This window comes from Pelomonas lactea, from assembly GCF_043555885.1.
Classification (GTDB): domain Bacteria; phylum Pseudomonadota; class Gammaproteobacteria; order Burkholderiales; family Burkholderiaceae_C; genus Pelomonas; species Pelomonas lactea.
In genome coordinates this window covers 54832-166689 of the sequence record NZ_JBIGHX010000011.1, presented here as the reverse complement: position 1 = coordinate 166689, position 111858 = coordinate 54832, and the positions used below count along the sequence as shown (strand labels likewise).

Sequence of the window (111858 nt, the reverse complement as noted above, 5' to 3'; positions counted from 1 at the left end):
AAGACATAGACGTTGTCCACCGGCACGCCGTTGGCGTGAGCCATCTGCAGCACGGCCGCCTTGACGGGGCCGTCCTCCACCGGCTTGTAGGTATTGAACAGCGGCTGGATCAGCACCGGCGAAATGGCGATGACGACGATGAGGGCGACGATGCCGCCGCCCGTGCCCCAGATCCACCAGCGCGCGCCGGCGCGGCGGATGACGATGTAGAGCCCGGCGACGACGATGCCCATCATCACCATGTCGATGAGCTGCGACAGCGCTGTCTCGCCCAGCCAGGCGACGAAGGTCTGCGTCGACATGTCATAGGCCTGCTCGCGCCACCAGCCGCTGTAAATGGCCAGTGGCAGGGTCAGCAGGGCCGAGGCCAGCACATAGGCGGCGCCGAACAGCGCGTCGCGCCTGACCGGGCCGCGGCCGACGCGCTGGCAGGCGTCGCGCAGGCGGGCCGCGCGTCGGCCCGTCATCAGCACCACGGCGACGAAGACGCTCGCCAGCAGCTCCCACAGGATGAGCCAGTAGCCGCCGGTGTAGTAGGCGTCGGACTTGGCGACCACGTCGGCCGGCAGCCGGTCCAGATAGGCTTGCGTCGCGGCCTCGGCATTGCGGGGCAGGGCGGCGCGCCAGGCGTCGTCGACGGGGCGGATCTTGAAGCCCGAGGCCTGGGCGGTGGCGTCGGCCTTCTGGGCCTGTTCGGCCGCCTTCGCGGCATCGTCCGCGGCGTGGGCCAGCGTGAGGCTGAGCGCCAGGGTGGCTGCGGTCAACCAGCTCTTCATCGTCTTCTCCTGGTATTGAAGCGGCGCGATTGTGGTGAGGCGCGCCCTACCGGGAGTGGCCTTGCGACAGGCTGCGTGCAGGCTGGGATGGACGGTCCTGCCGTCCGATGGCCGGCCTCAGCCGTGGATGGCCGCGGCGACGATGTTGCCGATGGAGATGCACATCGCGCCGACGACGATGGCCAGGGCCAGGTTCTTGTGCTCCACCAGTTCCTCCCACAGCTTGTAGGGGGTGATCTTGTCCACGACGATGAAGGAGATCCAGAAGATGACGACGCCGATGACGGCGTACATCGTCGTGCCGAGGATGACTTCCGGCTTGAGCCAGTCGAGGGTCATGTTGTTCTCCTGAGTTGTCGCGTCACTTGTGGCCACCGCCACCGCTGCTGTAGCCGCCGTAGCTGCCGCCGCTGTTGCCGATGTAGCTGCCGCCGCCGCTGCGCGCGGTGGCGCGGCATTGTCGGTATTCGTTGCTGAATTCGCCGAAGCTGTCCTTGTAGCGCTGGCAGTCGTCGCTGCTGCAGGCCCGCAGCAGCGCGAACAGCAGCACCAGCAGGAACAGCCCGATGACGATGTTGCGCAGCAGCGTGCCGCCGCTGTTCTTGAACGCCGACGCATCGCGCGTGAACTGCGCTGCCGGCGCGCTCAGGCCGAAGGCCTTCTGCACCGTCGCGGCGTCCAGCGTCTGCCCGGCGCTCCAGGTGACCTCGCGGCCCTGCTGCTCGCGGCTCAGCAGGTACTGGCCGTCCTTGCTGGCGTAGTCGGTCACGCGGACGCGGTCGTCCAGCTTCACGGGCCAGTAGAACTCACCCAGCACATGCGTGGTCTTGGCCTGGTAGGTCCAGCGCTCGTCGTAGGCGCGGCTCTGCCAGCTGGCGCCGCCGCGAGAGAGCGCCGGCGCACCGGTCAGCGTGCGCACCAGGCTCCAGCCCTCGCGCGTGTCCACGAGGAAGGCGAAGCCGGCCAGGCGGTTGTAGAGCAGGTACTCGCGCCAGAAGCTCTGTTCGTCGTCTCCGTCCTCGGGCAGGTCGCAGCGCTCCTGGTAGCCGACGACGGTCCAGCCCTGCGGCTTCTCGCCGGCCAGCGCCAGCGTGCCGGTGCGGCCCAGCGGGATCAGCGGCGGCGCGCCGGTGGGCTGGCGCGTGAAGCCCAGCGCCTTGGCGTCGCCCTCCGGCAGCTCGACGACCGCCTGGCACTGCGCGCAGGCCATGCTCCGGCTCTCGGTGAGCTTGGGTTCCAGCGGCGCACCGCAGCTGGGGCAGGCGATGGACCGGCCCTTGAACTTGGCTTCGGCGACGGACTCGCCCTCGGCCGTCGTGCGCAGCCCCTGCAGCGCCAGGTCGGCCAGCTGCACTCGGCGGCCCACGGACCAGACGGCGCTCTGGTCCTGCCGGTACTCCAGCGAGCCGACCTCGTCGCGTTCGTTGCGCAACTCGACGACGCGGCCGTCCTGCGGTGCGCGCGGCAGCTCGCCCTCGGCGGCGCGCACGGCCGCCTCGACGACGGCGGCTACCTGCCAGCGCTGGCCCGCCAGCGTCAACGGCAGGCCGACCTGGGGCTCGGGCGGCGGCAGTTCCGCCAGCGGTGCTTCCAGGCTGAGGACGAACTGGCCGTTGTCCTCGCTGAGCCAGCCCACGCGCTGCTGCTCGCCGGCCTCGAACAGCAGATGCCATTCGTTCCAGTTGCCCAGCTCCGAGCCGCGCTGCACGCGCCCCACGACGGCGAAGCCGGCGCCCGCCCAGCGCCCGGTGGCGCCCAGCTGCAGCGGCGAGTAGTCGTCAAAGATCTCGGCGCTCTGGCCGATGCGCGAGAGCGTCTCGCCGTCGCGCAGCAGTGTGCTGCGGCAGAAGCTGCAGACGGCGCTGGCCGACGCCGCGCTGGCGAATTCGACCGGTGCGCCGCAGTTGGGGCAGGCCGCCCGCCAGCGGCGCTGTGACTCAGCCAAGTTTCTTCAGGAGATCCGCCTTCTTCGCGGCGAATTCCTCGTCGGTCAGGATGCCCTTGGCCTTGAGGTCGCCGAGCTTCTCCAGCAGCGCGACGATGTCGTCGGGCTTGCTGGCAGCCGGGGCGGGTGCGGCGGCGCCGACACCGGCCAGGCCCTGGCCCAGCGTCTGCGCCAGCGTCTGGCCCAGCGCCACGCCGGCGCCCAGGCCCACGGCCTCGCCGGCAATGCCGCTGCCGCCACCGGCGCCGCTGGCCAGCGCCGGAATGGCCTGCGCTGTCTGGTACTGCATGAACTGGCCCATGTTCTGGCCGATGATGCCCATGCCGATGCGCTGGTCGAGGATCTTCTGCAGCTCTTCGGGCAGCGACACGTTCTGCATCGTCACCGACAGCAGCTCCAGCCCCAGCGCCGCGAAGGCGGTGGACGTGGCGTTCTTCAGCGCGTTGGCGAACTCGATCTGGTTGGCCGCCAGGTCCAGGAACGGCGTGCCGCTGCCGGCGACGGCGTCGCTGATGTGCTGCAGCATCAGGCCGCGCAACTGGCCCTCCAGCTCCTGCACCGTGTAGCGCTCGCGCGTGCCGGAGATCTGGCTGTGGAAGGTCTTGGGGTCCTGGATGCGGTAGGCGTAATTGCCGAACGCGCGCAGCCGCACGGCCCCGAAGTCCTTGTCGCGGATCGTGATGGGCTGGCTGGTGCCCCAGCGCTGGTCGATCTGCTGGCGGGTGCTGAAGAAGTAGACGTCGCTCTTGAAGGGCGACTCGAACAGCTTGTCCCAGTTCTTCAAATAGGTCAGCACCGGCAGCGTCTGCGTCGTGAGCTTGTGGGTGCCGGGGCCGAAGACGTCGGCCACCTGGCCTTCGTTGACGAACACAGCCACCTGCGACTCACGCACGACGAGCTGGCCGCCGTTCTGGATTTCCATGCCCGCCATCGGGAAGCGGTACGACAGCGTGCCATCGCCGTCCTCCGTCCACTGGATGACGTCTATGAACTGTTTCTTGATGAAATCCATCAGGGCCATGTCGTTACCCGCGAGCGGTCAATTGAGAGAGTTGGGCGCGAGTATCGGGCGGCGGCCGGGATCGGCCAGCCCCAAACAGGTGAATCTCACCGACGGGGAGGTGAGAATCTGTGCCATGCCCAGAGTTTGCATCCAGAGCGAGGACTTCGACCTCGGCGCCGAGACGGCCGCGCTGCGCCGCGAGGACGGCGGTGTCGGTGCCGTCGTCGCCTTTGTCGGCACCGTGCGCGAGCACAGCGGCGGCCAGGCCGTCAGCCGCATGGAACTCGAGCACTACCCCGGCATGACCGAGGCGGCCATCGAGGCGATGGTGGACGAGGCGCAGGCGCGGTTCGACATCCGGGCCGCGCGCGTCATCCACCGGATTGGCGTGCTGGAGGCGCGCGAGCAGATCGTGCTGGTGCTCGTCACCAGCGCCCACCGCGGCCAGGCCTTCCAGGCCTGCGAATTCCTGATGGACTACCTGAAGACGCAGGCGCCGTTCTGGAAAAAGGAGCACACACCCGACGGCGCGCACTGGGTGGACGCCCGTGTTGCCGACGACGAGGCGCTGGCGCGCTGGGGCATCGCGGCGGGGAATGCCGCGTGAACGCGCTGGCCGTTGCGCTGGGCGCCGCGCTGGGCGCTTTGGCCCGCTGGCAGGCGGGGCTGGCCTTCAATCTGCGCTGGGCTGGCTTTCCGCTGGGCACGTTGCTGGTGAATGTGGCGGGCGGCCTGCTGATCGGCATGGCGCTGGAATGGTTTGGCCGGCAGCCCAACGACGTGCTGAAGCTGTTGCTGGTGACCGGCTTTCTGGGCGGGCTGACAACGTTCTCGGCCTTCTCGGGCGAGTCGCTGGCGCTGCTGCGGCATGGCGAGTTCGGCATGGCGCTGACCCACACCGCCAGCCATGTGCTGGGTTCGCTGCTGGCGGCCTGGGCAGGCATGAAGCTCGTCCAGGGCTTGATCTGAGTCAACTTGAAAAGCGCTGATAGGCGCCCACTTGGCTTGGCAACAGGAGGTCCCATCCCATGCGAGCCGACAAGTTCACCACCCGTTTCCAGGAAGCGCTGGGCGAGGCGCAGAGCCTGGCCATTGCGCGTGACAACCCCTACATCGAGCCTGTCCATGTGCTGGCTGCCATGCTGGCCCAGGACGACGGGCCGCGCGCGCTGCTGGAGCGTGCGGGCGTCAAGTCGCCTGCGCTGAAGACGGCGCTCGACGGCCTGATGGCCGGGCTGCCGCAGGTCAGCGGCTCGGGCCAGACCGTGCAGGCGGGCCGCGACCTCGTCGCGCTGCTGCAGGCGGCCGAGAAGGAGGCCGGCAAGCGCGGCGACCAGTTCATCGCCAGCGAGATGTTCCTGCTGGCGCTGGCCGACGCCAAGACCGACCTGGCCGGCGTTGTGCGCGGCCACGGGCTGACGCGCAAGGCGCTCGAAGCCGCCATCGAAGCGGTACGTGGCGGCCAGAAGGTCGACTCGGCCGAGGCCGAGGGCCAGCGCGAGGCGCTGAAGAAATACACGCTGGACCTGACCGAGCGCGCCCGCCTGGGCAAGCTGGACCCGGTCATCGGCCGCGACGAGGAGATCCGCCGCGCCATCCAGGTGCTGCAGCGCCGCAGCAAGAACAATCCCGTCTTGATCGGCGAGCCGGGCGTGGGCAAGACGGCCATCGTCGAAGGCCTGGCGCAGCGCATCATCAACGGCGAGGTGCCGGACAGCCTGAAGAACAAGCGCGTGCTGGTGCTGGACATGGCGCTGCTGCTGGCCGGGGCCAAGTACCGCGGCGACTTCGAGGAACGCCTGAAGGGCGTGCTCAAGGAAGTGGCGCAGGACGAGGGCCAGACCATCCTTTTCATCGACGAGATCCACACCATGGTGGGTGCCGGCAAGGCCGAGGGCGCCATCGACGCCGGCAACATGCTCAAGCCGGCCCTGGCGCGCGGCGAACTGCACTGCATCGGCGCCACCACCTTGGACGAATACCGCAAGTACGTCGAGAAGGACGCCGCGCTGGAACGACGCTTCCAGAAGGTGCTGGTGGACGAGCCCAGCGTGGAGGCCACCATCGCCATCCTGCGCGGGCTGCAGGAGAAGTACGAGGTGCACCACGGCGTGGAGATCACCGACCCGGCCATCGTCGCCGCGGCCGAGTTGAGCCACCGCTACATCACCGACCGCTTCTTGCCCGACAAGGCCATCGACCTGATCGACGAGGCCGCGGCCAAGATCAAGATCGAGATCGACTCCAAGCCCGAGGCGATGGACCGGCTCGACCGCCGCATGATCCAGCTGAAGATCGAGCGCGAGGCCGTGCGCAAGGAGAAGGACGAGGGCTCGCAGAAGCGCTTTGCCCTCATCGAAGAGGAGTTGCTGAAGCTGCAGCGCGAGTACGACGATCTGGAAGAAATCTGGACCGCCGAGAAGGCGCAGGCCCAGGGCTCGGCGCACGTGAAGGAAGAGATCGACCGCATCAAGCAGCAGATCGAGGAACTCAAGCGCAAGGGCGACTTCAACAAGGTCGCCGAGCTGCAGTACGGCAAGCTGCCGGGGCTGGAGAAGCAGCTCAAGGAAGCGCAGGACAAGGAAGCCAGCAAGGTGGGCGGCGACAAGCCGCAGCTGCTGCGTACGCTGGTGGGTGCTGAAGAAATCGCCGAAGTCGTGGCCCGTGCCACGGGCATTCCCGTCTCCAAGCTGATGCAGGGCGAGCGCGAGAAGCTGCTGCAGATGGAAGGCAAGCTGCACGAGCGCGTGGTGGGGCAGAACGAGGCCATCCAGGCCGTGTCCGACGCGATCCGCCGTTCACGCGCCGGGCTGAGCGACCCGAACCGACCGCTGGGCTCCTTCCTGTTCCTGGGCCCCACCGGCGTGGGCAAGACCGAGCTGTGCAAGGCGCTCGCCGGCTTCCTGTTCGACAGCGAAGACCACATGGTGCGCATCGACATGAGCGAGTTCATGGAGAAGCACTCGGTCAGCCGCCTGATCGGCGCGCCTCCGGGCTATGTGGGCTACGAGGAGGGCGGCACGCTGACCGAAGCCGTGCGGCGCAAGCCCTACTCGGTGCTGCTGCTGGACGAGGTCGAGAAGGCCCACCCTGACGTGTTCAACGTGCTGCTGCAGGTGCTGGACGATGGCCGCCTGACCGACGGCCAGGGCCGCACCGTGGACTTCAAGAACACCGTCATCGTGATGACGTCCAACCTCGGCAGCCAGCACATCATGGCGCTGGCGGGGCAGGGCGAGGACGTCATCCGTGACGCGGTGTGGGGCGAGGTCAAGAGCCACTTCCGGCCGGAGTTCCTGAACCGCATCGACGAAACCGTCATCTTCCATGCGCTGGGGGCGGAGCACATCAAATCCATCGCGCGCATCCAGCTGCGCCAGCTCGAGGCGCGCCTGGAGAAGATGGAGATGAAGCTCTACGTCAGCGAGGAGGCCCTGGACGAACTCGCCAAGGTTGGCTTCGACCCGGTCTTCGGTGCCCGGCCGCTCAAGCGGGCCATCCAGCAGCGCGTGGAGAACCCGCTCTCCAAGCTGATCCTGGAAGGCAAGTTCGGGCCCAAGGACATCATCCCGGTGCAGATGGCTGACGGGGAGTTCTCCTTCGGTCGCGTCGTCCACTGACGTCGCCGGCCCGCGTAGCGCGCTGGCCGCCAGAACCGCCCTGACCGCGAGGCAGGGCGGTTTTTCTTCGTCTTGTGATTAGAATGCGAATCGTTCTCAGTTGTATTTGATGACATGACGACGTTGCCCAAGGGGCCCGGCCAGGCCCGGCGCCTGTCCATGACGCCGGCCCGCCACACCGCCTGGCGGCTGTGGGGCTGGCCCGTGTCCCTCGGCCTGCTGAGCGCCAGCGGGCTGGCCTCGGCGCTGGTGTCCGACAGCTGGGGCGATGCCTGGTCCTGGCTCGCCTTAGGCCTGCCGGTGCTCGTCATCGTGCGCTGCCCGATGCGCCGCTGACCGTCATTCCGCCTCTTCCATCCCCCAATTCCGCCTGCTCGATGACCCGTCCCGCATTCCTGTTGACCGCCTGCGCCCTGGCCGCCGCCAGCCTCGTCGCCGAGGCCCAGACCGTTTCCACTGCCGCTGATGCGCCCCAGGCTGCGAACCTGGAGACCGTCGTGGTCACCGGCAAGCGTGCCAACCGCGTGTCCAAGGGCGCCACGGGCCTGCCCATGGATGTCAAGGAAACGCCGCAGACCATCAGCAGCATCGACCGCGAGGACATGGCCAACTTCGGCCTGACCGGCAGCAACGAGGCCCTGGGCCTGGCCACCGGCATCAATGTCGAGCAGTACGAGACCAATCGCGCGACCTTCAACGCCCGCGGCTTCGAGATCCAGCTGACCCAGATCGACGGCCTGGGCATGACCAACTCCTGGGGCACCGTCGTTGGCCGGGAAGACACCTTCCTGTTCGACCGCATCGAACTGATCCGCGGTGCCAACGGCCTGCTGACCGGCGTGGGCAATGCGTCGGGCACCATCAACTACATCCGCAAGCGCCCGCTGAACCAGGACAGCGGCGAGTTCAACGTCACCCTGGGTCAATGGGGCAAGAAGCGCGCGGCGCTGGACGTCAACAAGGTGCTCACCCAGGACGGCGCCTGGGCCGGCCGCCTGGTGGTGGCGCATGAGGACAAGGACTCTTACCTGCGCGACCTGCATGACAAGCGCAGCTCGGTCTACGGCGTGGTGGACGGCCAGATCGGCAGCCACGGCGTGCTGACCGTGGGCATCACGGCCGTGGACGCCCGGCAGTACTCGCCGATGTGGGGCTCGCTCACGCTGCTGCGCGCCGACGGCACGCAGGCCGACTTCCCCGTGGGCGCCTCCACCTCGCAGCGCTGGACCTACTGGAACACCCGTTCCTACAACGCCTTCATCGAGTACGCCCACCAGCTCGGCGACGGCTGGGAGGCCAAGCTGACCTACAACACGCGCCACGGCGACGAGTCGACCCGGCTGCTCTACGCCTACTCGCCCACCGGTGTGCTCAAGGCCGACAACACCGGCCTCGTCGGCTGGCCCTACCGCAGTGAGGGCGACACCGACCACCGCGTGCTGGACGCCAACCTGAGCGGCGACTTCCAGGCCTTCGGTCGTCAGCACTGGCTGCTGGTCGGCGTGAGCCAGTCGCGGGAGAAGACGTCTGTCGACATCTTCCCCGTGCAGAACCACATGGGCGATGCGCTGCCGGCCTTCCCCTATGGCGGCGACGTCTACACCGAGCCCACCTGGGGCGCGCGCCAGCCCAGCACCCGTGGCGAGCAGCAACTGACCCGCTTCTATGCCGCGTCGCAGATCGGGCTGACCGAGCAGCTCAAGGGCATCCTCGGCGTCAATGCCGTGCGCCTGGCGCGCAGCGGTGCCTCCATCTACGGCAACGCGGCCACCAACACCGTCTACCCCGACACCCGGGAGGTCAGCCCGTATGTCGGCCTGACCTACGCCTTCTCGCCGGCGGTCACGGGCTATGTGTCCTACTCGGACATCTTCCAGAACCAGGACCAGACCGACCGGAAGGGCGAGTACCTCGCGCCGATGAAGGGCGTGAACGCCGAGGCGGGCGTGAAGGCCGAATGGCTGGACCGTGCGCTGCTGACCACCTTTGCCGTGTTCTCGGCTCGCCAGCAGGGTCTGGCCACCTATGGCGGCGTGATCGGTGGCACCGGCACCTCGCTCGATGGACAGTCCTGGTACGAGGGCAAGGACGTGAAGTCGCGCGGCTTCGAAGCCGAGGCCACGGGGCGGCTGGGCAGGGACGCCAAGCTCACGCTCGGCTACACCCATCTGAAGCTCACCGGCCCCGACGGCCAGGACATCTACGAGTGGGTGCCCCGCAACACCGTCAACTTCCGCGTCGACAGCCGTGTGCCGGTGCTGCCGGCCCTGCGCCTGGGTCTCGGTGGCCGCTGGCAGTCCGACGTCAGCAAGGTCGGCAGCGCGAGGCAGGACGCCTACCTGGTGGCCAATGCCTTTGCCGCCTACGAACTGTCGCCGGCCGCCACGCTGCGCCTGAACGTGAACAACCTCTTCGACAAGAAGTACATCGGCGGCCTGGCCTACGGCGCCATCTACGGTGAGCCGCGCAATGTGTCGGTGACTCTGGACTACAAGCTCTGACGCCGCCATGACGCTGACGCCGCGCGCCATCCGACTGTGGGCCTGGTTGCACAAGTGGAGCAGCCTGGTCTGCACCCTGTTCATGCTGCTGCTGTGCCTGACCGGCCTGCCGCTGATCTTCCATCACGAGATCGGTCACCTGACCGGCACCGAGATCGAAGCCCCGACCCTGCCGGCCGACATGGCGCAGCGGCGCGCGAGCGCCGACGAGGTGATGGCCGCCGCGCGGGCCCGCTACCCGGACCGCATCGTGCAGTTCATGGGCAAGTCCGATGACGACGATCGACTCTGGTGGGCGACGTTGACACCGACCCCTGAGCCGACCGATGACTACAAGTCGGTGATGGTCGATGCCCGTACCGCGCAGGTGGTGGGCGAGTACCGCGTCGGCGAGGGCTTCATGGACCTGATGTTCCGGCTGCACGTGGACCTCTTCGCCGGCTTGCCCGGCAAGCTCTTCCTCGGCTTCATGGGGCTGCTGCTGCTGGTGGCGCTGGTGTCCGGCGTGGTGCTCTATGCGCCCTTCATGCGCAAGCTGGACTTCGGCACGGTGCGCCACGATCGTTCGGCGCGCACCCGCTGGCTGGACCTGCACAACCTCATCGGCATCGTCACCCTGGTGTGGTGCTTCGTCGTCGGCGCCACCGGCGTCATCAACACGGGCGCCGACCTGCTGGTCAAGTACTGGCAGGTCGAGCACGTCGGCGAGCTGGTGCGCCCCTACCAGGGCCAGCCCCTGGTGCCGGCCTCGGACCGCGCTCCCCTGCAGCAAGCCTTGCAGGCCGCGCAAGCCGCCGCACCCGGCAAGCACCTGTACTTCATCGCCTTCCCGGGCACCACCTTCTCGAGCCCTCACCACACCACGTTCTTCATGCGGGGCGATACGCCGCTCACGGCCAAGTTGATGGTGCCGGTGCTCGTGGACGCCCGCACGGCCCGCGTGACCGCCGCGCCCGAGATGCCCTGGTACCTGGATGCGCTGCTGCTGTCGCAGCCGCTGCACTTCGGCGACTACGGCGGGCTGCCGATGAAGATCCTGTGGGCGCTGCTGGACATCGCCACCATCGTCGTGCTGGGCAGTGGCCTGTACCTGTGGCTGAAGAAGCGCAGCCCCGCCCCTTCGGCAGCGCGAGAGGTGGTCCACGGTCACGCCGCCGGGCAGGCCGTCGACACGATGCGTTAGCCCACCGTCGTGGGCGAATCGCTCTGTAGCGAAGTGTCCATCTCGACCCGGTTGCGGCCGGCGTCCTTGGCGGCGTAAAGCGCTGCATCGGCGCGCTTGAGTGCGTCGGCAGTCGAGCCGCCCGGTGGCGCCAGCGCGACGCCGAAGCTGGCGGTCAGCTCGATGCGGCCAACGGGCCCGGTGATCTCGCTGCGTTCGATGCGTTCGCGCAGCTTTTCGGCCAGGCGGGCCGCGTCCCGGATGCGCGTGCCGCGGCAGGCGATCAGGAACTCCTCGCCGCCCCACCGACCGAAGATGTCGCTTGCCCGCAGGTTGCCGGCCACGACGGCCGCGACCCGGCGCAGCACCTCGTCGCCACGGTCGTGGCCGAAACGGTCGTTGATGCGCTTGAAGTGGTCGATGTCCACCAGCACCAGCGTCATGCCGTGGGCCTGTTCCTCCAGATCGTCCAGCGCCTGCTCCAGGCCGCGGCGGTTCAGAACGCCCGTCAGCTCGTCGATCGTCGCCAGCCGGCGCAACTGCTCCTGCTCGATGCGAAGCTGGCGGGTGCGCAGTGTCAGCGCGTCGATCTCACGCTGCTGGCGCCGGTGGCTGACCCGCAGTTGGCCCCAGCCGCGCAGCACGACGAGGCTGGCGCCCAGCAGCCAGCTGCACAGGATGCCCAGGTAGACGCGGTCGTGGCTGATCCACTGCCCTTCGAGCGTCAGGCGGCGCACCTCCAGCTCATGTGTCTGGCCGGCCTCGAGGTAGGGGATGTCGATCGATACAGCGCTTGCGTTTTCCAGGCTTGGGCGGTTATAGGCCCGGTCCAGGTTGTACTGATGGATCCACCACTCCGGCACCGTCAGTTCACTCAGTTCCAGTGCCACGGGCTTGGTGATGTCCCGGGGGCGCAGATTGACCGAGTGAAAACGGGCGCTGTTGGCGTCCTCGACCTTGGCGAAGCGGGGGTCGAAATTGCGGGCCGCCAGGCGCACCGAGGGCGCATTGCCTTTGTAGACGAGCTCCAGGTTGAGCTTGTCGTAGCGGCTGAGGTCCATGCCCCGCGTCGGGTCTTGGTGGGTCAGCACGAAGGTCAGGCCGCAGCCCATGAAGGGCTTGGCTTCGGGGTAGTGGCAGCGCAGATGCAGCCGCTTTTCGTCCAGCCACCGGACGTTGTGACCGTCCTGCTTGCCATCGGCGGTGACCAGGTAAGGGCCGTTGGCGACACCCGGCGCCTTGAGGTCCAGGGTCCTGGCCGGCAACAGTTCGAGGCCCGCGAGTGTCGCCAGCGTCAACGCGATGCCCGCAGTGAGAAGGCTGGGATAGCTCAGATTGGGTTTCACGGGCTTGAAGGAGCGAGCGTTGCCCACTCTATGGCACAAGCTTCGGCGACGTCACCACAGTGAACGATGGTCTTCCGTCACGCCCAACAGATCCTTCACGTTTCGGGGCGCGGCATGCGCGTTGGCACGCACGGTCCCCGCGAACGTGCCGACGGGCTGCACATAGCGGCTGACCGCGAAACCGAAGTTCTTGTCCGCGGCCCGCACACCCTCGGGGGTGAATGAAAGATCCAGTCGGCCGCACTCGGTGCGAACTCGCCAGGGTTCCAGCGGTCGTCCAGCGTCGAAACCGAAGTGGGCGGCGCCCAGTTCGATGGGCTGGCCGTCCAGCCACAGCACGTTCTCGTGCTCGCCGAAGTAGCCCTGCTGCAGGTTGAAGCCCCACTCGGGCCCGTGCGCGCTGGCCCAGCGCCAGGCGGTGTCGCGCGCCAGCAAGCCGCTGGACGCGTCGACGGCGGCCCAGGCGCCATCCAGCGCGAAGCGTTGCCCACTCGCCTCGGCGCGGCCGCGCACGGGCAGGGCGCTGGTCTTCTGTGTCGCATGTGCCAGGCCGCCGGCAATGGGGCCGACGGCCAGCAGCGGCGGCGCCATGGCGGCGAGGTCCAGCTCGGCATCCACGCGCAGCGCACGCGTGGCGACCTGCAGCTGCAGCCGGCCGCCCGCCTCGCGCAGCGACAGCCGCGCGCCGGGGCCGCGGAACCACGCGTCGGCGCCGGCCAGCGGCGCGTCGCCGTTGCTGGCCTGCAGGCCGGGCAGGCCGTCCTGGCTCCAGTTGGCCCGCAGCGTGCGGGTCTGGCGGTCGAACAGGTAGGCGAACGCGCTGGCCGCCCAGCCGACGTCGACGATGGCCACGCCGATGAACACGGCCTCGTTGCCCAAGCCCACGTAGTGCCAGCGCTTGTGATGCAGCCGGCGCCACAACCAGCCGGGGCGCGGGCGCAGCGGCGCCCAGTCGATGCGGGCGATGCGGCCGGCGTAGCGGCCGTGGGCGGGGGTGCCGTCGATGACGACGTGGTCGGGGGCGGGGGTCATCGGGTGTGCAGCCTTCGCCATTGCAGCGGCGCCTGACCGGTCCACTGACGGAAGGCGCGCGTGAATGCGCTCTGTTCGGAATAGCCCAGCAGCAGCGCCACCTCGGCGAGCTCCACGCTGGCGTCGCGCAGATAGGCCTCGGCCAGCTGCTGGCGCGTCTGGCCCAGCAGCGCCTGGAACCTGACGCCCTGTTCGGCCAGCCGCCGCTGCAGGCTGCGCGGGCTCATCTGCAGGCTGTCGGCCAGGTCGGGCAGCTGCGTGCGGCCGCTGCGGATCAGCCCCACCAGCGCCTGGCGCCACACGGCCAGCGGCCCGGTCACGGCGGCCATCTCCTGCAGCAGTCGCTCGGCCTGCGCGTCCAGCAGCGCCAGCAGTGCGGCATCGGCACCGCGCAGCGGCAGCGCGAGGTCGCGCGCCGCCAGCACGACGCGCGTGCTGGGCTGGCCGAAGCGCACCGGGCCGCCGAAGAAGTCTTCATACGGCCGCACGTCGGCCGGCCGCGGGTTGACGAAGTCCACCGCCAGCGCGCGCACCGGCCGGCCGGTGAACTCGCGCGTCAGCTGCATCAGCGCGGCGATGGCGGTCTCGTCCACCAGCGCGCCGGGCCGGCCGCGCTCCACGCCCCATTCGATGCACAGGCCCTCGGCGCAGGGGCGCACCTGGGCCAGGTTGACGTCGTAGATGGCGCGGTGGTGGCGCTCCAGCCGCAGCAGCGCTTCTGCCAGCGTGTTGCAGGCCAGCGCCGCGAAGCCGACGATGCCGAAGTGCCGCGGCGCGATGCCGCGCGCCAGCCGCAGCGTGAACGTCGCCTTGGGACCGGGGTCCAGCTCGCGCGCCCGCTGCAACAGCGCCTGCCAGCGGCGCAGGGCGACGAAGGGCTCGGTGGGGGCGGGCGGATCGCCCAGGTCGCCGGCGCGGCCCAGCGCCGCCATGTGCTCGAAGAGCAGGCGAACATAGCTGGCGGCAACGCGGGTGTCATCCATGGGGTGGAAATCATCCCGCGCGGCTCCCTCGCTGCCGGTCCGGGATCACCCGAGAAGTGGCGCGATCTGTCAAAAACTCGGGGTTTGCCGTCAAGAAGCCGCGGCGGTTTGGCGCCAACATCGCGGCATGGACTGGCTGCTCGACCTCTACCAACGCCACTTCGACTGGCGCGACCTGACGCTGGTCATCCTGTCGCCGATCTTCATGATCGCCATCGCCAGCGAGGCCTGGCGCTTCCGCAAGACCGGCGTGTTCGACCTGTGGGACAGCTTCGACAGCCTGAACAGCGGCGGCAGCTATCTCGTCACCGACCTGGTGCTGCTGACCGTGCTGGTGCTGCCGGCTATGGGCTGGGTGTACGACCACCGGCTGTTCACCGTGGACGTGACGCCGCTGCGCTTTCTCGGCCTGTTCCTGTTCGTCGAGTTTCTCTATTACTGGTTCCACCGCGGCAGCCACCGCATCCGCTGGTTCTGGTGCGCGCATGTCGTGCACCACGGCTCGGAGAAGATGAACTTCGGCACCGCGCTGCGGCAGAGCTGGTTCTATCCCATCGCCGGCAACTGGCTGTTCTACCTGCCGGCCGTGTTCCTCGGCTTCGAGCCACGCTGGGTGCTGTTCGCGCTGTCGCTGAACCTGGGCTACCAGTTCTTCGTGCACACGAGCTGGGTGGGGAAGATGCCGGCGTGGTTCGAGTTCATCTTCAACACGCCGTCGCACCACCGGGCGCACCACGGTCGCAACCCGCAGTACATCGACAAGAACTTCGGCGGCATGCTGATCGTGTTCGACCGCCTGTTCGGCACCTTCGAGCCCGAGGACGCGCCGGTGGACTACGGGCTGGAGCACCCGTTCTACACGCACAACCTGTTCTGGCTGAACGCACACGAGTGGCGGTCCATGTTCCGCGACATGGCGCACGAGAAGACCTGGGGCCTGCGGCTGGCCCACCTGTGGAAGCCGCCGGAATGGCGGCGCCATTCCAACGGCTTCAGGGAGTGATCAGGGCTTCAGGTGGCGTGCCAGGAAGGCGGCCATGCGTTCGGCGAAGTCCACGCGGTTCTTCACGACACTGAAGCCGTGGCCCTCGCCGGGGTAGGTTACCCACTCGGGCTCGTTGCCGGCGGCGCGCAGCGCGTCGCGCATGCGCTTGCCGTGGGCCAGCGGCACGCGCAGGTCGTCCTCGCCGAAGGCCAGCAGCACCGGTGCCTTGAGCCGCGCCGCCTGCTTCACCGGTGAGTTGGCGACGATCATGTCGGCATCCTTCACCGCGTCGCCCACCATGTCGGGCAGCTGGTACTGGCGGCCGGCCTCGGGGATGTCGTCGCGCACCCACCATGAGCCGCTGACGTAGAGGTCCAGGTCGGTCACCGCCACCCAGGCAACGCCGCACTGGTAGAGGTCGGGGTCCTTGATGAGCCCCATCAGCGTGCTGTAGCCGCCGTAGCTGGCGCCGGCGATGCAGGCCTTGCCGCCGGCGATGCCCTGCTGCTGCGCCCACTTCAGCGCGTCGGCCACATCGTCCTGCATGGCCTTGCCCCATTGCTTGAAGCCGGCCTTGTAGTGCGCATGGCCGTAGCCGGTGCTGCCGCGGAACTCGGGCTCGATGACGACATAGCCGCGCGACGCCAGGAACTGGCCCCAGGCGTGCCAGCCCCATACGTTGCCGCGCACCCAGGGGCCGCCATGCACCAGCACGACGGCCGGCAGCGGCCCCGTGGCCCCAGGGCTGCGCGTGACCCACACCGGCAGCTCACGGCCGTCGCGGGCCTGGATGCGTTGGAAGTCCATCGTCGCCATGTCGGCGGGCTTCACGTCGTTGCGCGCGCGGCCTACGGCGCGCCAGGGCTTCTCGCCCTCGGGCGGCCGGGTCTGGTAGACCCACCACTGGCCCGGGTCGCGGTCGCTGAAGCTGCGCACCAGCGCGGTCATGTCGGCCTTCCCGCAGCGGCGGCAGTCGATGCGGTTGATGCGCCCGGGCAGGCGCCCGTCGGCCTCGGCCTGCAGCGCCTTGAGCGCCGGGTGGAACCACACGGTGGTCTCGCCGTCGGTCGTGAGGCGCACGCCCAGCGCCGCGCCGCCGCCCTCATTGAGCAGCTTGCCCCAGAAGTCGAAGCCCGGCGCCGTCACGACGGGTTGGGGCTCCGGCGCGCCGCGCTCGAAGTCGTAGCGGGCCAGCACCACCTGCTGGTCGCGCCCCGGTGTGCGCATCACGTAGAGCTGGCCGGCGTCGTCGACGGAATGCGGGCCGAACGGCGTCTTGAACAGCGGCGTGTCATAGAGCTGGCGCCACGCGGCGTCGCCCGGCCCGCGCCAGTGCGCGCCCCGGCGGCCCTCGTACTGCGTGATGGCCACGCGCAGCTCGCCGCGGCTGTCGGTGAGCCAGTCGACGGTGTGGGGCGGTGCCTGCGTCTCGACGCTGCGCGTGCGGCCCGTGCGGGTGTTCAGCCACAGTGGTGTCGCGACGCGGCTGTCGTCCATGCTGATGTGGGCGACCAGCACTTCGTCGCCGGCCTCGGCGCCGGGCTGTGGCGCCGGCACGCGCAGCAGGCGGTGGTTCCAGTCCAGCAGGCGCTCGTTGCGGTTGCTGCCGTCGCTGACGACGGGCTTGCCCATGCGGCGCACCAGCTGGCGCATCTCGCGGCCGTCGGGGTTCACGGCGAACAGGCCTGGCAGGCCGTTGGGGCGCCCGCTGCCGTCGGACAGGTCCTCGACGCCGAACACCAGCCGGTTGTCGTTGACCCACTGCACCTGCGTGATGTCGCCGTCCGAGAACTGCGCCGTGCGCATCACCTGGCCGCTGCCCAGGTCGAACACCGCCAGCCCCACGCGCTTGAGCCCCTTGGCCGACGTCAGGGCCAGCAGTCGGCCCGACGGTGACAGCTGCACGTCGACGACGTCGGGGTCCTTGAAGAACACCTCGGCGGGCGGCGGGGCGGCTTGTACGCAGGCGGCGGACAGCAGAAGGCCGGCAACGATGCCGGCCAGGCGATGCAATGGGTTCACGGTCTCCTCCACGGCTGTTCTCTGACAGCGTTGACAGTGGCGCCAGCATAGGGCCGGCGCGCCGTGGCACCGCGCGACGACGTGCTTATTTCCCGTCGCCGGATTGCAGGTGCCGGGCCAGGAAGGCGGCCATGCGTTCGGCGAAGTCGATGCGGTTCTTCACGACGCTGAAGCCGTGGCCCTCGCCCGGGTAGGTCACCCACTCGGGCGGATTGCCCGCTTCGGCCAGCGCTTCGCGCATGCGCTTGCCGTGGGCCAGGGGCACGCGCAGGTCGTCCTCGCCGAAGGCCAGCAGCACTGGTGCCTTGATGCGTGCCGCCTGCTTGACCGGCGAGTGGGTGGCGATCATGTCGGCGTCCTTCACAGGGTCGCCCACCAGGTCAGGCAGGCGGTACTGGCGGCCCGTGTCCGAGATGTCGTCGCGCACCCAGAAGGAGCCGCTGACGTACAGGTCCAGGTCGGTCACGGCCACCCAGGCCACGCCGCAGCGGTAGAGGTCGGGGTCCTTGATGAGCCCCATCAGTGTGCTGTAGCCGCCGTAGCTGGCGCCGGCGATGCAGGCCTTGCTGCTGGCGATGCCCTGCTGCTGGGCCCACTTCAGCGCGTCGGCGACATCGTCCTGCATGGCCTGGCCCCATTGCTTGAAACCGGCGCGGTAGTGCGCATGGCCGTAGCCGGTGCTGCCGCGGACTCGGGCTCGATGACGACGTAGCCGCGCGACGCCAGGAACTGGCCCCAGGGCCGCCAGCCCCACACATTGCCGCGCACCCAGGGGCCGCCATGCACCAGCACGACGGCCGGCAGCGGCCCCGTGGCGGCCGGGCTGCGCGTGACCCACACCGGCAGGTCGCGGCCGTCGCGTGCCTGAATCCGGTGGAAGTCCATCGTCGACATGTCGGCGGGCTTCACGTCGTTGCGCGCGCGGCCCACGGCCCGCCAGCGTTCCTCGCCCTGGGGCGGTTGTGCCTGGTAGACCCACAGCTGGCCGGGGTCAAGGTCGCTGAAGCTGCGCACCAGCGCCGTCATGTCCGGCTAGCCGCAACGCCGGCAGTCGATGCGGTTGATGTGGTCCGGCATGCGCGCGTCGACCAGCTGCTGGAAGGCCTTCAGCGCGGGGTGGAACCAAACCGTCGTCTCGGCATCCGTGACCAGGCGCACACCCAGCGCGGGGCCCCCGGCCTCGTCGAGCAGCTGCCCTGTGAAGCTGAAGCCGGGCGACTCGATGAGGGCCTGTGGGTCGGGCGCGCCGTGTTCGAAGTCGAAGCGCGTCAGCACGCCGCGCTGATCCTGCCCCAGCGTCCGCGTCACGTAGAGGCGGCCGGCGGTGTCCACCGAGTGCAGGCCGAAGGGCGGGTTGAGCAGGTCGCTCTCGTACAGCGGTCGCCAGTCCTGCTGGCCCGGGCCACGCCAGTGCGCAGCGCGGCGGCCGGTGTGTTCCGTGATGGCCACGCGCAGCTCGCCGTGGCTGTCGGTCAGCCAGCCAGTGGTGTGCGCCGGCGCGTTGGCGTGGGCTTTGCGCGTGATGCCGGTGCGGGTGTTGATCCACAGCGGCGTCGCGATGCGGTCGGCGTCGTTGCTGATCTGCACGATCAACACCTCGTCGACGGCTACATCGGCGCGTGGTGCGGGCACGCGCAGCAGCCGGTGGTTCCAGTCCAGCACCCGATCGAGCTTGCCAAAGCGGTCCTTGGCCGATGTCAGGCCGGTGCGGCGGATGAGCTGCCGCATGTCGCTCCCGTCGGGGTTGACGGCGAACAGGCCGGGTTGCCCGTTGGGTCGCCCGCTGCCGTCGGAGAAATCCTCGATGCTGAACAGCAGGCGGCCATCATGGACCCAGCGGACGTTCGTGACGTCGGCGTCGGCGAAATGCGCGGCGCGCGACAGCTTGCCGCTGCCGAGATCGAACACCACCAACCCCACGCGCTGGTGGCCGCGCGCCGTCGTGATGGCCAGTTGCCGGCCCGATGGCGACAGCTGCACATCGGTGACGTCGGCGTCCTTGAAGAACGTCGCAGCCGGCGGCGGCGTGGCCTGGGCGCCGGTGATGGACAACAGCAGGGCGGCGATGACGCCGGCGCAGCGAAGGCGGATCTTCAGCACGACTTTCCTTCAGGCGCCCTGGCCGGGTGCGTGTTGTGGCGATGGGCGTGAGCGATGAGTCTCAGCGTGCCGACGGGGCTTGCGCGCCGCCCAGGTGCCGGGCCAGGAAGGCCGCCATGCGTTCGGCGAAGTCGATGCGGTTCTTCACGTCGAGCAAGCCATGTCCTTCATCCGGGTAGGCCACCCACACCGGCGGGTTGCCTGCCTCGCGCAGCGCGTCGCGCAGCCGTTCGCCGTGGGCCAGCGGCACGCGGCGGTCTTTTTCGCCGACGGCCAGCAGCAGCGGCGCCTTGATGCGGGCCGCCTGCCGCACCGGCGAGTTCGCGGCGATCAGCGCCGCATCCTTCACCGGGTCGCCCACCATCTCGGGCAGCGTGTGTCGGCGCGCCATGCTGGAGGTGTCGTCGTCCACTCGCCACGACCCGGCAACGAGCAGATCGAGGTCGGTCACTGCCACGGAGGCCACGCCGCAGCGGTACAGCTCGGGGTGCTTGATGAGCCCCATCAGCGTGCTGTAGCCACCGTAGCTGGCGCCGGCGATGCAGGCCTTGTCGCTGGCGATGCCTTGCTGCTGTGCCCAGCGCAGCGCGTCGGCCACGTCGTCCTGCATGGCCAGCCCCCACTGCTTGAAGCCGGCGCGGAAGTGGTCGTCGCCATAGCCCTCGCTGCCGCGGAACTCGGGCTCGATGACAACGTAGCCGCGCGACGCCAGGAACTGCGCCTCGCCGTTCCAGCGCCAGTCATTGCCGCGAACCCACGGGCCACCGTGCACCAGCACGACGGCCGGCAGCGGCCCCTTGGCCTGCGGGCTGCGCGTGATCCACACCGGCAGGTCGCGCCCGTCGCGTGCCTTGATGCGCTGGAAATCCAGGCTGGCCATCTCGGCGGCCTTGACGTCCTCGCGCACGCGCCCCACGGCGCGCCAGGGTTTCTCGCCCGCGGGCGGCCGGGCCTGGTAGACCCACAGTTGGCCGGGCTCGCGGTCGCTGAAGCTGGTCACCAGCGCCACCATGTCCGGCTGGCCGCAGCGGCGGCATTGCAGGCGGTTGATGCGCCCGGGAAAGCGTGCGTCGGCCTCGGCCTGCAGAGCCTTCAGCGCCGGATGGAACCAGACGGTGCCTTCGCCATCCGTCGTCACGTGCACGCCCAGCGCGGCGCCCTCGCCGTCGGTGACGATGTGGCCGACGAAGTCGAAACCCGGCGCCGACACCAGCGGCTCCTTCTCCGGCGCGCGCTTCGCGAAGTCGTAGCGCTTGAGCACGCTCTCGCCGCCGCGGCCGGCGGACTGCGTGACGAACAGCTGGCCGGCGTCGTCCACGGCCTCGATCTGGAACGGCAGCGCCATCACGCTGCTTTCGTACAGCGGCTGCCAGTCGTCGCTGCCGGGCGCGCGCCAGAAGGCGCCGGTACGGCCGGCGTTGAGCGTGTGGGCCACGCGCAGCTCGCCGCGGCTGTCGGTCTCCCAGGCGACGGTGTGCGGCGGCGCGATCACGTCGACCGCCCGCGTGCGGCCCGTGCGGGTGTTCACCCACAGCGGCTTCTGCGCCCGGCGTTCGTCGAGTGCAAACCAGGTCAGCAGCACCTCCTCGTTGGTGTCACCGGCGCGCGGCGTGGGCACGCGCAGCAGGCGGTGGTTCCAGTCCAGCAGCCGCTCGTTGCGGCCGGTGCCGTCGGTGATGCCCGGCGCCCATTCGCGCCTCACCAGCTGGCGCAGCTGGCTGCCGTCGGGGTTGACGGCGAACAGACCCGGCGCGCCGGTGTTCATCGCGCTGCCGTCGGACGGGTCCAGCACACTGAACACCAGCCGGTTCTCGTTGACCCACTGCACGCGCCACACGTTGCCGTCGTAGAACTGCGCGGCGCGCACGGACTTGCCCGTGGCGAGGTCCACGACGGCCAGGCCGGCGTGCTTGGCGCCGCGCGACGTGGTGACGGCCAGTTGCCGCCCCGACGGCGAGAGCTGGGCCTCGCCGATGTCGGGGTCACGGTAGAACAGTTCGGCCGGCGGCGGCGCGGCCTGCGCGAGGGTGGCGGTCAACGAAAGGCCGGCGGCGAGGCCGGCCCAGAGGATGAACTGCTTCAAGAATCTCTCCCTGAATGCTGCATGCGTCTGCGCAGCGGCGGGAGGATAACGGCCTAGTTGCCGGCCGCCGGCGCCAGGTGCCGGGCCAGGAAAGCCTCCATGCGGCGCGCGAAGTCCAGCCGGTGCTCGGGCTTGCTGAAGCCGTGGCCTTCGCCCGGGTAGCTGACCCACTCGGGCGGCCGCCCCACGGCGGCGAGCGCGTCGCGCATGCGCTTGCCGTGCGCCAGTGGCACGCGCAGGTCTTCCTCGCCGTAGGCCAGCAGCAGCGGCGCCTTCATGTGGGCGGCCAGCTTGACGGGCGAGTTGGCGGCCAGCATGGCGGCGTCCCTGGCCGGGTCGCCCACCATGTCGGGCAGCGTCAGGCGGCGCGCCAGGCCGGTGTCGTCGGGCACCCACCACGAGCCCTGCACCAGCAGCTCCAGGTCGGCCACGGCCACCGAGGCGATGCCGCAGCGGTACAGGTCGGGGTCCTTGGCCAGGCCCATCAGCGCGCTGTAGCCGCCGTAGCTGGCGCCGGCGATGCAGGCGCGGTCGCTGGCCAGGCCCTGCTTCTGCGCCCACTTCAGCGCATCGGTCACGTCGTCCTGCATGGCCTGGCCCCACTGCTTGAAGCCGGCGCGGAAATGGTCGTCGCCGTAGCCCAGGCTGCCGCGGAACTCAGGCTCGATGACGACGTAGCCGCGCGACGCGATGAACTGCGCCCAGTTGTTCCAGCGCCAGGCCGTGCCGCGCATCCACGGCCCGCCATGCACCAGCACGACGGCCGGCAGCGGGCCCTGGGCGCCGTCGGGCCGCGTGACCCACACGGGCAGCTCGCGGCCGTCGCGGGCGGTGATGGTCTGCAGGTCCAGCCCGGCCATCTGCTTCGGGTCCACCGCCTCGCGCACGCGGCCGATGGCGCGCCACTTGGGCTCGCCGGCGGCGGGGTGGCCCTGGTAGACCCACAGCTTGCCGGGGTCGTGGTCGTTGTAGGAGTGCACCAGCGCCACCATGTCGGGCTGGCTGCAGCGGCGGCAGTCGATGCGGTTCAGGCGGCCGGGCATCAGCCGGTCGACCTGGGCCTGGAACTTCTTCATGCCCTCGTCCAGCCAGACGCTGACGTCGCTGTCGGCGCGCGCGTTCACGCCCAGCAGCCGCGGGCCGTCCTTGACGAACTGGCCGACGAAGTCAAAGCCCGGCGTGCGTACCAGCGGCGGGTCGGCGGGCGCCTTGGCCGCGGCGTCGTAGCGGGCCAGCACGCTGTGGCGTTCGCCCTTGGGCACGTGGCTCACGTACAGCGTGCCGTCGGTGTCCACGCTTTCCAGCTTGAACGGCTGCTGCAGCACCGGCGCGTCGAACAGCGGCTGCCATTGCGACTGGCCGGGCGGCAGCCAGTGCGCCTGCACGCGGTCGCCGTTCAGCGTCAGCACGGCCCGGGCCTCGCCGCGGCTGTTCAGCACCCACTGCACCACGCCGGCGGGTGCGCCGGCGGCGGAGAAGCGGCGCGTCATGCCGGTGCGCGTGTTGACCCACACCGGCGTCTGCGTGCCGCGGCCGTCCAGGCTGAACTCGGCCAGCAGCGCCTCATCGCCGGGTTCGCCGGCGCGGGCCTCGGGCACGGCCAGCAGCTGGTGGTTCCATTCCAGCACGCGGTCGTCGCCGTCGCCGGTGTTGATGAAGGCCCGGCCCGTGCGCTTGACCAGCATGCGCAGGCGGGTGCCGTCGGCGTTCACCGAAAACAGGCCCGGCGCGCGCGTGGGCATGCTCATCTCGGTCAGGTCCACGAGGCTGAACAGCAGCCGGTCCTCGTTGACCCAGCTGACGCGCGCGACGTCGGCCGTGGCCGACTGCGTGGCGCGCGTGAGCTGGCCGCCCGGCGCCAGGTCCAGCACCACCAGGCCCACGCGGCCGGCGCCCTTGGCGGTGGTCAGCGCCAGCCGCTTGCCCGACGGCGACAGCTGCGCCTCGCCGATGTCGTCGTCACTGAAGAACACCTCGGCCGGCGGCGGCGCGGCGCGGGCGGCGCCCAGCGCGAGGGCCAGCATGGCGAGAGCGCCGGCGTGGCGCAACGAGGTTGTCTGCACGTTGTCTCCTGCGTCTGATAACGCTGTCATTTTTCGCGCAGCATAGGGTCGCAACCGGCGCAGCCTGGGTGCTTGATCCGGCAATCCTCACGTCGCCGCAGCCGATGCAACGCTGCGGGACAATGCCCGGCCATGAGCGGCGCATGGCCGCCCGGAGCCGCTCGCCTCGGAGTGCGAAGCACGGAGATCCCTGAGTTGACTGCTGCTACCCTGGACGACGCCCCCGTCGTCATCATCGGCGCCGGCCTGGCCGGCCTCACCGTGGCCCTGCACCTGGCCGATACCGTGCCCGTCGTCGTGCTGGCCAAACGCGAGCTGACCGAGGCCGCCACGGCCTGGGCCCAGGGCGGCATCGTCGGCGTGCTGGGCAGCGACGACTCCATCGACAGCCATGTGCGCGACACGCAGGACGCCGGCGCCGGGCTGGTGGACGAGGCCACGGCCCGCTTCATCGCCGAGCGCAGCGCCGCGGCGGTGGGCTGGCTGGTGGCGCAGGGCGTGCCCTTCACGCCCGACGACACCGGCCCCATGGGCCTGCACCTGACGCGCGAGGGGGGCCATGCGGTGCGCCGCATCGCCCACGCGGCCGACGCCACCGGCAAGGCCATCCACGACCAGCTGCTGGCCGTGGCCCGCCGCCACCCCAACATCCGGCTGCTGGAACGCTGGATGGCGCTGGACCTCATCACGTCGCGCCACGTGCAGCGCGACGAGCCGCCGCGCGTCTACGGCGTCTACGCGCTGGACATCGACACCCAGCGTGTCGAGACGCTGGCCGCGCGCGCCGTCGTGCTGGCCACCGGCGGCGCCGGCAAGGTCTACCGCTACACGACCAACCCCGACACGTCGACGGGCGACGGCATCGCGATGGCCTGGCGGGCCGGCTGCCGCGTCGCGAACATGGAGTTCATCCAGTTCCACCCGACCTGCCTGTACCACCCGCAGGAGCGCAGCTTCCTCATCACGGAAGCCTTGCGAGGCGAGGGCGGCCACCTGAAGTTGCCCGACGGCACGCGCTTCATGGCCGCTCATGACGAGCGCATGGAGCTGGCGCCGCGCGACATCGTCGCCCGCGCCATCGACTTCGAGATGAAGAAGCACGGCCTGGACCATGTGTGGCTGGACGCCACGCACCTGGGCGAGGCCTTCCTCATCGAGCACTTCCCCACCATCCACGCGCGCTGCCTGAAGCTGGGCATCGACATCGCGAGGCAGCCCATTCCCGTGGTGCCGGCTGTGCACTTCACGTGCGGCGGCGCCGTGACGGACCTGGCTGGCCGCTGCGACCTGCCGGGCCTGTACGCCGTGGGCGAGACCGGCTACACGGGCCTGCACGGCGCCAACCGGCTGGCCAGCAACTCGCTGCTGGAATGCGTGGTGCTGGGGCAGACCTGTGCGGCGGACATCCTGAGCCACGAGCCGCAGCCCGCGGCGCCGCTGCCGGCCTGGGACGAGAGCCAGGTCGAGAACGCCGATGAGCAGGTCGTCATCGCGCACAACTGGGACGAACTGCGCCTGCTGATGTGGAACTACGTCGGCATCGTGCGCACCACCAAGCGGCTGGAGCGCGCGCTGCACCGCATCGAGCTGCTGCGCGGCGAGATCGACGACTACTACGGGTCCTTCCGCGTCACGCGCGACCTGCTGGAGCTGCGCAACCTGGTCGACTGCGCGGAACTCATCGTCCGCTCGGCACTGATGCGCCACGAGAGCCGCGGCCTGCACTACAGCCGCGACTACCCGCAGACACTGCCGGTGAGCTTCCCGACGGTGCTGATCAGCGAGCGACGAAGACGTTGACCCCTCGCCCAGTCGCGCCACGCTGAACGCGGGCGCGACTGGTCGGTCCCCCGCGGGGACGGCGATGCTTGCGGCGTCGAGCCGCAAGCATCGCCAACCGGGCCGGCTTGGGGCGGCTCGGCGCTCGTCCCGAATACGGCGCTACTCACCGTTCTCCGGCGTTTCGGCAGCCGGCCGCCCGCGCTTGGGCGCCGGGCTGGATGCCGGCTTGATGCCGCGCCGGGCCAGCGCGTCGCGCAGCAGGTACTCGATCTGCGCGTTGGCCGAGCGCAGCTCCTGCGCAGCCAGGCGCTCGATCTGCGCCCACAGCGCCGGGTCCAGGCGCAGCGCGAAGCTTTTCTTGTCGGGGCTGGCCATCAGATGGTTACCTGCGTCAGCGGCCCGAGATGCGGGCTTGCAGAGCCCCGATCAGCAGTCGAGGCTCTTGGCAGCCCAGACGCACGTGGCGGCCGTCACGCAGTGTCAGGCGAACTGCCTGCGTGCCACTGGCGTTGTAGAGCATGCCGTCGCTGGTGAAGCGGATGCCCCAGCCTTCGGTCCAGCGAGACTGCGCCGCGTCGACCGCGATGATGTCATCCAGATCTACCCGCCAGCGTGGCCAGGGCAGCCAGCCGAAGCGCCAGCAAAGGCGGTCGCCATGCACCTCGGTCGTCATGCGACCGAACACCAGCGCAAGCAGCATCGGCAGGATCGCCGGCATCCAGGCTTGGCCGGCTGACGCCTGAGCATGGGTGACGGCGAGGGTCAGGCCGACGCTGGCCGGGAGCAGCACCGCGAGCAGCGGCCACATCAGCTGCGTCTCGCGCCAGACGAGGTCGGTGCTGCGGGAGCCTTGCCGCGCGGGCCGTGGCGCGGCGACGACCGGCAGGCGGTTGAAGCGGCGCATCAGCGCCAGCAGCCAGACCGCGAGTCCCAGCCCCTGGAGCACGCTGCCCGCCGTCCAGACGTCTGCCGGCACCTGTGGCCAGTGCGGCTGGGCCCTTTGCAGCGCGTGGTAGTGCAGGCCTGCGAACAGCACCAGCAGGCCGAGGCCCAGCGCCGCCAGTCGCCCGCCCAGGTCCGCCAGCGTCTGCTCGCGGTGCGGAGGAGCGAGCCAGTGGTCGCGATAGGGCAGGTTGATCAGGCGTGGCCAATGCCGCGCTGCCAGCAGCGAGCCGTACGTGGTCAGCCACGGGCCGACGATGGCCAGCGTCAGCATCCAGGCCGTGTAGTGGTCGCGCGGCAGCATGAAGCGCGGCGAGCCGACGACGTCCGGCAGCAGCGGCCACGTGGTCGCCAGAAAGGCCAGCAAGGCCAGCCAGGCGATGTTGAAGACCCAGCGCATGCTTGCCTCAGCTGTACAGCGTGCCGGTGTTGACGATGGGCTGGGTCTCCTTGTCGGAGCACAGCACGACGAGCAGGTTGGACACCATGGCCGCCTTGCGCTCGTCGTCCAGTTCGACGATCTCGCGCTCCGACAGCCCGCGCAGCGCCTCCTCCACCATCGTCACCGCGCCCTGCACGATCTTCTTGCGCGCGCTGATGATGGCCTCGGCCTGCTGGCGGCGCAGCATCACCTGCGCGATCTCGGGCGCGTAGGCGAGGTGGGTGATCTTGGCGTCCAGCACCGTCACGCCGGCCTGCGCGCAGCGCTCCATCAGCTCGGCGATCAGCGCCTTGACGACCTCGTTCTGGCCGGCGCGCAGCGTCGTCTCGTCGGGGGCCAGGTCTTCACCCTCGTCGTAGGCGAACTGCGTGGCCAGGTGGCGGATGGCCGTCTCGGCCTGGATGCCCACGTAGGTCTCGAAGTCGTCCACCTCGAACACCGCCTTGGCCGTGTCCTGCACGCGCCAGACGACGGCCGCGCTGATCTCGATTGGGTTGCCGCGCTTGTCGTTGACCTTGATGGCCGGCGCGTTCAGGTTGCGCGCGCGCAGCGAGATGCGGCGCTTGACCGTCAGCGGGTTCGCCCAGCGCAGGCCCTCGGTGCGGTCGGTGCCGACGTAGCGGCCGAACAGCGTCAGGATGCGCGCCTCGTTGGGCTGCTGCATGTACATGCCGGCCAGCACCAGGATGCCGCCCACCAGCACGGGCACGCCGGCCAGTGCAAACCACGGCTGTCCCTGGATGGCCAGCGCCATGACGGCGAAGCTGCCGGCAATGAGGGCCAGCCCGGCCAGCAGCCCCGCATAGCCGTTGGCCGTGGTGGCGCTGATCTCTTGCCGTTGTCCATCCTTGTGCATGACGAGTCTCCCGTAAAAGTGATATCACTTTAATTGCAGATTTGGGCGCTGCCAAGAGGCGCGGACGTAAAAAAGCCCGCGGGCCGCGGGCTTGTCAGGCAAGGGCGGGGCGCCTACTTGCGCGCCCGCAGCGCGGTGCGCGCCTGCACGAAGTTGAAGGCGTACGACACCGCCTCGCTGATGGCGTTGTCGATCTCCAGCCGCTCGTGCTCGGTCAGGTAGAAGCTGAAGTCCACCTCGTGGCGGATGTAGCGCGGCGGCAGGCGGTTCAGCGCCACGCAGGCCACGTCGCACAGCAGGTCGTTGCTGTCGGCGAGGTCGGGGAAGTCGGCAGCGGCGTCCATCACCGCGGCGAAGACTTCGCGCTCATGATGGTTGTAGAGGGAGCTGAAATCAGCGGGCATGGCGGGCCTCGTGGTGGTGGCGGGCGGTGATGCCCGGATTTATAGCGCGATCAGGCGGCGCCGATGCCGGGGGTCATGCCCGAGGTTTGCGCCTTGCGCGCGGCCGTGAAATCGAGCATGCGGTTGATGCAGTGCTGCGCCTTCACGCGGGTGGCCTCATCCACGTGGATCTCGGGTTGACCGCTTTCCAGGCAATCGACGAGGTTCGCCAGGCCGTTCATCGCCATCCACGGGCAGTGCGCGCAGCTCTTGCATGTGGCGCTGTTGCCGGCCGTGGGCGCCTCGATCAACACCTTGCCCGGCGCCAGCTGGCGCATGCGGTGCAGGATGCCGTTGTCGGTGGCGACGATGTAGGCGGGCGCGTTGCCCTCCACAACGGCCTTGATGAGCGCCGACGTGGAGCCGACGACGTCGGCCTGCTCGACGACGCTCTTGGGCGACTCGGGGTGCACCAGCACCAGCGCGCCGGGGTGCTGTTCGCGCAGGATCTCCAGCTCCAGGCCGCGGAACTCGTCGTGCACGATGCAGGCGCCGTTCCACATCAGCATGTCGGCGCCGGTCTGCTCCTGGATGTAGCGGCCCAGGTGGCGGTCGGGCGCCCACAGGATCTTCTGGCCCTTGGCGTGCAGGTCGGACACGATCTCCAGCGCGCAGGAGCTCGTCACCATCCAGTCGGCGCGGGCCTTCACGGCGGCGCTGGTGTTAGCGTAGACGACGACCTGGCGGTCCGGGTGCGCGTCGCAGAAGCGCGCGAAGTCGTCGGCCGGGCAGCCCAGGTCCAGCGAGCAGGTGGCGTCCAGGTCGGGCATCAGCACGCGCTTCTCGGGGCTGAGGATCTTGGCCGTCTCGCCCATGAAGCGCACGCCGGCGACGACCAGCGTCTGCGCGGCATGGTCGCGGCCGAAGCGGGCCATCTCCAGCGAGTCCGACACGATGCCGCCGGTCGCCAGCGCCAGGTCCTGCAGCGGGCCGTCCACGTAGTAGTGGGCCACCAGCACGGCATTGTGTTTCTTGAGCAGCGCCGCCGCTCGCTCGGCCAGCGCGTGGCGCTCGGAGGTGGTCAACGGCGCGGGCACCTTGGCCCAGGCGTGTGCGGTGGAGCAGGCGCCGGCGGCGTCCTGCTTGGTGTAGTCGAACAGCTGTTGTTCCATACGGGGCTTGACGGGTGAGTGCACGGCGTGGGGCGGTGAGCCCCAGGGCCTGTCGCACCGGGCACATGGCGATGGGCGGATTGTCGATGCCCTGGCCGGCACGCGCGCGCGATCGCCGTGAAACCATGGCCGCGGCGGCGGTTTGCCGTCGCGGCGCTGCCGGGCGGGCCGGCCCTTGGCGGTTCGGCGTTGCGCTGCCGCGTCAGGGCAGGCGGATCCAGTCGCCCTCGTTGACGCGCACGGTGCTGGCGCGGCCGTTGTCCCGCCGGTAGGTCACGGTCAGCGTCTTGCGCGCACCGGGCGCCGGGTCGATGCCCAGCCACTCGTTGCTGACCTCGGCGTCCAGCCGGTCGCCGCGCACCCGTGCGCGCAGCGCCTCGCTGACGTCTGCGCGGCGGTTGCCGCTGCCGTAGCTGGCGTTGTCGATGACGAGGCGTCCGCCGCCCGGGCGCTGCGGGCCCCAGCCGTTGTCGTTGCCGCCCCAGTTGCCGCCCCAATTGCCACCGCCCCAGCCGCTGAACTGGGCGCCGTCGACCACCATGTTCTCGCGGTACTCGAACACGCGCTCCTGGCCGCCGCGCTCGCGCGCGACGATGCGCAGCCGCTTGGTCTGGCCCGGGTCGGGGTCGATGCCGAAGGTGTCGTTGCCCAGGCGGAAGCGCTGGTCGCGCCGGGCCAGCTCGCGCAGCCGGTCGGTCACGTCCACTTCGCGCTGGCGCGTGCCGTAGGTGGCGTAGCGGATCGTGAACTCGCCGCTGTCGTGGCCGCCGTTGCCGTGCCAGCCGTTCGAACCGCCGCCGTCGCCCCAGTTGCCGCCGCCCCAGCCGACGAACTGGTTGCCGTTCACCCAGTCGCGCTCGCGGTATTCAAAGGTGCGCTCGCGGCCGCTGCGGTCGCGGGCGAAGATGCGCAGCGTCTTCGTGCGGCCCGGGTCGGGGTCCATGCCGAAGACATCGTTCTCCAGCCGGAAGCTCTGGTCGCGGCGGGCCAGCTCGCGCAGCCGGCCGGTCACGTCGGCATGGTTGGCCTCGGTGCCGTAGCGGGCGTGCAGGATGACGAACTCCCCGTCGTCGTCGCGGGCGGCGGCCGGCCCGCTCAATCCGGCCAGCAGACCGGTGAGCAGGGTGCTGCCGGCGCCCAGCAGGCAGTGGCGTCTTTTCATGACGGTTCTCCTTGTTGTCGTCGTTGCGAGCGGGATCGTCGCATGCCGGCACAACGCGCGCACCCGTCGTCGCGCAGACGGCGGGGTGGTGGCCCGGGTAAGAGGAGGTAACGCCGGCGCGGGCGTCAGCGTGGCGGCTTGGCGGGCCGGTCACCCAGCAGGTACTCCCGGGCCAGCGCGCGAGCCCGGTGCAGCCGGCTCTTCACGTTGGCACGCGTGAGGCCGGTGCGGGCGGCGATCTCGTCGATCGTCAGTTCCTCCACGTCGCGCAGCAGCATGACCTCGCGGTAGTGCGCCGGCAGCGACTCCAGCGCCGCCACCAGCTCCCGCCGCAGCCCGGGCTCGTCGTGCGACACCAGCCACTGCGCCTGCTGCTCCTCGTCGTAGGGGTCGTAGCGCAGCGCGACGCGGCCCAGCCGCCGGCACTCGCGCTGCACCAGCCGGATGGCCCAGCCCGAGAACGCGGCCAGCACGCGCAGCTGCGGCAGCTTGCGCGACACGATGAGCAGCGCCTCCTGCACCGCGTCGTCCACATCGCTGAGCAGGCAGTGCTGCTGCGCGTAGCGGCGGATGTCGGGGCGGCTGATCTTCAGCAGCTGTTCCAGCGCCTGCGGGTCGCCGCCGTGGGCGGCGGCCAGCAGCGGCTGGTGGTGGGCGGCCAGCGCCATCGCTATTTGAGCCGGCGGCCGACCATCGCGCACGCCGGGCAGTAGCCGAACAGGCCCGACAGCACCAGCCCGGCCGAACTCGCCGCGATCAGCCAGCCGGCCGCGCCGCCCACCATCACGACGCCCGCGCCGGCCACCGCCGCGCCCAGCACCACCCGCAGCACGCGCTCGGCGGGCGGCACGTTCTTCACGTAGACCATTTGCAACTCCTAGTGTTCGAGGACGACCCTCGGGAACTAAGAGGCCGCGGCGGACGCAAAGGATTCGCGGTCGCGCAAATTTTTCAGGCCTCCGCAAAAAAACGGCTCGGCGGCATGCCCACCGTGCGCGTCACCATCGCCGTGAACGCGCTGGCGCTGGCATAGCCCAGCTCGGCGGCGATGTGGCTCATGGGCCGGCCGCGTGCGGCCAGCGTCAGCGCGTGGGCCAGCAGCAGCTGCGAGCGCCACTGCGCGAAGCTGGTGCCCAACTGCTCGCGGAACAGCCGGCTCAGCGTGCGCGGGCTGTAGCCGGCCTCGGCGGCCCAGTCGTCCAGCCCGGCGTGGCGGCCCGGCTCGCGCAACATCGCTTCGCAGAGCTTGCGCAGACGTGCGTCCTGCGGCAGCGCCACGCCCAGCGCCAGCGGGCGGGCACGGCGCAGCTCCATCAGCACCAACTGCTCGATGCCTCGGCGGCGCTGGGCGTCGTCGGGTGCCTCGGGTGGGGGTGGGTCGGGGTCGCCGGGCAGGGCGGCCACCAGCTCGCGCAGCAGCGGCGACACCTCCAGCACCCGGCCCACCGCCCAGGCGTCGCCGGCCAGCAGCTCGGGGCCGAGGTAGAGCGTGCGCAGGTCCGCCTGCTCGATGGCCGTGACGGCGTGCACCAGCCCCGGCGGTATCCACACCGCCCGCGACGGCGGCACGATGTAGGTGGAGGCCTCGGTGTTCACGCGCACCGCGCCGGTCATCGAGAACACCAGCTGCGCCCAGTCGTGCCGGTGCGGCTGGATGTCGGCCAGGTGCTCCAGCAGCCGCGCCTTGGCGCGCAGCGGCCGCTCGGCCGTGGGGGCGAAGCGCTCGGGGGCGAAGGCGGGAAAGCTCTGGCGGCTGGCCATGGCTGGATTTCGATAGAACTTGACGAACCATCGTAACCGGGCCTGCGGCCGCGTCCCCAGAATGGCGCCGATGGACACCGCCCTCCCAGCCCTCGACGCCGGCCGCCAGCGCCGCAGCGACATCACGACGATCTCCACCATTGGTGTTGCGCACGGCACGTCGCACTTCTTCCACATGCTGCTGCCGCCGCTGTTCCCGGCGTTCATCCAGGCTTTCGGGCTGAGCTATTCGGAACTGGGCCTGCTGGTGACGACGTTCTTCGTCATCTCGGGCGCCGGCCAGGCCGCGTCGGGCTTCATCGTCGACCGCATCGGCGCGCGGCCCGTGCTGTTTGCGGCGATGGCCAGCTTCTTCCTGGCCTCCGTGGCCGCGGGTCTGGCGCAGGGCTTCGGCGGGCTGATGCTCGCCGCGGCGCTGGCCGGCGTGGGCAACGCGCCATTCCACCCGGCCGACTTCACCATCCTGAACAAGCGCGTGTCGCAGCCGCGGCTGGGCCATGCGTTCTCGGTGCACGGCATCAGCGGCAACCTGGGCTGGGCGTTCGCGCCGGTGTTCTCCATCGGCATTGCCGAGGCCACCGGCAACTGGCGCTTCGCCTACCTGGGCACGGCGCTGGTCGCGCTGGCCGTCATGGCACTGCTGTTCTGGCAGCGCTCGGCCATCGACGACCGCCAGGGCTCCTGGGGCCACGCCAAGCCGGCGGCAGGCACGAAGGTCGAGCACCCGATGGCCTTCCTGAAGCTGCCGTCCGTGTGGCTGTGCTTCTCGTTCTTCTTCTGGAGCACGGCGGCGCTGTCGGCCATCCAGAGCTTCGCCAGCCCGGCGCTGCGCCAGATGTACGGACTGCCGCTGTCGCTGACGGCCTATGTCGTCACCGGCTACATGCTGGCCGGCGCGGCGGGCATGGTGTGCGGCGGCTTCCTCGTTGCCCGTGCCGAGCGGCTGGAGCGCACGATCGCCATCGCGCTGGCGCTGGCGGCGGCGCTGCTGCTGCTGACGGCCACCGGCTGGCTGCCGGGGCTGCTGGCCGCGGCGGTGGCGGCGCTGGCGGGCTTCGGCACCGGGCTGGCCGGTCCGTCCCGCGACATGCTCATCAAGCGCGCCGCGCCGCCCGGCGCCACGGGCCGGGTCTACGGCACCGTCTATTCGGGGCTGGACATCGGCTTCGCGCTGGCCGCGCCGGTGTTCGGCGTCATCCTGGACCACGGCATGCCGCGCGGCGTGTTCGCCGGCTCGGCGCTGGCACTGCTGCTGGGCGTGGGGTCCGCCGGGCTGGTGGGTCTGGGCCTGGCACGCCGGTCGACCGCGGCAGCCGCAGCCGCCTGAGCGGCCGCCATGCCATCGACCTCGCACTGGCTGCTGTTTGCCGCCGCGGCCTTGCTGATGGCCGTGACGCCGGGGCCCAATATGGTCTACCTGATCTCGCGCGCCATCTGCCAGGGCCGCATGGCGGGCGTCATGTCATGGCTGGGCGTGGTGCTGGGGTTCACCGTGCACATGGTGTGCGCGGCGCTGGGGCTGACGGCGCTGTTCCTGGCCGTGCCGCTGGGCTACGAGCTGCTGAAGCTGGCCGGCGCGCTTTACCTGCTGTGGCTGGCCTGGCAGGCGGTGCGCCCCGGCGCGCGCTCGCCGTTCGAGCCGCGGCCGCTGCCGCCCGAGCAGCCGGCGCGGCTGTTCACGATGGGGTTGCTGACCAGCGTCCTCAATCCCAAGGTGGCCGTGTTCTACCTGTCGGTGCTGCCGCAGTTCGTGTCGCCGGACGGCGGCCCGGTGCTGTTGCAAAGCCTGCTGCTGGGCGCCACGCAGGTGGGCATCGGGGCGTCGGTGAACCTGGGGGTGACGCTGAGCGCCGCCGGCATGGCGCGCTGGTTTGCATGCCACCGCGGCTGGCTGGCCGTGCAGCGCTATGTGATGGGGCTGGTGCTGGGCGCCCTGGCCGTCAGGCTGCTCGGGCAGCAGCGCGGCACGGTCTGACAGCGGCCGGCGCCTGCCGGCCCTACCATGCGCGCCACCGCCCGTTTCGGGCAGACCTGCCGCGCCGCATGAACTTCAAAGACTTCGTCTCCTCGCCGCGACTCGAGAACAACGCCTTCCTGGCGCTGCTCATCGCGGTCAGTCTGGCCTTCGTGTGGATCCTGCTGCCGTTCGGCGGCGCCGTGTTCTGGGGGGCGGTGATCGCCATCGTCTTCATGCCGGTCTACGCCTGGCTGCTGCGCCGGTGGAAGCAGCGCCGCACGCTGGCGGCGCTGGCCACGCTGGCGCTGATCGTGCTCATGGTCGTGCTGCCGCTGTCGCTGCTGGCCACCATGCTGGTGAAGGAGGGCGCGGCGCTGTACCAGCGCGTGCAGTCGGGCGAGACCAACTTCGTGCGCTACTTCGAGCAGGTGGTGGCCGTGCTGCCGGGATGGCTGCATGACCTGCTGGCGCATTTCGGGCTGACGGACTTCAACGAACTGCAGACGCGCATCACCGAGGCCGTCGCGCGCGGCAGCCAGGCGATCGCGACGCAGGTCTACAGCGTCGGCCAGAACGCGCTGGACCTGGTCGTCGGCTTCTTCGTCATGCTGTATCTCGCGTTCTTCCTGCTGCGCGACGGCGCGGCGCTGAGCCGGCGCATCCGTGCCGCCGTGCCGTTGGCACCCGAGCACCGCGGGCAACTGGCGGCGAAGTTCATCACCGTCATCCGCGCCACGGTCAAGGGCAACATCCTCGTGGCCGCCACGCAGGGTGCGCTGGGGGGGCTGGCGTTCTGGTTCTTCGGCATCAAGGGCGCGCTGCTGTGGGCGGTGGTGATGGGCTTCCTGTCGTTGCTGCCGGCCATCGGCGCGGGGTTGATCTGGCTGCCTGTCGCCATCTATTTCCTGGTCACCGGCGCGATCTGGCAGGGCGTGGCGCTGATCGCGTACGGCGTGCTGGTCATCGGGCTCGTGGACAACGTGCTGCGCCCGCTGCTGGTGGGCAAGGATACGCAGATGCCCGACTACCTGGTGCTGGTGTCCACCATCGGCGGCATGGCGGTGTTCGGCATCAACGGCTTTGTCATCGGGCCGGTCATCGCGGCTATGTTCATGGCCGTGTGGGACCTGTTCGCGACGGCCCGCGAAGAAGCCGCCGCGTCGGAGGGCTGAGAGATGTCCACACCGTTTCGTGCAGCCGTGGTGGTGGCGGCCTGCCTCGCCGCAGGTGGGCTGGCCTGGCACAACCGGGCGCTGTTGCAGGCCTGGGCGGGGGCGGCGCAGTCGGCGGCCGAGCCGGCCGCGGGGCCGCTGCGCAAGTGCGTCAACGGCCAGCAGGTGACCTACACGAACGCGGCCTGCCCGGCCGGGCACAAGGAGCAGGCCGTGACGGCCGCCCCCGTCAACGTCGTGCCGGCCACGCCGGTGCCCAAGCCGGCGCAGGCGGCCGGCAGCGGGCCGCTGCTGCATCAGGTGCTGGACGTGAAGCAGGACACCACGCTGAAGGACAAGATGATGGAGCGCGCGATCGACGGCGGGCGCTGACGGCCGTGCCGGCTAAAGTCTCAGCATGACTAGACAAGAGACAACCCCCCGCCTCGCCGGCCACAAGCTGGTGGAGGCGCTGATCGCGCAGGGCGTCGACACCGCATTCGGCGTTCCTGGTGAAAGCTACCTTGCCGTCCTCGACGGCTTCCACGAGTACCGCGACAGGATCCGCTTCGTCGCCTGCCGCCAGGAGGGCGGCGCGGCCTTCATGGCCGAGGCGCAGGGCAAACTGACCGGCAAGCCCGGCATCTGCTTCGTCACCCGCGGCCCCGGCGCGACGAATGCCAGCATCGGTCTGCACACCGCCTTCCAGGACAGCACGCCGATGATCCTGTTCATCGGCCAGGTCGCCAGCGACCAGCGCGACCGCGAGGCCTTCCAGGAGGTGGACTACCGCCAGATGTTCGGCCCCGGCACGCTGGGCATGGCCAAGTGGGTGGGCGAATGCCACGACGCCGAACGCCTGCCCGAGTACGTCGCGCGTGCCTTCCACACCGCGATGCAGGGTCGCCCCGGCCCCGTGGTGCTGGTGCTGCCCGAGGACATGCTGACCCAGCCGATCTCGGCGCCGGTCGTCGCGCCCGCTCGGCCCGCCGAAGCCGCGCCCACGCCCGCCGCGCTGGCCGAGCTGCGCGAGCGCCTGTCGCAAGCGAAGCGGCCGCTGGTCATCGCCGGCGGCGGCGGCTGGACACCTGAGGCGACCACGGCGCTGCAGACGTTCGCCGAAGCCTGGCAACTGCCGGTGGGCTGCGCGTTTCGCTTCCAGGACCTGTTCGACAACGGCCACCCGAACTACGCCGGCGACGTCGGCATCGGCATCAATCCGAAGCTGGCGGCGCGTGTGAAGGACGCCGACCTCATCGTCGCCATCGGCCCGCGCCTGGGCGAGATGACGACCGGCGGCTACACGCTGCTGCAGGCACCGCGGCCCGCGCAGCAGCTCATCCACATCCACGCCGGCGCGGAGGAACTCGGCCGCGTCTACACGGCGGAGCTGCTCATCAACGCGAGCATGAGCCAGGCCGCACCGGCGCTGGCCGCGCTGACACCGCCGGCCGACGTGCCCTGGCGCGACTGGACCGTCGCCGCCAACGCCGACTACCGCGCCAACCTGCAGCCCACGCCGGTGGCGCCGCTGGACATGGCCGAGGTCATCCACCTCATCGACGCGAAGCTGCCCGAGGGCACGATCTTCACGAACGGCGCCGGCAACTACAGCGGCTGGCTGCACCGCTTCCACCGCTACACGGCGCTGCACCGCTTCGGCAAGACGCAGCTGGCGCCGACCTCCGGCGCGATGGGCTACGGCGTGCCGGCTGCCGTCGCGGCAGCGCTTCTGCAGGACCGCTGGGTCGTCAACATCGCCGGCGACGGCGACTTCCTGATGACCGGCCAGGAACTGGCCACGGCCACTGGCTACGGCGCAAGCAAGCTGCTGGTCGTCGTCGTCGACAACGGCACCTACGGCACCATCCGCATGCACCAGGAGCGCGAGTACCCCGGCCGCGTCTCGGGCAGCGACCTGTTCAACCCCGACTTCGCCAAGCTGGCCGAGGCCTTCGGCTTCGTGGCCTTCAAGGCCGACCGCACCGAGCAGGTCGGCCCCGCGCTGGATGCCGCCATCGCCGCCGGCAAACCGGCGCTGCTGCACCTGCGCCTGTCCAGCGACGTCTCCACGTCGCGCTCCACGCTGACCGCCATCCGCGTGGCGGCGCAGGAGCGACAGTCCTGCGCGTGAGCTTCGGCGCGCCGGGCCCCGGCCTCACGCTGACGCTGCCGGACGGCAGCCGCCTGCGCGTGCAGCACGCGCAGGCGCTGGCTGACGCGCTGCGCGGCTGGGGGCGTGAGCCCGGCGGGCTGGTGGCACTGGCCACCGACGACGGCCGTGCGCTTCAGGCCGGTGGCGACATGGCGCGGGGCTTCCAGTTGCGCTGGCTGGACGGCGAGGCCCCGCCGCTGCGCAGCGAGCGGGCCACGCTCAGCCGCGCCGAGGTGCTGCGCCGGCTGCAGGCGCTGTTGGCGGCGCCCGACGACGCCGGCCCGCGCGCCGCCTGGCGCCGCGGCCGTCGCTGGTGCAGCGAGGCGGACCTCGCCGCCCGGCGCTCGCGCTCGCCGTGGGCGTACTGGCGGCGCTGGGCCCTGCTGCTGCTGGCCCTGCAGGTCGTGCCCGCGGTGTTCACCGGCATCGGCCTGTGGGAGCAGGGGCGGACGGATCGCTTCCTGGATGGGGCGGTTCGCCATGAGGCACGCGTGGTCAGCAATCAGCCCGATGCCGCCGGGTCCAGCCGGCGCCGCGTGACGCTGCGCCTGGTGGACGGGCCCGGCACCTACGAGCTGGTCGTGCGCAAGGGCAACGTGGCGCGGGCGCAGCCGGGCGACGCGGACGCCGTCTGGGTGGCCCGCGACGGTCGCTGGAAGGCCGAGTCGCTGCTGTGTTTCTACTGCGGCAATGGCATTGCCGGCGCGGGCCTGCTGTTCCATGGCCTGACGCTGATGGCCCTGGGCTTCACGGCCTGGCAGGACCGCTTCCGCCCGCCCGCGCCGGACCGCTTTGCCGCGCTGCAGAACGGCCCCCAGCCGTCAGAGACAATGCCGGCATGAAAGAGATGGCCCTGGAATTGCGCGGTGACTACATCGAACTGGACAAGCTGCTGAAGGCCACCGGCCTGGCGGACAGCGGCGGCCAGGCACGCGCGCTGATCACCGCCGGCGAGGTGAGCGTGGACGGCCAGGTGGAGCTGCGCAAGACTGCCAAGATGCGCGCGGGCCAGGTGGTGGTGTTCGCCGGCCACACGGTGCGTGTGCTGGCCGCGGCTGGCTGAGTCAGCGGTAGCGGTCCAGGATCTGGTCCAGACGCCCCTCGTTGCGCATGCTCCGCAGCGCCTGGTTGATGGCGTCCAGCGCGCCGGCCTCGCGGGGTGAGACCGCGCAGCCCAGTTCGGTCCGGTCGAATTCCAGCACTTCGCGCAACCCGGTTGGCGGATGGCGCTTGACGAAGTGCTGCAGCGACAGCCGGTCGGTCAACGCATAGCGCACGCGGCCCAGCGCAAGGCGGCGCAGGTTGGTTTCCGCGTCCACGACGTCGCGCCGCACGATGCGCTCGCCCAGCACGCGCTCGGGCGTGGCGTAGCGGTAGCCGAGCACGGTGCCCAGCGGTTCGCCGGCCAGGGCGTCCAGCGACTCGATGGCCGGCGCGCCGTGCGCCGCGGCCACCACCTCGGCCGACGTGATGAAACGCTGCGTCCACAGCAGCTCGCCTTCCAGCCAGCCGGGCTGGACGTAGCAGTGCACGTCGGCCTCGCCGCGTTTCAGGGCCGAGGCTGCCCGCTTGCTGGGCAGCACCACGTACTGCAGCGGTCGCCCCAGCCGCGTCGCCAGCGCTTGCGCGATGTCCTTGAGCAGGCCATCCACCGGCTGCTGGCCCTGCATGGCCAGCAGCGGCATGGCCTGGTTGGTGGGCACCACGTAGCGCAGCGGGCGGTCGCGCTCGTCGGCCGCCCTGGCCGCAGGCGGTGCGGCCAGCGCAAGCGCCAGTGTCAGTGCCAGCAGCCACCGCGCGGGCGGGCGCGGGCGTGGCGTCGCTGGCCGGTCGAAGGTCACGGGCTCAGCAGCGTCAGCAGCCGGTCCAGGCCGCCTTCGTCGATGGCGACGCGGGCGGCTTCGCGCACCTTGGGCTTGGCGTGATAGGCCACCGACAGGCCCGCCGCGCCCATCATCGGCAGGTCGTTGCTGCCGTCGCCGACGGCCATGGCCTGGTCAGGCGTGCAGCCGATGGCCTCGCAGCACTGCAGCAGCATGCGGCGCTTCTCCTCGCCGTCGCAGATGTCGCCCCAGTCCTGCATGACGACGCGGCCGGTGAGGGCGCCGTCGGCGATCTCCAGCTCGTTGCTGCGCACGAAGTCCATGCCCAGCTCGGCCGCGACGAAGCGCGTGAAGAACGTGAAGCCACCGGAGACGAGCACCAGCTTCAGGCCGGCCGCCTTCAGCGCCGCGCAGAGTTCGCGGGCGCCGGGGTTGAAGGTCAGCCGTTCGGCCAGCACGCGGTCCAGCACGCTGGCGGGCACGCCGGCCAGGATGGCGAGGCGGCGGCGCAGGCTGTCGCGAAAGTCGGTGATCTCGCCGCGCATCGCCGCCTCGGTGATGGCGGCGACTTCGTCGCCCTTGCCGGCCAGCGCGGCGATCTCGTCGATGCACTCGATGCTGATCAGCGTCGAGTCCATGTCGAAGGCGGCGAGCTTGAAGTGGGACAGCGGTGGCAGCGCGGGGCCGTCGCGCAGGACGAGGCCGGGGGCGGTGGAGGAGGTCACGGGGCGGGAGCAGGCAGGCAGACGATGCCCGCCATTATCCCGGGGGCGGTCAGCGGCGCCGACGCGCCAGCAACAGCGCCAGCCCACCCAGCAGCAGTGCGGCGCTGCCGGGCTCCGGCACCGGCGCCGTCTGCAGGCTGAGCTGCAGGAAAGCCGAGCTGCCCAGCGTCAGTCCGCCCATGCGCACCGACACGCTGTGCGCCGTGAAGCTGATGCGCGCCGGGTTGAAGCCGGCGAGGCTGGTGTCGGCGACGGTGACACCGGTGATGACGGTGCCGTTGCCGTACAGCCGCTCGAACGTGAAGCCGTTGATGGCCAGGTTGTCGAAGCTGGCGGTGGCGCCACCCGCGCCGCTGTAGGCATAGCGCAGGCCGTGATCGCCGATGTCCACCGTCTGCGTGGCGGCCTGCAGCACGCTGCAGGCCTGGGCGCTGCCGGGGCAGGTGAGCTCCACGCCGGGGCCGACGACGACGCTGTCCAGCGTGTGCCAGGCCTCGTCGCCCTCGTAGTCGTAGCGCACGTCCACCGTGGTGCCCAGCAGGCCGGCGGCCAGCGCCGGCAGTGGCAGCAACGCGAGCGAGGCAAGCAGGGTCTTCATCGGCATCTCCGGTTTGGCGACGAAGTCTAGGCAGCCGATACGGCCGCCGCAGCCCCTAGCTTGCCTTCACCGGCTGGCCCAGCAGCCGCAGCACCTCGCGCACCGCCTGCGCACGGTCCTGCGGGCTGGACAGCTGCTTTTCGATGCGCAGCTTCTCGTTGCCCACCAGCTTGATGTTGCGGTTCTTCTGCACCAGCTCGATGACGCGCATCGGGTCGATGGGCGGATTGGGGCGGAAGTTGAGGTTGATCAGCCCCGGCGCGGCGTCCACCTTGATGACGCCGTAGGGCTTGGCCAGCACGCGCAGGCGGTGCAGGTCGAACAGCGTCTGGCCCTGCGTGGGCAGCTTGCCGAAGCGGTCGGTGATCTCTTCCAGCATCGCGTCGATCTGCTCGGGCTTCTCGGCCGTGGCCAGGCGCTTGTAGAGCGAGAGCCGCACCTGCACGTCGCCGCAGTAGGCGTCGGGCAGCAGCGCCGGCGCGTGCAGGTTGATCTCGGTGTTGGTGGAGAAGGCACCGGTGGGCGAGAGCAGGTCGGGCTCGCGGCCGCTCTTCAGCGCGCGCACGGCCTCGGACAGCATGTCGTTGTAGAGCTGGAAGCCCACTTCCATCATGTTGCCGCTCTGGTTGTCGCCCAGCACCTCGCCGGCGCCGCGAATCTCCAGGTCGTGCATCGCGAGGTAGAAGCCCGAGCCCAGTTCTTCCATCGCCTGGATGGCGTCCAGCCGCTGCGTGGCCTGCTTGGTCAGGCCCTGCAGGTCCGGCACCATCAGGTAGGCATAGGCCTGGTGGTGGCTGCGGCCCACGCGGCCGCGCAGCTGGTGCAGCTGCGCCAGGCCGAACTTGTCGGCGCGGCTGATGACGATGGTGTTGGCGCTCGGCACGTCGATGCCGGTCTCGATGATGGTGGAGCACAGCAGCAGGTTGTGCTTGCCCTGCACGAACTCGCGCATCACCCGCTCCAGCTCGCGCTCGGGCATCTGGCCGTGGGCCACGACGATGCGCGCCTCGGGCAGCAACTCTTCGAGCTTTTGGCGGCGGTTCTCGATGGTCTCGACCTCGTTGTGCAGGAAGTAGACCTGCCCGCCGCGCTTGAGTTCGCGCAGCACGGCCTCGCGGATGGTGCCGCTGCTCTCGGCGCGCACAAAGGTCTTGATGGCCAGGCGCCGCTGCGGCGCGGTGGCGATGACGGACAGGTCGCGCAGGCCTTCCAGCGCCATGCCCAGTGTGCGGGGGATGGGCGTGGCGGTGAGCGTGAGCACGTCCACCTCGGCCCGCATCGCCTTCATCGCCTCCTTGTGGCGCACACCGAAGCGGTGTTCCTCGTCGATGACCAGCAGGCCCAGGCGGTTGAACTTCACCTCGGCGGACAGCAGCTTGTGCGTGCCCACGACGATGTCGATGCTGCCGTCGGCAATGCCTTCCATCGCCGCCTTGATTTCCTTGGCGGAGCGGAAGCGGCTCATCTCGGCCACCTTCACCGGCCAGGCGCCGAAGCGGTCCGCGATGTTCTGGTAATGCTGCTCGGCCAGCAGCGTGGTGGGGGCCAGGATGGCGACCTGCTTGCCGCCCATGACCGCCACAAACGCCGCGCGCAAGGCGACCTCGGTCTTGCCGAAGCCCACGTCGCCGCAGACCAGGCGGTCCATCGGCTTCGGGGAAATCATGTCCTGGATGACCGCGTGGATGGCGGCGCGCTGGTCGGGCGTTTCCTCAAAGCCGAACGAGGCGGCGAAGGCCTCGTAGTCATGCCCCGAGTAGCGGAAGGCGTGGCCTTCGCGGGCGGCGCGGCGGGCGTAGAGGTTCAGCAGCTCGGCGGCGGTGTCGCGCACCTGCTCGGCGGCCTTGCGCTTGGCCTTCTCCCACTGGCCGGAGCCCAGCTTGTGCAGCGGCGCTTCCTCGGGGCTGACGCCGGTGTAGCGGCCGATCAGGTGCAGCTGCGCCACGGGCACGTACAGCGTGGCCTTGTCGGCGTACTCCAGGTGCAGGAATTCGCTCTTCTGCCCGTCGCCCAGGTCGATGTTGACCAGACCCTGGTAACGCCCGATCCCGTGGTTGATGTGCACGACCGGGTCGCCCACCTTCAGCTCGGACAGATCCTTGATCAGCGCGTTGACGTCGCTGACCTGTTCCTGCTTGCGCCGGCGCCGCGTGGTGGGCGTGGTGGCGAACAGCTCGGTCTCGGTGATGAGCTGGACGGGCCGCTCCGCGTCCACCCAGAAGAAGCCGCTCGCCAGCGGGGCCGCGGTGATGGCGTACTTCTCATCACCGGCCCAGAACTCGGCGAGGTCCTTCACCGACGGCGGGTCGATCTTGTGGTCGCGCAGTTGCTCCAGCAGGCTCTCGCGCCGTCCCTCGCTTTCGGCCAGCAGCAGCACGCGGTGCGGCGTGCTCTTGAGGTGTGCCTCCAGGCGCGCGAGCGGCTCCTGCACGCCGCGCTCGACGCTGATGTCGGGCAGCGGCCGGGCGAAGTCGACCGGGTCTGCGCCGCGCACCGACAGCACCGCGTGCGGCCTGGTCAGGCCGAAGAAGTCTTCCGCTGTCAGGAAGATCTCGCCCGGCGCCAGGATGGGCCGCTCGGGGTCGTGCTGCAGGAAGCGGTGGCGCTCCCGGGTGTCCGTCCAGAAGCGCTGGATGGCTTCGTCCACCTCGCCGTGCAGCGCGAGGCCGGCGGTCTCGCCCAGGTAGTCGAAGACGGTGGCCGTCTGCTCGAAGAAGATGGGCAGGTAGTACTCGATGCCGCCGGAGGCCACACCTTCGCCGATGTCGCGGTAGATGCGCGACTTGGTCGGATCGCCCTCCATCTTCTCGCGCCAGCGGTTGCGGAAGGCCTTGCGCGCCGCCTCGTCCATCGGGAACTCGCGGCCGGGCAGCAGCCGCACGCTGGGCACCGGGTAGAGGCTGCGCTGGGTGTCGGGGTCAAAGGTGCGGATGGAGTCCACCTCGTCGCCGAACAGGTCGACGCGGTAGGGCACGTTGGAGCCCATCGGGAACAGGTCGATGAGGCCGCCGCGCACCGCGTACTCGCCGGGCTGCACGACCTGGCTCACGTGGGTGTAGCCGGCCAGCGTCAGCTGCGCGCGCAGCGAGGCCTCGTCGAGGCGCTGCTTCTGCTTGAAGTTGAAGGTTGTCGCCGCGAGGAAGCTGGGCGGTGCCAGCCGCACCAGCGCCGTGGAAGCCGGCATCAGCACCACGTCGATGGACTTCGTCTTCGTCGCCTGCAGCAGCTCCCACAGCGTGGCCAGTCGCTCGGAGATCAGGTCCTGGTGGGGGCTGAAGCTGTCGTAGGGCAGCGTTTCCCAGTCCGGGAACACGGCCACCTTCAGCTCGGGGGCGAAGAACTTCAGCTCGTCCTCCAGCCGCTGCGTGTCGCCCGGTTCCGCCGTGAAGATGGCGGCCAACCGGCCGGCGTCGCGCTGTTGCTGCACGAAGCGGCCGAGCAGCAGCGCGTCGGCCGAGCCCAGCGGTCGGGGGTGGGTGAACTTCTTGCCGGGCTGGATGGCCGGCAGCGAGGGCAGCGTCATGGAAACCTACAACCTACAAACGACAACAGCCCCGAAGCGGGGCTCGGCGGGATTCTAGGGAGGCTGGCTTGCGCCCGCCGGCCCTGTCTTTTGGCCTGATGACAGCGGCATGGCAGCATCGCGGCACTTCCCACCGGAGATGCCATGCGCCGTCGTCACGCTCTGAGCCTCTTGGCCGCCAGCCTTGTCCTCAGCCTTCCCGCCCTCGCCGCCAATCCCAGGCTCAGCGAGAGCCAACGCTTCCACCAATGGCTGGACGCCCAGTGGGAGCAGACGTTGCAGCGCGACCCCATCCTCGCCACATCGCTGGGTGACCCGCGCTACAACGCCCAGTTGCCCGACACGACAACGGCCGCCTACCGTGCCAGGGCCAAGCGCGAACTGCAGCAGCGGCTCAGGGCGCTGGCCGGCTTCGACAAGGCCAAGCTGGACGCCAAGGACCGGGTCTCCTACAGCATGCTGAAGCTGGACCTGGAGCAGGACCTCGCCGGCGAGCGTTTCCCCGAATGGATGCAGCCCATCAGCCAGATCGGCGGCATGCCCAGCTTCCTCGCGCAGATGGGCACGGGCCAGTCCATCCAGCCGTTCAAGACGGTGAAGGACTACGACGACTGGCTGGCTCGCCTGGCCAAGGCGCCGCCGTTGTTCGACGGCCTCATCGCCAACATGCGCGACGGGCTGAAGGCGGGCGTCACGCAGCCCCGGGCCGTCATGGACAAGGTGCTGCCGCAACTGACGGCGCTGGCCGTGACCGACCCCGAGAAGAGCCTGTTCTGGGGCCCGGTCAAGGACTTCCCCGACGCGGTGCCCGCCGCCGACCGAGAGCGCATCACGGCGGCGATGCGCCAGCTGCTCGCCGCGCAGGTGCTGCCCGCCTACGGCCGGCTGCTGGCCTTCGTGCGTGACGAGTACACGCCGAGGGCGCGCGCCAGCACGGCGTGGTCGGCGCTGCCCAACGGACGGGCCTGGTACGCGCACCGGGTGCGCCAGTCCACGACGGTGGCGCTGTCGCCCGACGAGATCCATGCCATCGGCCTGAAGGAAGTGGCGCGCATCCTCGGCGAGATGGAAGGCGTGCGGAGGCGAGTCGGCTTCCAGGGCGACCTGAAGGCCTTCTTCAAGCACCTCAACGACGACCCGAAGTACTACTTCACGAGACCTGAGGACCTGCTGGCCGGCTACCGCGAGCTGCAGAAGAAGATCAACGGCCTGACGCCGAAACTGTTCGACATCGCGCCCAAGGCCGACTACGAGGTGCGCGAGGTGGAGGCCTTCCGCGCCGAGAGCGCGGCCGGAGCGTCCTACCAGGAGCCCGCCGCCGACGGCTCGCGCCCGGGCGTGTTCTACGTGAACACCTTCAATCTGAAGGCCCAGCCCATCTTCGGCATGGAGACGCTGTCGCTGCACGAGGCGTCGCCGGGCCACCATTTCCAGATCGCCATCGCGCAGGAAGACCAGACCCTGCCCGCGTTCCGCCGCTTCGGCAGCCACTACACGGCCTATGTCGAAGGCTGGGCGCTGTACGCCGAGAGCTTGGGGCAGGAGCTGGGCCTGTTCAGCGACCCCTACCAGTGGTACGGCCGCCTGTCGGACGAGCAGCTGCGCGCGATGCGGCTGGTGGTGGACACCGGCCTGCACCACAAGGGCTGGAGCCGCGAGCGGGCCATCCAGTACATGCTGGACAACTCGTCCATGGCCGAGAGCGACGTCGTCTCCGAGGTCGAGCGCTACATCGTCTGGCCCGGCCAGGCGCTGGGCTACAAGATCGGCCAGCTGGAGATCACGAAGCTGCGCGCCGAGGCCGAGAAGGCCCTCGGCGCGAAGTTCGACATCAAGGGCTTCCACCGCGTCGTGCTGACCGCGGGTCAGGTGCCGCTGCCGGTGCTCAGGGAGCTGGTGCAGGACTGGGTGAAGTCTCGCCAGAAGGCCTGAGACCGTCGCGCCGGTGCGCCCAGCGGTACAGCAGCGGCAGCACCAGCAGCGTCAGCACGGTCGACGACAGGATGCCGCCGATGACGACGGTGGCCAGCGGCCGCTGCACCTCGGCGCCGGTGCCGGTGGCCAGCGCCATCGGCACGAAGCCGAGCGACGCGACCAGCGCCGTCATCAGCACCGGCCGCAGCCGGGAGATGGCGCCGTCGCGAACGGCGTCGGCCAGCGGGCGGCCTTCGTCGCGCTGCGCGCGGATGAAGCTCAGCATGACCAGCCCGTTCAGCACCGCCACGCCCGACAGCGCGATGAAGCCCACGCCGGCCGAGATGGACAGCGGGATGCTGCGCAGCCACAGCGCCACGATGCCGCCCGTCAGCGCGAACGGCACGCCGGTGAACACCAGCAGGCCGTCGCGCACGTTGCCGAACATCGCGAACAGCAGCAGGCCCACCAGCGCCAGCGCCAGCGGCACGACCAGCTGCAGCCGCGCCGTGGCCGACTGCAGCTGCTCGAAGCTGCCGCCCCACTGCGTCCAGTAGCCCGTGGGCACCTTCACGCGCTGGGCCAGCAGGGCCTGCGCCTCGGCGACGAAGCTGCCGACGTCGCGGCCGCGCACATTGGCGGTCACGACGACGCGGCGCTTGCCGTTCTCGCGGCTGACCTGGTTGGCGCCGGGCTGCAGGTCGAACGTCGCCACTTCGCCCAGCTGCACGTGGCCTCCGGCCGGTAGCCTGATGGGCAGCCGCTTCAGCGCGTCCAGGTCACTGCGCAGGCTGTCCGGCAGGCGCACCAGCAGGTCAAAGCGCCGGTCGCCCTGGAACACCGCGCCGGCCTCGCGGCCCGCGATGGCCGTGGCCACGGTGTCCTGCACGTCGGCCAGGCTCAGGCCCAGCCGCGCGATGCGGTCCCGCGCGATGTCCACGGTCAGCACCGGCAGGCCGGTGGTCTGCTCCACCTTCACGTCCTGCGCGCCGGTCACGGCCTGCAGTGCCTGCGCGATCTGCGCGGCGGTGGCCTCCATGACGGCCATGTCGTCGCCGAACACCTTGACCGCCACGTCGCTGCGCACGCCCGAGATCAGCTCGTTGAAGCGCATCTGGATGGGCTGCGTGAACTCGTAGTTGTTGCCCGGCAGCTTCGCGGCCAGCGCCTGCAGCCGCTGCACCAGCTCGACCGTGGTCAGCCGCGGCTCGGGCCATACGCTGCGGGGCTTGAGCATCACGTAGGTGTCGGCCACGTTGGGCGGCATCGGGTCGCTGGCGATCTCGGCCGTGCCCAGCTTGGAGAACACGCGCGCCACCTCGGGTGCTTCCAGCAGCGTGCGCTCCAGCTCCTGCTGCATGCCCACGGCCTGTGTCAGCGACGTGCCGGGGATGCGCATCGCGTGCAGCGTGATGTCGCCCTCGTCCAGGCTGGGCACGAACTCGCTGCCCATGCGCGTGGCCATCAGCGCGCTCAGGGCCACGGCGACGCCCGCTGCCGTCAGCACCAGTGCCGGGTGCGCCAGCGTCCAGTCCAGCAGCGGCGTGTAGCCGCGCCGCGCCCAGGCCATCAGCCGGTTGTCCTTCTCCTCGACCCGGCCGGTCACCAGCAGCGCCACCGCCGCCGGCACGAAGGTGACGGACAGCAGCAGCGCACCCAGCAGCGCGATGACCACCGTGTAGGCCATCGGATGGAACATCTTTCCCTCCACGCCGGCGAGCGCAAAGATCGGCAGGTACACCACCATGATGATGAGCTGGCCGTACAGCAGCGGCCGGCGCGCCTCGCGGGCCGCGGCGAACACCTCGGCAAAGCGCTCGTCACGGGTCAGCAGCCGGCCGGCCGTGGCCTGCGCATGCCCCAGCCGGCGCAGGCAGTTCTCGACGATGACGACGGCGCCGTCGACGATGAGGCCGAAGTCCAGCGCGCCCAGGCTCATCAGGTTGGCGCTGACGCGGCCCGCCACCATGCCGCTGAACGTGAACAGCATGGACAGCGGGATGACCGCCGCCGTCAGCACCGCCGCGCGCAGGTTGCCCAGGAACGCGAACAGCACCGCGATGACCAGCAGCGCTCCTTCCAGCAGGTTGGTGCGCACGGTGCGGATGGCCTTGTCGATCAGCGTCGTGCGGTCGTAGACCGTCTGCGCGATGACGCCTGCGGGCAGGCTGCGGTTGATCTCGGCCAGCCGCTGGCCGACCGCCAGCGACACCTCGCGGCTGTTCGCGCCCATCAGCATGAACACGGTGCCCAGCACCACCTCGCGGCCGTTCTCGGTGGCAGCACCGGTGCGGAGCTCCTGGCCGAAGCCCACCTCGGCCACGTCGCGCACGCGCACCGGCACGCCCTGCGCCTTCGTGACGACGATGTCGGCGATGTCGTCCAGCGTCTTCACCTGGCCTGGCGCGCGGATCAGCACCTGCTCGCCGCGCCGCTCGATGTAGCCGGCGCCGACGTTGGCGTTGTTGCGCTCCAGCGCCGCCACGACGTCACCCAGCGTGAGGCCGCGTGCGGCCAGCCGGTCGGGCCAGGGCGCCACCTGGTACTCGCGGGCAAAGCCGCCGATGGTGTTGATCTCCGTCACGCCCGGCACCGTGCGCAGCTGCGGCTTGACGATCCAGTCCTGGATCTCGCGCAGGTCCGTCGGCGTGTAGGGCGTGCCGTCGGGCTTCAGCGCGCCGGGCTTGGCCTCCACGGTCCACATCGTGATCTCGCCCAGGCCCGTGGAGATGGGCCCCAGCGTCGGCGTCAGCCCCGCGGGCAGCGCGGCCCGTGCCTGCTGCACGCGCTCGGCCACCAGCTGGCGGGCGAAGTAGATGTCGGTGCCGTCCCTGAACACGACGGTGACCTGCGACAGCCCGTAGCGCGACAGTGAGCGCGTCTCCTGCAGCCGCGGCAGGCCGGCCATGGCCGTCTCGATGGCGACGGTGACGCGCTGCTCGGCCTCCAGCGGCGAGTAGCCCGGCGCCTCGGTGTTGATCTGGACCTGCACGTTGGTGATGTCGGGCACGGCATCGATGGGCAGGCGCTGGTAGGCGGCCACGCCGGCCAGGGCCATGCCCAGCACGGCCAGCAGCACGCCCCAGCGCTGCGCGATGGCGAAGCGGATGAGTCTTTCGAACATGGTGGGTTTCCTCAGTGGTCGTGCGAGGCCTCGGACTTGCCGAGCTCGGCCTTGACGAGGAAGCTGTTCTTCGCCGCGTAGCGCTCGCCGGCGTTCAGGCCGTGCAGCACCTCCACGCGGCGGCCGTCGCTGCGGCCCAGCTGCACCGGGCGCGCCTCGAACTGCTGGCCGTAGCGGCCGAACACGACGGGCCCGTCGCGCAGCGTCTGCACGGCGTCGGCGCTGACCGTCACGGCCGCCTGGCCGTCGGTGCCGTCGCGGGCCTTCAATGCCACCGTGACCGGCAGCCCCGGCCGCCACAGGCCGCGCGGGTTGGGCAGCACCAGCCGCGCCGTGGCGCTGCGGCTCTGCTCTCCCACGACCGCGCCGATGTAGGTCAGCCGGGCGTCGCCCCGGGCGTCGAAGGCCGTGGCCCTGACCTGCGCGGCCATGCCTTCGGACAGCTGCGGCAGCTGCGGCGTCGGTACCACCAGCTCCACCCAGACGCTGGACAGGTCCGCCACCTGCATGACGGCAGCATCCTCCTTCACGGCCTCGCCGACACTGAGCTTTCTGTCGACGACGACGCCGGCGATGGGCGAGCGGATCTCGTAGCGGGTCAGGCCTTGCGCGTCACCGGCGGTGGCACCCAGCGCGGCCAGCTTCTGGCGGGCGCTGTCGGTGGCGATCTCGGCCTCGTGCATGGCCTGGCGGGCGGCCAGATAGTCCTGCTCGGCGGAGATCTTGTCCTCCCACAGCTTCTTCTCGCGTTCGTACGTCGTGCGTGCCAGTGCCAGGCGGCGCTGTGCAGCCAGCAGTTCGGCGCGCTGGTCGGCCAGTGCCGGGCTGGACAGCACGGCCAGCACCTGGCCGCGCGCCACGCGGTCCCCGGCATTGACGCGCACCGCCTCCACGACCCCGGCCAGCCGCGGCGTCAGCACGACGGCGCGGTCCTGGTTCAGCTTCACCTCGCCCAGCAGCTCCAGCGTGCTGACGATGCGCGCAGGCCCCGCCGTGTCCAGCGTGATGCCGTTGTGGCGCAGCTGCTCGTCGCTCATCGGTGCACGGTCCTCCACCTGCTCGAAGCGGAACTCGTGCCGCTTGCCGGCGACGGTGGCCGTGATGGTGGCGGCAAAGGAGTGCGGCTCTTCCACGGTGGCCGAGCCCTTCAGGTAGTCCTGCTCCGCGTTGAAGCGCAAGAGCTCCGGCTCGCGGCCCAGGCGCTGCAGCGTCACGGCGACCTCGGCCAGCGCGGGCGCCAGCGGCTTGCCGTCGCGCGTCAGGTAGACGCGGAACTCGGGCGCCACGCCGGCCTCGAAGATGGTGAGCTCCAGCCCCAGGCCGTCCTGGCTGAACAGCCGGCCGCCGTGCGGGCCCTTGGTCGGTGTGGCTGGCGCCTCGGCGCGGCTGCCGCCATCGTTGGCCTGCGCGCTGCCGTGGGCATGGCCGTCCTCGGCGTGCGTGCCGTTGCCGCGCAGGATGGCGGCGCCCAGCACCAGGCCCGCAGCCAGCACGGCGGCGATGGCGAGGGTGTTCTTCTTGTTCATGACTCAGTCCTTGCTGTCTTGGGGAGCGCGGCCCAGCAGCCGCGCGAGGTCGGCGGCGGCGCGGTGGGCGTCGGCGGTGTGCTGCAGTTGCTGGCGGCGCAGCTGGACCAGGCTGCGCTGCGCGTCCAGCACGTCCAGGAAGGCGAACTTGCCCAGCTCGTAGCCCTTCAGCGCGGTGTCGTAGGCGGTCTGCGCGACGGGCAGCGCGTCGTCGGCCAGCAGCCGTGCCTGCTCGCGGCTGGCGCGCAGCCGCTCGGCGGCGGCGGCCAGGTCGGCCTGCAGCTTCAGCGAGGTGGCGGTCAGCGCCTCGCGGGCCTGGTCCTCGCGGCGCAGCGCCTCCAGCAGGCCGCCCTGGTTGCGGTCGGCCAGCGGCAGCGGCAGCGACAGGCCGATTACGGCCTGCGTGCGGCCCAGCTCGGCGTCGCGCTTGGCGCCGACGGTGACCGTGACATCGGGCGTGCGCCGGGCGCGCTCGCCGTCGGTCAGCGCCTGGCGGCGCGCGATGTCCAGCCGCGCGATCTGCAGCGCCGGGGCGTCGGCCAGCCAGGCGGCGAGCTGCGCCTCGGACGGCTGGGCGGGCAGGGCGCCCGCATCGCCCTCGGCATGCGTGACGGCCTGCGGGCCCTGGCCCCACAAGGCGGCCAGCCGCGCGCGGGCCTGCTGGCCTTCGCTGAGGGCCTGGGCCAGCTCGGCCCGGGCCTGCGCCTCGGCGACGCGAGCCTTGGCCGCCTCCAGCGGCGGCACCTTGCCGGCCTGCAGGCGCTTGTCGGCGGCGCCGGCGGCGTCCTGCGCGAGCTTGACGCCGGCTTCGGCCAACTGCCGTTGGGCGTCGGCGGCCAGCAGCTCGAAGAAGGCCGCCGCAACGGCGGCGCGCACGTCGGCCTGCCGGGCGGCGAGCGCGACGGCGGCCTGCTCGCGGGCCTGGGCCGCGGCAGCCTGGCGTGCGGCGCGCTTGCCGCCCAGCTCGATGGCCTGGCTCAGCTGCACGGTCGTCGTGCGTGTGGCGGCGCGGGCGTCCTCCAGCAGCACGCCCAGCTCGGGGTTGGGGCGGGCGCCGGCCTGCATCTCGGCGCCTTGCAGCGCCTGCAGCTCCAGGCGCGCCTGGGCCAGGTCGGGGTTGTGGGTCAGGGCCAGGGCTTGCGCCTCGGCCAGCGTGATGGCGTCGCAGACGCCGGGGGCCAGCGCGATCAGCAGCGCTGGAAGAAGGAATCGCATCGAACTCTCCGGTGGTGGAACAACGGCAGGCGGTTCGGCGCGTTAGGCACCCGGCGGGTGCCTCGCTTCAGCAACGGGAAATGAGGAGGGAAGCGGCGCGCCGACTCAGGCGCGCAGCCAGTTGGGGCGTTCCAGCCCCGGCGGGATGTGGGACTTGTGCCGCAGCACCCGTGCCGGCGCGGGCGCGGGCTGTTCGGCGGCTGTCGGGCGGCCCGTCTCGGCCAGCGGCGTGGCGCAGCCGGTGTGGTGGCAGTGGCAATGGCCGGCGGTGTCGCAGACCGGGTGGGCGTCGGTTGATGCCGTCGCGTGCGCCGCCTCGCCGCTCAGCACCGCGGCGTTCTGGCTGGCCAGCTCGTCCACGCAGCACAGCGCCGCACCGGCCCACGACAGCTGGGCTGTCACGAGCAGGGCGAGGAGGGCGAGGAACCAGCGGCGCATGGCGGCGGATTCTAGGAGAGCCGCCGAGCGGCAATCAGCTGGTGGGGGCTTCCAGCAGCGCGTCGCGCAGGTTGGCGTCGGCCGGCGAGCTGCCGAACCAGATGCGCAGCACGAAGCTGAAGAACTCGTCGTCGCCCACCGGCTCGCCCTGGGCCTGGCCCTGGATGTAGAACTGCGTGCCCTTGCCCGGCACGAAGTCCATCGTGAACGTGTCGCCCGGCATCAGCTTGGGCTTGCCGGAGAAGATCTCGATGAGGCGCGTCGTGGCCAGCGTGTGGCGGGTGAGTTGCTGGCTGGGCGTGTTGTCGCTGATGCCGCGCAGGAACAGCCGCCCCAGCTCCGTGCCCGGCAGCTCGCGCAGTGCGGTGAACTGCAGCCGCTTGGGGCCCGCCAGTGCGAACAGCTCGCCCGGCGTGGCCACACGCTTGGTGGTGTACAGGCCCATGTCATAGGCCTTGAACACCAGGCGGATGCGCGTGCCCTTGCCGTTGAGCTGCAGCGTGCTGCCGCCGAGCTGGGCCGTCGCGTCGAACTTGGTGGCGGTGGGCGCGGCGGTCGCCTGCAGGCACAGCACCGTGCCGGCGATCAGGGCGGCCGTGCGGGCGTGGGTGGCCAGGGCCTGAAGCTGGGTCATGTCTCCTCCGATGGATGTCTTGTCGTCGTCGCGCCGAAGCGGCGGGACGGATTCTGCGTGCACGGCCGCGGCCGGGAGTTACCTTTTGTGGTGGCTGTTCCCTGCGTCAGGCGTGAATCCTCACGACGCGCGCGGGTCGGCCCTTGGCCTCGCGGGCGCGCAGCTGGCCGCAACCGCCTTCCACATCCTGGCCGGCGGAGTCGCGCAGCTTGGTCAGCACGCCGCGCGCCGACAGCTCGGCCGCGATGGCACGCGCGCGCTCCCAGCTCGGGCGCTGGAAGGGCAGGCCCTCGTTGCTGTTGAACGGGATCATGTTCAGCAGCCCGTAGCGGCCCTTGAGCAGCCGCACGATGCCGTCCAGTTCTTCCTGCCCGTCGTTGACGCCGTCCAGCAGCGTCCACTGGTACTGGATGGGGTAGCCGCTGGCGCGGGCATAGGCGTCGGCGGCGTCGACGAGTTCTTCGGGCGTGAGGCGCGGCGCGCGCGGCAGCAGCTCGGCGCGCTTGTCGGCATCCGTCGTGTGCAGCGACAGCGCCAGCGCCGGCTTCACGTCGGCCTCGTTCAGCGCGGCGAACGCGCGCTCGTCGCCCACCGTCGAGAACACCAGCTGCTTGTGCCCGAAGCCGCCCTCGCGGCCGAGCAGCGTGATCGCGTCCAGCACGTTGGCGAGGTTGTGCGCGGGCTCGCCCATGCCCATGAAGACGACCTTCTTCAGCCGCGGGTTGCGGCGCCGCGCCAGCACCACCTGCGCGACGATCTCGGCGCTGCCGACCTGTCGGATCAGCCCGTCCACACCGGTCATGCAGAACCGGCAGCCCACCGCGCAGCCCACCTGGCTGGACACGCAGACCCCGTCGCGCGGCAGCAGCACGGTCTCCACCGTCTGGCCGTCATGCAGGCCCAGCAGCAGCCGCGCCGACACGCCGTCGCCGCCGGCATGCCCGCTCCTCACGGCCAGCAGCCCGTCCAGCTCGGCGAACAGGCTTGGCAGCGCGTCCATGACGGCCCTGGGCAGCCAGCCCTGCAGCGGCTGCTTGCCGGCATCAAGCGGCAGGTTCTGCACCCAGTGGCGCAGCACGCGGCTTTCATGGGTGGGGTTGGCGCCCAGCGCACGCAGGCGCTGGCGGAGGTCGGAGATCAGCATGACGGGGCGATTGTCCCGGACCTTGATCCGGCAGTTGACCGCTTGCGATTCATCCGTCGCTGGCTTGCGTCAACACTAGAGGCCGCTCGCCTGCTTAGTCACTTCGGTGAACAGCGCTGCGCCCCCGCTGGTCTGGCGTTTCAAGCCGCTGGCTGCGTTGCTCCTCCTTGTGGGCACGAGCCCACTGCGTCGTCGCGCCTTGCCAGCGACTTGCCTCACCAGCCCCTCGGGAGCGCTCAACTGCCGCATCACGGTCGCCTGAGAATGCACCCATGACCGCTCCCCGTTTCTTCGCCCTCGTTCCCGCCGCCGGCATCGGCGAGCGCTCCGGCGCCGGCATGCCCAAGCAGTACGTCGAGATCGCCGGCCGCCCGATGCTGGCCCACACGCTGGCCGCGCTGGCCGCCGTGCCGCGCATCGCGCAGACGCTGGTGGTGCTGTCGCCGGCCGACGACCGCTTCGAAGGCGCGCTGCCGGGCTGCACGGCCTGGGTGGCGCGAGTCGGCGGTGCCAGCCGCGCCGACAGCGTGTTGGGCGGCCTGGCCGACCTGCGGTCACGCGGCGCGACGGATGGCGACTGGGTGCTGGTGCACGACGCGGCGCGCTGCCTGCTGCGGCCCGAGTGGGTCGACGCGCTCATCGACGCCTGTCAGGACGACGACGTCGGCGGCCTGCTGGCCCAGCCCATTGCCGACACCTTGAAGGCCGGTGGCGCGGATGGTCGCGTGACGGCGACTGTCGACCGCCGCGACAAGTGGGCGGCCCAGACGCCGCAGATGTTCCGCCTGGGTCTGGCCGAGAAAGCCTTGGCCGCGATGGGCGCTGCCGCGACCGACGAGGCCAGCGCCGTCGAGGCGCTGGGTCTGACGCCGCGGCTGGTGCGTGCGTCGATGGCCAACTTCAAGGTGACGTGGCCGGAGGACTTCGAGTTGGCCGAGCGCTGGCTTCACCAGGTGGGCCCCAGCAGCAGATAAGCCGCCGTGTCCCCGCCCCGCGTCGACCCCAGCGCGAGGAAGAATGGCCCGAAGCGCGTGTCCACGCTGAGGAAGCCGCTGGCGGCCTGACGCCAGCCGTCGCGGGGCAGGTTGGACAGTTTCAGCCCCGTGCCGTTGCCCACCGCCCCCGTCTCCAGCGAGAAGCCCACGCGCACGGCGCCGCCCAGCCCTACCGGCATCTGGCCGATGCGCCGCGCCATGACGAGGCGAGCCAGCACCATGTTCTCGCCGACCAGCGAGCCGTCCGGCGTGCCCGACAGCCGCAGATAGCCGCCCAGCGAGCGGGCCTGGCCGCGCTCGGCATGCGCGAACTCGCCGTACAGCTGGCCGGCCCATTCGCCCAGGCGGAACGCCGACAGCCCCAGCAGCGACGCGTTGATGACATGACCCTCGCCGCGCGGCCGCAGCCATTCGATGCGGGCCGTCGTCCACTGGCCGCGGCTGGGGAAGGCCAGCGAGTCCAGCGTGTCGGTGTGCAGCTCCAGGTACTGCTGGCTGTAGCTCTTGGACGCGCGCCCGCCGCTGCTGATCGGCAGCACCACTTCGTCGCTGGCGCGCAGCCGGCCGATGCCGAAACGCACGTCGCCCAGGCCGGCCACGCGGTGGCCCAGTTCCAGCTGGGCGCTGGTCAGGCTGCTGCTCAGCCGCAGCGCGCGCTGGCCCTGGTTGAACACGTCGTTGGCGCCGGCCTCGTAGCCCAGCTTGGCGGCGGCGAACCAGCGCGAGCCCGGGCCCAGCGGCTGGTAGAACTCGGTGTTCAGGCCGCGCGTGGTGCCGATGCGCGCCACGCTGCGCAGCTCGGCGCCCCAGCGGTTCAGCCAGTTGGCCACGTGCATTGCGACCAGCGAGTAGCTGCTGGCATCGGCGAAGTCGCTGTACAGCTCCAGCCCCAGGCGAACGCGGCTGGCGGCCCAGTCGGCCTCGGTGAGCTTGAACTCGATGTTGCGGCGGCCGTCGCGATCGTCGATCTCGGTTTCGATGCGTTCCAGGTCGCCGGTGCCGTCCAGCCGCTCGACGGCTCGTGCGAGTTCCGTGCGGCCCACGGTGTCGCCCGGCTGCAGCGCGAGTTCGGCGCGCAGCGCCTCGGCGTTGGTGCGGCGCGTGCCGGTGATCCTGATGTCGCCCAGCGGCAGCGCCGGCAGCGCCGACTCCGGCACACCCAGACGCCGGGCCTGCAGCGTGGCCTGCGCGGCGGGCGCGGCCAGCGCGGACAGCCGCTCGCCGGCGGCCAGGGCGGCGCGCCGGCCGGTGGCCAGGGCCTCGTCGGCGCGGTAGAAGTCCATGAAGCCCATGCCGCCCAGGTCCGGGTCGATGACGATGTCCTGCGGCCGCAGCTCCTGCAGCGAGCGCTGCACGTTCTGCTCGGTCAGGATCTGCAGCATCTGGTTGGCCACCATGACGGCGCTGGTGATCTCGCGTTCCTCCAGCAGCGGTGTGCCGACGTTGACGGCGATGATGATGTCCGCGCCCAGCTGGCGCGCCAGGTCGATGGGCAGGTTGCGCACCAGGCCGCCGTCCACCAGCGGCCGCCCGTTCACGCGCAGCGGCGAGAACACGCCGGGCACGGCCATGGACGCACGCAACGCCTCGAACAGCGGCGTGTCGGCCTGATCCAGCATGGCGCCCGACAGCAGGTCGGTGGCGACGGCGCGGAACGGGATGGGCAGGCGGCGCAGCGGGTCGTCCATGCGCGTGGCGGGCAGCAGCGACGACAGCGTGGCCTCCAACTGGCCGTTGCCGGCTGCGCCGGCCGGCAGTTGCGCGCCCTTGGCCAGGCTCACGCCGAACTCGATGCGCGACGGCAGGCGCTCATCGTCTTCGCGGCGGCGGATGGCCAGGCGCTCGCGGGCCGGGCGGTCGGCCAGGATGGCGTTCCAGTTGGCGCTCTTCACCAGGGCCTCCAGCTCGTCCACGCTGCGGCCCGACGCGTACGCGCCGCCGACGACGGCGCCCATGCTGGTGCCGACGATGAGGTCCACCGGCACCTGCAGCTCCTCCAGCACGCGCAGCACGCCGATGTGGGCCAGACCGCGGGCACCGCCGCCGGACAGCACCAGGCCGATGCGCGGGCGCGGCGTTGGCGTGGCCTGTGCCTGTGACGAAGGGGTTGCCGGCGCGGCGGGCTGTGCCATCGCGCCGCTGCAGATCAGCAGCAGGGCGGTGGCGAACGTGGTGGCGAGGTGGAATGGATGGGGCGGACGGCGCATGGCGCCGCACCATATCAGGCGCGTCAGGCGTCAGCGCACGCCGAACGGGGTCAGGTCGCCCTGGCGCCGCAGGCGCTGCAGGGCCTGCCGCAGCTTGTCGACGTCGTCCGCGGCGGTCTCCGGATTGCAGGCCAGGTAGCCGTCGATGCGTGACGTGACCAGCAACGGCCTGATCGCGAGCCCGCCGGCGTTGCGGGCGGTCGGCTCGGCCACCAGTTGGTGGGCGTACCAGTAGTCCACGCGGCCGGCCTGCAGCATGCGCAGCGCGATCGCCGCGCTGCTGACCTCCTGCGCGACCACGCCGGCCTCGCGCAGCGCGATGGCGGTGAAGGTCTCCCGCAGCACCACCACCGGCTTGCCGCGCAGCGCGCCCAGGTCCGGCGGCGCGAACAGGGCGTCGGTGCGGCCGTACACGGCGACATCCGCTCGCGAGACGACGCCCACCCACTGGAACCGTTCCTCGCGATCGGGCGAGCGCGTCACGCCCAGCACGCAGGTGTTCGGCTCGGTGAGGACCGTGTTCCATGCGCGGGCCAGCGGCACGCTCGAGGTCTCGATGCTCAACTCGCTGGCCTGGGCGATCTGGCGCAGCAGCAGGCCGCCGGGGCCGGCGATGTGGCCACCTTCCACGATGTCGAACAGCCCCGGCACCGGGAACACCAGCATGCGCAGCGGCGGCCTCGCGGCTGCGGCGGCCGTCGCAAGTGCCGCGAGCAGTCCGGCCAGCAGGCGCAGTCGGGGGGAGGTGCTGGGCATGGTGGGAGGGTAGCGCGCAGGGGCGCCGGTTTGCACGGACAATCCTGTGCATGATTTCTGCGACTGCCCTGCGCATCGGCGAAGGCTGGGACACCCACCAGCTCGTCACCGGCCGCCCGCTGATCCTCGGCGGCATCACGATTGCACACACGCACGGCCTGCTGGGCCACTCCGACGCCGACGCGCTGGCCCATGCCATCACCGACGCGCTGCTGGGCGCCGCCGCCTTGGGCGACATCGGCAAGCTGTTCCCCGACACGGCCGCCGAGTTCAAGGGCGCCGATTCCATGGTGCTGCTGGCCGAGGCCTACCGCCGCGTGCGCGAGGCGGGCTGGCAACTTGTGAACCTGGACACCACCATCGTCGCCCAGGCGCCCAAGATGGCGCCTCACATCCCGGCCATGCGCGCGCGGCTGGCCGAGGTGCTGGGCGTGGACGTTGCCCAGGTCAACGTGAAGGCCAAGACGGCCGAGAAGATGGGCCCGGTGGGCGAGGGCCGCGCCATCGAGGCGCGCGCCGTCTGCCTGCTGGCCGCGGCGCCGCGATAGGCGCGCTTCAGCCGGCCTGCAGCTTGAGCACCGTCAGCAAGCCGCCTTCCGGCGAGTTGCTGATGGACAGCTGGCCACCCAGGCGCTGCACCGATTTCTCGACGATGGCCAACCCCAGGCCCGCGCCGCTGGCGGCCGTGCGCGCCGCGTCACCGCGGTAGAACGGGGTCGTCAGCCGGGCCAGGCGGTCCGGAGGCACGCCGGGCCCATGGTCGCGCACGCGCAGCTCCACCCACGAACCCTGGCGAGTCGCACTGACGTCCACGCGCGCCGGCTCGCCGGGCTCGTGGCCGTAGCGGCGCGCGTTCTCGAACAGGTTCAGCAGCACGCGGCCCAGCTCGGTGTCGTCGACGAAGACCTTCAGCGCCGTGCTGACCTGCACGCGGAAGCGGATCTGGTCGGGGTCGCGGAAGCCCTGCACCTCGCGCTCGACGATGTCGGCCAGCTTGGCCTCGCGCAGTTGCGTCTCGTTGGGGCGCGCATAGTCCATGAACTTGCTGATGATGGCGTCGAGCTGGTCGATGTCCTGCGCCATGAAGTGACGCGCCTGCTCGTCGCTGACGCTCATCTCCGTCTCAAGCCGCAGCCGCGCCAGCGGCGTGCGCAGGTCGTGCGAGATGCCGGCCAGCATGACGGCGCGGTCCTCCTCCAGCTTGGCCAGCTCGCGGGCCATGCGGTTGAAGCCCATGTTGACCTCGCGGATCTCGCTGGTCATCGTCGTCTCGTCCAGCCGCGAGTCGTACTCGCCCTCGCGGATGCGGCCGGCGGCCTCGGCCAGCTCGCGCAGCGGCTGGTTGATGAGCCGCGCGATCAGTGCCGAGCCGACGATGGTGGCCAGCAGCGCAATGAGCACCCACCACCAGTTGCCGGCGAGGTTGACGGACAGCGGCGCTGCGCTGGTCTTGAGCCAGAAGGCGTCCTCGCCGACGACGTAGCGCACCCACAGGCCGGGCACGTCGTTGACGCTGCGGGCGATCAGCGTATCCGGCCCCAGCGTGCCGCGCAGCTCGGCGGCCAGCTTCTTCGCGAACGGGCTGGTGTCGTAGGGCAGCCAGCGGTCCGTTTGCTCGGCGACGCGCACCTGCACCGTGTCGCCGCGCGACATCGACGTGATGACGGCCACGCGGTTGATGGGGTCGGTGTGCTCCAGCGCGATGCGGCTGAGCTTGACGAGGCCGGCCAGCTGTTCGGCCGACTCCAGCGCCCGCGGCTCGGCCTCCAGCAGCTTGAAGGTGTACTGCCAGGCCAGCACCGCGCCGGCCAGCAGCAGCGCCAGCCACGCGAACGTGCGCCAGAAAAGATTCAAGGCGAGGTGGGGGCGGGGCATCAATCAGTTGAGTTGTGTTCGGGCCGAGCGCCGGGCCGCCCCAAGCCGGCCCGTCGGGCGATGTGCTTGCCGGTCGATCCGGCAAGCATCGCCGTCCCCGCGGGGGACCGACCAGACTTGCCCGCGTACAGCGCGGCAAGACTGGGCGAGGGGCTCAAGAATTCTCATCCGGCACGAAGACATAGCCCACGCCCCAGACGGTCTGGATGTAGCGCGGCTGGGCCGGGTCGGCCTCCAGCATCTTGCGCAGGCGCGAGATCTGCACGTCCAGGCTGCGGTCGAACGGCTCGAACTCGCGGCCGCGGGCCAGCTGGGCCAGCTTGTCGCGGGACAGCGGCTGGCGCGGGTGGCGCACCAGCGTCTTCAGCATGGAGAACTCGCCGGTGGTCAGCGGCAGTTGCTCGCCATTCTTCGTGAGACGACGCAGGGCCAGGTCGAACTCAAACGGGCCGAAGGTCACCGTCATCGGTTCCTTGGACGGCGCGCCCGGAGCTTCCGGCGGCGGGCGGCGGCGCAGCACCGCGTTGATGCGGGCCAGCAATTCGCGCGGGTTGAACGGCTTGGCGAGGTAGTCGTCGGCGCCCACCTCCAGGCCGACGATGCGGTCCACGTCCTCGACCTTGGCGGTCAGCATGATGATGGGCGTCTGGTCGTTGGCGGCGCGCAGGCGGCGGCAGATCGTCAGGCCGTCCTCGCCGGGCAGCATCAGGTCCAGCACGATGAGGTCCACCGTCTCACGGGTCAGCTGCTTGTTCAGCGCGCGGCTGTCTTCGGCCAGCAGCACTTCGAAGCCTTCCTGGGTCAGGTAACGGCGCAGCAGGTCACGGATGCGGGCATCGTCGTCGACGACGAGGATGCGGTTCTGGCGGGGATTGGCGGCGTTGTTCATCGCGCTTCCTGAATTTGTAACAGCGGCATTGTGTGCAGGTTTGAAAGCCGGTCGCGTAGGACAGCAGGCATCGGTTACAGCTCGTTGCCATATCGGGGGCATGGTGCGCCGCTAAGCTGGAAGCCCCCTGTTGAAAGGAAGTGCCATGCGTGTGTTTGCCGCCCTGTCTGTTCTGACCCTGGCCGCCGCGGCCCAGGCCGCCGAGGCGCCGCGGGAGCGGCTGAGCCTGTCGGCCAGCGCCACCGCCGAGGTCACGCGCGACGTGCTGGGGGTCAGCTTCTCCACCACGCGTGACGGCAGCGAGCCCACGGCCGTGCAGGCGGCGCTGAAGCAGGCGCTGGATGCCGCGCTGGCCGAGGCGCGCAGGGTGGCCAAGCCGGGCCAGGTGGACGTGCAGACCGGCGGCTTCTCGCTGTACCCGCGCCACGACCCCAAGACGGGCAAGATCAACGGCTGGCAGGGCAGTGCGGAGCTGCAGGTGGAGGGCCGCGACACGGCCGCCATCGCGCAGCTGACCGGCCGCATCAGCACGCTGAGCATCGCCCGCGTGGGCTACAGCCTGTCGCGAGAGGCGCGCGAGAAGGCCGAGGCCGACATCACGACCCAGGCCATCGGCCGCTACCGCGCCAAGGCGGCGGACTACGCGAAGCAGTTCGGCTACGGCGGCTATGTGGTGGGTGAGATCAACATCTCGAGCGACGAGGTGTCGCAGCCGCGGCCCATGATGGCGATGCGCATGGTCAAGGCCGAGGCGGCCGATGCCGGCCTGCCGACCGAGGCCGGCAAGGCCAGCGTGACGGTGAACGTCAGCGGCAGCGTGCAGCTGACGCGCGAGTCGTCCCCGCGCTGAGCGATAGCGAGGGACTGTGGGGCCAGCGCCGGGCCGCTCCCAAGCGGCCCCGCAGCGGACGTCGGCGCGGGGCCACCCCCGCGACGGTCCGCGCCCCCTCGGGGGGGCGGATCGGCGTATCCGCCGGGCCGGGGGGCCACTCAGACCGCCGTCCAGCCCCCGTCCATCGCCCAGGCCTGGCCGCGCACGTTGATGGCGGCGTCCGAGCACAGGAACACGGTGAGCGCACCCAGTTCCTCGGGCGTCGTGAAATGCAGCGACGGCTGCTTCTCGGCCAGCAGGCGGCGCTTGGCCTCGTCGTTGTCGACGCCGTCCTTCGCGGCCAGCGCGTCCACCTGCTTCTGCACCAGCGGCGTCAGCACCCAGCCGGGGCAGATGGCGTTGACGGTGACCGGTGTCGTGGCCGTCTCCAGCGCGACGCTCTTCGTGAAGCCGACCAGGCCGTGCTTGGCGGCCACGTAGGCCGACTTCTGCGCCGACGCCACGAGCCCGTGTGCCGACGCGATGTTGACGATGCGGCCCCAGCCGCGCTGCAGCATGCCCGGCAGCGCCAGCCGCGTCGTGTGGAAGGCCGACGTGAGGTTGATGGCGATGATCGCGTCCCACTTCTCGACGGGGAAGTCCTGCACCGGCGCCACATGCTGGATGCCGGCGTTGTTGACGAGGATGTCGATGCCGCCAAACTCGGCGTCGGCATAGGCCACCAGCGCGGCGATGTCGCTCGGCTTGCTCATGTCGGCACCGTGGTAGCCCACCTTGACACCCAGCGCCGCCACCTCGGCCTTGGGCGCCTCGGCGTCGCCGAAGCCGTTCAGGATCACGTTGGTCCCCTGCCTGGCCAGCGACAGCGCGATACCCAGGCCGATGCCGCTGGTGGAGCCGGTGACGAGGGCGGTCTTGCCTTTCAACATGATGGGAATCCTCTCGGGTTGCTACGATGGTTTCAAAGGATTGAACCATGACCCAGCCCGACCTGCGCTTCGTCAATTGCCTGGACGCCACCGGCCTGCACCGCATGGCGTACTGGGAGTGGGCCGGCCCGAGCGCCGACGCGCCGGTGCTGGTCTGTGTGCACGGACTGTCGCGTCAGGGGCGCGACTTCGACGCGCTGGCCCGTGTCATGAGCAGCCGCTACCGCGTGGTCTGCCCCGACGTGGCCGGCCGCGGCCGCTCCGACTGGCTGCGCCAACCCGGCGGCTACGCGATCCCGGCCTACGTGTCCGACATGATCGCGCTGCTGGCGCGGCTGGACGTGGAGCAGGTGGACTGGGTGGGCACGTCCATGGGCGGGCTCATCGGCCTGGGCGTGGCGTCGCTGCGCGGGGCCGAGGGGCGGCCGGGCTTCATTCGCCGCCTCGTGCTCAACGACGTGGGCCCCGCCATCCGCTTCGAGGCGCTGCAGCGCATCGGCAGCTACCTCGGCAAGGTGCAGCGCTTCACGTCGCTGGCCGAGGGTGCGGCCTATCTGCGCACCATTTCCGACGGCTTTGGGCCGCACACCGAGGCCGAGTGGCTGGCCCTGTCGGAGCCGCTGTTCCAGCAGGACGGCGATGGTTGGCGGCTGCGCTACGACCCCGCCATCGCCGTGCCCTTCGGTGCCGTGACGCCCGAACTCGCCGCAGTGGGCGAGGCCGCGCTTTGGGCCGCCTATGACGCGCTGACCTGCCCGACGCTGCTGATCCGCGGCGCCGACAGCGACCTGCTCAGCGCCGAGACCGCGCGCGCGATGACGCAGCGCGGCCCCGGCGCGCGGCTGGTCGAGCTGCCCGGCGTGGGGCATGCGCCCACCTTGATCCATGACGACCAGATCGCCATCGTCCGAGACTTCCTGAGTTCATGAAGACAGGCTTGATGCACGAGGGCGCGGCCACCGCGCCCATCGTCGCGCTGCTGGATACCAGCACCGATCATTCCCACGCCGAGGTGGCCCGCGCGCGCGCCTTTGCCGAGCCGCTGCTGGCCGCCGAGACGCTGGACACCGGCGAAAACGCGCTGACCCATGCCGACGGCGTGGCTGCCATCCTGCAGGCCGTGGGCGCCGCTCAGGAACTGCAGGCGGCGGCCTACCTCGTCTACGCGGCCGACTTCCTGACCAAACCCGAAGACGTCGTCGCCAAGGCCTTCGGCGACAGCCACGCCAGCCTCGTCACGCACACGCGCAAGCTGGTGCAGATGCAGCGCGCGGCGCGGGCCGCCAAGGTCAGCACCGACCAGAAGGCCCAGCAGACCGAGCGCGTGCGCAAGATGCTGCTGGCGTTCTCGAGGGACCTGCGCGTCGTGCTGCTGCGCCTGGCCTCGCGGCTGCAGACGCTGCGCTGGCATGCCGCCAGCAAGACGCCGTGCCCACCGGAGCTGGCCGCCGAGTCGCAGGCGGTGTTCGCGCCGCTGGCCAACCGGCTGGGCATCTGGCAGATCAAGTGGGAGCTGGAAGACCTCGCGTTCCGCTTCCGCGAGCCCGAGGCCTACAAGGCGCTGGCCAAGGGGCTGCAGGAGAAACGTGTCGAGCGCGAGCAGCGCATCGAGGCCGCGCGCGCGACGCTGCAGGCCGACCTGTACGCGCAGGGCATCGCCGCCGAAGTCCAGGGCCGTCCCAAGCATCTCTACAGCATCCACAAGAAGATGCAGGGCAAGGCGCTGTCGCTGGACCGCGTGTTTGACCTGCGGGCCTTGCGCGTCATCGTCGCCAGCGTGGCCGACTGCTACGCCGTGCTGGCGCGGCTGCACGAGCTCTACACGCCGGTGCCGGGCGAGTTCGACGACTACATCGCCAAGCCCAAGCCCAATGGCTACCAGTCGCTGCACACGGTGGTGCTGGGGCCGGACCAGCGGGTCATGGAAGTGCAGATCCGCACGCGCGAGATGCACGACCACGCCGAGCATGGCGTGGCCGCGCACTGGGCCTACAAGGAGGCCGGCGCGCGCGGCTACGCCGGCGTCAGCGCGGCGGGCGAGTTCGAGGAGCAGGTGGCACGCGCCCGCAAGGCCGTGCTGAACCAGCTGCTGGCCTGGGAGCGCGACACTGTGCAGGGCGAGGGCGGGGCGGTGTTCGATGACCGCATCTACGTCTTCACGCCGCAGGCCACCATCGTCGAGCTGGCGGCTGGCGCGACGCCGGTGGACTTCGCCTACGCGGTGCACACCGACCTGGGCCACCGCTGCCGCGGTGCGCGCATCGACGGCCAGATGCTGCCGCTGAACACGCCGCTGCAAAGCGGGCAGACGGTGGAGATCATCGCGACCAAGGAGGGTGGGCCGTCGCTGGACTGGCTGAATCCCGAGCTGGGCTATCTGCAGAGCCAGCGTTCGCGCGCCAAGGTGCGGGCGTGGTTCAACGCGCTGCAGCAGGCGCAGACCATCGCCAAGGGCCGCGAGCTGGTCGAGAAGCTGCTGCAGCGCGAGGGCAGGACGGCGCTGAAGCTGGACGAGCTGGCCGCGCGGCTGGGCTTCAAGGGCGCGGACGCGCTGTTCGAGGTGGTCGGCAAGGACGAGTACTCGCTGCGCAACATCGAGCTGCTGCTGCGGCCGCCCGAGCCGGCGGCCGACGAGGACGAACTGCTCGCGCAGAAGCACACGCGCAGCGCCAGCAGCCCGGGCGCGGGCGGGCGCGGCGGCGTGCTGGTGGTGGGCATCGACTCGCTGCTGACGACGCTGTCGCGCTGCTGCCGGCCCGCGCCGCCGGACGCCATCGCCGGCTTCGTCACGCGCGGCAAAGGCGTGGCCATCCACCGCAGCGACTGCAGCAATCTCGCCGAGATGAAGCGCCGCTCGCCCGAACGCGTCATCGCCGTCGAGTGGGGCGGCGGTGAGCCGGCTGGCAAGAGCGCGCCGGTCTACCCGGTCGACGTGCTGGTCGAGGCCGGCGACCGGCAGGGCCTGCTGCGCGACGTGCTGGAGATCTTCGCCAAGGAGAAGATGAACGTCGTCGCCGTCAACACGCAGTCGCTGCAGGGCGGTGCCGCTGCCAGGCCGCGCACCGGCGGCGGCGACACGGCGTGGATGAGCTTCACGCTGGAGCTGTCCGACGCCACCAGGTTGGCCAAGGTGCTGCGCGACCTGTGCGCCATCTCGGGCGTCCGTTCAGCGCGCCGGAAGTGATTTGTGGACGAACCCTCAAAAAGCATGCTATAGTGCGAAGCTCTTCAGGCGCGTAGCTCAGTTGGTTAGAGCACCACCTTGACATGGTGGGGGTCGTTGGTTCGAATCCAATCGCGCCTACCAAATACGGTAGGTACCTCGTGTACAGCAAAGCCCGGTAACTCAGTGAGTTGCCGGGCTTTTTGCTTTGCGGCCCGTGGCGGGCGCCTGCGTCAGGCGCCTGGCTTCACGCCGCTCCTGACGATGAGTGCCAGGCCTTGCTGGCCGGGCCGCGCGGGCAGCGCGTCGCTGAACCAGTCGCCCGGCTGGGCCAGCGCCTGGCCCGAGGGGCTGATGCGGACCTGCACCGTGACGGCGCCGAAGCGCGACAGCGGCCGGTCGGGCGACATCGCGTGGCGGTCGTCGATGACGACGTCGGCGGGCAGGTCGCTGGCGCGCAGGCGCACGACGGCGGCCGGCATGCGTTCGCCCGCGGGGCGCACGACGACGAACACCGTGGCCTGCGGCGGGATGCCGTCGGCCAGCGTGGCATCGATGGCGACGCGGGCGCCGAGGGACGCCGCGGCGCCCGGCGCCGACAGCCGCTGCAGGTCGGACTCCACGCGCAGCGCCATGTCCGAGCCCGGCGGCAGCAGGGCCAGCAGGCGCTGCCAGTGCCGGCGCGCGGTGTCGATGTCGCTGCGGCGCATCGCGGCGGCGCCGGCCAGCGCGAGCGCCTTGGGCTGGTTGACATCCAGCGCCAGCGCCGCCGCGATGGCGGCCTGCGCGGGCCCACCGAGGTCGCCGTCGTGCGCCGAGCCCAGCGCGTCGGCGAGGTCGGCCTGCAGCCGCGCGACGATGTCGGCCGGCGCCTGCTGGCGCGTCGCCGCAGCGATGGCCTGACCGTACGACTGGGCGGCATCGCCGAAGCGCTCCATCGTTTCCTGCGATCGGGCCAGCACCAGCCAGCCTTCCAGGTCGTCGGGGTTGGCGCGCAGGCGCTCGGTCAGGCGGGCGACGGCGGTCTCGACCTGGTTGCCGCTGCCTTCGTGCGTGGCCGCGGAGGCTATTGCCAGCTCCGCCACGGCGCGCGGGTCGCCGGCGTGCAGGTAGAGCGCCAGCGCGGCCACGGGCAGCGCCACGCTGAGCAGCGCGGCGGGTAGGCGCGTCTGCCAGGGGCTGTCGCGCAGCGCGGGCGCGGGGCTGGCAGCCTCCAGCTCCTGCAGGAAGCCCAGCTGCAGTTCGTCCAGCGCCTGCTGGTGCTCGGCGGGGCTCAGGGCCTCCTGTGCCAGTTCCTCGCGCTTGCGTCGGTACAGCTCGCGCAGGCGATCCCCGCCGTCGGCCGGGGCGTCGCGCGGCTCGCGCAGCAGCGGCCACAGCAAGCCGCCCAGGGCCAGCAGCAGCAGCGAGATGGCGAGCGCCCACAGCGGCCAGAGGGTGGGCGTCATGGCGTACCTCCGTCGTCCAGCAGTCGGCGTGCGCGCTCGCGTTGCGCGTCGTCGAGGGGCTGGGGCGGGCCGGCTCGCCGGCGGTGCCTCAGCGTGGCGGCCAGTGCGGCCAGGCCGGCGAGGCCCAGCGCGAACGGCGCGCCCCACAGCAGCCACGTCGACGGCCGCAGCGGCGGCGCGTAGCGCACGAAGCTGCCGTAGCGCTGCTCGAAGAAGGCCAGCACCTCGTCGTCGCTGCGGCCGGCCTGCAATTGCGTGCGGATCTCGCGGCGCATGTCGGCGGCCAGCGGCGCGCTGGACTCGGCGATGGTCTGGTTCTGGCAGACGACGCAGCGCAGCTGCGCCGCCAGCGCCGCCTCGCGGGCGTCGACATCGGCCATCGCGCTGCAGGCCAGTGCCAGCAGGCAGGCGGTCAACACGAGGCGTTTCATTTCAGTGACCTCACGATGGGCATCAGCGTGTCGCGCCAGACCTCGGTGGTGACGGGGCCGACATGGCGGAAGCGCACGCGGCCGGCGGCGTCGATGACGAAGGTCTCGGGCACGCCGTGCACGCCGAAGTCCATGCCGACGCGACCGTCGGCGTCGACGGCCGACCCGAGGTAAGGGTCGCCGACCTGCGCCAGCAGCGCGCGCGCCGGGCCCTCGCGGTCCTTGTAGTTGAGGCCGAACAGCGGCACGCCGTCGCGCGTGGACAGCACCTTCAGCGCCGGCATCTCGGTGCGGCAGGGCTCGCACCACGAGGCCCAGACGTTCAGCAGCCAGACCTGGCCGCGCAGCTGGGCGATGTCCAGCCGGCGGGTGGCGTCGTGCAGCAGCGGGCGGTCGATGGCGGGCGCGGGGTGGTCGATCAGCGCCGACGGCAGCGCGCGTGGGTCGCGCCGCAGGCCCAGGCCCAGCGCGACGGCCAGCGCGAGGAAGACCAGCAACGGCAGCAGGTAGCGCATCAGGAGGGCTCCCCGTGGCTCACTGGCAGGGCGGCCGCTTCGCGGCGGCGGGCGGTGCGATAGCGTTTGTCTGCGAGGGCCAGCAGGCCGCCCAGCGCCATCAGCGCGCAGCCGACCCAGATCCACGCCAGGAAGGGCTTGACCTGGATGCGCACGGTCCAGGCGCCGTCGGCCAGCGGTTCGCCCAGGCCCACGAGCAGGTCCTGCTGCAGGCCGGTGGCGATGGCCGACTGGCTCATGGGCATGGCCTGCGTGCGGTAGACGCGCTTCTCGGGGTACAGCGCCGGCAGCGCCTGTCCGTCGCGGCTGACGCCGACGGCCACGCGCTGCGCGTCGTAGTTGGGGCCCTTGACCGTCTCGGTGGCGCCGAGGCGGAACTCGAAGCCGCCGACGTTGACCGGCGTGCCCGGCGCCAGGCTCAGCTCGCGCTTGCTCTCGAAGCCGCCCGACAGCGTGACGCCGAACACGAACACGCCGACGCCGGCGTGCGCCAGCAGCATGCCCCACCAGGCGCGCGGCTGTTTGGCCCAGCGGCCGCGCCAGTCGCCCTGCAGCCGCTGCCACGCCTGCGCCAGCGCGCTGCACAGGCACCAGGCCGCCAGCAGCAGGCCGAAGGCGGAGAGGGGCGTCCAGGTGTGGTCAGGTTCCCGCGGCAGCAGCACGCCGAGCAGCAAGGCGCAGATGCCGCTGGCGGCCAGCGCCCAGCGCAGCTGCACGCGCAGTTCGGGCAGCGTGCTGCGCTTCCAGCGCGCCATCGGGCCCACGCCCATCAGCACCAGCGCCGGCACGATGAGCGGCACGAACACCGCCTGGAAGTAGGGCGGGCCGACGGAGATCTTGTCGCCGCCCAGCACGTCCAGCAGCAGCGGATACAGCGTGCCGATGAGCACGGCCAGCGCGGCGGTGGCGAACAGCACGTTGTTGACCAGCAGCAGCGTCTCGCGCGAGAGCGCCGCGAAGCGGCCGCCCTGCGCGATGCTGGGCGCGCGCCAGGCGAACAGCAGCAGCGACGTGCCGACGACGGCCACCATGAAGCACAGGATGTAGAGGCCGCGGCCGGGGTCCACCGCGAACGCGTGCACCGATGTCAGCACGCCCGAGCGGACGAGGAAGGTGCCCAGCAGGCTCAACGAGAACGCGGCAATGGCCAGCATCACGGTCCAGCCGCGGAACGCTCCTCGCTGGTCGCTGACGATGAGCGAATGGATGAGCGCGGTGCCCACCAGCCAGGGCATGAAGGACGCGTTCTCGACCGGGTCCCAGAACCACCAGCCGCCCCAGCCGAGCACGTAGTAGGCCCAGGCGCTGCCGAGCAGGATGCCCAGCGTCAGGAAGGTCCAGGCCGCCAGCGTCCACGGCCGCGACCAGCGCGCCCACGCGGCGTTCAGCTCGCCCGACAGCAGCGCCGCGATGCCGAACGCGAACGCGACCGAGAAGCCCACGTAGCCCATGTAGAGCAGCGGCGGGTGCAGCACCATGCCGGGGTCCTGCAGCAGCGGGTTCAGGTCGCGGCCTTCGGCCGGCGCGGGCACGAGGCGGTCGAACGGGTTGGACAGCAGCAGCAGGAACAGCAGCAGCCCGACGCTGACGAGGCCCATCACGCCCAGCACGCGTGCCGCGAAGGCCGGCGGCAGCGCGCGGCTGCGCAGCGCGACGGCCAGCGTCCACGCCGACAGCAGCGCCTGCCACAGCAGCATGGAGCCCTCGTGGCTGCCCCACACGGCGGTGAAGCGGTAGATGGCCGGGAGCTCGGAGTGCGAGTTGGACGCGACGTAGCGCACCGAGAAGTCGCCGGCGAGGAAGGCCTGCGCCAGGCAGCCGAACGCGAGCCAGACGAACAGCGCCTGCAGCGCCGCGGCCGGGCGGGCGACGCGCATCCAGCTCGCCAAGCGCCAGTGCGCGCCGGCCAGCGCTAGCACGGCCTGCGTGCCCGCCACCAGCAGCGCCAGCACGAGGGCGAAGACGCCGATCTCCGGGATCACTTCGCGGCCCCCTTGTCGTGGGCCTGCTTCAGCGCGGCGGCGGCTGGCGGCGGCATGTAGTTCTCGTCGTGCTTGGCCAGCACCTCGGTGGCGGTGAAGACGGCGTCGGTCAGCCGGCCGGAGACGACGACGCCCTTGCCCTCGCGGAACAGGTCGGGCAGCAGGCCGCGGTAGTGCACGGGGATGCTGTGCGCGCCGTCGGTGACGACGAAGCGCAGGTCCAGCCCGTCGGCGGCGCGCTGCAGCGAGCCCGCTTCGACGAGCCCACCCAGCCGGAACGCGGCCTGGCGCGGCGCCTCGCCGGCGTTGACCTGCGTGGGGCTGTAGAAGAAGGTCACATTGCTGTTCAGCGCCCTCAGCACGAGGGCGGTGGCGATGGACACCGCGGCGAGGCCGAGGGCCACGAACAGCAGGCGGCGTTGGCGGGGCGTCATGGCGCGTCGCCTCGCTGCAGGTCGCGCGCGCGGCGGCAGCGCCGCCACAGCAGCATCAGTTCGGCGGCGAGCAGCAGGCCCGACACGCCGAAGGCCAGCGTCAGGTAGAAGCCGTGGTCGGCAGCGTTCATTCGTCGGCCTCCAGCGCGGCGCGTTCGGTGATGAGGCAGCGCGCGCGGGCCAGCGCGGCGGCGACGCTGTAGGCCCAGCAGGCGCCGGCCATCAGCAGCATGCCGATCAGCATCGTGTGGGTCATCGTCGGGGCCGCGTCGAAGCGGATGGTGGAGCCCTGGTGCAGCGTGCTCCACCATTGCACCGAGAAGTAGATGATGGGCACGTTGACGACGCCCGCCAGCAGCAGGATGGCGCCGGCGTTGTCGGCACGGCGCGGGTCTTCGATGCTGGATACGAGCGCGAGGTAGGCGAGGTACAGGAACAGCAGGATCAGCTCGGACGTCAGCCGCGCGTCCCACACCCACCACGTGCCCCAGGTCGGCTTGCCCCAGGCCGCGCCGGTCCACAGCGCGATGGCCGTGAACACCGCGCCGGTGGGCGCCAGCGCGCGCGACAGCAGCGGCGACAGCCGCGTGCCGAACACCAGCCCCAGGCCGGCGTGCGCGGCGGCGATCAGGTAGATGAACATCGACATCCACGCGGCCGGCACGTGCAGGAAGATGATGCGGTAGACCTCGCCCTGCTGGTGGTCTGTCGGCGCGACGGCGAAGCCCACCCACAGGCCGGCGGCGGCCAGCACGGCGGCGAGGCCGGCGAACCACGGGATGAGGCGGCCGGCGAGCGCGTGGAACAGCGGCGGCGAGGCGAAGCGCCGCCAGCGGGCCGGTGCGGCGTGGGGCAGGGCGTGGGTGGGGTTCATGGTGTCATTCCAGCGCCAGCCGCAGTGCGGCTGCGCTGGCCCAGGGGCAGAGGAAGGCGGCCAGCGACAGGCAGGCGCCCAGCAGGCTGAGATGCGGCGCCGCGGGCAGGCCTTGCTGGCTGGCCGACACGGCCGCGCAGCCGAACACCAGCGGCGGCACGCTCAGGGGCAGCACGATGAGCGCCAGCAGCACATGGCCGCGCAGCCCCAGCGTCAGCGCGGCGCCCAGCGCGCCGATCAGCACCAGCGTGGGCGTGCCCAGCAGCAGCGCCAGTGCCAGCAGGCCGGCCGCGTCGCCGGGCATGCCGTACTGCAGCGCCAGCAGCGGCGCCACGACGATGAGCGGCAGGCAGGCAATGCACCAGTGGGCTGCCGTCTTCAGCGCCACCAGGCCCATCAGCGAGCGGGGCGCGAGCAGCCATTGCTCCAGGCTGCCGTCGGCCAGGTCGGGCTCGAACAGGCGGTGCAGCGAGATCAGCACGGCCAGCAGCGCCGCGACCCAGACGACGCCGGGGCCGATGGCGCGCAGCAGCGCGGCGTCCGGCCCGATGGCCAGCGGGAACAGCCCGCCGACGAGCACGAAGAACAGCAGGCCGCCCAGCGCATCGGCCGGGCGCTGCAGCGCGATGCGCAGCTCACGCAGGAAGACGGCGCTCAGCATGCGGTGGGCTGGCCCAGCACCAGCGGCCGGCACTGGCCGGCGGGCAGGCGCAGCGGCTGGTGCGTCGCGATGACGGCGAGGCCGCCGCCGGCCAGGTGCTGGGCCAGGCGCGCGTCGAACAGGCGCTCGCCGGCCTCGTCCAGCCCGGCGCAGGGTTCGTCCAGCAGCCACAGGCGCTGGCGTGCCATGCCCACGCGCGCGAGCGCGGTGCGGCGCTGCTGGCCCTGCGACAGCCGTTGCACCGGCCGCATCGCGACGGCCTCCAGCCCCCAGGCCCGCAGGGCTTCGTCGGGGGGCTCGGCCGGGTCGCCCGAGAGTTGCCGTGCGAAGCGCAGGTTGTCCAGCGCGCTGAGTTCGGGGCTGAGGCCGTTCAGGTGGCCGAGGTAGGCCACGCCGGCCTGGCCCGCCTTCGCGGGCTGGCCGCTCCACCGGGCGGCGCCGGCGGCTGCCGGCATGAGGCCGGCCAGCAGGCGCAGCAGGCTGCTCTTGCCGCTGCCGTTGGCGCCTCGCAGTTCCAGCGCCTGGCCGGGCGCCAGCTCGAAGCTCAGGCCCTTGAACAGGTAGCGCCCGCCGCGGCGGCAGGCCAGCGCTTCGGCATTCAGCAGCGGCCGGGCCTGCTCATGGCTTGGCATCACCGACCCGCGCGGCCTCGTCGCTCTTGGGGACCTTCTGGCCCGCCGTGTCCATCGGGCCTTCGCCCGGCGGGATGTGCGGCAGCCGGTGCGCGATGCCCTTGTGGCAGTCGATGCAGGTCTTTTCCTTGTTGGCCAGGTAGGTGGCGTGCATGTTCTGCGCGCGCAGGCTCTGGCGCGTGAAGTCCATGGAGTCGTAGTTGTGGCAGTTGCGGCACTCCAGCGAGTCGTTGGCCTTCAGCCGCGCCCATTCGTGGCGGGCCAGCTCCAGCCGCTTCTCCTGGAACTTCTCGCGCGTGTCGATGGTGCCGAAGACCTTGCCCCAGACCTCCTTGGAGGCCTGCATCTTGCGGGCGATCTTGTCGGTCCAGTCGTGCGGCACGTGGCAGTTGGAGCAGACCGCGCGCACGCCCGAGCGGTTGGTGTAGTGGATGGTGCTCTTGAGTTCGGCGAACACGTTGTCGCGCATCTCATGGCAGCCGGTGCAGAACTTCTCGGTGTTGGTCAGCTCCATCGCCGTGTTGAAGGCACCCCAGAACATCACGCCGCCGATGAAGCCGCCGATGGTCAGGAAGCCCAGGCTGAAATGGACGCTGGGGCGCCGGATGACGACCCAGTAGCGCTTCAGGAGATTCAACATGGCTGGTGGCTCCGGGTCGTGCTCACTTCTTGCTGCTCTTCTCGTTGGCCTTCTGGGCCTGCATGGCGCGCTGGATCACCGTGTCGACGTCCTGGAAGTTGTTCTGCACGATGGGCCGCACGCCATCTTGCGGCACATGGCATTGCATGCAGAAGTACCGGCGTGTGGACACCTGGGCCAGCGTGCGGCCGCTGCGATCCATGTAGTGCGTGACGCTGACGGGCACGGCCTGCGTCATCTCGGTCTTGGCGCGGGCGTGGCAGTCCAGGCATTTGTTGAAGTTCTTGTCGATCTGGTAGCCGTCCACGCGGTGCGGGATGGTGGGCGGCTGCATCGCGTAGTTGCGCGTGCGGCGCACGTCGTCGTTGACGGCGTTGCCCAGCACCGGCGGCTTGGTGGACTCGGTGATGGGCGTCGGGCCGCGGGCGGCGTCGACGAAGGGCCGGGCGGGCTCCTGCTGCGCGACGGCCAAGCCGGTGCACAGGCTCAGCAGCAGGGCGAGGTGTCTGAGCATCTTCATGGCGTCACTCCTCAGACCTTGGTGATCTTGACCGCGCACTTCTTGAAGTCGGTCTGCAGCGAGATCGGGTCGGTGGCGTCCAGCGTGACCTTGTTGATCAGCTGGCTGGCGTCGAACCATGGCACGAAGACGAGGCCGCGCGGCGGCTTGTTGCGGCCGCGGGTCTCGACGCGGGTGCGCATCTTGCCGCGCCGCGAGGCCACTTCCACCTCGCTGCCGCGCCGCACGCCCAGCGCCTTGGCGTCGTCGGGATGCATGTAGCACAGCGCGTTGGGCATGGCGCGGTGCAGCTCGGGCACGCGGCGCGTCATGGAGCCCGAGTGCCAGTGTTCCAGCACGCGGCCGGTGGACAGCCAGAACGGGAAGTCCTTGTCCGGTGCCTCCGGCGGCGGCTCGTAGGGCAGCGCGAAGATGACGGCCTTGCCGTCGGCGTGGCCGTAGAACTGGTAGCCGGTGCCGGCCTTCACGTAGGGGTCGCTGCCCTCGCGGTAGCGCCACAGCGTTTCCTTGCCGTTCACGACCGGCCAACGCAGGCCGCGGACCTTGTGGTACTCGTCGAACGGGGCCAGGTCATGCCCGTGGCCGCGGCCGAAGGCGGCGTATTCCTCGAACAGGCCTTTCTGCACGTAGAAGCCGAACGCCTTGGACTCGGCGTTCTCGTAGGCCTTGTCGGCGTCTGACAGCGGGAACTTGTCGACGTTGCCGTTGCGATAGAGCACGTCGAACAGCGTCTTGCCGCGCACCGCGGGCTGCTTGGCGATGAGCTCCTCAGGCCAGACCTCCTCGATCTTGAAGCGCTTGGAGAACTCCATCAGTTGCCAGAGGTCCGAGCGCGCGTCGCCCGGCGCGTTGACGAGCTGGTGCCAGAAGTGCGTGCGCCGCTCGGCGTTGCCGTAAGCGCCTTCCTTCTCCACCCACATCGCTGTCGGCAGGATGAGGTCGGCGGCCACGGCCGTGACAGTGGGGTAGGCGTCCGACACGACGATGAAGTTGTCCGGGTTGCGGTAGCCCGGATAGGCCTCGTTCATCAGGTTGGCGCCGGCCTGCATGTTGTTGTTGACCATCACCCAGTAGGCATTGAGCTTGCCGTCCTTGAGCATGCGGTTCTGCAGCACGGCGTGGAAGCCCGGCTTGTCGGGGATGGTGCCGTGGGGGATCTTCCAGATCTCCTCGGCGTGCTCGCGGTGCTTGGGGTTGGTCACCACCATGTCGGCCGGCAGGCGGTGCGAGAAGGTGCCCACCTCGCGCGCGGTGCCGCAGGCCGACGGCTGGCCCGTCAGCGAGAACGGGCTGTTGCCCGGCGAGGCGATCTTGCCGGTCAGCAGGTGGATGTTGTAGATGAGGTTGTTGGCCCAGGTGCCGCGCGTGTGCTGGTTGAAGCCCATGGTCCAGAACGACATGACCTTGGTCTTGGGGTCGGCGTACAGCTCGGCCAGCGCCAGCAGCCGGTTCTTGGGCACGCCGGTCAGCTTGGCGGTGTATTCCAGGTCGTAGGTGGACACGAACTTGGCGTACTCGTCGAACGAGATGGGCTTGGCGCCCGTCGGGTCGCCCGCGTTCTTGGCCGCCTTCTGCAGCGGGTGCTCGGGGCGCAGGCCGTAGCCGATGTCGGCGTTGCCGAGCTTGAAGTTGGTGTGCTTGTTGACGAAGTCCTTGTTGACCCGGCCCGTCGAGATGATGTGGTGGGCGATGTAGTTCAGGATCGCCAGGTCGGTCTGCGGCGTGAAGGTCAGCTCGATGTCGGCCAGCTCGTAGGAGCGGTGCTCGAAGGTCGACAGCACGGCCACCTTGACGTCGGGACCGGACAGGCGCCGGTCGGTCACCCGCGTCCACAGGATGGGGTGCATCTCCGCCATGTTGGAGCCCCACAGCACGAAGACCGTGGCCGCCTCGATGTCGTCATAGCAGCCCATGGGCTCGTCCATGCCGAAGGTGCGCATGAAGCCGGTGACGGCCGAGGCCATGCAGTGGCGCGCGTTAGGGTCGATGTTGTTGGTGCGAAAGCCCGCCTTCATCAGCTTGGATGCGGCGTAACCTTCCCACACCGTCCACTGGCCCGAGCCGAACATGCCGACGGACGTGGGGCCCTTGGCCTTCAGCGCGGCCTTCCACTTCTCGGCCATCACGTCGAAGGCCTTGTCCCAGGACACGGGCTGGAACTCGCCGTCCTTGGCGTACTGGCCGTTCTTCATGCGCAGCAGCGGCGTCGTCAGCCGGTCGTCGCCGTACATGATCTTGGACAGGAAGTAGCCCTTGACGCAGTTCAGGCCGCGGTTCACCTCGGCCTCGGGGTCGCCCTGGGTGGCGACGACGCGGTTGTCCTTGACGGCGACGCTGACGCCGCAGCCGGTGCCGCAGAAGCGGCAGGGCGCTTTGGACCAGGTCAGCTGCGACGCGTCCGCGTAGGCGTTGCCGGTCTGCGCGACCGCGATGGGAATGCCGGCGACGGAGCCGGCCGCTGCGGCGGCCGATTGCCGGACAAAGTCACGCCGTGTGGTCGACATGAGGGATCTCCGTGTTCAATGAGGCTAGCGATTCGACGTGCTGGTAGACCATCGCCACGCCGATGACGCCGGGGGTCTGCTGGATCAGGCCGACCTGATCCAGGATGGCGCCGCTCGTGGGCGCTTCGAGCGTGACGACGAACTTGCCACTGGCGTCGGTGCCGTGGATGCGGGCGTCGGCCAGCTGGGTGATGGCGGCGGTGACGTCAGCGCTGCAGTCGGGCAGCGCGTGGACGACGAGGCTGGTGATGTGGAGTTCGTCGTGCATCAGCTGCCCGGCGGGCCGGCGAACATCTGGTAGATCCAGATGGCGAAGCCGTAGCCGGCGACCACCATGACGGCCAGCACCGGCGCCATCACGATGGAGAGGAAGAGGAAGCTCCTGAGCTCCTCGGTCCGGGTGGAGGGCGGACCGTCAGGCAGTCGGCCACCGGTGGGTTCTAACATCGCAACTCCTGACCATCGACGTGATGATTCTGAGGGCTTCGCGTGACACCGGCGCCGGTTATATCGACGGACGTTGATGCATGTCAAACGATCGCCGCGATTGCCTCGGGCGCGGGTGCCATGGGTGACGGGCAGGCGTGTGGGCGGGCCATTGCGTCGGGGTAGACCCCAGCGCGGGTGAAAATTGATATCGCTAACATTTGCCTGGTATGTCTATCAGGCAAATGGAGTGCATGTGAGTTCACTGTTCAAGCGCGTTGCAGGCGGGTTGTGCATCGGCGCGATCACGTGGGGGCTGTCGGGCGGGGTCGGTGCGGCACCGGCCGGCACGATGCCGGCCACGTTCGACAACCCCGTGCTCAGCGGGTTCGCGTCCGACCCCAGCGTCTGCCGCTCGGGCGAGGACTTCTATCTCGTCACCAGCACCTTCGAGTACCTGCCCGGGCTGCCGGTCTATCACAGCCGCGACCTGGTGCACTGGCGGCTGATCGGCAATGCGCTGTCGCGCGAGAGCCAGCTGAGCTTCGTGGGTCGCAAGAGCTCGCAGGCCATCTTCGCGCCCACCATCCGCTGCGAGGCGGGGCGGTTCTACATCGTGACGACCGACGTCGGTGGCATCGGCAACTTCTTCATCACGGCCGGTGACCCGGCGGGGCCGTGGTCCGACCCGGTGCGGCTGCCGGAGGCCGTGTTCGGCATGGATCCGTCGTTCTTCTTCGACGATGACGGCACCGTCTACTACACGCGCCACGGTGGCGGCCGCAACGGCGGCGTCTACCAGGCACGCGTGGACCTCAAGGCCGGCAAACTGCTGGAGGAGCCGCGGCTGGTGTGGAGCGGCATGGGCGGCATCTGGCCCGAGGGGCCGCATCTGTACAAGCGCAACGGCTGGTACTACCTGATGATTGCCGAAGGTGGGACGTCGTACGACCACCGCGTCACGATGGCCCGTTCGCGTTCGCCGTGGGGGCCGTTCGAGGCCCACCCGGACAATCCGGTGCTGACGCACCGCCATCTGCCCGACCACCCGTTCCAGGCGCTGGGCCATGCCGACCTGGTGACCACGCCGAACGGCGACTGGTGGGCGACGCTGCTGGCCATCCGCCCGCAGGCGGCCGCCGGCGGGCGGCATCACCACATCGGCCGCGAGACACTGCTGTCGCCGGTGCGCTGGCGCGAGGACGGCTGGCCCGAGTTCGGCCAGCGCGGCGCGCTGGACCAGCCGCAGCCGACGAAGGGCCTGCCGGGCTGGCACCCGTGGCCGCAGCCCGCGGTGCGGGAGACCTTCGCGGCCGACCGCGCGTTGCCGCCGCACTGGACCTTTCTGCGCACGCTGGCGGCGGGCCGGTGGTCGCTGGCGGCCCGGCCGGGGCAGCTGCGCCTCATCGGCGGCCGCACGGGGCTGGACGTGGTGGGCACGCCCGCTTTCGTCGGCCGGCGTCAGGAGCGGCTGAACCAGCGCTTCGCCACGGAGATGGACTTCGCGCCGGCTGCGCCGGGCGACACGGCGGGCGTGGCGCTGCGCATGAACGAGTCCCACCACGCGCTGCTGCGCGTGACCGGCGCGGCCGAGCGGCGCGTGGAGTGCGTGCTGAAGACCGGCGGGGCGCCGGAGGTGCTGGCGTCAGCGGCCGTGCCGGCGGCGGCGCTGCAGCTGCAGGTGCGGGCCGAGCCTCGGCAGTACCACGTCGCCTGGCGGGCGGCGGGGCCGGCGGGCGACTGGCGGCCGCTGTGCAGCATCCCCACGCACCGGCTGTCCACCGAGACGGCCACGGGCTTCACCGGCGTCTACCTGGGCCTGTTCGCGCAGAGCGCCACCGACAAGCCGGCGACGGCCGACTTCGCCTGGGTCGACTTCGAGGCGCTGGGCCCCTGATCGCGGACTGCGGCACGGCGTCGATGCCGCGCCGCCACGAATCGGGAAAACGATAGGTCGTCTGACAAGGTGCGGGACTAGACTGAAATGGTTGCGTTATCAATCATTTGGTTGATTTACCGCTAGACGGCCTGCCGCGCCACGGCGGGCACCCCACAAAGGCCCGCGCACGAGGCCAGCAAGGAGACGAGAGTGAACGGATATCCGATGGAAGCCGGCCGCCGCCGCATGGGCGTGGCCCGAGATGTTTTCGCAACCACAACGTTGGCCGGCATGATTGCCTGTGCCTACGCGCAAGGGGCGCCCGCGCCCGCGGGCGCTGCGTCGGCTCCGGCCGCCAAGGGCAACACGCTGGAGACGGTGACGGTCACGGGCTTTCGCAGCTCGCTGGCCAATGCGGCACGCGAGAAGCGTGAGGACGTGGGCCTGAGCGAGACGGTGTTTGCCGAAGACATCGGCAAGTTCCCCGACGCCAGCATCGCCGACTCGCTGTCCCGCGTGCCCGGCGTGCGCGTCAACCGCGCCACCATCGACGGCGAGGGCATGAATATCTCCATCCGCGGCATGGGCGCCAACTTCACGCGCGTGCTGCTGAACGGCGCGCCGATGGCGTCGGCGTCGGCGGGCTCCTGGGGCGGCAACATCAGCGCCAACCGCGAGGTGGACATGGACTTCCTGCCGTCGGAGCTGTTCCGCAGCGCGACGGTCTACAAGAGCCAGCGCGCCGGCATCATGGAAGGCGGCATCGCCGGCACGGTGGACATGCGCAGCCTGCGGCCGTTCGACAAACAGGGCTTCCGCTCGGCGTTCACGCTCAGCGGCAACTATCGCGACCAGGTCGGCAAGTGGAGCGACACCGGCTCGGCCATCGTCAGCAACACCTGGCGCTCCAGCACCTTCGGCGACTTCGGCGCGCTGGTGGGCGCGGCCTGGGGGCACACCAAGTACAAGACCACCGGCTTCCAGACGGTGGACATGCGCAACTTCCAGCTCAAGTCCTTCCAGGCCAACGCGGCTGACAACCCCAACAACTCCGGTGGCGGCTCGCAATCCACGCCCGATACGGTGCCCAGCGGCCTGGCGCTGAACGACCTGCCGGCCTTCGCGCGCCCCATCCTCGTGCCGGGCGCGCAGATCAACCGCCAGATGCTGCTGGATCTGAACCCCGGCGCCAGCATCAAGCAGATCGACAACGCGCTGATGGGCCGGCTGGGTCGCCACATCAGCTACGAGGGTGAGCGCGAGCGCGCCAGTGGCATCGTCAGCCTGCAGTGGCGCCCCAATGAGAGGACCGATCTCTACCTCGACCTGATGGGCGCCGAGAAGTCCAACAAGATGGTCTACAACGCGATGAACGCCGGCACGCGTGCGAACACGCCCATTCCCATCGGCATGGAGTTCGACCGCACCGACTGCGTCAGCGGCTGCGTGCTGACCAAGGCGACGTTTGCCAACACCTTCTGGTCGCTGGAGTTCCGGCCCATGGAGGAGAAGACCAAGTTCTGGAGCTTCAACCCCGGCTTCGAGCTGCGCCCCAATGACGACTGGGTCATCGACGGCCACCTCAACAAGACCTACAGCGACTTCTACCGCGACATGCCCACGGTGCTGCTCGCCACGCGCTCGCCCACCTCCGTCATCACCTACGACAACTCCCGCCCGGGCGAGCTGCCGCGCTACAGCAGCAACCTCAACCTCAACGATCCGACCAACTTCGGCTGGTACCAGGCCGGCCAGGGCCTGTCGGGCCTGCGCATGGACCTCTACGACCGCCGCAACACGACGGACGGCGCGCGGCTGAACGTGAAGTGGGGTGACGAGGCGTTGAACGTTCGCATGGGTGTGTCGCGGGACGACATCGAGCGCCGCTACCGCGGCTACTCCGTGGCGGACGCGTGGATGAACGTGGCCTGCGGCAACAACGTCAACTACCGCTTCTTTGCACCCAATCCGCAGCTGCGCAGCCCCGGCTGCGACGGCCGCAGCACGCCGGGCGCCATCGCCGATGCCGCGACCGCCTACCCCGGCTTCGGCACCGGCTCCACGGCCGGCGCGCCGGCGCTGGCCTACCTGGGCTCGGTCGTCACCAACGCCAAGGTGCCCGACTACGCGATGGCGTCCGCGCAAGGCTTCATCACCGTCAACTGGGACAAGTTCGCCAAGGACACCGACTACGCCTACTTCCGCGACAACATCCGCCGCGGCTTCAACAACGGCAGCGGCGGCTACATCCGCGAGCTGGTGGAGGCCGCCTACGGCGAGATCAGCGGCGTGCTGCGGCCGTTCAACCGCACGCTGCGTTACAACGCCGGCCTGCGCTATGCGAGCACGCTGCAGACCATCGGCGAAGTGCGCTCACAGGGCGATCCGCGCAACGCGTCGCTGCAGAGCGGCGGCCTGTACGACAACAACGCCGTCTGGGTCTACGAGACCACCAAGTACACCAACCTGCTGCCGTCGTTCACGCTGGCGTACAACATCATGCCGGACCTGATCGGCCGCGCCTCGGCGTCCAAGTCGCTGACCCGCGCCAACCCGGCCGACCTGCGCCAGACCAGCCTGTCCATCGGCGACCAGGGCGCGCGCCAGGGCAACATCACCAACCCCAACCTCAAGCCGTTCAAGTCCAACAACTTCGACCTGTCGCTGGAGTACTACCTGAACCGCGAGGCCTACGTGGCGCTCAGCGGCTTCGGCAAGGACCTGGTGGGCCGCCCCGGCAACCGGCTGGTCACCTACACGCTGGCGCAGCTGGACGCGCTGTACGGCACCGTGGGCCTGACCGACGCGCAGCTGCAGTCCGTCGCCGCCAGCGGCGGGCGCGACAAGCACCTGGTCGAGATCACCGAGCCCTACAACATCGACACCAAGCTCAAGGTGCGCGGCCTGGAGCTGACCTGGCAGCAGCCGCTGGACTTCCTGCCGATCAAGGGCTTCGGCTTCACGGCCAACTACACGTACACCAAGCAGACCGACGAGCTGCCCAACGCGCTGCCGGTGGCCGGCGTGCCGCCGCGCACCAACAACCTGACGGTCTACTACGAGCGCAACGGCCTGAGCTTGCGCGTGTCGCGCCAGTACCAGTCCGAGCACATCGTCAACGCCAGCGTGGGCCTGTCCACGCCCGGTGCCTACATGTGGACGATTGCCCGCACGCAGATCGACGCGTCGGCCGGCGTGAACCTGAAGCAGGCCTTCGGCTTTCCCTACGACGCCAGCCTGAACGTCAGCGTCTGGAACGCGGCGGACGCCGTCAGCCGCACCTATGTGCAGTTCCCCGGCGCGGTGTTCGACGAGTACAAGCCGGGCCCCAGCTACAACGTGTCCATGCGCGTCGCGTTCTGACGTCCGCAAGCAGCGCAGCGCAGCGCCCCTGACGGGCGCGGCGCCTTGCGCACCTCCTGGGCTTTGGGCCGGCGGATTCGCCGGCCTATTTTTCTTTGCCGCGTGTCAGTCGTCGGCGCGCCGGTCCGCGAACCTGAACCAGTCCACGTCGACATGGCCGCCGTTGCCGGCCGCCGCCGTGTTGAAGCAGAACAGCGCCACCTGCGGCCCCTGGAAGGTGCCCGTGCGCCAGTCGTAGACCAGCTCGAACTCGTCGCCCAGCGGCCGGGCGGTGCCGCCGTCCAGCCACGAGAGCCGGCCCCGTTCGCGCGTGAAGTCCATCTCCAGCCGCAGCGTCACCGTGCCGGCCGCCAGCGGCACGTCCGGGCCGGGCTGCACGGTGGCGGCCAGGCGGTCGCCGTTGTCGATGATGGTGTGCCGCTCCAGCCGCAGCCCGCCGTCCTCGCCACGCACGGCCGCGATGCCGGCGTTGACCTTGCCCAGCGTGCCCAGCCCGCAGCGGTCGCCGGCCGCCAGGCCCGCCAGGTCCAGCCGCACATCGGCGCGGCTGTACGGCCCCTGGCCCTTCTGCGTCAGCGTGTTGCGGGCGGTCCAGAAGCCGGTCGCCCGCGTCGCCTTCAGCCGCAGGAAGCCCGGCCGCTCGCTGAGCGACCAGCGCGTGTCGTCGGGGTTGTGGTTCCACGCCCACTGCAGGCCCAGCGCCGGCGCGTCGAACTCGTCGGACGTGGCGGGCTGCTGCGGCGGCTGGCCCTGCACCGGCTTGCGCGCCACGGCCGGCACGCGGTTCGGCGCCTCGGGCGTGCCCCACACGGGCCAGTCGTCGCGCCAGAAGATGGGGCTGAAGTTCGTCACGCGGCCGATGGCCGGCTTGTCCTGCATGACGAAGCCCCACCAGCGCCCGTCCGCCAGGTCCACGATGGCGCCCTGGTGGCCGCCGCTGGTGGCGCTGTCGATGGCGTGGATGGTTTCCCACGGGCCGGTCAGCGCGCGGGCGCGCGAGATCGTCATCGCCAGCCGCCGCGGCACCGCATTGAACATGTAGATCCAGTCGCCGCGGCGGACCAGCTTGGAGCCCTCGGCGCCGGGGATGTGGTGGATCCGGCGGGCCTCGGTGACGCGGGTCAGGTCCGCGCTCAGCGACAGCAGCGTCACCGTGCCGTCGCTGCCGATGGCCGTGGCGATGTAGGCCCGGCCGTCGGTGTCGAAGAACAGCGCGGGGTCGAAGGCCGCGCGGTCCAGCGCATGGCAGCGCCACGGGCCGGCCACCTGGGCGGCGCGGCACAGCCGCGTGTTCTGGCCCACCACGGTGAACGCGACGATGAACTCGCCGCCCTGAAAGCGCAGGCTGGGCGCGAACACGCCGCGCCGGTAGACGTTGCCGCCCGTCAGGTCGAACGCCGGGCCGCCGTCCAGCCGCGGCAGCACATGGCCGGCGATGCGCCAGTTGACGAGGTCGCGCGAGTGCAGGATGCGCAGCCCCGGCGAGTTCGCGAACGTGGTGGTGGCGAAGTAGAAGTCCTCGCCGACGCGGATGACATCGGGGTCGGGGTAGTCGGCGTACAGCGGCGGGTTGGTGTAGGTGCCGTCGCCGTTGTCGGCCTGCCAGGCCAGGGCGGGCAGGGCGGCCAGCAGCAGCGCGGCCGCGCCCAGTGCCAGCGCGATGCGCACGGCCAGGGGCTGCTTCATGGCAGGTTGTCCTTCAGATAGATCTCGATGCGCAGCGGCGGGACATCGTCCTGGCCGCGCTGGCGTGTCAGCCGCGCCAGCGCCAGCCGGCAGGCCAGCTGTGCCTCCTGCGCGGCCGACTGGCCGATGACGGCGCTGGCCGTGCCGTCCAGCAGCGCGGCGCGGGTGTGCGGCGTCAGCTCGTGGCACACCCAGGCCACGCCGCGCCGCCGCAGCGCCGCGTGGATGCCGTCGTTGCCGGCGCCGATGCTGTAGAGGCCGGCCAGGTCGGGCCGCTCGTCCAGCAGCCGCGCCACCAGCGGCTGGGCCGACTCCGCACGGTCCTTGCAGGCCAGCGGCGGCAGCAGCGCGAGCCCGGGATGTTCGGCCGCCATGCGCTCGCGAAAGCCGGCCAGCCGCTGCGCGTGATCGTGCAGGGCCTGCGAGCCCAGCACGATGCCCACCGGGCCCGGCCGCCCCGCCAGGCTGCGCGCCAGCAGCGATGCCGCCGTGCGGCCCGCGGCGCGGTTGTCGATGCCGACGAAATGCAGGCGGCCGCGCGCGGCGATGTCGGACACGAGCGTGATGACGCAGGTGCCGTCGCCCGCCATGCGCTCCACCGCGTCGCGCACCAGCGGGTCGTCCTCCAGCATCAGCACCACGGCGTCGTACTGGCCACGCAGCCGGCGCACGGCGGCCGACGCGGCAGCCGGTGCGAACGCGTCGGTCGTGCGCACATCCACGCGAGCATGGTGCTCGGCCAGCCAGGGCGCCAGCGCATGCAGCGCCTCGCGCAGCTGCTCGACGAAATGATTGGGCCCCGCCGGCAGCAGGAAGCACAGCAGCCAGCTGCCGCCGCGCGGCCGCGGTGCGGTGGCCGGCTCCTGCTGCAGCGTGAGCCGCGACACAGCCTCCTGCACGCGCGCCAGCGTGCGTGCGCTGACACCCGGGCGCTGGTTCAGCACGCGGTCCACGGTGGCCAGGCTGACGCCGGCTTCCCGGGCCACGTCGTTCAGCCGGGCCCGCCATTCAGGGCGCTGCGGCAGCGCGCTCACCGCGGGCTCCCGCCTTCGGTCAACTTCATGAGAAGTCTTGCCTCTGCTTGTTTGGTATCGCTATCATATTTGTCCGCCAACCCATACTTCCTGGCGTTTCCCCCAACGCGATGGCTGACCGGGGACGGGTGACGAGAGCGATAACAACGACAGTCAGGAGACCTCATGCACGGCAACCCCTGGCGGCGCGCGGCCGCCGGCCTGGCGCTGGCCCTGGTGGCGGCGCTGCCGGCGCTGGCGCGCGAGCGCATCGACCTCGCCACCGGCTGGCGCTTCCACCGCGGCGACCCGGCCGGCGCCTCCGCACGGCTGATGTACGACCAGCGCCCCGAGGTGACCGCCTCGGCCGACGGCAAGGTGGCCGACGCGCGGCCCGACGAGGCCGTCAAGGCCACGGGCGCCGCGTCGGGCCTCGTGCTCAAGCCCTGGGTGCTGCCCAGCGCCAACGCCTTCATCGGCGACCCGGCCCGGCGCCACCGCCGCCCCGACGGCCACCCCGGCAGCGACGTCGCCTTCGTGCAGCCCGGCTTCGACGACCGCGGCTGGCAGGCCGTCACGCTGCCGCATGACTGGGCCATCGCCGGGCCGTTCCTGCAGACGGGCCCCTACGGCGGCATGGGTCGGCTGCAGACGTGGGGCCCGGTCTGGTACCGCCGCGCGCTGGACATTCCCGCCAGCGACCAGGGGCGCTCGCTGTTCCTGGACGTGGACGGTGCGATGGCCTACGCGACCGTCTGGCTCAACGGCAAGCTGGTGGGCGGCTGGCCCTACGGCTACAACTCGTTCCGGCTGGACCTGACGCCGTGGGCCCGGCCCGGCGGCGCCAACCAGCTGGTCATCCGGCTGGACAACCCGCCCGAGTCCGCCCGCTGGTACCCCGGCGCGGGGCTGTACCGCAAGGTCTGGCTGACGAAGACGGCGCCGGTGCACGTGGCCCACTGGGGCACCACGGTGACGACGCCCGAGGTGTCGGCCGAGCAGGCCACCGTGCAGGTCCGCGTGCGCGTGGACAACGACGGCGCCGCGGCCGCGGCGGTGGACGTGCTGACCGAGGTCTTCGCGCTGGACGCCGATGGCCGCCCCACCGGCGACGCCGTGGCCGCCGCGCGCAACCCCGGGCTGGGCGTGCCGGCGGCCGGGCAGGGCGAGGTGACGGCCTCGCTGCGCATCGCCAGGCCGCGCCTGTGGGGGCCGGCGCCGCAGCAACTGCCGCAGCGCTACGTCGCCGTCACGCGGCTGGTGGGCGCGGCCGGCGAGCTGGACCGTCATGAGACGCCCTTCGGCATCCGCACGCTGCGCTTCGATGCCGACACGGGCCTGCACGTCAACGGCCAGCCGGTGAAGCTGCAGGGCGTCAACCTGCACCATGACCTTGGCGCCTTGGGTGCCGCCTTCAACGTGCGCGCCGCCGAGCGGCAGCTGCAGATCCTGCAGGCCATGGGCGCCAACGCCATCCGCCTGGCGCACAACCCGCCGGCGCCGGAGTTCCTGGACCTGTGCGACCGCCTGGGCCTGCTGGTCGTCGACGAGATCTTCGACAGCTGGGAGCGCAAGAAGACGCCGCTGGACTTTCACCTGATCTTCCCGGACTGGCACGAGCCCGACCTGCGCGCCATGCTGCGCCGCGACCGCAACCACCCGTCCATCGTCATGTGGAGCATCGGCAACGAGGTGGGCGAGCAGTACACCGGCGAAGCCGGCGCCGCCGTTGCGCGCCGCCTGCATCAGATCGCCCGCGAGGAAGACCCGACGCGCCCGACGACGACGGCGATGAACTTCGCCAAGTCCGACATGCCGCTGCCCGCCGAGGTGGACGTCATCAGCCTGAACTACCAGGGCGAAGGCATCCGCCAGGACCCCGAGTTCATCGGCACCGACCGCATCCGCACGCCGCCGCAGTACCCGCACTTCCACGCGAAGTTCCCGGGCAAGCTCATCGTCAGCAGCGAGACGGCGTCGGCCTTCAGCAGCCGCGGCGTCTACCTGTTCCCGGTCACACCGGCGCAGAGCTCCATCACGCGCGACGGCCGCGGCGGCGACTCGCAGGCGCTGCAGGTCAGCGGCTATGAGCTGCACGCGGTGGACTTCGGCGCGTCGGCCGACAAGGTGTTCAAGGCGCTGGACGCCCACCCCTTCGTCGCCGGCGAGTTCGTCTGGACCGGCTTCGACTACCTCGGCGAGCCCACGCCGTACTACGCGGCGCGCAGCTCGTATTCCGGCATCGTCGACCTGGCCGGCTTCCCCAAGGACCGCTACTGGCTCTACCAGTCGCGCTGGCGGCCCGAGCTGCCCATGGCCCACCTGCTGCCGCACTGGACCTGGCCCGAGCGCATGGGCCAGGTCACGCCGGTGCATGCGTTCACCAGCGGCGACGAGGCCGAGCTGTTCCTGAATGGCCGCTCGCTGGGCAAGCGCAAGAAGGGCGCGGGTGAATACCGCCTGCGCTGGGACGACGTCGTCTACGAGCCCGGCACGCTGACGCTGCAGGCCTACAAGGGCGGCCAGCCGTGGGCCACCGCCAGCGTTGCCACAGCCGGCGCCGCGACGCGGCTGGCGCTGCAGGCCGACCGCGGCACCATCGCCGCCGACGGCAGCGATCTCAGCTTCGTCACGCTGCGCATCACCGACGCGCAAGGCCGCACCGTGCCGCGCGCCGACGCGCGCATCCGGTTCAGCATCGACGGCCCCGGCGACATCGTCGCCACCGACAACGGCGATGCGACCAGCTTCGAGGCCTTCCCGTCGCTGAGCCGCCGCGCGTTCAGCGGCCAGGCGCTGGCCATCGTCCGCGGCCGTGCCGGCGTGGCGGGCAAGCTCACGGTGCGCGCGCAGGCCGACGGCCTGACCGCGGCCGAGGTCACCGTTGACACGCAGCAGGGCCGATGACCGTCATCGAGCACGCCGCCAGGCCGGGGTGGGTTGGCGACACGTGAGAAGGGCAGGGCTTCCAACCCGCCCCGCCCCGCCACGCTCACTGAGGGTACTTCTTCCCCGCCGTCTCCAACGCCCAGTCATCGCTGCGCGCCGGCGCCGCGGGCAGGCCGTCGCCGCCGACGAGGTTGGACTCGCTGGGGTTGTCCATCCACGCGTAGCGCGCCGCCAGCGGCGCCGCCACGGCCGGGCTGCTGAGGACGACGGCGTTGCCCTCGATGCGCGCGGTCGCCGCCACGAACTTGCGGTCCGCCCCCGCCAGCACGAAGCCACGCAGCGCCTCGCCCGCCAGCGCCGGGCGCAAGCCGCCGCCGGTGTGCTTGAAGCGCAGCCACAGCTCGTTGCCGCGCACCTCCGAGCCCGCCAGCACCGGGCCGCTGGCCGGCGCCGCGCGCAGGCCCAGGTCGTGCAGCGCCAGGCCGGCCAGGCGCTGGCCCAGCGTGCGCTTGTTGCGCGGGTGGATGTCGTTGGCGTCGCCCACGTCGAGGGCGACCGCCATGCCGGTGTGCGGCAGCTTCAGCGCCTGCGCCTGCGCGTCGCGCAGCTCGGCCCAGCCGCCGTGACCGGGGCGGTTGTTCTGCAGCGGCAGGAACGACGCCAGCTGCACGAAGAAGAACGGCAGCTGCGGCTGGCCGAACTGCGTGCGCCAGTCGGTGATGAGGCGCTGGAACTCGCCGGCATAGGCGGCTGCGCGGCCGGTGTTGCTCTCGCCCTGGTACCAGAGCACGCCGCGGAAGGACAGACCCTGCAGCGGCGCGACGAGGCCGTTGTGGGCCAGGGTCGGCGCGTCATTGGCCGTCGGCCCGTTGCCCACCGTCACCCGCTCGACGCGCGCGTGCCAGGCCCCGGCCAGCGGCACGGCGCCCGCGGTCGTGTCCAGCCGCAGCGAGGCGGCGTCGCCGTGGATGCCGCCGCCGCCGCCCGTGTCGGTCACGCGCATGGCGATCCAGTTCGCCCCCGCGCGCAGCAGGCCGGCGGGCACGGCATAGCGGCGCGGCTGGTCGTAGCCGCACTGGCCGCCCACCTTCTGGCCGTTGACCCAGACCTCGTCGCAGTCGTCCACCTTGGCCAGGTGCAGCTCGGCGGCGCCGGCAGCCTGCGCGGCGCTGAGCTCCAGCTTGCGGCGCAGCCAGACGATGCCGTCCACGTCGGCCAGGCCCTGGCCTTCCCAGACGCCCGGCGCCTGCAGCACGGGCCAGCCGGCGTCCAGGTCGCCGGCGGCCGACCAGCCGCTGGCATCCACGCCCTGCCAGGGCAGCCCCGGCTGCCACGCGGCCACGCGCGTCTCCAGCCGCTGGCGCAGCGCCTGCGCGAAGCCGGTGTTGTCGGCAGGCAGGTCCTTCACGAACGGTGCCAGCGCGGCGTCGGCCAGCGCCATGTCGCGGCGCACCCAGGTCTCCAGGTGCGAGCCGCCCCAGGCGGTGTTGACCAGGCCCACCGGCACGCCCAGCGTCGTCTGCATCTGGCGCGCGAAGTGGTAGCCCACGGCGCTGAACTCGCCCACCTTGCCGGTCTCGGCCACCACCCAGGGAGCCGGCGCGATGTCGGCCTCGGGCCGCAGGCTGGCGCGCAGCGGCACGCGCAGGTGGCGCAGCTGCGCGTTCTGCGGCGAGGCAATCTCCTGCGTCGCCGTGTCGGTGGCCTGCAGCGGCCATTCCATGTTGGACTGGCCGCCCAGCAGCCAGACGTCGCCGATGAGGATGTCGCTGCGGCGGGCCTCGCCGTCGCCCGTCACCTGCAGCTCGTGCGGCCCGCCGGCCTTGAGCGCGGGCAGCTGTGCCAGCCAGCGGCCGTCAGCGCCGGCCTTCGCGGTGGCCTTGTGGCCGGCCAGCACGACGCTCAGCGTGCGGCCAGGCGCGGCCCAGCCCCAGACGCGGATGGGTTGGTCGCGCTGCAGCACCATGTGGTCGCCGAACACCTGGGCCAGGCGCACATCCGCCTGGGCCGTGGCACCGAACAGGCCCAGCAGGGCGGGGATGAGCGGCCGCGCGAGGCGGCGCAGGGCGGGTGAAGTCATGGGTCTCCTTGGTTCTGGGCCGTCGCCTGTGCGCGGCGATCGTTCATGTAGCGCTAACAACCGGCGCAGCCGCCGGGCAGGCGCGATTTTGCAGGCTGGCAGACGCGTTTCGTGACGGATTGCACCCGCTCGTACGGCCCACAGCAGCAATGGGGGCGCAACCATTAGGGTGGTATTTCAGCAATGGCTTACCATTCGACTGGCGTCGGCCTCCGCGGTGAGGTCCGGCGGACGCAAGCGAATCATCGAAGGTCGAGAGTGAATCAACCCGCGCGCCAGCGGCGGCGCACCAAGGCGGCCACGATTGCCGACGTGGCCGGGCTGGCCGGCGTGTCGCCGATGACGGTGTCGCGCGTCGTCAATGACGAGCCAGGCGTGCGGCCGGAAACGCGCGAGAAGGTCAACGCCGCCATCGCTGCGCTGAACTACCTGCCGCACCCGTCCGTGCGCCGCGAGCCCGACAGCGAGACCATCCGCATCGGCATGGTGTTCAACGACCCCAGCGTGGGCTACCTGAACGACTTCATGATCGGCCTGCTCAGCAAGGCCGGCCTGCGCCATGTGCAGCTGGACGTGCAGCGCTGCGAGCAGCGCGAGGACGAGGAGGACATGGTGCGGGCGATGATCGCCGGCGGCGCCCACGGTCTCATCCTGCCGCCGCCTTTCTGCGACTCGGAGCCGCTGCTGCAGCGGCTGGCCGCGCACAAGGTGCTGGCGGTGGCGGTGTCCAGCGGCCGGCCCAGCGCGCTGGCCAGCGCCATCGGCATCGACGACCAGCGCGCCGCTTACGAGATGACGCGCCACCTGCTGTCGCTGGGCCACCAGCGGCTGGGCTTCATCCTTGGCGACCGGCATCAGCACTGCAGCGAGCGCCGGCTGGCGGGCCTGCGCAGCGCGCTGCGCGACGCGGGGCTGGACCCGGCGCAGGCGGCGCAGCTGGCGCAGGGCGACTTCAGCTACCGCTCGGGGCTGGACGCCGCCGAGCAACTGCTCGCCGGCGCGGACCGACCCACGGCCATCTTCGCCAGCAACGACGACATGGCTGCAGCCACGGTGGCCATCGCGCACCGCATGGGCCTGGATGTGCCCAGCGATCTCGCGGTCGTCGGCTTCGACGATGCACCTCTGGCCACGACGATCTGGCCCGAGCTGACCACCGTGCGCCAGCCGGTCACGAAGATGGCCGGCGCCGCCGTGGAGCTGCTGGTGCGTCACATCCGCGCGCGCCGCGCCGGCAAGCCGCTGCCCTGCGAGCATGTGCTGATGCCGTTCGAGCTGGTGCGGCGCCAGTCCGACGCCGCGCCGCGTTCGCGCCCGCCGCTGCGGCTGGGCGCGGTGGCCTGAGCGGCTCACTGGAACAACCGCTGCGCGAAGTGGTACAGGTCCTGCCGCCACTGTGCCGCGTCGTGGCCGTGCGCCGGCACATGCCAGACATGCGGCACACCGAGCGCCTGCAGCCGGGCATGCACGCCCTGGCTGACGCGCAGCAGCCCGTCCAGGCTGCCGCAGGACAGCCACAGCAGCCGCAACTGCCGGGCCGCGCCGGCGTCGGGCAGCAGCTCGGCCGGCGCCCGCGTGTTGGGGGCCGAAGAGAAGCCGCCCACCCAGGCGAAGCGCTCCGGGTGCGTGAGCCCGAAGTTCAGCGCCTGGCCGCCCCCCATTGAAAGACCGGCCAGCGCGCGGCCGTCGCGGTCGGTGCGGGTGCGAAAGCGCGCCTCGATGGCGGGGATCACATCGTCCAGCAGGTCGCGCTCGAAGCGGGCGAAGGCCGGCGCCGCGGCGAACACATTGCCCTCGGCGCGGTCGTTGGGTTGCGCACGCCCGTTGGGCATGACGACGATCATCGGCTGGGCGAGGCCGTCGGCGATGAGGTTGTCCAGCAGCACCTCGGGCGCCGCGAAGCGCTGCCATTCGGTCTCGTCGCCGCCGATGCCGTGCAGCAGGTACAGCACCGGGTAGGCGCGCAGCGGGTCGTGGCCCGGCGGCGTGTAGACCAGCATGCGCCGGCGCGTGCCGACGGTGCGCGAGTCGTAGTCCAGCATCTCCAGCCGGCCGTGCGGGATGCCGTCGCGGGGGCGGTCCCAGCCCGCCGGCGGCGGGGCGAGGGCGGGCCGGTCGTCGGCCTGCAGTTCGATGGGCCAGCTCAGCGGGCGGGGCACGTCGGCCGGCTGCGCCGCCGCGGCGCCGGCAAGCGCGAGGAGACAGGCCATCAGGGAACACCGGAGTCGCGTCATCGTCGGGCAAGGTGGGTGGGGCAGGGCGGCGCATGCTAGGCAGGCTGTCCGTGCGCAGGCCAATGACTTCTGACCGCCCGGCGATTTGCTTTTCGTCATGGGCTCCCTCAGCGGCGCGCGTGTCTCACCTCAGCCTGAGGGCTTCGATGCCCATGCGGTGATCGAAACGCTCGTGAATTTGATTGCCGGGCGTCGCTGCGGCTTTCTAGGATGGCACTGATATATCAGCGGGCACCGCCGCCCCCCGCCCGAAAGGATGCCCATGAAGCATGCAGCCACTGCCGGCGCCGGCCCGCGGCCGGCCACGGTGTCCGATGTGGCCCGGCTTGCCGGTGTGTCGACGATGACGGTGTCGCGTGTCGTCAATGGCGAGCCCTCGGTGAGGCCCGACAGCCGGGCCCGGGTGCAGGCTGCCGTCGCCGCGCTGAACTACGTCCCCAACCCGGCGGCGCGCAAGCTGGCCGGCGCACGCCCCATCCTCATCGGCCTGCTGTACAGCGACACGCGGGCGGGCTACCTGAACGGCTTCATGCTGGGCCTGTTGAGCAAGATCAGCCTGCGGCACGTGCAGCTCAACGCGCAGTTCTGCGACGCCGGCAGCGATGGCGTCGATGTGGTGTCCGCCCTGATGGCCCAGGGCGTCGACGGACTCATCCTGCCGCCGCCCTTCTGCGAGTCCCGGCCGCTGCTGGACCTCGTCGCCCGCTGCGGTACGCCGACCGTCACGGTGTCGGCCGGCCAGCCGTCGTCGCATGCCCACGGCGTCAGCATCGACGACTACCGGGCGGCCTACGAGATGACGCGCCATCTGCTGGCGTTGGGCCATCAGCGGCTGGGCTTCATCATGGGCGACCCGGGGCACTGCAGCAGCGAGCGCCGGTTGGCGGGTTTCGAGGCCGCCGTTGCCGAGGCCGGGCTGGACCCTGCGCAGGACGTGCAGCGGGCCCAGGGGCGTTTCACCTACCAGTCCGGCCTGGACGCCGCCGAGCGGCTGCTGGCCGGCGCCCGCCGGCCGTCCGCCGTCTTCGCCAGCAACGACGACATGGCCGCCGCCACCGTCGCCGTCGCGCAGCGCCTCGGGTTGTACGTGCCCAGCGACCTGACCGTCGTCGGCTTCGATGATGCGCCGCTGGCCACCACCATCTGGCCCGAGCTCACCACGGTGCGCCAGCCCATCGGCGACATGGCGGGCGCGGCCGTCGACACGCTGGTGCGGCACATCCGCGCCTGGCGCAACGGTGTGCGGCTGCCGCCGAGCCAGCAGATGATGGCGCACACGCTGATCCGCCGGCAGTCCGACGCGGCGCCCAAGCTCCGGCCGGCCGTGCGGTTAGGCATCGTGGCCTGACGCAGGCGGTTGCGCGTTTGCGGCATGAACGTGGGGTTGTGGCTTTCCCGAGACTCAGGGAAACCCGTTCGGAGCGACATTCGGGCTCTGCCTAGAATTTGTTGCACTGCACAGGAGACCCCCGCATGGCGACTGCCCGCAAAAAGCCGGCATCCACCGAAGACACCGCCGCCCCCCAGGCCAAGCCCGGGCTGCGCGTGCTCAAGAAGTACCCCAACCGCCGCCTCTACGACACGCAGACCAGCAGCTACATCACGCTGGCCGACGTGAAGCGCATGGTGCTGGACGGCGTGGACTTCGAAGTCCACGACGCCAAGAGCCACGAGGACCTGACCCGATCCATCCTGCTGCAGATCATCCTTGAGGAAGAAACCGGTGGCGTGCCGATGTTCTCGACCAGCTCGCTGGCGCAGATCATCCGGTTCTACGGTCACGCGATGCAGGGTGTCATGGGCGGTCTGCTGGAGCGCCAGATGCAGGCCTTCACCGACATGCAGCAGCGCTTCACCGAGCAGACGCCGGGCATGCCCTTCAGCCCCGAGGCCTGGACCGGCCTGATGGGCGGCTACGCCGAGCAGTCCAAGTCGCTGATGAACCAGTGGCAGGAACAGATGAAGAATGCCGGCGCGCTGTTCCCGTTCGGCACCAAGAAATAGGGCGGGTTGGCGACATCGCCGAAAATGCGGTGATGAATGAAACGTCCACCTCCGTCCCCAAGATCGGCTTTGTCAGTCTGGGTTGCCCGAAAGCCCTGACCGACAGCGAGCTCATCCTCACCCAGCTGCGCGCCGAGGGCTACGAGACCTCCAAGACCTTCGCCGGCGCCGACCTGGTGATCGTCAACACCTGCGGCTTCATCGATGACGCCGTCAAGGAAAGCCTGGACACCATCGGCGAGGCGCTGGCCGAGAACGGCAAGGTCATCGTGACCGGGTGCCTGGGCGCCAAGGCGGGCAATGCCAGCGCCGACGCCGGCAGCCTCGTCCGCGAGATCCACCCCAGCGTGCTGGCCGTGACCGGCCCGCATGCGACGCAGGAGGTCATGGATGCGGTGCATACCCACGTGCCCAAGCCGCACGATCCCTTCGTCGACCTGGTGCCCAGCTACGGCATCAAGCTCACGCCCAAGCACTACGCGTATCTGAAGATCAGCGAGGGCTGCAATCACCGCTGCTCGTTCTGCATCATCCCCAGCATGCGTGGCGACCTCGTGTCCCGCCCCATCGGCGACGTGCTGAACGAGGCCCGCGCGCTGTTCGAGAGCGGCGTGAAGGAGCTGCTGGTCATCAGCCAGGACACCTCGGCTTACGGCGTGGACGTGAAGTACCGCATGGGCTTCTGGGACGGCAAGCCGGTCAAGACCCGCATGCTGGATCTCGTCGCCCAGCTCGGCGAGATCGCCAAGCCTTACGGCGCGTGGGTGCGGCTGCACTACGTCTACCCGTACCCGCATGTGGACGAGGTGCTGCCGCTGATGGCCGAAGGCCTGGTGCTGCCGTACCTGGACGTGCCTTTCCAGCATGCCCACCCGGACGTGCTCAAGCGCATGAAGCGCCCCGCAAACGGCGAGAAGAACATGGAGCGAATCCTGCGCTGGCGCGAAGCCTGCCCGGAGCTGGTGATCCGCTCGACGTTCATCGCCGGCTTCCCTGGCGAGACGGAAGCAGAGTTCCAGTACCTGCTGGACTTCATGCAGGAAGCGCAGATCGACCGTGCCGGCTGCTTCGCCTACTCACCGGTGGAGGGCGCCAGCGCCAACGACATCCCCGGCGCGCTGCCCGACGAGGTGCGCGAGGAGCGCCGCGCGCGCTTCATGGCGGTGGCTGAGGCCGTGTCGGCCGCCAAGCTGCAAAGCCGCGTCGGCCAGACACTGCAGGTGCTGGTGGATGCCGCCCCGGCGCTGGGCCGCAAGGGCGGCGTGGGCCGCACCTATGCCGACGCGCCCGAGATCGACGGCACCGTCAAGATCCTGCCGCCCGAGAAGGCCAGCAAGACGATGAAGGTGGGCGACTTCGCCCGGGTGCGCATCGTCGCCGCCGATGGGCACGACCTGGTGGGGAGTCTGGTTTGAAGCGGAGCCCGGCCACGACGCTGATCCATCACCCGTACCGCGCCCCCGAAGGCTGGGACGCGGTGCCGGTGCCGGTGGCCAAGGCGTCCACCGTGCTGTTCAAGGACACGGCCGACTTGCACAAGCCCCGGCCGCGTGACGGCCTGACCTACCGCTACGGCCTGCACGGCACCCCCACCAGCTACACGCTGGCCGCTCGCCTGGCCACGCTGGAGCATGCCGAGCACTGCCTGCTGGTGCCCAGCGGCCTGGCGGCGGTGACGCTGCCGTCGCTGTCCATCCTGCGCCCCGGCGACGAGGTGCTGGTGCCGGACAACGTCTACGGCCAGAACCGCTACCTGACCGAATCGTGGCTGCCGCAGTGGGGTGTCGCGCACCGCTTCTACGACCCGCTGACGGTGCCGGAGCTGCGCGACAACACCAAGCTCGTCTGGCTGGAAGCGGCGGGCTCCATCACACTGGAGTTCCCGGACCTGCTGGGCACGTTGGCCGCCTGCCGCGCGCGCGGCATCACGACGGCGCTGGACAACACCTGGGGCGCTGGACTGGCGTTCAACGGCTTCGAGCCGGCACCCGAGACCCACCCGGGCCTGGGTGCCGACATCGTCATGCAGGCGCTGACCAAATACCCCAGCGGCGGCGCCGACGTGCTCATGGGTTCCGTCTGCACGCGCGACAAACGCCTGCACGACCGGCTCAACCACGCGCACGAACATCTCGGCTACGGCGTGGGTCAGAACGACGTGGAGCTGGTGCTGCGCGGCCTGCCGACGCTGCAGCTGCGCTACGAGGCGCAGGACCGGGTGACGCGCGAGTTGGCGCGCTGGATGGCAGGCCGGCCGGAGGTGGCGCGGGTCTTCCACCCGGCGCTGCCCGGCTCGCCGGGCCATGAACACTGGCTGGCCGTCGGCGGCGCGGGCGCGGCCTGCCTGTTCTCGGCGGTGTTCAAGCCCGAGTACGGCGCGCGCCAGGTGGATGCCTTCGTCGATGCGCTGCAGCTGTTCGGCATCGGCTACTCGTGGGCCGGCCCGATGAGCCTGGCCGTGCCCTACGACATGAGCCGCAGCCGCAACCTGCCGCTGCCGTTCGACGGCGGTACGCTGGTGCGTTTTGCGATCGGGCTGGAAGACGGCGCCGACCTGCAGGCCGACATCGAACGGGCGCTGGGCGCGCTGGCTTAGCCTTTGTGCGACACCTTGTGTCGCATCAACTGGCCCTTCTCGCGTTCCCAGTCGCGTTTCTTCTCGGTCTCGCGCTTGTCATGCTGGGCCTTGCCCTTGGCCAGCGCGATGTCGGCCTTCACGCGGCCGCCCTTGAAGTGCAGGTTCAGCGGCACCAGCGTGAAGCCGCGTTGCTCCACCTTGCCCACGAGCCGCTTGATCTCGGCCTTGTGCAGCAGCAGCTTCTTGGTGCGGTCGGCCTCGGGCGTGACGTGCGTGGAGGCGCTTCGCAGCGCGTTGATGCGGCAGCCGATCAGGAACAGCTCACCGTCCCTGATGAGCACGTAGCCGTCGGTCAGCTGCACCTGGCCTGCGCGGATGGCCTTGATCTCCCAGCCCGACAGCACGACGCCGGCCTCGAATTGCTCTTCGATGTGGTAGTCGTAACGGGCGCGGCGGTTCTCGGCGATGGACATGGGCAGGGAGATGGGGCCTGGCGGCCTTCTTACAATCCCGTCATTCTATGAAGCAGGTCAAAAAGTCCGTTCTGCTCTGGTACACGCCGCAGGAGATGTACGAGCTGGTCACCGGCGTGGAGCACTACCCCGAGTTCCTGCCCTGGTGCAACAAGGTCGATGTGCTGGCGCAGGAGGGCGATGCCGTCACCGCGCGGCTGCACCTGGCTTATGCCGGCGTGCGGCATGCGTTCACCACCCGCAACCGCAACGAGGCCGGCCGCACCGTGCGCATGGAGCTGGTGGACGGCCCGTTCTCGCACCTGGACGGGGTGTGGCAGTTCCTGCCGCTGAACAAGCCCGGCACGACCGGCGAGCCCAGCGCCTGCAAGGTGGTTTTCGAGCTGAGCTACGCGTTCAGCAGCGGTGCGCTGGAGGCCGTGGTCAGCCCGGTGTTCGACCGCATCGCCAACACCTTCGTCGACAGCTTCGTGCAGCGTGCCGAGGTGCAGTACGGTGCGCGTTGAGCTGGTCTGGAGCCCGCAGGCTGGCGACGTACAGCACCGCTGGCTGGAGCTGGAGGCGGGCGCCACCATCGAGTCCGCGCTGCGAGGCTGCGCCGATTTCACGCCGCCCCCGGGCGAGCTGCGCGTGGGCATCTGGGGTCGCGTGAGAACCTTGGACGCGCTGCTGCGGGACCGTGACCGTATCGAGGTCTACCGTCCGCTGACGGTGGACCCCAAGGAGGCCCGCCGCCAGCGCTACGCCAAGCGGGGCGCGCGCATCGTGTCGCGCCATCGGCCCAAGGCCGGCGGCGGCTGATTCACGGTCACTTGCACTCGTTGGTGACGAGGTTGCGGGTGCGTTCAACCTCGGCCTGGCGCTGTGCGTCGTCCATGAAGACGCGCTCGCCCGCCTCGTTGGTGCGGGTGATGCGGATGCCGCTCTGCAGGTCGCGCAGTTGGGACTGGGCGCGGCTGCAGTTCTCGCGGCGTGTCTCGGCGAGGCGGCGTTCCTCTTCCTTCTGCTTGGCCGCTTCCTTGTCCTGATCCTGCTTCTGCCGGGCTGCGGCCTCCTGCTCGGCCTTCGTCGGCGCGCTGGCGGCGGGGCGGGCTGCCGGTGCGGACGCTGCGGCACTGGCGGCAGCGCCGGCCGGCACCACGGAGATCACGCGCGTCGCGTTCGCGGGACGCAGCAGGATGTCTTTGTCCGGCGTCCCCGACGGCGGCGGGCGGTCGCTGTACTGCACGTTGCCCTTGGCGTCTTTCCACTTCCACTGCGCCTGCGCGGAGGCGGCCAGGGCGAGACCGATCAGGGCGACGAAAAAGGGCTTGCAATGCATCGAAGCAGTGTACCTGCGGGCCCCTCCGTATAATGCCGCTTTGCGTCTGGAGCTTTCCTCATGCGCCTTCTCGGCAAAGCGCTCACCTTCGACGATGTGTTGTTGGTGCCAGCGTTCTCCCAGGTGTTGCCCCGCGACACCAGCCTTGCGACCCGTCTGTCGCGCAACATTCCCCTGAACCTGCCGCTGGTGTCCGCCGCCATGGACACCGTGACCGAGGCCCGTCTCGCGATCGCGATCGCGCAGGAAGGCGGCATCGGCATCGTGCACAAGAACCTGTCGGCGGAAGCCCAGGCGCGCGAGGTGGCCCGGGTCAAGCGCTACGAGAGCGGCGTCGTGCGCGAGCCGCTGACGATCAGCCCCGACGCCACCGTCCGCGACGCCGTCGAGCTGACCCGCCTGCATGGCTTCTCGGGTTTCCCGGTCGTGCAGGGCAAGAAGGTCGTCGGCATCGTCACCGGCCGTGACCTGCGCTTCGAGACGCGCATGGACGCCAAGGTCAGCGAGATCATGACGCCCGCGAGCAAGCTCGTGACCGTCAAGGAAGGCGCGTCTCTGGAGCAGGCCAAGGCGCTGATGCACGCCCACAAGCTGGAGCGTGTCGTCGTCATCAACGACGATTTCGAGCTGCGCGGCCTGATGACGGTGAAGGACATCACCAAGCAGACCAGCTTCCCGAACGCCGCGCGTGATTCGCACGGCGGCCTGCGCGTCGGCGCGGCGGTCGGCTTCGGCGAGGACACCGAGCAGCGCGTCGAACTGCTGGTCAAGGCGGGCGTGGACGCCATCATCGTCGACACCGCCCACGGCCACAGCGCCGGCGTGCTGGAGCGCGTGCGCTGGGTCAAGCGCAACTTCCCCGGCGTGGACGTCATCGGCGGCAACATCGCCACCGGCGCGGCGGCGCTGGCGCTCGTCGAGGCGGGCGCTGACGGCGTCAAGGTCGGCATCGGCCCCGGCTCCATCTGCACGACGCGCATCGTCGCGGGCGTGGGCGTGCCGCAGATCACGGCGGTCGACAACGTCGCCACCGCGCTGCGCGGCACCGGCGTGCCGGTCATCGCCGACGGTGGCATCCGCTACTCCGGTGACGTGGCCAAGGCCATCGCCGCCGGCGCGGACTGCATCATGATGGGCGGCGCCTTTGCCGGCACCGAGGAAGCCCCGGGCGAGACCATCCTGTACCAGGGCCGCACGTTCAAGAGCTACCGCGGCATGGGCTCCATGGGCGCGATGGCCAAGGGCAGCGCCGACCGCTACTTCCAGGACACGTCGGCCAACAACCCGAACACGTCCAAGCTGGTGCCGGAAGGCATCGAAGGCCAGGTGCCCTACAAGGGCTCGGTCGTGCAGGTCATCTTCCAGATGGCCGGCGGCCTGAAGGCGTCGATGCACTACTGCGGCTGCGCCACCATCGCCGACATGCAGAACAAGGCGGAGTTCGTCGAGATCACGACGGCCGGCATGCGCGAAAGCCATGTGCACGACGTGCAGATCACGAAGGAAGCACCGAACTACCGGAGCGAGTGAGCTGCATCTAGCGACAACGGGGCGATTTCGGATCGCCCCGTTTCTCTTTTTAGAACCACGATGAGCCCCACACCGCAACGCACCCCCGCCATGGGTTTCATCATGGCCGCGGTGCTGATCGACATGATCTCCATCGGCCTGATGGTGCCGGTGCTGCCGCACATCGTCGGCACGTTCACCGGCAGCAACGACGAGCAGACCTCGGCGTTCCTGATGGTGACCATGGCCTTTGGCGTGGCCAACTTCTTCGGCTCGCCGGTGCTGGGCGCGCTGTCCGACCGCTTCGGCCGCCGCCCGGTGCTGCTGATCGGCTTCGCGGGCCTGGCGCTGAGCTTTTTCGTGACGGCCATGGCGACGGCGCTGTGGATGCTGGTCGTCGTGCGTCTGTTCTCGGGCGCCATGCAGGCCAACATCGCCATCGCCAACGCCTACGTGGCCGACATCACGCCGCCCGAGGACCGTGCGCGTCGCTTCGGGCAGCTGGGCGCGATGTTCGGCATCGGCTTCATCCTGGGCCCCGTCATCGGCGGCCTGCTGGGCGATCACGACGTGCACTGGCCGTTCTTCGCCGCCGGCACGCTGGCCGTGCTGAACTGGTGCTACGGCTTCTTCGTGCTGCCCGAGTCGCTGCCCAAGGACCGGCGCAGCCCGTTCGACTGGCGCAAGGCCAACCCGGCGAGCGCCCTGCGCGGCCTGGCGGCGCTGCAGGGCGTGGGGCCGCTGGTGGCGGTCATCGCGCTGTCGTCGCTGGCGCAGTTCACGCTGCACAACACCTGGGTGCTGTACACAAAGTTCCGCTTCGGCTGGGGGCCGCTGGCGGTCAGCTGGTCGCTGCTGGTCGTGGGCATCGTGTCCGTCATCAGCCAGGGCGTGCTGCTCAAGCCGTTGCTCAAGCGCTTCAGCCCGCAGCGGCTGGCCGTGGTCAGCATGGTGTCGGCGTCGCTGGCCTACCTGGGCTTCGGCCTCGCGACCGAGGGCTGGATGATGTACGTCGTCATCGGCCTGAACCTGCTCGGTGGCGTCGGCGCGGCCGCGCTGCAGAGCTTCATCTCGAACGCCGCCGGCGCCGCCCACCAGGGGCGGGCGATGGGCGCCGTGTCGTCGCTGAACAGCCTGATGGCGGTGCTCGCGCCGCTGCTGGGGCTGACGCTGCTGGCCCAGGTGTCGCACCGGCCGGCGGCCGACCTGATGATGGGCCTGCCCTTCTATACCTGCGCGGCCCTGCAGGCCGCGGCCCTGTTCATCACCCTCCGTTTCTTCCGCAGCCAGCCGGCCCCGCAGCCGGCCTGAAAGACGCGCCATGCAACACGACAAGGTCCTCATCCTCGACTTCGGCTCCCAGGTCACGCAGCTCATCGCGCGCCGCGTGCGCGACGCGTCGGTGTACTGCGAGATCCACCCGAACGACGTGTCGGACGACTTCATCCGCTCGTTCGCGCCCAAGGCCATCATCCTGAGCGGCAGCCACGCGTCCACGTACGAGGACCATGAACTGCGCGCGCCGCAGGCCGTGTGGGACGCCGGCGTGCCGGTGCTGGGCATCTGCTACGGCATGCAGACCATGGCGGTGCAGCTGGGCGGCAGCGTCGAGTGGAGCGACCACCGCGAATTCGGCTATGCCGAGGTGCGCGCGCACGGCCACACCAGGCTGCTGGACGGCATCCAGGACTTCGAGACGCCCGAGAAGCACGGCATGCTGAAGGTCTGGATGAGCCACGGCGACAAGGTCGCGGCGCTGCCGCCGGGCTTCAAGCTGATGGCCTCCACGCCCAGCTGCCCCATCGCCGGCATGGCCGACGAGGCGCGCGGCTTCTACGCGGTGCAGTTCCACCCCGAGGTCACGCACACGCTGCAGGGCGAGGCGCTGCTGCGCCGCTTCGTGCGCGACATCGCCGGCTGCAAGGGCGACTGGCAGATGGGCAGCTACATCGACGAAGCCGTCGCGAAGATCCGCGAGCAGGTGGGCGACGAGGAAGTCATCCTGGGCCTGTCCGGCGGTGTCGACTCGTCCGTGGCCGCGGCGCTGATCCACCGCGCCATCGGCGACCAGCTGACCTGCGTCTTCGTCGACCACGGCCTGCTGCGCCTGAACGAGGGCGACATGGTCATGGACATGTTCGCCGGCAAGCTGCACGCCAAGGTCATCCGCGTGGACGCGAGCGAGCTCTTCCTCGGCGAACTCGCCGGCGTCACCGACCCCGAGCAGAAGCGCAAGATCATCGGCCGCCTGTTCGTCGACGTCTTCAAGGCCGAAGCCGCCAAGCTCAAGGCGGGCGACGGCGGCCACAAGGGCGCGACCTTCCTGGCGCAAGGCACCATCTACCCCGACGTGGTGGAGAGTGGCGGCACCAAGACCAAGAAGGCCACCACCATCAAGAGCCACCACAACGTCGGCGGCCTGCCGGAGCAGCTCGGCCTGAAGCTGCTGGAGCCGCTGCGCGAGCTGTTCAAGGACGAAGTGCGCGCGCTGGGCGTGGCCCTGGGCCTGCCGGCCGAGATGGTCTACCGCCACCCGTTCCCCGGCCCGGGCCTGGGCGTGCGCATCCTCGGCGAGGTCAAGCAGCAATACGCCGACCTGCTGCGCCGGGCGGACGCCATCTTCATCGAGGAGCTGCGCAACACCATCGACCCGGCCACCGGCAAGAGCTGGTACGACCTGACTTCGCAGGCCTTTGCCGTGTTCCTGCCGGTCAAGAGCGTGGGCGTCATGGGCGATGGCCGCACCTACGACTACGTCGTGGCCCTGCGCGCCGTGCAGACCAGCGACTTCATGACGGCCGACTGGGCTGAGCTGCCCTACGCGATGCTCAAGCGCACGTCGGGCCGCATCATCAACGAGGTGCGCGGCATCAACCGCGTGACCTACGACGTCAGCAGCAAGCCGCCCGCCACCATCGAGTGGGAGTGAGCGAGGGCCGAGGCCCGCAGTGGGCGCGCTAAGCTCGCGGCTCCCACCGGAGCCTCCCGCATGCGTGCTGCCCTCAGCCTTCTCGCCCTCGTCATCGTTGCCGCCATCGTGCTGTCGCTGGCCAAGAAGCAGGCCACGGCGCTGAAGCCGGCAGCACCCGGCGCGGCGGCGGCCAGTGCCGCGCTGCCGGCGCCGCAGGCCGTGGGGCAGCAGGTGCAGGGCAGCCTCGACGAGGCGGCCCGGCGCGCCGCCGAGGCGGCGGCGTCCGCCACGCAGTGAGGCCGTGCCGGGGCACAAGCTCTTCTTCGCGCTGCGGCCCGACGACGCGACGGCCGATCGCATCGCGCGCTTTGCGACGGCGGAGCATGAGGTGCGCGGCCTGCCGCCGCGCCTGCGGCCCAGCCGCATCTTCCACATCACGCTGCACTACTTCGGCAGCTTCGACGGTGAGCCCGACGCGCGCCTCGTCGCCACCGCGCAGCGCGCCGCGGCCGAGGTCGTGCGGCCGGCGTTCGGCCTGGGCTTCGACCGCTTCGCGAGCTGGGGTGACGAGCACGCCCGCCAGCATCCCTTCGTGCTGACCGGCGGCCAGGGCCTGGAGGCGGTGCGCGAGCTGCGCGACGCGCTCGTCGAGCGCCTTGTGGCACATGGCCTGGCGGCGCCCGAGCGTGACTACGAGCCGCACCTGACGCTGCGCTACGACAAGCGCCGCGCGCCGGCATGGCCGGTCGACCTGCCTGGCTGGATCGCCAACGAGTTCGTGCTGGTGAAGAGCCCGCAGGGCCTCACCCGGCACGACGTCATCGGCCGCTGGCCGCTGCAGGGCTGAGCGCCGCGGGGTGCGGTCCTACAGGCCCTGCCGCCGCACGCCGACCGGCGCAGGCCGGCGAACCGGCCACGATGCAACCACCTCGCCAGGAGACATCGCCATGATCCTCAAGCCCCTCATCGCCCTGGTGGCCGCCTCGGTGCTGGCCATGAAGCTCACGCAGCACCTGGGCCGCCAGCAGTTGCAGCGTCGCGCCAAGGACGACCACCAGCGCCAGCGCGACGACGTGCACCGCTGGGAAGGCGAGGGCGGCAACCTGCCGCCCACGCCGCAGCGCTGACCCGGCTCAACCGTCGGCCACGGCCTGCGCCAGCGCGCGCACGCTGAGCGGCGCCGAGCCTTCGGCCTTGTTGGAGATGGTGACGAAGCAGTCCTGCCCGGCGCCTGCCGTGCCGCGGATGATGCGGGCCAGCTCGGCACGGGTCTGCGGGTCGGGGTCCAGCATCTCGGTGAACTCACCGTACTTTTTCTCGGCCTCCTCGTAGCCGTAGGCGCCGTGCAGGCGGTTCAGGTTCCAGCGCGCCACCAGCGGCCCCGGCCACAGCGCGCGCAGCAGCGGCAGCTGCTCGGTCAGCGGAGGCAGCTTGGGGTGCAGGCCCACGCAGTAGCGCGCGCCGGTGTCGCGCAGCAGCGCGGCGAAGTCCGGTGTCAGCCAGGCGGCGTCGCGCACCTCCACGGCCAGCACGCCGGCGGGTGGTCTGGGCAGTGCCAGCAGCAGCGCGTGCAGCAGGTCGAACTGTTCGTTCATGCGCGCCAGCCGCGGGCCGGGCAGCGGGCTGATCTGGAACACCAGAGCGCCAAGGGTGGCCCCCAATCCTTCGTACGCCGGTTCGATGAAGTCGTGCAGCGCGGTCGTCGGGTCCAGGAACAGCGGGTTGGGCTGCTGGCCACGGCCATCCTCGCTGCGCAGCAGCGCGTCGGTGACCAGGCTGGGCGCCTTCACCGTGAAGCGAAAGCCCGGCGCCACCTGCTCGGCGTAGCGCTGGAATTCCGACGCCGCGAGCGGCCGGTAGAAGCCGCGGTCGATGCCGACGGCGCGCAGCAGCGGGTGCGCGGCGTAGGCCGGCAGGCCGGTGCGCGACAGCGTCGATTCGCTGTGCCGGCCGGCCCACACCAGGCCCTGCCAGCCGGGGTAGCTCCAGGTCGACGTGCCCAGGTGCACGTGAGGCGACAGCCGCGCGGCGAGGGCGGCATCGTCGGCCAGCACCGGCGCGGGCTGCACGCCGCGGGTGCGCGGCTTGGCAGTCTCTGGCGCGTGGGGTGCGGTGCCGAAGAGGTCGTCCTGATCGGTCATGGCCGCAGTTGCACGCCGGCAGCCGTCAGCGCGGCATGGATGGCGCGCGCGAAGGCGAGCGCATGCGGGCCGTCGCCGTGCAGGCAGAGGGTGTCGGCGCGCAGCCGCACGGTCTCGCCGGTCACGGCCTGCACGCTGCCGTCGCGCACCATGCGCAGCGTGCGGGCCACGGCCTCGTCCACGTCGTCAACCAGCGCGCCGGGCTGGCCGCGCGGCACCAGGCTGCCATCGGCGCGGTAGCCGCGGTCGGCGAACACCTCGGCCACGGCGCGCAGCCCGGCGCGTTCGGCGGCGCGCAGCAGCTCGCTGCCGGCCAGGCCGTAGAGGGCCAGCGACGGGTCGACGTCCAGCACGGCGGCGGCGATGGCATCTGCCAGCGCCGGGTCGCGCGCGGCCTGGTTGTAGAGCGCGCCATGCGGCTTCACGTGGTGCAGCGCGCCGCCTTGCGCGCGCACCAGCGCGGCGAGTGCGCCGATCTGGTAGGTCACGTCCGCGCGCACGTCGTCGGGGCTGAGGGCCATCTCGCGGCGGCCGAAGTGCTCGCGGTCCGGGTAGCTGGGGTGCGCGCCGATGGCCACGCCGCGGTCCAGCGCCGCAGCCACGGTGCGCTGCATCAGCCGCGCGTCGCCGGCATGCCAGCCGCAGGCGATGTTGGCGGAGCTGACGAGGGCCAGCAGGTCGGCGTCGTCGGGGGCGCCTTCGCCGAGGTCGGCGTTCAGGTCGACATGCATAGCGCGGTGCTCATCTGGTTCAGCAGCAATTGTTGTTGCCGGAGGGCGGCCACGGCGTCCTCGCGGGTGCAGCGCTCGAAGCGCAGCGTGGCGCCCAGCGGCAGCTGGGCGAGTTTCCACAGATCGGCGCGGATGACGACGGCGATCTTGGGGTAGCCGCCGGTGGTCTGCGCGTCGGCCAGCAGCACGATGGGCTGGCCCGACGGCGGCACCTGCACGACGCCCGGCAGCACGCCGTGCGACGCCAGCTCCGCGCCGTGCTCACGCGCCAGCACCGGGCCGGCGAGCCGATAGCCCATGCGGTTGCTCTGCGGCGTGACGGCCCAGTCGGCGCCCCAGAAGGCGCCGGCCGGGAAGTCGTCGTGCTCGGGGCCGGGCAGCGCGCGCACGCTGGGCGTCCACACGGGCGGGCGCAGGCCGACGGCGCGCGAGGGCAGGGCGGCGGCGGCCTTCAGCGGCAGGCGGTCGCCGTCGCGTAGCGCGCGGCCGGCCTGCCCGCCGAAGTGGGCCTTGAGGTCGGTGCTGTGTGAGCCCAGCGCCACAGGCACGTCGACGCCGCCGGCCACGGCCACGTAGCTGCGCATGCGCTCGCGCGGCGCGGCGAGCTTGAGCGTCTGGCCGGCACGCACGCGCTGGCGCCACCAGGGGCGCACGGCGTGGCCGTCGAGCTGGGCGTCGGCATCGGTGCCGGTGACGGCGATGCAGCCGTCGGCATGAAAGCGCAGCGTGGCGCCGCCCAGCGTGAACTCCAGCCCCGCCGCGCCGGGCGCGTTGCCGACAAGCAGATTGCCGGCCTGCAGCGCAAGGTCGTCCAGCGCGCCGCACAGGCTCAGGCCCCGGTCGCGCCAGCCGGCGCGGCCGAGGTCCTGCACGGTGGCCAGCGGCCCGGCGCGAACGATCTCGATCATGCGGCGACAAAGCGCACGCGGTCGCCCGGCGCCAGCAGCGTGGGCGGCTCGGCCTGCGGGTCGAACAGCGGGATGGCCGTGCGGCCGATGAGCTGCCAGCCGCCCGGCGTGGCCAGCGGGTAGATGCCCGTCTGCGCGCCGCCTATGCCCACGCTGCCGGCGGGTACCGCCACGCGCGGCTCGCTCCGGCGCGGTGTGTGCAGCGACGCGTCCAGCCCGCCCAGGTAGGCGAAGCCGGGCTGGAAGCCGAGGAAGTAGACGACGTACTCGGCCGCGGTGTGGCGGCGCACGACCTCGGCCGCGCTCAGCCCGCAGTGCGCGGCGACATCGCCGAGGTCGGGGCCGTCGTAGCTCACCGGAATCTCGACCCGCCGGCCCGGTGCGCGGCGGCGCGGCGGCTGCGTCCACAGCTGGTGCGCGGCGGCCTCCAGCGCGGCGGGCTCGGTGCGCAGCGGGTCGAACAGCAGCGTCAGGTTGTTCATGCCGGGGATGAGTTCCTGCACGCCGTCCACCTCGCCCAGCGCGGCCGCAAGCTGCCAGATGCGCTGCTGCTGGTCGAGCGACAGGGGCGCGGGCAGCGTGCAGCACAGGGCCGATTCGCCGAGAGGATGGACGGACAACACGCTCATGGCCGAAAGCATGCCAGAGCCGTCGCCTAAACTGCCGCCCCGATGACCGACCCTCTTTTCACGCCCGCCGACGAGTACGCGATGCGGCTCGCGCTGGACCAGGCCCACAACGCCTGGCTGGTGGGCGAGGTGCCCGTGGGCGCCGTCATCACGCGCGGCGGCCAGGTCATTGCGACCGGCTACAACCGCCCCATCACGACGCACGACCCCACGGCCCATGCCGAGATCGTCGCGCTTCGCCACGCCGCCACGCTGCTGGAGAACTACCGGCTGCCGGAGTGCGAGATCTTCATCACGCTGGAGCCCTGCGCGATGTGCGCGATGGCGCTGATGCACGCGCGCTTCAAGCGCATCGTGTTCGCGGCCACCGATCCCAAAACGGGCGTGGCGGGCTCCGTCACCGACCTGTTCGCGCTGCCGCAGCTCAATCACCACACGCGCATCGAGCGGGGGCTGATGGCTGATGCCTCCGGCAAGCTGCTGCGCGAGTTCTTTGCCGAACGCCGCGAGGCCGCGCGTGCGCGCCGTGCCGAACGCCAGGGGCTGATCCCCACCGGCGAGGCCACCCACCTGGACGACACCCCATGACGACGCTCACCCTGTTTTCCCCGGCCGGCGCGGTGCAGAAGGCCGATGCGCTGAAGCGCGCCGCCAGGCGGCTCACGGCGCTGGGCTTTGAGGTGAGCATCGACGCCGATGCGCTGTCGCGCCAGCAGCGCTTTGCCGGCGACGACGCCGCGCGCCTCGCCGCACTGCACCGCATTGCCGACGCGGCGCCGTCGGTGGCGCTGGCCTCGCGCGGTGGCTACGGCCTGACGCGGCTGCTGGACCAGATCGACTGGGCGCGCATCGCCGCCAGCGTGGAGCGCGGCACCCGCTGGGTGGGCTACAGCGACCTGACGGCGCTGCAGAACGGCTTCATCGCGCGCCACAAGGGCCTGGCGATGTGGAGCGGCCCGCTGGCCTGCGACGACTTCGGCCGCAGCGAGGCGGACGGCGGCGTCGACGAGGTGACGCAGGACTGCTTCACCGAGGCGATGAGCGGCGCGCTGGAGGCCGTGGGCTTTCGCGCGCCCAGCGCCGAGTTCGACGGTCTGGAGGCGCGCGGCCGGCTGTGGGGCGGCAACCTCACCGTGCTGTGTTCGCTGCTGGGCACGCCGCACTGGCCCAAGATCAAGGGCGGGCTGCTGTTCCTGGAAGACATCAACGAGCATCCCTACCGCGTCGAGCGCATGCTGCTGCAACTGCAGCAGGCCGGCGTCATCGACCACCAGGCGGCCGTGCTGCTGGGCGACTTCAGCGGCGCGGCCAAGACGCCCAACGACCGCGGCTACGGCCTGAAGGACGCCATCGCCGCGCTGCGCGCCCGCACGAAGACGCCGGTGCTGACCGGCCTGCCGTTCGGCCATGTGCGCACCAAGGTGTGCCTGCCGGTGGGCGGCACGGTGGAGCTGTACGTGCAGGGGCGCGAGGCCATCCTGGGCTGGCAGTCGGACCCGCGCCTGGCCCATGCCGCCCACCACGACCACGGGCCGGACTGCGGCGACGACTGCGGCCACGACCATCACTGAAGTCACACGGGGTTTTCCTGGCCGTCTTTCAGCGGTCGGCCCGCCTGTCTAGACGAGTGACCCGACTATGATTCCGACCGTCGCCCTGGCTTGTGCCGGGGCGTCGTGTTTTTCGAGGGTGTCGTGGTGGGATCAGTCAGCGGTTGGATGAGGGCGTGCGTGGGCGCAATCGCGTTCGTGCTGCTGGCCGGCTGCAACAACAGCCCGCACCCGCACGGCGCCGAGCGCGAGAACACGCTCTACATGGCGTTCGCCGAGCGCTCCCCGCGCTATCTGGACCCGACGTCCTCCTACGCCGCGCCCGAGAGTACCTACGTCTACGAGATCAGCGAGCCGCCCTACGGCTACCACCCCCTCAAGCGGCCCTACACGCTGATCCCGCGCACCGCTGCAGACTTGGCCAAGCCGTACTACCTGGACGCCAAGGGCAAGCGCCTGCCCGATGACGCGCCCGACGAGCAGATCGCCGAGGCGGTCTACGACATCGCCATCAAGCCCGGGCTGAAATGGTCGCCGCACCCGGCATTCGCGAAGGACGCTCAGGGCAACTACCGCTATCACCAGCTGAAGCCGGGCGAGCTGGGTGACAAGCGCAGCCCGTTCGCGTTCGAGCACCTGGCCACGCGCGAGGTGGTGGCGGAGGACTTCGTCTACGCGCTCAAGCGCCACGCCAGCCCGCGGCTGGAGGCGCCGGTGGCGGCGGTGTTCTCCGAGCACGTCATCGGGCTCAAGGACTACATCGCCACGCTCAAGCGCGAGAGCGAGAAGCAGTTGGCCGGCCTGCCCGAGAACCTGGCCGACAAGCCCTTCCTGGACCTGCGCCGCTGGCCGCTGGCCGGCGCCGAGGCCGTCAACGACCACCTGCTGCGCATCCGCCTGAAGGGCCGCTACCCGCAGTGGCAGTACTGGCTGGCCACCAACTTCACCGCGGCCATCCCGTGGGAGGTGGACGCCTTCTACGCCCAGCCTGGCATGGCGGCCAACTCCATGAGCTGGAACCAGTGGCCGGTGGGCTCTGGCGCCTTCATGATGACCGAGTACGTGCAGGATCGCCGGCATGTGATGAGCCGCAACCCCAACTACCGGCACGAGACCTACCCCTGCGACGGCAGCCCCGGCGACGCCGAGGCCGGCCTGCTGGCCGACTGCGGCAAGCCCATGCCCTTCGTCGACAAGGTTGTCGCCATCAGCGTGAAGGAGGCCGTGCCGCGCAAGGAGCTGTTCAAGCAGGGCTACCTGGACCTGCCCGAGATGGACCGCTCGGACTGGGGCGTCAACCTGGCCGTGGACCGCGACGACTCCGACGAGGTGAAGCGCTTCTTCCAGGAGCGTGGCTTCCAGCTGCCCATGAACGTGGACATCACGAACTGGTACCTGGGCTTCAACTGGCTGGACCCGGTCGTGGGCCGCGGCGACACGCCCGAGCAGCAGCGCCGCAACCGCGCGCTGCGCCAGGCCATCTCCATCGCCATCGATTGGGAGGAGGGCTACGGCCGCATCTTCCGCGACAAGGGCGGTGACGCCGCCCACGGCCCCATCCCGCCGGGCGTGTTCGGCTCCAGGGAGGGCGAGCCGGGCGAGTTCAACCCGGTGACGCACCGGCTGGTGGATGGCAAGGTGCAGCGCCGCACCATTGAAGACGCCCTCCAGCTGATGAACGAGGCCGGCTACCCCGGCGGCCGCGACGCGAAGACGGGCAAGCCGCTGGTGCTGAACTATGACTTCCAGCGCGTCGTCACGCCCGAGCTGAAGGCCGAGAACGACTGGCTGATCCGCCAGTTCGCCAAGCTGGGCATCCAGCTGGACATCCGCGCGACCGACTTCAACCAGTTCCAGGAAAAGATCCTGAAGGGCAAGCACCAGATCTTCTGGTGGGGCTGGTTCGCCGACTATCCCGACGCCGAGAACTTCCTGTTCCTGCTTTACGGGCCGAACAGCAAGAGCCTGCACGAGGGCGAGAACACCGCGAACTACGCCAACCCCGAGTTCGACCGGCTCTACCGCAAGCTGCAGTCGCTGGAAGACGGCCCCGAGAAGGCCGCCGTGATGGCGACGATGAACGACATCGCCCGCCAGGACGCGCCGTGGGCGTGGGGCTACTGGAGCTACTCGGGCCTGGCCTTCCAGCGCTGGCTGCACAACGGCAAGCCGGGCGTCGTCGTGCGCGACCGCGCCCGCTACCTGCGCGTGGACGTGCAGGAGCGCGCTCGCAGCATCGCCGCGTGGAACCAGCCGGTCTGGTGGCCGCTGCTGGTGCTGGCGGCAGGTGGCCTGGCCATCGCCGTGGCGACGCGCCGCGCATGGGCCCGCCGCGAGACGGCGACGGCCGTGGCGACGGGGGAGGGCGCCTGATGCTGGGCTTCCTGCTGCGCCGGCTGGGCTATGGCCTGGCCATCCTGGTCGGCGTCAACCTGTTCACCTTCTTCCTGTTCTTCTCGGTCAACACGCCGGACGACATGGCGCGGCTGAACATCGGCGGCAAGCGCGTCACGCAGGCGCAGATCGACAACTGGAAGCAGGAGCGCGGCTACGACAAGCCGCTGTACTTCGACGCCAGCCGCCAGGGTGCCGAGCAGCTCACGCACACCATCCTGTGGGAGCGCTCGGTGAGCCTGTTCGCGCTGGACTTCGGCAAGAGCGACGCGCGCCAGGCCATCAACATCGGCCACGAGGTGAAGGTGCGCATGGGCGTGAGCCTGCAGCTGGCGCTGCCGCTGTTCATCCTGCAGGTCATCGTCAGCGTCGCGTTCTCGCTGCTGCTGGTGTTCTTCCGGCACACCCGCATCGACTTCTGGGGCGTCGTGCTGTGCGTGCTGATGCTGTCCATCAGCAGCCTGTTCTACATCATCGTGGGCCAGTTCCTGTTCGCCCGCGTGCTGAAGCTGGTGCCCATGAACGGCTTCGCGGGCGGGCTGGATGCGGTGCGCTTCCTGGCGCTGCCCATCCTGCTGTCGCTGCTGAGCCGGCTGGGCGGCGAGGCGCGGCTGTACCGCGCGATGTTCCTGGAGGAGATGGGCAAGGACTACGTGCGCACCGCGCGCGCCAAGGGCCTGTCCGAAGGCCACGTGCTGGGCCGCCACGTGCTGCGCAACGCGCTCATTCCCATCATCACGAGTGCCGGCAGCTACCTGCCGTACGTCTTCCTCGGCAGCCTGGTGTTTGAGAGCTTCTTCGGCA

The 111858-nt window shown here is 70.7% G+C and carries 101 protein-coding genes and 1 tRNA gene (2 of these 102 cut by a window edge); 42 read left to right on the top strand and 60 right to left on the bottom strand.

All coding sequences use genetic code 11. From position 1 onward, the window contains the following. From ACG04Q_RS24575 to ACG04Q_RS24560, 4 genes are all read right to left on the bottom strand, one after another. Window positions 1–776: the 5' portion of a M48 family metallopeptidase gene (locus tag ACG04Q_RS24575; protein WP_394514321.1), read on the bottom strand. The gene continues 562 nt to the left of window position 1, outside the view; only the first 776 of its 1338 coding nucleotides appear in the window; its start codon is at window positions 774–776; its stop codon lies off the left edge, out of view. A gap of 117 nt (window positions 777–893) precedes the next feature. Further along, the gene (locus ACG04Q_RS24570; RefSeq protein ID WP_394514318.1) at window positions 894–1115 is read right to left on the bottom strand and encodes a DUF350 domain-containing protein; all 222 of its coding nucleotides are present in this window, start codon (window positions 1113–1115) and stop codon (window positions 894–896) included. Window positions 1116–1137: 22 nt separating this feature from the next. Further along, window positions 1138–2721 carry a DUF4178 domain-containing protein gene (locus ACG04Q_RS24565; protein WP_394514316.1) on the bottom strand — a complete coding sequence of 528 codons (1584 nt, stop codon included), beginning with the start codon at window positions 2719–2721 and terminating at the stop codon, window positions 1138–1140. After that, entirely contained in the window at window positions 2714–3742 is a 1029-nt protein-coding gene (locus ACG04Q_RS24560; protein ID WP_394514314.1) for an SPFH domain-containing protein, read from the bottom strand. Before ACG04Q_RS24560 ends, ACG04Q_RS24565 begins: the two co-directional genes overlap by 8 nt. 115 nt (window positions 3743–3857) lie before the next feature. Here ACG04Q_RS24560 and ACG04Q_RS24555 point away from each other — a divergent pair, with 115 nt between their 5' ends. The 6 genes from ACG04Q_RS24555 to ACG04Q_RS24530 all read left to right on the top strand — a co-directional run bounded on the left by ACG04Q_RS24555 (window position 3858) and on the right by ACG04Q_RS24530 (window position 11028). After that, window positions 3858–4331 carry a molybdenum cofactor biosynthesis protein MoaE gene (locus ACG04Q_RS24555; protein WP_394514312.1) on the top strand — a complete coding sequence of 158 codons (474 nt, stop codon included), beginning with the start codon at window positions 3858–3860 and terminating at the stop codon, window positions 4329–4331. Continuing rightward, window positions 4328–4693, top strand: coding sequence for a fluoride efflux transporter CrcB (crcB, locus tag ACG04Q_RS24550; protein WP_394514310.1), 366 nt, complete (start codon window positions 4328–4330; stop codon window positions 4691–4693). The genes ACG04Q_RS24555 and crcB overlap by 4 nt, the downstream gene beginning before the upstream one ends. 59 nt (window positions 4694–4752) lie before the next feature. After that, complete coding sequence (gene clpB / locus ACG04Q_RS24545; RefSeq protein ID WP_394514308.1) at window positions 4753–7344, top strand: ATP-dependent chaperone ClpB; 2592 nt, start codon at window positions 4753–4755, stop codon at window positions 7342–7344. A 114-nt stretch (window positions 7345–7458) separates the two neighbouring features. Further along, window positions 7459–7680: a hypothetical protein gene (locus tag ACG04Q_RS24540; RefSeq protein ID WP_394514306.1), complete on the top strand. Its 222-nt coding sequence runs from the start codon at window positions 7459–7461 to the stop codon at window positions 7678–7680. Window positions 7681–7721: 41 nt separating this feature from the next. Continuing rightward, complete coding sequence (locus tag ACG04Q_RS24535; protein ID WP_394514303.1) at window positions 7722–9845, top strand: TonB-dependent siderophore receptor; 2124 nt, start codon at window positions 7722–7724, stop codon at window positions 9843–9845. A 7-nt stretch (window positions 9846–9852) separates the two neighbouring features. Then, window positions 9853–11028, top strand: coding sequence for a PepSY-associated TM helix domain-containing protein (locus ACG04Q_RS24530; RefSeq protein WP_394514301.1), 1176 nt, complete (start codon window positions 9853–9855; stop codon window positions 11026–11028). On the opposite strand, the gene ACG04Q_RS24525 is transcribed toward ACG04Q_RS24530, so the two are convergent. From ACG04Q_RS24525 to ACG04Q_RS24515, 3 genes are read right to left on the bottom strand one after another with little or no spacing between them, the layout of a single operon-like run. Beyond that, window positions 11025–12353 (bottom strand): GGDEF domain-containing protein, encoded by a 1329-nt coding sequence (locus tag ACG04Q_RS24525; protein WP_394514299.1) that lies wholly within the window; start codon window positions 12351–12353, stop codon window positions 11025–11027. The two genes, ACG04Q_RS24530 and ACG04Q_RS24525, sit on opposite strands and share 4 nt — an antisense overlap. 51 nt (window positions 12354–12404) lie before the next feature. Further along, window positions 12405–13385, bottom strand: a complete 981-nt coding sequence (locus ACG04Q_RS24520; RefSeq protein WP_394514297.1) for a DUF2804 domain-containing protein — start codon at window positions 13383–13385, stop codon at window positions 12405–12407. Further along, window positions 13382–14368 (bottom strand): AraC family transcriptional regulator, encoded by a 987-nt coding sequence (locus ACG04Q_RS24515; RefSeq protein WP_394514295.1) that lies wholly within the window; start codon window positions 14366–14368, stop codon window positions 13382–13384. Before ACG04Q_RS24515 ends, ACG04Q_RS24520 begins: the two co-directional genes overlap by 4 nt. A 127-nt stretch (window positions 14369–14495) precedes the next feature. Here ACG04Q_RS24515 and ACG04Q_RS24510 point away from each other — a divergent pair, with 127 nt between their 5' ends. After that, the gene (locus ACG04Q_RS24510) at window positions 14496–15371 is read left to right on the top strand and encodes a sterol desaturase family protein (protein ID WP_394514293.1); all 876 of its coding nucleotides are present in this window, start codon (window positions 14496–14498) and stop codon (window positions 15369–15371) included. Here ACG04Q_RS24510 and ACG04Q_RS24505 read toward each other — a convergent pair whose 3' ends face one another. The 5 genes from ACG04Q_RS24505 to ACG04Q_RS24485 all read right to left on the bottom strand — a co-directional run bounded on the left by ACG04Q_RS24505 (window position 15372) and on the right by ACG04Q_RS24485 (window position 23621). Further along, complete coding sequence (locus tag ACG04Q_RS24505) at window positions 15372–17375, bottom strand: S9 family peptidase (protein ID WP_394514291.1); 2004 nt, start codon at window positions 17373–17375, stop codon at window positions 15372–15374. An 85-nt stretch (window positions 17376–17460) separates the two neighbouring features. Continuing rightward, a complete protein-coding gene (locus tag ACG04Q_RS24500) occupies window positions 17461–18129 on the bottom strand; it encodes an alpha/beta hydrolase family protein (protein WP_394514289.1) in 669 nt (222 codons plus the stop codon). A gap of 278 nt (window positions 18130–18407) precedes the next feature. Continuing rightward, window positions 18408–19475: a TolB-like translocation protein gene (locus tag ACG04Q_RS24495; protein ID WP_394514287.1), complete on the bottom strand. Its 1068-nt coding sequence runs from the start codon at window positions 19473–19475 to the stop codon at window positions 18408–18410. 61 nt (window positions 19476–19536) lie between these two features. Continuing rightward, window positions 19537–21558 (bottom strand): S9 family peptidase, encoded by a 2022-nt coding sequence (locus tag ACG04Q_RS24490; RefSeq protein ID WP_394514285.1) that lies wholly within the window; start codon window positions 21556–21558, stop codon window positions 19537–19539. Window positions 21559–21611: 53 nt separating this feature from the next. Next, window positions 21612–23621: an alpha/beta hydrolase family protein gene (locus ACG04Q_RS24485; RefSeq protein WP_394514283.1), complete on the bottom strand. Its 2010-nt coding sequence runs from the start codon at window positions 23619–23621 to the stop codon at window positions 21612–21614. A gap of 75 nt (window positions 23622–23696) precedes the next feature. On the opposite strand from ACG04Q_RS24485, the gene nadB reads away from it, so the two are divergent. Further along, entirely contained in the window at window positions 23697–25421 is a 1725-nt protein-coding gene (nadB, locus tag ACG04Q_RS24480) for an L-aspartate oxidase (RefSeq protein WP_394514417.1), read from the top strand. A 141-nt stretch (window positions 25422–25562) separates the two neighbouring features. Here nadB and ACG04Q_RS24475 read toward each other — a convergent pair whose 3' ends face one another. The 9 genes from ACG04Q_RS24475 to ACG04Q_RS24435 all read right to left on the bottom strand — a co-directional run bounded on the left by ACG04Q_RS24475 (window position 25563) and on the right by ACG04Q_RS24435 (window position 32121). Continuing rightward, complete coding sequence (locus tag ACG04Q_RS24475; RefSeq protein WP_394514281.1) at window positions 25563–25778, bottom strand: type II toxin-antitoxin system antitoxin; 216 nt, start codon at window positions 25776–25778, stop codon at window positions 25563–25565. Between the two features lie 16 nt (window positions 25779–25794). After that, window positions 25795–26745, bottom strand: a complete 951-nt coding sequence (locus ACG04Q_RS24470) for a hypothetical protein (protein ID WP_394514279.1) — start codon at window positions 26743–26745, stop codon at window positions 25795–25797. Between the two features lie 7 nt (window positions 26746–26752). Beyond that, on the bottom strand, window positions 26753–27643 hold the full coding sequence (locus ACG04Q_RS24465; RefSeq protein WP_394514277.1) for an SPFH domain-containing protein: 891 nt from the start codon (window positions 27641–27643) through the stop codon (window positions 26753–26755). 113 nt (window positions 27644–27756) lie between these two features. Then, the gene (locus ACG04Q_RS24460; RefSeq protein ID WP_394514275.1) at window positions 27757–28047 is read right to left on the bottom strand and encodes a late competence development ComFB family protein; all 291 of its coding nucleotides are present in this window, start codon (window positions 28045–28047) and stop codon (window positions 27757–27759) included. A 50-nt stretch (window positions 28048–28097) separates the two neighbouring features. Continuing rightward, the gene (gene nadA, locus ACG04Q_RS24455) at window positions 28098–29198 is read right to left on the bottom strand and encodes a quinolinate synthase NadA (RefSeq protein WP_394514273.1); all 1101 of its coding nucleotides are present in this window, start codon (window positions 29196–29198) and stop codon (window positions 28098–28100) included. A 202-nt stretch (window positions 29199–29400) separates the two neighbouring features. Then, complete coding sequence (locus tag ACG04Q_RS24450; protein WP_394514271.1) at window positions 29401–30360, bottom strand: hypothetical protein; 960 nt, start codon at window positions 30358–30360, stop codon at window positions 29401–29403. A 125-nt stretch (window positions 30361–30485) separates the two neighbouring features. Next, on the bottom strand, window positions 30486–31028 hold the full coding sequence (locus ACG04Q_RS24445) for an RNA polymerase sigma factor (RefSeq protein WP_394514269.1): 543 nt from the start codon (window positions 31026–31028) through the stop codon (window positions 30486–30488). A 2-nt stretch (window positions 31029–31030) separates the two neighbouring features. Next, on the bottom strand, window positions 31031–31228 hold the full coding sequence (locus ACG04Q_RS24440) for a YgaP family membrane protein (protein ID WP_394514267.1): 198 nt from the start codon (window positions 31226–31228) through the stop codon (window positions 31031–31033). A gap of 83 nt (window positions 31229–31311) precedes the next feature. After that, window positions 31312–32121, bottom strand: a complete 810-nt coding sequence (locus ACG04Q_RS24435) for an AraC family transcriptional regulator (protein WP_394514265.1) — start codon at window positions 32119–32121, stop codon at window positions 31312–31314. 70 nt (window positions 32122–32191) lie between these two features. Between ACG04Q_RS24435 and ACG04Q_RS24430 the strand changes: the two genes are divergently transcribed. The 7 genes from ACG04Q_RS24430 to ACG04Q_RS24400 all read left to right on the top strand — a co-directional run bounded on the left by ACG04Q_RS24430 (window position 32192) and on the right by ACG04Q_RS24400 (window position 38447). Further along, window positions 32192–33448, top strand: coding sequence for an MFS transporter (locus tag ACG04Q_RS24430; RefSeq protein ID WP_394514263.1), 1257 nt, complete (start codon window positions 32192–32194; stop codon window positions 33446–33448). A 9-nt stretch (window positions 33449–33457) separates the two neighbouring features. Next, complete coding sequence (locus ACG04Q_RS24425; protein ID WP_394514261.1) at window positions 33458–34096, top strand: LysE family translocator; 639 nt, start codon at window positions 33458–33460, stop codon at window positions 34094–34096. 68 nt (window positions 34097–34164) lie between these two features. After that, entirely contained in the window at window positions 34165–35250 is a 1086-nt protein-coding gene (locus ACG04Q_RS24420) for an AI-2E family transporter (protein ID WP_394514259.1), read from the top strand. 3 nt (window positions 35251–35253) lie between these two features. Next, complete coding sequence (locus ACG04Q_RS24415) at window positions 35254–35622, top strand: hypothetical protein (RefSeq protein WP_394514257.1); 369 nt, start codon at window positions 35254–35256, stop codon at window positions 35620–35622. 25 nt (window positions 35623–35647) lie between these two features. Next, window positions 35648–37363 (top strand): thiamine pyrophosphate-binding protein, encoded by a 1716-nt coding sequence (locus ACG04Q_RS24410; RefSeq protein WP_394514255.1) that lies wholly within the window; start codon window positions 35648–35650, stop codon window positions 37361–37363. Next, complete coding sequence (locus ACG04Q_RS24405; RefSeq protein ID WP_394514253.1) at window positions 37360–38226, top strand: hypothetical protein; 867 nt, start codon at window positions 37360–37362, stop codon at window positions 38224–38226. Before ACG04Q_RS24410 ends, ACG04Q_RS24405 begins: the two co-directional genes overlap by 4 nt. After that, window positions 38223–38447, top strand: coding sequence for an RNA-binding S4 domain-containing protein (locus ACG04Q_RS24400; RefSeq protein ID WP_394514251.1), 225 nt, complete (start codon window positions 38223–38225; stop codon window positions 38445–38447). Before ACG04Q_RS24405 ends, ACG04Q_RS24400 begins: the two co-directional genes overlap by 4 nt. Before the next feature lies 1 nt (window position 38448). Here the strand turns inward: ACG04Q_RS24400 and ACG04Q_RS24395 are convergent, their stop codons facing one another. The 4 genes from ACG04Q_RS24395 to mfd are packed head-to-tail and all read right to left on the bottom strand — an operon-like array spanning window position 38449 to window position 44053. Further along, complete coding sequence (locus ACG04Q_RS24395) at window positions 38449–39225, bottom strand: substrate-binding periplasmic protein (RefSeq protein WP_394514249.1); 777 nt, start codon at window positions 39223–39225, stop codon at window positions 38449–38451. Next, window positions 39222–39932, bottom strand: a complete 711-nt coding sequence (gene serB / locus ACG04Q_RS24390; RefSeq protein ID WP_394514247.1) for a phosphoserine phosphatase SerB — start codon at window positions 39930–39932, stop codon at window positions 39222–39224. Before serB ends, ACG04Q_RS24395 begins: the two co-directional genes overlap by 4 nt. 49 nt (window positions 39933–39981) lie before the next feature. Next, window positions 39982–40530 carry a PEP-CTERM sorting domain-containing protein gene (locus tag ACG04Q_RS24385; RefSeq protein ID WP_394514245.1) on the bottom strand — a complete coding sequence of 183 codons (549 nt, stop codon included), beginning with the start codon at window positions 40528–40530 and terminating at the stop codon, window positions 39982–39984. Between the two features lie 55 nt (window positions 40531–40585). Continuing rightward, the gene (mfd, locus tag ACG04Q_RS24380) at window positions 40586–44053 is read right to left on the bottom strand and encodes a transcription-repair coupling factor (RefSeq protein ID WP_394514242.1); all 3468 of its coding nucleotides are present in this window, start codon (window positions 44051–44053) and stop codon (window positions 40586–40588) included. A gap of 144 nt (window positions 44054–44197) precedes the next feature. Here mfd and ACG04Q_RS24375 point away from each other — a divergent pair, with 144 nt between their 5' ends. Next, complete coding sequence (locus ACG04Q_RS24375; RefSeq protein WP_394514240.1) at window positions 44198–45985, top strand: DUF885 domain-containing protein; 1788 nt, start codon at window positions 44198–44200, stop codon at window positions 45983–45985. Here the strand turns inward: ACG04Q_RS24375 and ACG04Q_RS24370 are convergent. The 6 genes from ACG04Q_RS24370 to ACG04Q_RS24345 all read right to left on the bottom strand — a co-directional run bounded on the left by ACG04Q_RS24370 (window position 45939) and on the right by ACG04Q_RS24345 (window position 54048). Then, window positions 45939–49091 (bottom strand): efflux RND transporter permease subunit, encoded by a 3153-nt coding sequence (locus ACG04Q_RS24370; protein ID WP_394514238.1) that lies wholly within the window; start codon window positions 49089–49091, stop codon window positions 45939–45941. The genes ACG04Q_RS24375 and ACG04Q_RS24370 overlap by 47 nt on opposite strands. Window positions 49092–49102: 11 nt before the next feature. Beyond that, window positions 49103–50617, bottom strand: coding sequence for an efflux RND transporter periplasmic adaptor subunit (locus ACG04Q_RS24365; RefSeq protein WP_394514236.1), 1515 nt, complete (start codon window positions 50615–50617; stop codon window positions 49103–49105). A gap of 3 nt (window positions 50618–50620) precedes the next feature. Further along, window positions 50621–51832: a TolC family protein gene (locus ACG04Q_RS24360; RefSeq protein ID WP_394514234.1), complete on the bottom strand. Its 1212-nt coding sequence runs from the start codon at window positions 51830–51832 to the stop codon at window positions 50621–50623. Between the two features lie 105 nt (window positions 51833–51937). Then, window positions 51938–52270 (bottom strand): hypothetical protein, encoded by a 333-nt coding sequence (locus ACG04Q_RS24355; RefSeq protein ID WP_394514232.1) that lies wholly within the window; start codon window positions 52268–52270, stop codon window positions 51938–51940. Window positions 52271–52304: 34 nt separating this feature from the next. Continuing rightward, window positions 52305–52904 carry a chalcone isomerase family protein gene (locus ACG04Q_RS24350; protein ID WP_394514230.1) on the bottom strand — a complete coding sequence of 200 codons (600 nt, stop codon included), beginning with the start codon at window positions 52902–52904 and terminating at the stop codon, window positions 52305–52307. 106 nt (window positions 52905–53010) lie between these two features. Then, window positions 53011–54048: an RNA methyltransferase gene (locus ACG04Q_RS24345; RefSeq protein WP_394514228.1), complete on the bottom strand. Its 1038-nt coding sequence runs from the start codon at window positions 54046–54048 to the stop codon at window positions 53011–53013. A gap of 272 nt (window positions 54049–54320) precedes the next feature. Here ACG04Q_RS24345 and ispD point away from each other — a divergent pair, with 272 nt between their 5' ends. Beyond that, window positions 54321–55022, top strand: coding sequence for a 2-C-methyl-D-erythritol 4-phosphate cytidylyltransferase (gene ispD, locus ACG04Q_RS24340; protein WP_394514226.1), 702 nt, complete (start codon window positions 54321–54323; stop codon window positions 55020–55022). On the opposite strand, the gene ACG04Q_RS24335 is transcribed toward ispD, so the two are convergent. Both ACG04Q_RS24335 and ACG04Q_RS24330 read right to left on the bottom strand, forming a co-directional pair. After that, window positions 54995–57250 (bottom strand): patatin-like phospholipase family protein, encoded by a 2256-nt coding sequence (locus ACG04Q_RS24335; protein ID WP_394514224.1) that lies wholly within the window; start codon window positions 57248–57250, stop codon window positions 54995–54997. The two genes, ispD and ACG04Q_RS24335, sit on opposite strands and share 28 nt — an antisense overlap. Before the next feature lie 30 nt (window positions 57251–57280). Then, complete coding sequence (locus ACG04Q_RS24330; protein ID WP_394514222.1) at window positions 57281–58006, bottom strand: substrate-binding periplasmic protein; 726 nt, start codon at window positions 58004–58006, stop codon at window positions 57281–57283. Between the two features lie 50 nt (window positions 58007–58056). Between ACG04Q_RS24330 and ispF the strand changes: the two genes are divergently transcribed. Continuing rightward, window positions 58057–58554 (top strand): 2-C-methyl-D-erythritol 2,4-cyclodiphosphate synthase, encoded by a 498-nt coding sequence (ispF, locus tag ACG04Q_RS24325; protein WP_394514220.1) that lies wholly within the window; start codon window positions 58057–58059, stop codon window positions 58552–58554. A gap of 7 nt (window positions 58555–58561) precedes the next feature. Here the strand turns inward: ispF and ACG04Q_RS24320 are convergent, their stop codons facing one another. After that, window positions 58562–59881 carry an ATP-binding protein gene (locus tag ACG04Q_RS24320; protein WP_394514218.1) on the bottom strand — a complete coding sequence of 440 codons (1320 nt, stop codon included), beginning with the start codon at window positions 59879–59881 and terminating at the stop codon, window positions 58562–58564. 154 nt (window positions 59882–60035) lie between these two features. Then, the gene (ompR, locus tag ACG04Q_RS24315) at window positions 60036–60770 is read right to left on the bottom strand and encodes an osmolarity response regulator transcription factor OmpR (RefSeq protein WP_394514215.1); all 735 of its coding nucleotides are present in this window, start codon (window positions 60768–60770) and stop codon (window positions 60036–60038) included. 145 nt (window positions 60771–60915) lie between these two features. Between ompR and ACG04Q_RS24310 the strand changes: the two genes are divergently transcribed. Further along, window positions 60916–61620 (top strand): SIMPL domain-containing protein, encoded by a 705-nt coding sequence (locus ACG04Q_RS24310; RefSeq protein WP_394514213.1) that lies wholly within the window; start codon window positions 60916–60918, stop codon window positions 61618–61620. Window positions 61621–61760: 140 nt separating this feature from the next. On the opposite strand, the gene ACG04Q_RS24305 is transcribed toward ACG04Q_RS24310, so the two are convergent. Then, a complete protein-coding gene (locus ACG04Q_RS24305; RefSeq protein ID WP_394514415.1) occupies window positions 61761–62534 on the bottom strand; it encodes a 3-hydroxybutyrate dehydrogenase in 774 nt (257 codons plus the stop codon). Window positions 62535–62578: 44 nt separating this feature from the next. Between ACG04Q_RS24305 and ACG04Q_RS24300 the strand changes: the two genes are divergently transcribed. From ACG04Q_RS24300 to ACG04Q_RS24290, 3 genes are all read left to right on the top strand, one after another. Further along, the gene (locus ACG04Q_RS24300) at window positions 62579–63460 is read left to right on the top strand and encodes an alpha/beta fold hydrolase (protein WP_394514211.1); all 882 of its coding nucleotides are present in this window, start codon (window positions 62579–62581) and stop codon (window positions 63458–63460) included. Continuing rightward, a complete protein-coding gene (locus tag ACG04Q_RS24295; RefSeq protein WP_394514209.1) occupies window positions 63457–65715 on the top strand; it encodes a RelA/SpoT family protein in 2259 nt (752 codons plus the stop codon). Before ACG04Q_RS24300 ends, ACG04Q_RS24295 begins: the two co-directional genes overlap by 4 nt. A gap of 46 nt (window positions 65716–65761) precedes the next feature. Beyond that, window positions 65762–65838 (top strand) — tRNA-Val (locus ACG04Q_RS24290). A gap of 89 nt (window positions 65839–65927) precedes the next feature. Here ACG04Q_RS24290 and ccmI read toward each other — a convergent pair. The 14 genes from ccmI to napE are packed head-to-tail and all read right to left on the bottom strand — an operon-like array spanning window position 65928 to window position 76782. Then, entirely contained in the window at window positions 65928–67142 is a 1215-nt protein-coding gene (gene ccmI / locus ACG04Q_RS24285; RefSeq protein WP_394514207.1) for a c-type cytochrome biogenesis protein CcmI, read from the bottom strand. Then, window positions 67139–67573 carry a cytochrome c-type biogenesis protein gene (locus ACG04Q_RS24280; RefSeq protein WP_394514205.1) on the bottom strand — a complete coding sequence of 145 codons (435 nt, stop codon included), beginning with the start codon at window positions 67571–67573 and terminating at the stop codon, window positions 67139–67141. The genes ccmI and ACG04Q_RS24280 overlap by 4 nt, the downstream gene beginning before the upstream one ends. Continuing rightward, window positions 67570–68088, bottom strand: a complete 519-nt coding sequence (locus ACG04Q_RS24275; RefSeq protein WP_394514203.1) for a DsbE family thiol:disulfide interchange protein — start codon at window positions 68086–68088, stop codon at window positions 67570–67572. The genes ACG04Q_RS24280 and ACG04Q_RS24275 overlap by 4 nt, the downstream gene beginning before the upstream one ends. Continuing rightward, window positions 68088–70070, bottom strand: a complete 1983-nt coding sequence (locus tag ACG04Q_RS24270; protein ID WP_394514201.1) for a heme lyase CcmF/NrfE family subunit — start codon at window positions 70068–70070, stop codon at window positions 68088–68090. Before ACG04Q_RS24270 ends, ACG04Q_RS24275 begins: the two co-directional genes overlap by 1 nt. Then, entirely contained in the window at window positions 70067–70504 is a 438-nt protein-coding gene (ccmE, locus tag ACG04Q_RS24265; RefSeq protein ID WP_394514199.1) for a cytochrome c maturation protein CcmE, read from the bottom strand. Before ccmE ends, ACG04Q_RS24270 begins: the two co-directional genes overlap by 4 nt. Then, window positions 70501–70635 (bottom strand): heme exporter protein CcmD, encoded by a 135-nt coding sequence (gene ccmD / locus ACG04Q_RS24260; protein WP_394514197.1) that lies wholly within the window; start codon window positions 70633–70635, stop codon window positions 70501–70503. The genes ccmE and ccmD overlap by 4 nt, the downstream gene beginning before the upstream one ends. Then, window positions 70632–71378: a heme ABC transporter permease CcmC gene (gene ccmC / locus ACG04Q_RS24255; RefSeq protein ID WP_394514195.1), complete on the bottom strand. Its 747-nt coding sequence runs from the start codon at window positions 71376–71378 to the stop codon at window positions 70632–70634. The genes ccmD and ccmC overlap by 4 nt, the downstream gene beginning before the upstream one ends. A 4-nt stretch (window positions 71379–71382) precedes the next feature. Then, on the bottom strand, window positions 71383–72039 hold the full coding sequence (ccmB, locus tag ACG04Q_RS24250; RefSeq protein WP_394514194.1) for a heme exporter protein CcmB: 657 nt from the start codon (window positions 72037–72039) through the stop codon (window positions 71383–71385). After that, window positions 72033–72671 (bottom strand): cytochrome c biogenesis heme-transporting ATPase CcmA, encoded by a 639-nt coding sequence (gene ccmA, locus ACG04Q_RS24245; RefSeq protein WP_394514192.1) that lies wholly within the window; start codon window positions 72669–72671, stop codon window positions 72033–72035. Before ccmA ends, ccmB begins: the two co-directional genes overlap by 7 nt. Beyond that, window positions 72658–73311 carry a cytochrome c3 family protein gene (locus ACG04Q_RS24240; RefSeq protein WP_394514190.1) on the bottom strand — a complete coding sequence of 218 codons (654 nt, stop codon included), beginning with the start codon at window positions 73309–73311 and terminating at the stop codon, window positions 72658–72660. Before ACG04Q_RS24240 ends, ccmA begins: the two co-directional genes overlap by 14 nt. A gap of 22 nt (window positions 73312–73333) precedes the next feature. Continuing rightward, window positions 73334–73831 carry a nitrate reductase cytochrome c-type subunit gene (locus ACG04Q_RS24235; RefSeq protein ID WP_394514188.1) on the bottom strand — a complete coding sequence of 166 codons (498 nt, stop codon included), beginning with the start codon at window positions 73829–73831 and terminating at the stop codon, window positions 73334–73336. An 11-nt stretch (window positions 73832–73842) separates the two neighbouring features. Further along, a complete protein-coding gene (gene napA / locus ACG04Q_RS24230) occupies window positions 73843–76335 on the bottom strand; it encodes a periplasmic nitrate reductase subunit alpha (protein ID WP_394514186.1) in 2493 nt (830 codons plus the stop codon). Next, window positions 76316–76603 carry a chaperone NapD gene (locus tag ACG04Q_RS24225; RefSeq protein WP_394514184.1) on the bottom strand — a complete coding sequence of 96 codons (288 nt, stop codon included), beginning with the start codon at window positions 76601–76603 and terminating at the stop codon, window positions 76316–76318. Before ACG04Q_RS24225 ends, napA begins: the two co-directional genes overlap by 20 nt. Further along, window positions 76603–76782: a periplasmic nitrate reductase, NapE protein gene (gene napE / locus ACG04Q_RS24220; protein ID WP_394514182.1), complete on the bottom strand. Its 180-nt coding sequence runs from the start codon at window positions 76780–76782 to the stop codon at window positions 76603–76605. Before napE ends, ACG04Q_RS24225 begins: the two co-directional genes overlap by 1 nt. 235 nt (window positions 76783–77017) lie before the next feature. Between napE and ACG04Q_RS24215 the strand changes: the two genes are divergently transcribed. Next, complete coding sequence (locus ACG04Q_RS24215; protein WP_394514180.1) at window positions 77018–78658, top strand: glycoside hydrolase family 43 protein; 1641 nt, start codon at window positions 77018–77020, stop codon at window positions 78656–78658. 273 nt (window positions 78659–78931) lie between these two features. After that, window positions 78932–82003 (top strand): TonB-dependent receptor, encoded by a 3072-nt coding sequence (locus tag ACG04Q_RS24210; RefSeq protein ID WP_394514178.1) that lies wholly within the window; start codon window positions 78932–78934, stop codon window positions 82001–82003. A gap of 105 nt (window positions 82004–82108) precedes the next feature. Here the strand turns inward: ACG04Q_RS24210 and ACG04Q_RS24205 are convergent, their stop codons facing one another. Together ACG04Q_RS24205 and ACG04Q_RS24200 are read right to left on the bottom strand one after the other, a co-directional pair. Beyond that, entirely contained in the window at window positions 82109–83689 is a 1581-nt protein-coding gene (locus tag ACG04Q_RS24205; RefSeq protein ID WP_394514176.1) for a glycoside hydrolase family 43 protein, read from the bottom strand. Then, a complete protein-coding gene (locus tag ACG04Q_RS24200; RefSeq protein WP_394514174.1) occupies window positions 83686–84723 on the bottom strand; it encodes a LacI family DNA-binding transcriptional regulator in 1038 nt (345 codons plus the stop codon). Before ACG04Q_RS24200 ends, ACG04Q_RS24205 begins: the two co-directional genes overlap by 4 nt. A 165-nt stretch (window positions 84724–84888) precedes the next feature. On the opposite strand from ACG04Q_RS24200, the gene galB reads away from it, so the two are divergent. Then, a complete protein-coding gene (gene galB, locus ACG04Q_RS24195; protein WP_394514172.1) occupies window positions 84889–87609 on the top strand; it encodes a beta-galactosidase GalB in 2721 nt (906 codons plus the stop codon). An 85-nt stretch (window positions 87610–87694) separates the two neighbouring features. On the opposite strand, the gene ACG04Q_RS24190 is transcribed toward galB, so the two are convergent. Further along, a complete protein-coding gene (locus ACG04Q_RS24190; RefSeq protein WP_394514169.1) occupies window positions 87695–89671 on the bottom strand; it encodes a sialate O-acetylesterase in 1977 nt (658 codons plus the stop codon). Between the two features lie 258 nt (window positions 89672–89929). On the opposite strand from ACG04Q_RS24190, the gene ACG04Q_RS24185 reads away from it, so the two are divergent. Then, window positions 89930–91015 (top strand): LacI family DNA-binding transcriptional regulator, encoded by a 1086-nt coding sequence (locus tag ACG04Q_RS24185; RefSeq protein WP_394514167.1) that lies wholly within the window; start codon window positions 89930–89932, stop codon window positions 91013–91015. 5 nt (window positions 91016–91020) lie between these two features. On the opposite strand, the gene ACG04Q_RS24180 is transcribed toward ACG04Q_RS24185, so the two are convergent. After that, window positions 91021–91881 carry an alpha/beta hydrolase gene (locus tag ACG04Q_RS24180; RefSeq protein WP_394514165.1) on the bottom strand — a complete coding sequence of 287 codons (861 nt, stop codon included), beginning with the start codon at window positions 91879–91881 and terminating at the stop codon, window positions 91021–91023. A 286-nt stretch (window positions 91882–92167) separates the two neighbouring features. Between ACG04Q_RS24180 and ACG04Q_RS24175 the strand changes: the two genes are divergently transcribed. From ACG04Q_RS24175 to ACG04Q_RS24160, 4 genes are all read left to right on the top strand, one after another. Then, window positions 92168–93253, top strand: coding sequence for a LacI family DNA-binding transcriptional regulator (locus tag ACG04Q_RS24175; RefSeq protein WP_394514163.1), 1086 nt, complete (start codon window positions 92168–92170; stop codon window positions 93251–93253). 125 nt (window positions 93254–93378) lie between these two features. Next, window positions 93379–93909: a polyhydroxyalkanoate synthesis repressor PhaR gene (phaR, locus tag ACG04Q_RS24170; RefSeq protein ID WP_394514161.1), complete on the top strand. Its 531-nt coding sequence runs from the start codon at window positions 93379–93381 to the stop codon at window positions 93907–93909. Between the two features lie 32 nt (window positions 93910–93941). Next, complete coding sequence (gene rimO / locus ACG04Q_RS24165) at window positions 93942–95324, top strand: 30S ribosomal protein S12 methylthiotransferase RimO (RefSeq protein ID WP_394514159.1); 1383 nt, start codon at window positions 93942–93944, stop codon at window positions 95322–95324. Further along, on the top strand, window positions 95321–96505 hold the full coding sequence (locus ACG04Q_RS24160; protein ID WP_394514157.1) for a PLP-dependent transferase: 1185 nt from the start codon (window positions 95321–95323) through the stop codon (window positions 96503–96505). Before rimO ends, ACG04Q_RS24160 begins: the two co-directional genes overlap by 4 nt. On the opposite strand, the gene smpB is transcribed toward ACG04Q_RS24160, so the two are convergent. Then, window positions 96502–96960, bottom strand: a complete 459-nt coding sequence (gene smpB, locus ACG04Q_RS24155; RefSeq protein WP_394514154.1) for an SsrA-binding protein SmpB — start codon at window positions 96958–96960, stop codon at window positions 96502–96504. The genes ACG04Q_RS24160 and smpB overlap by 4 nt on opposite strands. 47 nt (window positions 96961–97007) lie before the next feature. Here smpB and ACG04Q_RS24150 point away from each other — a divergent pair, with 47 nt between their 5' ends. After that, complete coding sequence (locus ACG04Q_RS24150) at window positions 97008–97466, top strand: type II toxin-antitoxin system RatA family toxin (RefSeq protein WP_394514152.1); 459 nt, start codon at window positions 97008–97010, stop codon at window positions 97464–97466. Next, entirely contained in the window at window positions 97456–97761 is a 306-nt protein-coding gene (locus ACG04Q_RS24145) for an RnfH family protein (RefSeq protein ID WP_394514150.1), read from the top strand. Before ACG04Q_RS24150 ends, ACG04Q_RS24145 begins: the two co-directional genes overlap by 11 nt. A gap of 7 nt (window positions 97762–97768) precedes the next feature. Here the strand turns inward: ACG04Q_RS24145 and ACG04Q_RS24140 are convergent, their stop codons facing one another. Further along, a complete protein-coding gene (locus ACG04Q_RS24140) occupies window positions 97769–98281 on the bottom strand; it encodes a DUF4124 domain-containing protein (protein WP_394514148.1) in 513 nt (170 codons plus the stop codon). Window positions 98282–98341: 60 nt separating this feature from the next. On the opposite strand from ACG04Q_RS24140, the gene guaB reads away from it, so the two are divergent. From guaB to ACG04Q_RS24110, 6 genes are all read left to right on the top strand, one after another. After that, entirely contained in the window at window positions 98342–99811 is a 1470-nt protein-coding gene (guaB, locus tag ACG04Q_RS24135; RefSeq protein WP_394514146.1) for an IMP dehydrogenase, read from the top strand. Window positions 99812–99871: 60 nt separating this feature from the next. After that, window positions 99872–101101: an MFS transporter gene (locus tag ACG04Q_RS24130; protein ID WP_394514145.1), complete on the top strand. Its 1230-nt coding sequence runs from the start codon at window positions 99872–99874 to the stop codon at window positions 101099–101101. 10 nt (window positions 101102–101111) lie between these two features. Continuing rightward, complete coding sequence (gene guaA, locus ACG04Q_RS24125; RefSeq protein WP_394514144.1) at window positions 101112–102719, top strand: glutamine-hydrolyzing GMP synthase; 1608 nt, start codon at window positions 101112–101114, stop codon at window positions 102717–102719. Between the two features lie 60 nt (window positions 102720–102779). Further along, window positions 102780–102998: a hypothetical protein gene (locus ACG04Q_RS24120; protein WP_394514143.1), complete on the top strand. Its 219-nt coding sequence runs from the start codon at window positions 102780–102782 to the stop codon at window positions 102996–102998. 4 nt (window positions 102999–103002) lie between these two features. After that, complete coding sequence (locus ACG04Q_RS24115; protein WP_394514142.1) at window positions 103003–103548, top strand: 2'-5' RNA ligase family protein; 546 nt, start codon at window positions 103003–103005, stop codon at window positions 103546–103548. A 100-nt stretch (window positions 103549–103648) separates the two neighbouring features. Next, window positions 103649–103828, top strand: a complete 180-nt coding sequence (locus tag ACG04Q_RS24110; protein ID WP_394514141.1) for a hypothetical protein — start codon at window positions 103649–103651, stop codon at window positions 103826–103828. A 6-nt stretch (window positions 103829–103834) separates the two neighbouring features. Here the strand turns inward: ACG04Q_RS24110 and ACG04Q_RS24105 are convergent, their stop codons facing one another. The 4 genes from ACG04Q_RS24105 to pxpB are packed head-to-tail and all read right to left on the bottom strand — an operon-like array spanning window position 103835 to window position 107110. Continuing rightward, entirely contained in the window at window positions 103835–104842 is a 1008-nt protein-coding gene (locus ACG04Q_RS24105; protein WP_394514140.1) for a DUF72 domain-containing protein, read from the bottom strand. After that, the gene (gene pxpA / locus ACG04Q_RS24100; protein ID WP_394514139.1) at window positions 104839–105573 is read right to left on the bottom strand and encodes a 5-oxoprolinase subunit PxpA; all 735 of its coding nucleotides are present in this window, start codon (window positions 105571–105573) and stop codon (window positions 104839–104841) included. The genes ACG04Q_RS24105 and pxpA overlap by 4 nt, the downstream gene beginning before the upstream one ends. Further along, window positions 105558–106481: a 5-oxoprolinase subunit C family protein gene (locus tag ACG04Q_RS24095; RefSeq protein WP_394514138.1), complete on the bottom strand. Its 924-nt coding sequence runs from the start codon at window positions 106479–106481 to the stop codon at window positions 105558–105560. The genes pxpA and ACG04Q_RS24095 overlap by 16 nt, the downstream gene beginning before the upstream one ends. Continuing rightward, window positions 106478–107110: a 5-oxoprolinase subunit PxpB gene (gene pxpB / locus ACG04Q_RS24090; RefSeq protein WP_394514137.1), complete on the bottom strand. Its 633-nt coding sequence runs from the start codon at window positions 107108–107110 to the stop codon at window positions 106478–106480. The genes ACG04Q_RS24095 and pxpB overlap by 4 nt, the downstream gene beginning before the upstream one ends. A gap of 42 nt (window positions 107111–107152) precedes the next feature. Between pxpB and tadA the strand changes: the two genes are divergently transcribed. The 4 genes from tadA to ACG04Q_RS24070 form a co-directional block, all read left to right on the top strand. After that, window positions 107153–107698, top strand: coding sequence for a tRNA adenosine(34) deaminase TadA (tadA, locus tag ACG04Q_RS24085; RefSeq protein WP_394514136.1), 546 nt, complete (start codon window positions 107153–107155; stop codon window positions 107696–107698). Next, window positions 107695–108681 (top strand): LD-carboxypeptidase, encoded by a 987-nt coding sequence (locus ACG04Q_RS24080; protein ID WP_394514135.1) that lies wholly within the window; start codon window positions 107695–107697, stop codon window positions 108679–108681. The genes tadA and ACG04Q_RS24080 overlap by 4 nt, the downstream gene beginning before the upstream one ends. A gap of 159 nt (window positions 108682–108840) precedes the next feature. Next, window positions 108841–111033, top strand: coding sequence for an ABC transporter substrate-binding protein (locus tag ACG04Q_RS24075; protein WP_394514134.1), 2193 nt, complete (start codon window positions 108841–108843; stop codon window positions 111031–111033). Next, window positions 111033–111858: the 5' portion of an ABC transporter permease gene (locus ACG04Q_RS24070; RefSeq protein ID WP_394514133.1), read on the top strand. It continues 158 nt past the right edge of the window; 826 of the gene's 984 nt are visible here — the first part of the coding sequence; it begins with the start codon at window positions 111033–111035; the stop codon falls past the right edge of the window. Before ACG04Q_RS24075 ends, ACG04Q_RS24070 begins: the two co-directional genes overlap by 1 nt.

What these genes read in the sequence shown, in the direction of transcription:
- ACG04Q_RS24355 (WP_394514232.1), bottom strand. Translation starts at nt 52,270, where the DNA reads ATGCGCCGCTGGTTCCTCGCCCTCCTCGCCCTGCTCGTGACAGCCCAG.
- ACG04Q_RS24175 (WP_394514163.1), top strand. Translation starts at nt 92,168, where the DNA reads ATGAAGCATGCAGCCACTGCCGGCGCCGGCCCGCGGCCGGCCACGGTG.
- ACG04Q_RS24360 (WP_394514234.1), bottom strand. Translation starts at nt 51,832, where the DNA reads ATGCGATTCCTTCTTCCAGCGCTGCTGATCGCGCTGGCCCCCGGCGTC.
- ccmA (WP_394514192.1), bottom strand. Translation starts at nt 72,671, where the DNA reads ATGCCAAGCCATGAGCAGGCCCGGCCGCTGCTGAATGCCGAAGCGCTG.
- ACG04Q_RS24345 (WP_394514228.1), bottom strand. Translation starts at nt 54,048, where the DNA reads ATGCTGATCTCCGACCTCCGCCAGCGCCTGCGTGCGCTGGGCGCCAAC.
- tadA (WP_394514136.1), top strand. Translation starts at nt 107,153, where the DNA reads ATGACCGACCCTCTTTTCACGCCCGCCGACGAGTACGCGATGCGGCTC.
- ACG04Q_RS24080 (WP_394514135.1), top strand. Translation starts at nt 107,695, where the DNA reads ATGACGACGCTCACCCTGTTTTCCCCGGCCGGCGCGGTGCAGAAGGCC.
- ACG04Q_RS24320 (WP_394514218.1), bottom strand. Translation starts at nt 59,881, where the DNA reads ATGCCCCGCCCCCACCTCGCCTTGAATCTTTTCTGGCGCACGTTCGCG.
- smpB (WP_394514154.1), bottom strand. Translation starts at nt 96,960, where the DNA reads ATGTCCATCGCCGAGAACCGCCGCGCCCGTTACGACTACCACATCGAA.
- ACG04Q_RS24470 (WP_394514279.1), bottom strand. Translation starts at nt 26,745, where the DNA reads ATGCGCTGGGTCTTCAACATCGCCTGGCTGGCCTTGCTGGCCTTTCTG.
- ccmD (WP_394514197.1), bottom strand. Translation starts at nt 70,635, where the DNA reads ATGAACGCTGCCGACCACGGCTTCTACCTGACGCTGGCCTTCGGCGTG.
- ACG04Q_RS24450 (WP_394514271.1), bottom strand. Translation starts at nt 30,360, where the DNA reads ATGAAAAGACGCCACTGCCTGCTGGGCGCCGGCAGCACCCTGCTCACC.
- guaB (WP_394514146.1), top strand. Translation starts at nt 98,342, where the DNA reads ATGCGCCTTCTCGGCAAAGCGCTCACCTTCGACGATGTGTTGTTGGTG.
- ACG04Q_RS24510 (WP_394514293.1), top strand. Translation starts at nt 14,496, where the DNA reads ATGGACTGGCTGCTCGACCTCTACCAACGCCACTTCGACTGGCGCGAC.
- ACG04Q_RS24540 (WP_394514306.1), top strand. Translation starts at nt 7,459, where the DNA reads ATGACGACGTTGCCCAAGGGGCCCGGCCAGGCCCGGCGCCTGTCCATG.
- ACG04Q_RS24515 (WP_394514295.1), bottom strand. Translation starts at nt 14,368, where the DNA reads ATGGATGACACCCGCGTTGCCGCCAGCTATGTTCGCCTGCTCTTCGAG.
- ACG04Q_RS24335 (WP_394514224.1), bottom strand. Translation starts at nt 57,250, where the DNA reads ATGCGCCGTCCGCCCCATCCATTCCACCTCGCCACCACGTTCGCCACC.
- ACG04Q_RS24300 (WP_394514211.1), top strand. Translation starts at nt 62,579, where the DNA reads ATGACCCAGCCCGACCTGCGCTTCGTCAATTGCCTGGACGCCACCGGC.
- ccmE (WP_394514199.1), bottom strand. Translation starts at nt 70,504, where the DNA reads ATGACGCCCCGCCAACGCCGCCTGCTGTTCGTGGCCCTCGGCCTCGCC.
- ACG04Q_RS24555 (WP_394514312.1), top strand. Translation starts at nt 3,858, where the DNA reads ATGCCCAGAGTTTGCATCCAGAGCGAGGACTTCGACCTCGGCGCCGAG.
- ACG04Q_RS24465 (WP_394514277.1), bottom strand. Translation starts at nt 27,643, where the DNA reads ATGCACAAGGATGGACAACGGCAAGAGATCAGCGCCACCACGGCCAAC.
- ACG04Q_RS24095 (WP_394514138.1), bottom strand. Translation starts at nt 106,481, where the DNA reads ATGATCGAGATCGTTCGCGCCGGGCCGCTGGCCACCGTGCAGGACCTC.
- ACG04Q_RS24180 (WP_394514165.1), bottom strand. Translation starts at nt 91,881, where the DNA reads ATGGCCTGTCTCCTCGCGCTTGCCGGCGCCGCGGCGGCGCAGCCGGCC.
- ACG04Q_RS24330 (WP_394514222.1), bottom strand. Translation starts at nt 58,006, where the DNA reads ATGCCCAGCACCTCCCCCCGACTGCGCCTGCTGGCCGGACTGCTCGCG.
- ccmC (WP_394514195.1), bottom strand. Translation starts at nt 71,378, where the DNA reads ATGAACCCCACCCACGCCCTGCCCCACGCCGCACCGGCCCGCTGGCGG.
- ACG04Q_RS24235 (WP_394514188.1), bottom strand. Translation starts at nt 73,831, where the DNA reads ATGAAGATGCTCAGACACCTCGCCCTGCTGCTGAGCCTGTGCACCGGC.
- ACG04Q_RS24240 (WP_394514190.1), bottom strand. Translation starts at nt 73,311, where the DNA reads ATGTTGAATCTCCTGAAGCGCTACTGGGTCGTCATCCGGCGCCCCAGC.
- ACG04Q_RS24520 (WP_394514297.1), bottom strand. Translation starts at nt 13,385, where the DNA reads ATGACCCCCGCCCCCGACCACGTCGTCATCGACGGCACCCCCGCCCAC.
- ACG04Q_RS24275 (WP_394514203.1), bottom strand. Translation starts at nt 68,088, where the DNA reads ATGCGCTACCTGCTGCCGTTGCTGGTCTTCCTCGCGCTGGCCGTCGCG.
- clpB (WP_394514308.1), top strand. Translation starts at nt 4,753, where the DNA reads ATGCGAGCCGACAAGTTCACCACCCGTTTCCAGGAAGCGCTGGGCGAG.
- ACG04Q_RS24535 (WP_394514303.1), top strand. Translation starts at nt 7,722, where the DNA reads ATGACCCGTCCCGCATTCCTGTTGACCGCCTGCGCCCTGGCCGCCGCC.
- ACG04Q_RS24475 (WP_394514281.1), bottom strand. Translation starts at nt 25,778, where the DNA reads ATGGCCAGCCCCGACAAGAAAAGCTTCGCGCTGCGCCTGGACCCGGCG.
- ACG04Q_RS24440 (WP_394514267.1), bottom strand. Translation starts at nt 31,228, where the DNA reads ATGGTCTACGTGAAGAACGTGCCGCCCGCCGAGCGCGTGCTGCGGGTG.
- ACG04Q_RS24140 (WP_394514148.1), bottom strand. Translation starts at nt 98,281, where the DNA reads ATGCATTGCAAGCCCTTTTTCGTCGCCCTGATCGGTCTCGCCCTGGCC.
- ACG04Q_RS24205 (WP_394514176.1), bottom strand. Translation starts at nt 83,689, where the DNA reads ATGAAGCAGCCCCTGGCCGTGCGCATCGCGCTGGCACTGGGCGCGGCC.
- ACG04Q_RS24415 (WP_394514257.1), top strand. Translation starts at nt 35,254, where the DNA reads ATGTCCACACCGTTTCGTGCAGCCGTGGTGGTGGCGGCCTGCCTCGCC.
- ACG04Q_RS24120 (WP_394514143.1), top strand. Translation starts at nt 102,780, where the DNA reads ATGCGTGCTGCCCTCAGCCTTCTCGCCCTCGTCATCGTTGCCGCCATC.
- ACG04Q_RS24410 (WP_394514255.1), top strand. Translation starts at nt 35,648, where the DNA reads ATGACTAGACAAGAGACAACCCCCCGCCTCGCCGGCCACAAGCTGGTG.
- ompR (WP_394514215.1), bottom strand. Translation starts at nt 60,770, where the DNA reads ATGAACAACGCCGCCAATCCCCGCCAGAACCGCATCCTCGTCGTCGAC.
- ACG04Q_RS24420 (WP_394514259.1), top strand. Translation starts at nt 34,165, where the DNA reads ATGAACTTCAAAGACTTCGTCTCCTCGCCGCGACTCGAGAACAACGCC.
- ispD (WP_394514226.1), top strand. Translation starts at nt 54,321, where the DNA reads ATGACCGCTCCCCGTTTCTTCGCCCTCGTTCCCGCCGCCGGCATCGGC.
- ACG04Q_RS24530 (WP_394514301.1), top strand. Translation starts at nt 9,853, where the DNA reads ATGACGCTGACGCCGCGCGCCATCCGACTGTGGGCCTGGTTGCACAAG.
- ACG04Q_RS24150 (WP_394514152.1), top strand. Translation starts at nt 97,008, where the DNA reads ATGAAGCAGGTCAAAAAGTCCGTTCTGCTCTGGTACACGCCGCAGGAG.
- ACG04Q_RS24375 (WP_394514240.1), top strand. Translation starts at nt 44,198, where the DNA reads ATGCGCCGTCGTCACGCTCTGAGCCTCTTGGCCGCCAGCCTTGTCCTC.
- napA (WP_394514186.1), bottom strand. Translation starts at nt 76,335, where the DNA reads ATGTCGACCACACGGCGTGACTTTGTCCGGCAATCGGCCGCCGCAGCG.
- ACG04Q_RS24385 (WP_394514245.1), bottom strand. Translation starts at nt 40,530, where the DNA reads ATGAAGACCCTGCTTGCCTCGCTCGCGTTGCTGCCACTGCCGGCGCTG.
- ccmB (WP_394514194.1), bottom strand. Translation starts at nt 72,039, where the DNA reads ATGCTGAGCGCCGTCTTCCTGCGTGAGCTGCGCATCGCGCTGCAGCGC.
- rimO (WP_394514159.1), top strand. Translation starts at nt 93,942, where the DNA reads ATGAATGAAACGTCCACCTCCGTCCCCAAGATCGGCTTTGTCAGTCTG.
- ACG04Q_RS24435 (WP_394514265.1), bottom strand. Translation starts at nt 32,121, where the DNA reads ATGGCCAGCCGCCAGAGCTTTCCCGCCTTCGCCCCCGAGCGCTTCGCC.
- ACG04Q_RS24130 (WP_394514145.1), top strand. Translation starts at nt 99,872, where the DNA reads ATGAGCCCCACACCGCAACGCACCCCCGCCATGGGTTTCATCATGGCC.
- ACG04Q_RS24430 (WP_394514263.1), top strand. Translation starts at nt 32,192, where the DNA reads ATGGACACCGCCCTCCCAGCCCTCGACGCCGGCCGCCAGCGCCGCAGC.
- guaA (WP_394514144.1), top strand. Translation starts at nt 101,112, where the DNA reads ATGCAACACGACAAGGTCCTCATCCTCGACTTCGGCTCCCAGGTCACG.
- ACG04Q_RS24425 (WP_394514261.1), top strand. Translation starts at nt 33,458, where the DNA reads ATGCCATCGACCTCGCACTGGCTGCTGTTTGCCGCCGCGGCCTTGCTG.
- pxpB (WP_394514137.1), bottom strand. Translation starts at nt 107,110, where the DNA reads ATGAGCGTGTTGTCCGTCCATCCTCTCGGCGAATCGGCCCTGTGCTGC.
- ACG04Q_RS24310 (WP_394514213.1), top strand. Translation starts at nt 60,916, where the DNA reads ATGCGTGTGTTTGCCGCCCTGTCTGTTCTGACCCTGGCCGCCGCGGCC.
- ACG04Q_RS24295 (WP_394514209.1), top strand. Translation starts at nt 63,457, where the DNA reads ATGAAGACAGGCTTGATGCACGAGGGCGCGGCCACCGCGCCCATCGTC.
- ACG04Q_RS24210 (WP_394514178.1), top strand. Translation starts at nt 78,932, where the DNA reads ATGATTGCCTGTGCCTACGCGCAAGGGGCGCCCGCGCCCGCGGGCGCT.
- ACG04Q_RS24460 (WP_394514275.1), bottom strand. Translation starts at nt 28,047, where the DNA reads ATGCCCGCTGATTTCAGCTCCCTCTACAACCATCATGAGCGCGAAGTC.
- ACG04Q_RS24350 (WP_394514230.1), bottom strand. Translation starts at nt 52,904, where the DNA reads ATGACCCAGCTTCAGGCCCTGGCCACCCACGCCCGCACGGCCGCCCTG.
- ACG04Q_RS24570 (WP_394514318.1), bottom strand. Translation starts at nt 1,115, where the DNA reads ATGACCCTCGACTGGCTCAAGCCGGAAGTCATCCTCGGCACGACGATG.
- ACG04Q_RS24280 (WP_394514205.1), bottom strand. Translation starts at nt 67,573, where the DNA reads ATGAAACGCCTCGTGTTGACCGCCTGCCTGCTGGCACTGGCCTGCAGC.
- ACG04Q_RS24400 (WP_394514251.1), top strand. Translation starts at nt 38,223, where the DNA reads ATGAAAGAGATGGCCCTGGAATTGCGCGGTGACTACATCGAACTGGAC.
- ACG04Q_RS24445 (WP_394514269.1), bottom strand. Translation starts at nt 31,028, where the DNA reads ATGGCGCTGGCCGCCCACCACCAGCCGCTGCTGGCCGCCGCCCACGGC.
- mfd (WP_394514242.1), bottom strand. Translation starts at nt 44,053, where the DNA reads ATGACGCTGCCCTCGCTGCCGGCCATCCAGCCCGGCAAGAAGTTCACC.
- ACG04Q_RS24560 (WP_394514314.1), bottom strand. Translation starts at nt 3,742, where the DNA reads ATGGCCCTGATGGATTTCATCAAGAAACAGTTCATAGACGTCATCCAG.
- ACG04Q_RS24370 (WP_394514238.1), bottom strand. Translation starts at nt 49,091, where the DNA reads ATGTTCGAAAGACTCATCCGCTTCGCCATCGCGCAGCGCTGGGGCGTG.
- ccmI (WP_394514207.1), bottom strand. Translation starts at nt 67,142, where the DNA reads ATGACGCCCACCCTCTGGCCGCTGTGGGCGCTCGCCATCTCGCTGCTG.
- pxpA (WP_394514139.1), bottom strand. Translation starts at nt 105,573, where the DNA reads ATGCATGTCGACCTGAACGCCGACCTCGGCGAAGGCGCCCCCGACGAC.
- ispF (WP_394514220.1), top strand. Translation starts at nt 58,057, where the DNA reads ATGATTTCTGCGACTGCCCTGCGCATCGGCGAAGGCTGGGACACCCAC.
- ACG04Q_RS24110 (WP_394514141.1), top strand. Translation starts at nt 103,649, where the DNA reads ATGATCCTCAAGCCCCTCATCGCCCTGGTGGCCGCCTCGGTGCTGGCC.
- phaR (WP_394514161.1), top strand. Translation starts at nt 93,379, where the DNA reads ATGGCGACTGCCCGCAAAAAGCCGGCATCCACCGAAGACACCGCCGCC.
- ACG04Q_RS24365 (WP_394514236.1), bottom strand. Translation starts at nt 50,617, where the DNA reads ATGAACAAGAAGAACACCCTCGCCATCGCCGCCGTGCTGGCTGCGGGC.
- napE (WP_394514182.1), bottom strand. Translation starts at nt 76,782, where the DNA reads ATGTTAGAACCCACCGGTGGCCGACTGCCTGACGGTCCGCCCTCCACC.
- ACG04Q_RS24190 (WP_394514169.1), bottom strand. Translation starts at nt 89,671, where the DNA reads ATGACTTCACCCGCCCTGCGCCGCCTCGCGCGGCCGCTCATCCCCGCC.
- ACG04Q_RS24225 (WP_394514184.1), bottom strand. Translation starts at nt 76,603, where the DNA reads ATGCACGACGAACTCCACATCACCAGCCTCGTCGTCCACGCGCTGCCC.
- nadA (WP_394514273.1), bottom strand. Translation starts at nt 29,198, where the DNA reads ATGGAACAACAGCTGTTCGACTACACCAAGCAGGACGCCGCCGGCGCC.
- galB (WP_394514172.1), top strand. Translation starts at nt 84,889, where the DNA reads ATGCACGGCAACCCCTGGCGGCGCGCGGCCGCCGGCCTGGCGCTGGCC.
- ACG04Q_RS24105 (WP_394514140.1), bottom strand. Translation starts at nt 104,842, where the DNA reads ATGACCGATCAGGACGACCTCTTCGGCACCGCACCCCACGCGCCAGAG.